106 protein-coding genes and 1 other RNA gene (2 of these 107 only partly in view) are annotated in these 112,607 nt (G+C 63.3%); 68 read left to right on the forward strand and 39 right to left on the reverse strand.

The features are described 5' to 3' along the window. On the reverse strand, positions 1-522 hold the 5' end (the start) of the coding sequence (locus FLQ44_RS14875; RefSeq protein ID WP_147695031.1) for a bifunctional diguanylate cyclase/phosphodiesterase. Its footprint begins 2,595 nt before the window's first position; 522 of the gene's 3,117 nt are visible here — the first part of the coding sequence; the start codon lies at positions 520-522; its stop codon lies beyond the left edge, outside the window. A 117-nt stretch (positions 523-639) separates the two neighbouring features. On the opposite strand from FLQ44_RS14875, the gene rnpB reads away from it, so the two are divergent. The 9 genes from rnpB to tolQ all read left to right on the forward strand — a co-directional run bounded on the left by rnpB (position 640) and on the right by tolQ (position 8,499). Beyond that, an RNA gene (gene rnpB / locus FLQ44_RS14880) (RNase P RNA component class A) lies at positions 640-1,008 on the forward strand. Between the two features lie 171 nt (positions 1,009-1,179). Continuing rightward, complete coding sequence (gene dusB / locus FLQ44_RS14885; RefSeq protein WP_147695032.1) at positions 1,180-2,211, forward strand: tRNA dihydrouridine synthase DusB; 1,032 nt, start codon at positions 1,180-1,182, stop codon at positions 2,209-2,211. Positions 2,212-2,233: 22 nt separating this feature from the next. Then, positions 2,234-2,470 (forward strand): helix-turn-helix domain-containing protein, encoded by a 237-nt coding sequence (locus FLQ44_RS14890; protein ID WP_017507566.1) that lies wholly within the window; start codon positions 2,234-2,236, stop codon positions 2,468-2,470. Between the two features lie 257 nt (positions 2,471-2,727). Then, positions 2,728-4,305, forward strand: coding sequence for a bifunctional phosphoribosylaminoimidazolecarboxamide formyltransferase/IMP cyclohydrolase (purH, locus tag FLQ44_RS14895; RefSeq protein ID WP_147695033.1), 1,578 nt, complete (start codon positions 2,728-2,730; stop codon positions 4,303-4,305). Positions 4,306-4,387: 82 nt separating this feature from the next. Continuing rightward, positions 4,388-4,918 (forward strand): lipid IV(A) palmitoyltransferase PagP, encoded by a 531-nt coding sequence (pagP, locus tag FLQ44_RS14900; protein WP_147695034.1) that lies wholly within the window; start codon positions 4,388-4,390, stop codon positions 4,916-4,918. A 55-nt stretch (positions 4,919-4,973) separates the two neighbouring features. Next, a complete protein-coding gene (gene purD, locus FLQ44_RS14905; protein WP_147695035.1) occupies positions 4,974-6,251 on the forward strand; it encodes a phosphoribosylamine--glycine ligase in 1,278 nt (425 codons plus the stop codon). 193 nt (positions 6,252-6,444) lie between these two features. After that, positions 6,445-7,176 carry a substrate-binding periplasmic protein gene (locus FLQ44_RS14910; RefSeq protein WP_147695036.1) on the forward strand — a complete coding sequence of 244 codons (732 nt, stop codon included), beginning with the start codon at positions 6,445-6,447 and terminating at the stop codon, positions 7,174-7,176. Between the two features lie 60 nt (positions 7,177-7,236). Further along, the gene (gene tsaC, locus FLQ44_RS14915) at positions 7,237-7,812 is read left to right on the forward strand and encodes an L-threonylcarbamoyladenylate synthase type 1 TsaC (RefSeq protein ID WP_240801296.1); all 576 of its coding nucleotides are present in this window, start codon (positions 7,237-7,239) and stop codon (positions 7,810-7,812) included. Between the two features lie 18 nt (positions 7,813-7,830). Next, entirely contained in the window at positions 7,831-8,499 is a 669-nt protein-coding gene (tolQ, locus tag FLQ44_RS14920) for a protein TolQ (RefSeq protein ID WP_147695037.1), read from the forward strand. Between the two features lie 97 nt (positions 8,500-8,596). On the opposite strand, the gene FLQ44_RS14925 is transcribed toward tolQ, so the two are convergent. Continuing rightward, positions 8,597-9,193: a phosphorylase family protein gene (locus FLQ44_RS14925; protein ID WP_147695038.1), complete on the reverse strand. Its 597-nt coding sequence runs from the start codon at positions 9,191-9,193 to the stop codon at positions 8,597-8,599. A gap of 84 nt (positions 9,194-9,277) precedes the next feature. Between FLQ44_RS14925 and FLQ44_RS14930 the strand changes: the two genes are divergently transcribed. Together FLQ44_RS14930 and FLQ44_RS14935 are read left to right on the forward strand one after the other, a co-directional pair. Next, positions 9,278-9,772: a YgjP-like metallopeptidase domain-containing protein gene (locus tag FLQ44_RS14930; RefSeq protein WP_147695039.1), complete on the forward strand. Its 495-nt coding sequence runs from the start codon at positions 9,278-9,280 to the stop codon at positions 9,770-9,772. Between the two features lie 719 nt (positions 9,773-10,491). After that, complete coding sequence (locus FLQ44_RS14935; RefSeq protein ID WP_147695040.1) at positions 10,492-10,857, forward strand: hypothetical protein; 366 nt, start codon at positions 10,492-10,494, stop codon at positions 10,855-10,857. A 204-nt stretch (positions 10,858-11,061) separates the two neighbouring features. On the opposite strand, the gene pgi is transcribed toward FLQ44_RS14935, so the two are convergent. From pgi to zwf, 5 genes are all read right to left on the reverse strand, one after another. Further along, positions 11,062-12,711, reverse strand: a complete 1,650-nt coding sequence (gene pgi, locus FLQ44_RS14940; RefSeq protein WP_147695041.1) for a glucose-6-phosphate isomerase — start codon at positions 12,709-12,711, stop codon at positions 11,062-11,064. 45 nt (positions 12,712-12,756) lie between these two features. Continuing rightward, entirely contained in the window at positions 12,757-13,608 is an 852-nt protein-coding gene (hexR, locus tag FLQ44_RS14945) for a transcriptional regulator HexR (protein WP_147695042.1), read from the reverse strand. Then, the gene (locus FLQ44_RS14950) at positions 13,601-14,587 is read right to left on the reverse strand and encodes a glucokinase (protein WP_147695043.1); all 987 of its coding nucleotides are present in this window, start codon (positions 14,585-14,587) and stop codon (positions 13,601-13,603) included. Before FLQ44_RS14950 ends, hexR begins: the two co-directional genes overlap by 8 nt. Next, positions 14,568-15,245: a 6-phosphogluconolactonase gene (gene pgl / locus FLQ44_RS14955; RefSeq protein WP_147695258.1), complete on the reverse strand. Its 678-nt coding sequence runs from the start codon at positions 15,243-15,245 to the stop codon at positions 14,568-14,570. Before pgl ends, FLQ44_RS14950 begins: the two co-directional genes overlap by 20 nt. A 138-nt stretch (positions 15,246-15,383) precedes the next feature. Further along, positions 15,384-16,856 (reverse strand): glucose-6-phosphate dehydrogenase, encoded by a 1,473-nt coding sequence (zwf, locus tag FLQ44_RS14960; protein WP_147695044.1) that lies wholly within the window; start codon positions 16,854-16,856, stop codon positions 15,384-15,386. 249 nt (positions 16,857-17,105) lie between these two features. Here zwf and edd point away from each other — a divergent pair, with 249 nt between their 5' ends. The 16 genes from edd (at position 17,106) to alaC (ending at position 35,131) form a co-directional block, all read left to right on the forward strand. Then, positions 17,106-18,944, forward strand: coding sequence for a phosphogluconate dehydratase (edd, locus tag FLQ44_RS14965; RefSeq protein WP_147695045.1), 1,839 nt, complete (start codon positions 17,106-17,108; stop codon positions 18,942-18,944). Positions 18,945-19,037: 93 nt separating this feature from the next. Then, positions 19,038-19,664, forward strand: coding sequence for a bifunctional 4-hydroxy-2-oxoglutarate aldolase/2-dehydro-3-deoxy-phosphogluconate aldolase (gene eda / locus FLQ44_RS14970; protein ID WP_147695046.1), 627 nt, complete (start codon positions 19,038-19,040; stop codon positions 19,662-19,664). A gap of 285 nt (positions 19,665-19,949) precedes the next feature. Further along, positions 19,950-21,011 carry a dTDP-glucose 4,6-dehydratase gene (rfbB, locus tag FLQ44_RS14975; RefSeq protein WP_147695047.1) on the forward strand — a complete coding sequence of 354 codons (1,062 nt, stop codon included), beginning with the start codon at positions 19,950-19,952 and terminating at the stop codon, positions 21,009-21,011. Positions 21,012-21,013: 2 nt separating this feature from the next. Beyond that, positions 21,014-21,907, forward strand: a complete 894-nt coding sequence (gene rfbD, locus FLQ44_RS14980) for a dTDP-4-dehydrorhamnose reductase (RefSeq protein WP_147695259.1) — start codon at positions 21,014-21,016, stop codon at positions 21,905-21,907. Then, positions 21,904-22,797 carry a glucose-1-phosphate thymidylyltransferase RfbA gene (gene rfbA / locus FLQ44_RS14985; protein ID WP_147695048.1) on the forward strand — a complete coding sequence of 298 codons (894 nt, stop codon included), beginning with the start codon at positions 21,904-21,906 and terminating at the stop codon, positions 22,795-22,797. Before rfbD ends, rfbA begins: the two co-directional genes overlap by 4 nt. 51 nt (positions 22,798-22,848) lie before the next feature. Further along, the gene (rfbC, locus tag FLQ44_RS14990) at positions 22,849-23,397 is read left to right on the forward strand and encodes a dTDP-4-dehydrorhamnose 3,5-epimerase (protein WP_147695049.1); all 549 of its coding nucleotides are present in this window, start codon (positions 22,849-22,851) and stop codon (positions 23,395-23,397) included. 80 nt (positions 23,398-23,477) lie between these two features. Beyond that, complete coding sequence (locus tag FLQ44_RS14995) at positions 23,478-24,158, forward strand: response regulator transcription factor (protein WP_147695050.1); 681 nt, start codon at positions 23,478-23,480, stop codon at positions 24,156-24,158. Positions 24,159-24,187: 29 nt separating this feature from the next. Continuing rightward, positions 24,188-25,597, forward strand: coding sequence for a sensor histidine kinase (locus FLQ44_RS15000; protein ID WP_147695051.1), 1,410 nt, complete (start codon positions 24,188-24,190; stop codon positions 25,595-25,597). 316 nt (positions 25,598-25,913) lie between these two features. After that, entirely contained in the window at positions 25,914-27,158 is a 1,245-nt protein-coding gene (locus tag FLQ44_RS15005) for an ABC transporter substrate-binding protein (RefSeq protein WP_147695052.1), read from the forward strand. A gap of 181 nt (positions 27,159-27,339) precedes the next feature. Further along, a complete protein-coding gene (locus FLQ44_RS15010; protein WP_147695053.1) occupies positions 27,340-28,242 on the forward strand; it encodes a carbohydrate ABC transporter permease in 903 nt (300 codons plus the stop codon). Then, complete coding sequence (locus FLQ44_RS15015; protein ID WP_240801297.1) at positions 28,235-29,233, forward strand: carbohydrate ABC transporter permease; 999 nt, start codon at positions 28,235-28,237, stop codon at positions 29,231-29,233. Before FLQ44_RS15010 ends, FLQ44_RS15015 begins: the two co-directional genes overlap by 8 nt. Before the next feature lie 4 nt (positions 29,234-29,237). Beyond that, positions 29,238-30,347 carry an ABC transporter ATP-binding protein gene (locus FLQ44_RS15020; protein ID WP_147695054.1) on the forward strand — a complete coding sequence of 370 codons (1,110 nt, stop codon included), beginning with the start codon at positions 29,238-29,240 and terminating at the stop codon, positions 30,345-30,347. Then, positions 30,347-31,243 carry an aldo/keto reductase gene (locus FLQ44_RS15025; RefSeq protein ID WP_147695055.1) on the forward strand — a complete coding sequence of 299 codons (897 nt, stop codon included), beginning with the start codon at positions 30,347-30,349 and terminating at the stop codon, positions 31,241-31,243. Before FLQ44_RS15020 ends, FLQ44_RS15025 begins: the two co-directional genes overlap by 1 nt. A gap of 271 nt (positions 31,244-31,514) precedes the next feature. Further along, on the forward strand, positions 31,515-32,180 hold the full coding sequence (gene kynB, locus FLQ44_RS15030) for an arylformamidase (protein ID WP_147695056.1): 666 nt from the start codon (positions 31,515-31,517) through the stop codon (positions 32,178-32,180). 118 nt (positions 32,181-32,298) lie between these two features. Then, complete coding sequence (locus FLQ44_RS15035; protein ID WP_147695057.1) at positions 32,299-33,687, forward strand: amino acid permease; 1,389 nt, start codon at positions 32,299-32,301, stop codon at positions 33,685-33,687. Positions 33,688-33,922: 235 nt separating this feature from the next. Continuing rightward, positions 33,923-35,131, forward strand: coding sequence for an alanine transaminase (gene alaC, locus FLQ44_RS15040; RefSeq protein WP_147695058.1), 1,209 nt, complete (start codon positions 33,923-33,925; stop codon positions 35,129-35,131). 554 nt (positions 35,132-35,685) lie between these two features. Here the strand turns inward: alaC and FLQ44_RS15045 are convergent. The 3 genes from FLQ44_RS15045 to alr form a co-directional block, all read right to left on the reverse strand. Then, positions 35,686-36,087, reverse strand: coding sequence for a GFA family protein (locus tag FLQ44_RS15045; protein WP_147695059.1), 402 nt, complete (start codon positions 36,085-36,087; stop codon positions 35,686-35,688). A gap of 59 nt (positions 36,088-36,146) precedes the next feature. Continuing rightward, positions 36,147-36,689: a methylated-DNA--[protein]-cysteine S-methyltransferase gene (locus FLQ44_RS15050; RefSeq protein ID WP_147695060.1), complete on the reverse strand. Its 543-nt coding sequence runs from the start codon at positions 36,687-36,689 to the stop codon at positions 36,147-36,149. A gap of 80 nt (positions 36,690-36,769) precedes the next feature. After that, positions 36,770-37,996 (reverse strand): alanine racemase, encoded by a 1,227-nt coding sequence (alr, locus tag FLQ44_RS15055; protein ID WP_147695061.1) that lies wholly within the window; start codon positions 37,994-37,996, stop codon positions 36,770-36,772. A 257-nt stretch (positions 37,997-38,253) separates the two neighbouring features. On the opposite strand from alr, the gene FLQ44_RS15060 reads away from it, so the two are divergent. Together FLQ44_RS15060 and FLQ44_RS15065 are read left to right on the forward strand one after the other, a co-directional pair. Beyond that, complete coding sequence (locus FLQ44_RS15060; RefSeq protein ID WP_147695062.1) at positions 38,254-38,493, forward strand: hypothetical protein; 240 nt, start codon at positions 38,254-38,256, stop codon at positions 38,491-38,493. A 232-nt stretch (positions 38,494-38,725) separates the two neighbouring features. Then, on the forward strand, positions 38,726-39,550 hold the full coding sequence (locus tag FLQ44_RS15065; protein WP_147695063.1) for an HDOD domain-containing protein: 825 nt from the start codon (positions 38,726-38,728) through the stop codon (positions 39,548-39,550). Between the two features lie 62 nt (positions 39,551-39,612). Here the strand turns inward: FLQ44_RS15065 and FLQ44_RS15070 are convergent, their stop codons facing one another. Further along, positions 39,613-41,499 (reverse strand): ribonuclease catalytic domain-containing protein, encoded by a 1,887-nt coding sequence (locus FLQ44_RS15070; protein WP_147695064.1) that lies wholly within the window; start codon positions 41,497-41,499, stop codon positions 39,613-39,615. 130 nt (positions 41,500-41,629) lie between these two features. Between FLQ44_RS15070 and FLQ44_RS15075 the strand changes: the two genes are divergently transcribed. Then, positions 41,630-43,222, forward strand: a complete 1,593-nt coding sequence (locus FLQ44_RS15075) for a GGDEF domain-containing protein (RefSeq protein WP_240801298.1) — start codon at positions 41,630-41,632, stop codon at positions 43,220-43,222. Between the two features lie 78 nt (positions 43,223-43,300). Here FLQ44_RS15075 and FLQ44_RS15080 read toward each other — a convergent pair whose 3' ends face one another. From FLQ44_RS15080 to FLQ44_RS15095, 4 genes are all read right to left on the reverse strand, one after another. Beyond that, the gene (locus FLQ44_RS15080) at positions 43,301-44,071 is read right to left on the reverse strand and encodes a DeoR/GlpR family DNA-binding transcription regulator (RefSeq protein WP_017507526.1); all 771 of its coding nucleotides are present in this window, start codon (positions 44,069-44,071) and stop codon (positions 43,301-43,303) included. Positions 44,072-44,356: 285 nt separating this feature from the next. Further along, positions 44,357-45,139 carry an outer membrane protein OmpK gene (locus tag FLQ44_RS15085; protein ID WP_147695065.1) on the reverse strand — a complete coding sequence of 261 codons (783 nt, stop codon included), beginning with the start codon at positions 45,137-45,139 and terminating at the stop codon, positions 44,357-44,359. 174 nt (positions 45,140-45,313) lie between these two features. Beyond that, positions 45,314-45,643 carry an MGMT family protein gene (locus FLQ44_RS15090; protein WP_147695066.1) on the reverse strand — a complete coding sequence of 110 codons (330 nt, stop codon included), beginning with the start codon at positions 45,641-45,643 and terminating at the stop codon, positions 45,314-45,316. Then, entirely contained in the window at positions 45,643-46,293 is a 651-nt protein-coding gene (locus FLQ44_RS15095; RefSeq protein WP_147695067.1) for an MBL fold metallo-hydrolase, read from the reverse strand. Before FLQ44_RS15095 ends, FLQ44_RS15090 begins: the two co-directional genes overlap by 1 nt. 193 nt (positions 46,294-46,486) lie before the next feature. Between FLQ44_RS15095 and FLQ44_RS15100 the strand changes: the two genes are divergently transcribed. The 3 genes from FLQ44_RS15100 to FLQ44_RS15110 are packed head-to-tail and all read left to right on the forward strand — an operon-like array spanning position 46,487 to position 49,083. Then, entirely contained in the window at positions 46,487-47,323 is an 837-nt protein-coding gene (locus FLQ44_RS15100; RefSeq protein ID WP_170252989.1) for a GGDEF domain-containing protein, read from the forward strand. A 43-nt stretch (positions 47,324-47,366) separates the two neighbouring features. Further along, the gene (locus FLQ44_RS15105) at positions 47,367-48,188 is read left to right on the forward strand and encodes a class I SAM-dependent methyltransferase (protein WP_147695069.1); all 822 of its coding nucleotides are present in this window, start codon (positions 47,367-47,369) and stop codon (positions 48,186-48,188) included. A gap of 10 nt (positions 48,189-48,198) precedes the next feature. Next, a complete protein-coding gene (locus FLQ44_RS15110) occupies positions 48,199-49,083 on the forward strand; it encodes a LysR family transcriptional regulator (RefSeq protein WP_147695070.1) in 885 nt (294 codons plus the stop codon). Here FLQ44_RS15110 and dsdA read toward each other — a convergent pair. Then, positions 49,080-50,390 carry a D-serine ammonia-lyase gene (gene dsdA, locus FLQ44_RS15115; RefSeq protein WP_206208910.1) on the reverse strand — a complete coding sequence of 437 codons (1,311 nt, stop codon included), beginning with the start codon at positions 50,388-50,390 and terminating at the stop codon, positions 49,080-49,082. The two genes, FLQ44_RS15110 and dsdA, sit on opposite strands and share 4 nt — an antisense overlap. Positions 50,391-50,504: 114 nt before the next feature. On the opposite strand from dsdA, the gene FLQ44_RS15120 reads away from it, so the two are divergent. Beyond that, positions 50,505-52,472, forward strand: coding sequence for an EAL domain-containing protein (locus tag FLQ44_RS15120; protein ID WP_170252990.1), 1,968 nt, complete (start codon positions 50,505-50,507; stop codon positions 52,470-52,472). A gap of 20 nt (positions 52,473-52,492) precedes the next feature. Here the strand turns inward: FLQ44_RS15120 and FLQ44_RS15125 are convergent, their stop codons facing one another. From FLQ44_RS15125 to FLQ44_RS15170, 10 genes are all read right to left on the reverse strand, one after another. Next, the gene (locus tag FLQ44_RS15125; RefSeq protein WP_147695072.1) at positions 52,493-52,777 is read right to left on the reverse strand and encodes a GIY-YIG nuclease family protein; all 285 of its coding nucleotides are present in this window, start codon (positions 52,775-52,777) and stop codon (positions 52,493-52,495) included. Continuing rightward, positions 52,774-53,952, reverse strand: coding sequence for an aminotransferase class I/II-fold pyridoxal phosphate-dependent enzyme (locus FLQ44_RS15130; protein WP_147695073.1), 1,179 nt, complete (start codon positions 53,950-53,952; stop codon positions 52,774-52,776). The genes FLQ44_RS15125 and FLQ44_RS15130 overlap by 4 nt, the downstream gene beginning before the upstream one ends. A gap of 216 nt (positions 53,953-54,168) precedes the next feature. Beyond that, entirely contained in the window at positions 54,169-54,708 is a 540-nt protein-coding gene (locus FLQ44_RS15135; RefSeq protein ID WP_147695074.1) for a YbhB/YbcL family Raf kinase inhibitor-like protein, read from the reverse strand. A gap of 101 nt (positions 54,709-54,809) precedes the next feature. Beyond that, positions 54,810-55,616, reverse strand: a complete 807-nt coding sequence (locus FLQ44_RS15140) for a helix-turn-helix transcriptional regulator (protein WP_170252991.1) — start codon at positions 55,614-55,616, stop codon at positions 54,810-54,812. 109 nt (positions 55,617-55,725) lie between these two features. Beyond that, positions 55,726-56,541, reverse strand: a complete 816-nt coding sequence (locus tag FLQ44_RS15145) for a GNAT family N-acetyltransferase (RefSeq protein ID WP_147695076.1) — start codon at positions 56,539-56,541, stop codon at positions 55,726-55,728. Then, on the reverse strand, positions 56,541-57,023 hold the full coding sequence (locus FLQ44_RS15150; protein WP_147695077.1) for a YehS family protein: 483 nt from the start codon (positions 57,021-57,023) through the stop codon (positions 56,541-56,543). The genes FLQ44_RS15145 and FLQ44_RS15150 overlap by 1 nt, the downstream gene beginning before the upstream one ends. 54 nt (positions 57,024-57,077) lie before the next feature. Beyond that, positions 57,078-58,334 carry a M28 family metallopeptidase gene (locus FLQ44_RS15155; RefSeq protein WP_147695078.1) on the reverse strand — a complete coding sequence of 419 codons (1,257 nt, stop codon included), beginning with the start codon at positions 58,332-58,334 and terminating at the stop codon, positions 57,078-57,080. Positions 58,335-58,403: 69 nt separating this feature from the next. Further along, positions 58,404-59,912: a M4 family metallopeptidase gene (locus FLQ44_RS15160; RefSeq protein ID WP_147695079.1), complete on the reverse strand. Its 1,509-nt coding sequence runs from the start codon at positions 59,910-59,912 to the stop codon at positions 58,404-58,406. A 309-nt stretch (positions 59,913-60,221) separates the two neighbouring features. Beyond that, positions 60,222-60,863 carry a pyridoxamine 5'-phosphate oxidase gene (pdxH, locus tag FLQ44_RS15165; protein WP_147695080.1) on the reverse strand — a complete coding sequence of 214 codons (642 nt, stop codon included), beginning with the start codon at positions 60,861-60,863 and terminating at the stop codon, positions 60,222-60,224. A gap of 55 nt (positions 60,864-60,918) precedes the next feature. Beyond that, positions 60,919-61,809 (reverse strand): LysR substrate-binding domain-containing protein, encoded by an 891-nt coding sequence (locus FLQ44_RS15170; RefSeq protein ID WP_147695081.1) that lies wholly within the window; start codon positions 61,807-61,809, stop codon positions 60,919-60,921. Between the two features lie 98 nt (positions 61,810-61,907). On the opposite strand from FLQ44_RS15170, the gene FLQ44_RS15175 reads away from it, so the two are divergent. From FLQ44_RS15175 to FLQ44_RS15195, 5 genes are all read left to right on the forward strand, one after another. Then, positions 61,908-63,035: an S-(hydroxymethyl)glutathione dehydrogenase/class III alcohol dehydrogenase gene (locus tag FLQ44_RS15175; RefSeq protein ID WP_147695082.1), complete on the forward strand. Its 1,128-nt coding sequence runs from the start codon at positions 61,908-61,910 to the stop codon at positions 63,033-63,035. Between the two features lie 55 nt (positions 63,036-63,090). Then, positions 63,091-63,930 (forward strand): S-formylglutathione hydrolase, encoded by an 840-nt coding sequence (fghA, locus tag FLQ44_RS15180; protein WP_206208919.1) that lies wholly within the window; start codon positions 63,091-63,093, stop codon positions 63,928-63,930. Between the two features lie 115 nt (positions 63,931-64,045). After that, entirely contained in the window at positions 64,046-65,299 is a 1,254-nt protein-coding gene (gene hemA, locus FLQ44_RS15185; protein WP_147695084.1) for a glutamyl-tRNA reductase, read from the forward strand. Then, complete coding sequence (gene prfA / locus FLQ44_RS15190) at positions 65,299-66,375, forward strand: peptide chain release factor 1 (protein WP_147695085.1); 1,077 nt, start codon at positions 65,299-65,301, stop codon at positions 66,373-66,375. The genes hemA and prfA overlap by 1 nt, the downstream gene beginning before the upstream one ends. 223 nt (positions 66,376-66,598) lie before the next feature. After that, on the forward strand, positions 66,599-66,802 hold the full coding sequence (locus tag FLQ44_RS15195) for a YgaP family membrane protein (protein ID WP_147695086.1): 204 nt from the start codon (positions 66,599-66,601) through the stop codon (positions 66,800-66,802). 66 nt (positions 66,803-66,868) lie between these two features. On the opposite strand, the gene FLQ44_RS24625 is transcribed toward FLQ44_RS15195, so the two are convergent. The 3 genes from FLQ44_RS24625 to FLQ44_RS15210 are packed head-to-tail and all read right to left on the reverse strand — an operon-like array spanning position 66,869 to position 68,997. Beyond that, a complete protein-coding gene (locus tag FLQ44_RS24625) occupies positions 66,869-67,729 on the reverse strand; it encodes a septal ring lytic transglycosylase RlpA family protein (protein ID WP_147695087.1) in 861 nt (286 codons plus the stop codon). A 36-nt stretch (positions 67,730-67,765) separates the two neighbouring features. Next, entirely contained in the window at positions 67,766-68,230 is a 465-nt protein-coding gene (trmL, locus tag FLQ44_RS15205) for a tRNA (uridine(34)/cytosine(34)/5-carboxymethylaminomethyluridine(34)-2'-O)-methyltransferase TrmL (RefSeq protein WP_147695263.1), read from the reverse strand. Between the two features lie 38 nt (positions 68,231-68,268). Then, a complete protein-coding gene (locus FLQ44_RS15210; RefSeq protein WP_147695088.1) occupies positions 68,269-68,997 on the reverse strand; it encodes a ComF family protein in 729 nt (242 codons plus the stop codon). Positions 68,998-69,057: 60 nt separating this feature from the next. Here FLQ44_RS15210 and bioB point away from each other — a divergent pair, with 60 nt between their 5' ends. The 10 genes from bioB (at position 69,058) to creD (ending at position 81,567) form a co-directional block, all read left to right on the forward strand. Then, positions 69,058-70,041: a biotin synthase BioB gene (gene bioB / locus FLQ44_RS15215; RefSeq protein ID WP_147695089.1), complete on the forward strand. Its 984-nt coding sequence runs from the start codon at positions 69,058-69,060 to the stop codon at positions 70,039-70,041. Positions 70,042-70,125: 84 nt separating this feature from the next. Continuing rightward, the gene (gene bioF, locus FLQ44_RS15220) at positions 70,126-71,277 is read left to right on the forward strand and encodes an 8-amino-7-oxononanoate synthase (RefSeq protein ID WP_147695090.1); all 1,152 of its coding nucleotides are present in this window, start codon (positions 70,126-70,128) and stop codon (positions 71,275-71,277) included. A 251-nt stretch (positions 71,278-71,528) separates the two neighbouring features. Further along, positions 71,529-74,222, forward strand: coding sequence for a putative bifunctional diguanylate cyclase/phosphodiesterase (locus FLQ44_RS15225; RefSeq protein ID WP_240801299.1), 2,694 nt, complete (start codon positions 71,529-71,531; stop codon positions 74,220-74,222). A gap of 97 nt (positions 74,223-74,319) precedes the next feature. Then, positions 74,320-75,084 carry a pimeloyl-ACP methyl ester esterase BioH gene (bioH, locus tag FLQ44_RS15230; RefSeq protein WP_147695092.1) on the forward strand — a complete coding sequence of 255 codons (765 nt, stop codon included), beginning with the start codon at positions 74,320-74,322 and terminating at the stop codon, positions 75,082-75,084. Then, positions 75,081-75,986, forward strand: a complete 906-nt coding sequence (gene bioC, locus FLQ44_RS15235) for a malonyl-ACP O-methyltransferase BioC (protein WP_147695093.1) — start codon at positions 75,081-75,083, stop codon at positions 75,984-75,986. The genes bioH and bioC overlap by 4 nt, the downstream gene beginning before the upstream one ends. A gap of 11 nt (positions 75,987-75,997) precedes the next feature. Continuing rightward, positions 75,998-76,885 (forward strand): patatin-like phospholipase family protein, encoded by an 888-nt coding sequence (locus FLQ44_RS15240; protein ID WP_147695094.1) that lies wholly within the window; start codon positions 75,998-76,000, stop codon positions 76,883-76,885. A 94-nt stretch (positions 76,886-76,979) separates the two neighbouring features. Beyond that, on the forward strand, positions 76,980-77,882 hold the full coding sequence (locus FLQ44_RS15245) for a patatin-like phospholipase family protein (RefSeq protein WP_206208920.1): 903 nt from the start codon (positions 76,980-76,982) through the stop codon (positions 77,880-77,882). 65 nt (positions 77,883-77,947) lie between these two features. Continuing rightward, positions 77,948-78,631, forward strand: coding sequence for a two-component system response regulator CreB (gene creB, locus FLQ44_RS15250; RefSeq protein ID WP_147695096.1), 684 nt, complete (start codon positions 77,948-77,950; stop codon positions 78,629-78,631). Continuing rightward, entirely contained in the window at positions 78,631-80,085 is a 1,455-nt protein-coding gene (creC, locus tag FLQ44_RS15255) for a two-component system sensor histidine kinase CreC (RefSeq protein ID WP_147695097.1), read from the forward strand. The genes creB and creC overlap by 1 nt, the downstream gene beginning before the upstream one ends. A 99-nt stretch (positions 80,086-80,184) precedes the next feature. Next, positions 80,185-81,567, forward strand: coding sequence for a cell envelope integrity protein CreD (creD, locus tag FLQ44_RS15260; RefSeq protein WP_147695098.1), 1,383 nt, complete (start codon positions 80,185-80,187; stop codon positions 81,565-81,567). Between the two features lie 6 nt (positions 81,568-81,573). Here creD and dinB read toward each other — a convergent pair whose 3' ends face one another. The 3 genes from dinB to FLQ44_RS15275 form a co-directional block, all read right to left on the reverse strand. Beyond that, positions 81,574-82,656, reverse strand: a complete 1,083-nt coding sequence (gene dinB / locus FLQ44_RS15265; protein ID WP_147695099.1) for a DNA polymerase IV — start codon at positions 82,654-82,656, stop codon at positions 81,574-81,576. 9 nt (positions 82,657-82,665) lie between these two features. After that, positions 82,666-82,971, reverse strand: a complete 306-nt coding sequence (locus FLQ44_RS15270) for an Rdx family protein (RefSeq protein WP_147695100.1) — start codon at positions 82,969-82,971, stop codon at positions 82,666-82,668. Between the two features lie 362 nt (positions 82,972-83,333). Further along, positions 83,334-86,060: a bifunctional diguanylate cyclase/phosphodiesterase gene (locus tag FLQ44_RS15275; protein WP_170252992.1), complete on the reverse strand. Its 2,727-nt coding sequence runs from the start codon at positions 86,058-86,060 to the stop codon at positions 83,334-83,336. Positions 86,061-86,218: 158 nt separating this feature from the next. On the opposite strand from FLQ44_RS15275, the gene FLQ44_RS15280 reads away from it, so the two are divergent. Further along, a complete protein-coding gene (locus tag FLQ44_RS15280; RefSeq protein ID WP_147695102.1) occupies positions 86,219-87,376 on the forward strand; it encodes a glycerophosphodiester phosphodiesterase in 1,158 nt (385 codons plus the stop codon). 223 nt (positions 87,377-87,599) lie between these two features. Here FLQ44_RS15280 and FLQ44_RS15285 read toward each other — a convergent pair whose 3' ends face one another. Next, positions 87,600-88,058, reverse strand: coding sequence for a copper chaperone PCu(A)C (locus FLQ44_RS15285; protein WP_147695103.1), 459 nt, complete (start codon positions 88,056-88,058; stop codon positions 87,600-87,602). A 230-nt stretch (positions 88,059-88,288) separates the two neighbouring features. Here FLQ44_RS15285 and FLQ44_RS15290 point away from each other — a divergent pair, with 230 nt between their 5' ends. The 5 genes from FLQ44_RS15290 to FLQ44_RS15310 all read left to right on the forward strand — a co-directional run bounded on the left by FLQ44_RS15290 (position 88,289) and on the right by FLQ44_RS15310 (position 91,465). Next, entirely contained in the window at positions 88,289-88,933 is a 645-nt protein-coding gene (locus tag FLQ44_RS15290; RefSeq protein ID WP_147695104.1) for a MarC family NAAT transporter, read from the forward strand. Between the two features lie 67 nt (positions 88,934-89,000). Then, entirely contained in the window at positions 89,001-89,828 is an 828-nt protein-coding gene (locus FLQ44_RS15295) for an AraC family transcriptional regulator (protein WP_147695105.1), read from the forward strand. A 119-nt stretch (positions 89,829-89,947) separates the two neighbouring features. Further along, positions 89,948-90,415 (forward strand): GFA family protein, encoded by a 468-nt coding sequence (locus FLQ44_RS15300; RefSeq protein ID WP_170252993.1) that lies wholly within the window; start codon positions 89,948-89,950, stop codon positions 90,413-90,415. A 16-nt stretch (positions 90,416-90,431) separates the two neighbouring features. Beyond that, the gene (locus FLQ44_RS15305; RefSeq protein WP_147695107.1) at positions 90,432-91,148 is read left to right on the forward strand and encodes an AzlC family ABC transporter permease; all 717 of its coding nucleotides are present in this window, start codon (positions 90,432-90,434) and stop codon (positions 91,146-91,148) included. Then, positions 91,145-91,465: an AzlD domain-containing protein gene (locus FLQ44_RS15310; RefSeq protein WP_240801300.1), complete on the forward strand. Its 321-nt coding sequence runs from the start codon at positions 91,145-91,147 to the stop codon at positions 91,463-91,465. The genes FLQ44_RS15305 and FLQ44_RS15310 overlap by 4 nt, the downstream gene beginning before the upstream one ends. Here the strand turns inward: FLQ44_RS15310 and FLQ44_RS15315 are convergent. The 6 genes from FLQ44_RS15315 to FLQ44_RS15340 all read right to left on the reverse strand — a co-directional run bounded on the left by FLQ44_RS15315 (position 91,438) and on the right by FLQ44_RS15340 (position 98,064). Beyond that, positions 91,438-92,310, reverse strand: coding sequence for a sterol desaturase family protein (locus tag FLQ44_RS15315; protein ID WP_147695108.1), 873 nt, complete (start codon positions 92,308-92,310; stop codon positions 91,438-91,440). The genes FLQ44_RS15310 and FLQ44_RS15315 overlap by 28 nt on opposite strands. Before the next feature lie 219 nt (positions 92,311-92,529). Continuing rightward, a complete protein-coding gene (rodA, locus tag FLQ44_RS15320) occupies positions 92,530-93,624 on the reverse strand; it encodes a rod shape-determining protein RodA (RefSeq protein WP_147695109.1) in 1,095 nt (364 codons plus the stop codon). Then, positions 93,605-95,557, reverse strand: coding sequence for a penicillin-binding protein 2 (gene mrdA, locus FLQ44_RS15325; protein WP_147695110.1), 1,953 nt, complete (start codon positions 95,555-95,557; stop codon positions 93,605-93,607). Before mrdA ends, rodA begins: the two co-directional genes overlap by 20 nt. 2 nt (positions 95,558-95,559) lie before the next feature. Beyond that, entirely contained in the window at positions 95,560-96,063 is a 504-nt protein-coding gene (gene mreD, locus FLQ44_RS15330; RefSeq protein ID WP_147695111.1) for a rod shape-determining protein MreD, read from the reverse strand. Between the two features lie 3 nt (positions 96,064-96,066). Beyond that, entirely contained in the window at positions 96,067-96,972 is a 906-nt protein-coding gene (mreC, locus tag FLQ44_RS15335) for a rod shape-determining protein MreC (protein ID WP_147695112.1), read from the reverse strand. Between the two features lie 48 nt (positions 96,973-97,020). Then, on the reverse strand, positions 97,021-98,064 hold the full coding sequence (locus FLQ44_RS15340; protein ID WP_017507473.1) for a rod shape-determining protein: 1,044 nt from the start codon (positions 98,062-98,064) through the stop codon (positions 97,021-97,023). Positions 98,065-98,277: 213 nt separating this feature from the next. Between FLQ44_RS15340 and gatC the strand changes: the two genes are divergently transcribed. The 13 genes from gatC to murG form a co-directional block, all read left to right on the forward strand. Then, positions 98,278-98,565, forward strand: a complete 288-nt coding sequence (gene gatC / locus FLQ44_RS15345; protein ID WP_026107698.1) for an Asp-tRNA(Asn)/Glu-tRNA(Gln) amidotransferase subunit GatC — start codon at positions 98,278-98,280, stop codon at positions 98,563-98,565. Between the two features lie 66 nt (positions 98,566-98,631). Then, positions 98,632-100,083, forward strand: a complete 1,452-nt coding sequence (gatA, locus tag FLQ44_RS15350) for an Asp-tRNA(Asn)/Glu-tRNA(Gln) amidotransferase subunit GatA (protein ID WP_147695113.1) — start codon at positions 98,632-98,634, stop codon at positions 100,081-100,083. 149 nt (positions 100,084-100,232) lie between these two features. Continuing rightward, a complete protein-coding gene (gene gatB / locus FLQ44_RS15355) occupies positions 100,233-101,666 on the forward strand; it encodes an Asp-tRNA(Asn)/Glu-tRNA(Gln) amidotransferase subunit GatB (RefSeq protein WP_147695114.1) in 1,434 nt (477 codons plus the stop codon). Between the two features lie 293 nt (positions 101,667-101,959). Beyond that, positions 101,960-102,406, forward strand: a complete 447-nt coding sequence (gene mraZ / locus FLQ44_RS15360) for a division/cell wall cluster transcriptional repressor MraZ (RefSeq protein WP_147695115.1) — start codon at positions 101,960-101,962, stop codon at positions 102,404-102,406. Next, positions 102,403-103,362, forward strand: a complete 960-nt coding sequence (gene rsmH, locus FLQ44_RS15365) for a 16S rRNA (cytosine(1402)-N(4))-methyltransferase RsmH (protein ID WP_147695116.1) — start codon at positions 102,403-102,405, stop codon at positions 103,360-103,362. Before mraZ ends, rsmH begins: the two co-directional genes overlap by 4 nt. Beyond that, positions 103,359-103,637, forward strand: coding sequence for a cell division protein FtsL (ftsL, locus tag FLQ44_RS15370; protein ID WP_147695117.1), 279 nt, complete (start codon positions 103,359-103,361; stop codon positions 103,635-103,637). Before rsmH ends, ftsL begins: the two co-directional genes overlap by 4 nt. Continuing rightward, positions 103,634-105,382, forward strand: a complete 1,749-nt coding sequence (locus tag FLQ44_RS15375; protein WP_147695118.1) for a peptidoglycan D,D-transpeptidase FtsI family protein — start codon at positions 103,634-103,636, stop codon at positions 105,380-105,382. The genes ftsL and FLQ44_RS15375 overlap by 4 nt, the downstream gene beginning before the upstream one ends. Beyond that, positions 105,379-106,869 carry a UDP-N-acetylmuramoyl-L-alanyl-D-glutamate--2,6-diaminopimelate ligase gene (locus tag FLQ44_RS15380; protein WP_147695119.1) on the forward strand — a complete coding sequence of 497 codons (1,491 nt, stop codon included), beginning with the start codon at positions 105,379-105,381 and terminating at the stop codon, positions 106,867-106,869. The genes FLQ44_RS15375 and FLQ44_RS15380 overlap by 4 nt, the downstream gene beginning before the upstream one ends. After that, the gene (locus tag FLQ44_RS15385) at positions 106,853-108,223 is read left to right on the forward strand and encodes a UDP-N-acetylmuramoyl-tripeptide--D-alanyl-D-alanine ligase (RefSeq protein ID WP_147695120.1); all 1,371 of its coding nucleotides are present in this window, start codon (positions 106,853-106,855) and stop codon (positions 108,221-108,223) included. The genes FLQ44_RS15380 and FLQ44_RS15385 overlap by 17 nt, the downstream gene beginning before the upstream one ends. A gap of 6 nt (positions 108,224-108,229) precedes the next feature. Then, a complete protein-coding gene (gene mraY / locus FLQ44_RS15390; protein ID WP_439144937.1) occupies positions 108,230-109,312 on the forward strand; it encodes a phospho-N-acetylmuramoyl-pentapeptide-transferase in 1,083 nt (360 codons plus the stop codon). A 12-nt stretch (positions 109,313-109,324) separates the two neighbouring features. Continuing rightward, a complete protein-coding gene (gene murD / locus FLQ44_RS15395; RefSeq protein WP_147695265.1) occupies positions 109,325-110,689 on the forward strand; it encodes a UDP-N-acetylmuramoyl-L-alanine--D-glutamate ligase in 1,365 nt (454 codons plus the stop codon). Beyond that, the gene (ftsW, locus tag FLQ44_RS15400; protein WP_147695122.1) at positions 110,689-111,852 is read left to right on the forward strand and encodes a putative lipid II flippase FtsW; all 1,164 of its coding nucleotides are present in this window, start codon (positions 110,689-110,691) and stop codon (positions 111,850-111,852) included. The genes murD and ftsW overlap by 1 nt, the downstream gene beginning before the upstream one ends. A gap of 90 nt (positions 111,853-111,942) precedes the next feature. Next, on the forward strand, positions 111,943-112,607 hold the 5' portion of the coding sequence (murG, locus tag FLQ44_RS15405; protein ID WP_147695123.1) for an undecaprenyldiphospho-muramoylpentapeptide beta-N-acetylglucosaminyltransferase. It continues 430 nt past the right edge of the window; only the first 665 of its 1,095 coding nucleotides appear in the window; its start codon is at positions 111,943-111,945; its stop codon lies off the right edge, out of view.

Raw genomic sequence — 112,607 nt, forward strand, 5'->3', positions numbered from 1 at the left:
GGCAATGAGGCTGCGCATGATGTAGGTGCCGGCGTCGTCGCGGTTGTTCAGCAGCGAGCTGCCTTCCAGCGCCGGGTCGGTGGGCAGCAGGATGCAATCGCCCTGCAGGGTGTCGATAAAAAAGTAACCACGGCCGTGAAAGTAGCGCAGCGGGCGCAGCGCTTCGACGATTTCGTGCCGCGCGCGGTGCTCGGGCTGGCCGGAGTGGGCGTGGGTCTGGTATAGCGCGGTGGCCAGGGCGTGGGCCTGGTCTACTTGCTCCTGGATACGCTGGCGCAGCAAGGTCTGTGTCTGGTGATCCAGCGTATCCAGCGTGATGATGGCGTCGTCACCCCAGGTGCGCAAAAAGGTCTGGCCGTGCTGCAGCGTCTGCTGTTGCACGGCTTGGCGGTTGCTCTGGTAGTCCTGCCATTGCTGGTAAAAAAAGTAGCTGGCCAGCAAGACCACGACAGTAATTACCAGGCTCAGCATGCCCGCCAGCTGCAGGCGGGCGAGACGGGTCTGGTCGGGCAAACGGGACACGGCAATACCTGGTACGAATCGGGGGAGGCTGCATTATAAAAATGCTGGCAGGCCAGGTATTGATATTTGTCAGTGCGTGCGGCGTTATGCCGGTGTTTGCGGTACAATCCGCGCCGGGAAGTTGGACAGACAGTCGCCGCGTGCTTGCACGGGGAGGAAAGTCCGGGCTCCGCAGGGCAGGATGCTGGCTAACGGCCAGGCGCCGAGAGGCGACGGAAAGTGGAACAGAGAGCTGAACCGCCGATGGCCGCAGTGACCCGCAAGGGTAGCTGCAGCACAGGCAAGGGTGAAAAGGTGCGGTAAGAGCGCACCGCGGACGCAGCAATGCGCACGGCAGGCTAAACCCCATCCGGAGCAAGACCAAATAGGGGTACATTGGCGTGGCCCGCGCTGTACCCGGGTAGGTTGCTTGAGCTTGTCGGTAACGGCAAGACTAGAGGAATGACTGTCCAACGACAAAACCCGGCTTATCGGCCAACTTCCCGCCCCCCATTTCATTTGCCCGCCACCCTGTGGTGCGGCCCCGCCCTTTGCACCGCAGACGGGCATTTCTTTCTGCTATTGTCATTGCTCAAAAAATAGGCAAAAAGCTTTTTACCCGCCGCGTAAAAGGCAGTACAATGGCGACCCTTTTCACCCCATGTCCTTCTTTTTGCGATGCAAATCGGCCCTTACGTTCTGAAAAACCGTCTGATCGTCGCCCCCATGGCGGGCGTCACGGACCGGCCGTTCCGCATGCTATGCAAAAAGCTGGGCGCGGGCATGGCGGTATCGGAAATGATTACCGCCAACAAGGCCCTGTGGACCACGCCCAAGACACTGCGCCGTGCCAACCACGAAGGCGAAGTCGAGCCCATTGTGGTGCAGATTGCCGGTGGCGACGCGCAGATGCTGGCCGACGCCGCCCGCCTGAACGTGGAACACGGCGCGCAGATTATCGATATCAACATGGGCTGCCCTGCCAAAAAGGTGTGCAATGTGGCCGCCGGCAGCGCGCTGCTGCGCGACCTGGACAACGTTGGCCGCATTCTGGAAGCCGTGGTCAAGGCGGTGGACGTGCCGGTGACGCTGAAAACCCGTACCGGCTGGAGCCAGGACGTGAAAACCGCGCTGCAGGTAGCGCGCATGGCCGAGGATGCCGGCATTGCCGCCCTGGCCCTGCACGGGCGCACGCGTGAAGACATGTACCGTGGCGCCGCCGAGTACGACACCATTGCCGCAGTCAAGCAGGCCGTGCGCATGCCGGTGATCGCCAATGGCGATATCGACAGCCCGCAAAAGGCCAAATACGTACTGGATTACACCGCGGCCGACGCCATCATGATTGGCCGCGCCGCGCAGGGGCGGCCGTGGATCTTTCGCGAAATCCAGCATTACCTGGACACCGGCGAGCTATTGCCGCCGCCGCGTATCGCCGAGATCAGCACCATCATGCAGGCGCACCTGGCCGAGCTGTACGATTTTTATGGCGAATACAGCGGCAGCCGTATCGCTCGCAAGCATATTGCCTGGTACACCAAGGGGCTGCGCGGCAGTAATGAATTCCGCCAGGCCATGTACCAGCTGGAAACCACGGCCGCGCAGCAGCAAGCCGTAGCGCACTATTTTGATAGCCTGGCCCGGCATTCGGACCGGCTGCAATACGTAGCAGACAGTAGCACCAGCGCTGACACCGACGCGCTGGCATAACCACCAAGACAACAATAACATCATGCAAAACAACGACGATATTTCCCTGAGCGTGCGCCTGGCCATGGAGCAGTACTTCCGCGATCTGGACGGCGAAGCGCCCGCAGCCATTTACGATATGGTGCTGGCGTGCGTTGAAAAACCGCTTCTGGAAGTCGTGCTGAACCACACCCAGGGTAACCAGACGCGGGCAGCCGAGCTGCTTGGGCTGAACCGCAATACCCTGCGCAAGAAGATGAAGGCCTACGACCTGATCTGACAGCCAAGCCACCCGTGCAAGCGGGTGGCTTTTGTTTTGCCTGAAGCCAGCCGCCCGGTGCGGCAGGCGCTATAAAACCATGTGGCAGTGCCGTGGCGCTGCCGCGAACTCCCCTGCAAGGCAGGGGCGGGGGACGGGATCATCCAGCCAGGCCGTTGCGGCCCGCGCAGGCACACGCCAGCGCAGCAGCACGGCCAGTATTTATCACGGCAAGGCAGCAGCCTGGCCACTGTTTTTTAGACTAGCGGTAGAGAACCATGACCAAGATCGAACGTGCGCTGATCAGCGTTTCCGACAAAACCGGTGTACTGGAATTTGCCCGTGCCCTGGCGGGTTTCGGTGTAGAAATCCTGTCCACAGGCGGTACTTCCAAACTGCTGCGCGATGCCGGCGTGCCGGTAATTGACGTATCCGACTACACCGGCTTCCCGGAAATGCTCGATGGCCGTGTGAAAACCCTGCACCCGAAAGTACACGGCGGCATTCTGGGCCGTCGCGACCTGCCGGAACACGTGGCCACCATGCAAGAGCACGGCATCGGCAACATCGACCTGGTGTGCGTGAACCTCTACCCGTTTGAAGCCACCATCGCCAAAGCCGACTGCCCGCTGGAAGACGCCATCGAGAACATCGATATCGGCGGCCCTACCATGGTGCGCTCCGCCGCCAAAAACTGGCAGCACGTGGCCATCGTCACCGACGCCGAAGACTACAGCGCGCTGGTGGCCGAAATGCAGGCCAACGCCGGCCAGCTGTCCAAGCTCACCCGCCTGAGCCTGTGCAAAAAAGCCTTTACCCACACCGCAGCCTACGATGGCGCCATCTCCAACTACCTGACCAGCCTGGCCGACGGCGTAGACGCTGGCGTGCCGGACCGCGCCGCCTTCCCGAACCGCCTGAACGTGCAGTTCGTGAAAGTGCAAGACATGCGCTACGGCGAAAACCCGCACCAGTCCGCCGCGTTCTACCGCGACCTGGACCCGGCTGCCGGTACCATTTCCGGCTACCGCCAGCTGCAGGGTAAAGAGCTGTCGTACAACAATATCGCCGACGCCGACGCCGCCTGGGAAGCGGTGAAAACCTTCGACGCCCCGGCCTGTGTCATCGTGAAGCACGCCAACCCGTGCGGCGTAGCCATTGCTGCCGACACGCTGACCGCCTACCGTCTGGCTTTCGCCACGGATACCACCAGCGCCTTTGGCGGCATCATCGCCTTCAACCGCCCGGTGGATGCCGAAACCGTGGAAGCCGTGACCGGCCAGTTCCTGGAAGTGCTGATGGCACCGTCGTTTACCGACGAAGCCAAAGCCATCATCGCCGCCAAGAAAAACGTGCGCGTGCTGGAAGTGCCGCTGCACGACGGCGCCAACCGCTTCGAGCTGAAGCGCGTGGGTGGCGGTGTGCTGGTGCAAACCCCGGATATCCGCAACGTAGGCCTGGACGAGCTGCGCGTGGTGACCAAGCGTGCCCCGACCGAACAGGAAATGGCCGACCTGCTGTTTGCCTGGCGCGTGGCCAAGTACGTGAAATCCAACGCCATCGTGTTCTGCAAAAACGGCCAGACTGCCGGTATCGGCGCCGGCCAGATGAGCCGCGTGGACTCCACCCGCATCGCCGCCCGCAAGGCGCAAGATGCCGGCCTGGCCCTGCACGGTGCCGTGGCCTCCAGCGATGCCTTCTTCCCGTTCCGCGACGGTATCGATGTGATCGCCGAGCAAGGCATCAAGGCCATCATCCAGCCGGGTGGCTCCATGCGTGACGACGAGGTGTTTGCCGCTGCCGACGAGCACGGCATTGCCATGGTGCTCACCGGCGTACGTCACTTCCGCCACTAAGCATTTCTGCCGCAAGGTTGGCCGCGCTGTCCTTGCGGCCAACCTTGTAGGGGCAGTAATTTTGATAAAAAACAGTTTTATATTGAGTAGCCTGCTGTTGGTGGCAGCATCAGCACAGGCGCTGGAATGCGGTAGCAGTGACAGCTGGCTGGACAAAGGCTGTCGCCGCAGCACCCAGGTGCTGAACGAAGGCGAAACCGACGTGTACGTCACCGGTTACGCCCATCATCTGCGCAGCATGTATAGCGCCGAGAAGATCAAGTCGTTCAACGAGCGCGCCTGGGGCGGCGGCATGGGCAAAAGCCTGTACGACGAAGACGGCGACTGGCACGGCATGTACGCCATGGCGTTTCTGGACTCGCATAAAGACGTGGAGCCCGCTGCCGGCTACGCCTACCAGAAAATGGTACCCGTGGCGGGCGAGTGGAAAGTGGGCGGTGGTTTTACCGCCTTCCTCACCAGCCGCACCGACACCCTGAAAGGCCTGCCGGTACCGGTGGTGCTGCCGCTGGCGTCCTTGCAGTACCGCAAGAGTGCGCTGATGGCGTCGTTCATGCCGGGGCCCAAAGGTAACGGTAATGTGTTTTTCCTGTTTGGCCGCATTCACTATTAACCCTGCGCGCTGCCACCGGCAGCCGCACGACTACCCCCATGTTTGAGGAAAGCAGATGAAAATCCTGGTAATCGGCTCTGGTGGCCGCGAACACGCACTGGCCTGGCGCATTGCCCAATCCCGCCGCGTGTCCAAAGTGTATGTGGCGCCGGGTAATGCGGGTACCGAGCTGGACCCGAATCTGACCAATGTGGCCATTACCGCCATCCCCGAGCTGGTGGCATTTGCCCGTGACGAAAAAATCGAGCTGACGGTAGTCGGCCCCGAAGCCCCGCTGGCTGCCGGCGTGGTAGACGCCTTCCGCGCCGCCGGCCTGAAAATCTTCGGCCCCACGCAGTACGCCGCGCAGCTGGAAAGCTCCAAGGACTTTGCCAAGGCCTTCATGCAGCGCCACGGCATCCCTACCGCTGGCTACGAAACCTTCAGCGACGCCGCTGCCGCGCACGACTACGTTGGCCGCAAGGGTGCGCCGATCGTGATCAAGGCCGACGGCCTGGCCGCCGGCAAGGGCGTGGTGGTGGCGATGACGCTAGACGAAGCGCACGCCGCCATCGACGACATGCTGGTAGGCAACAAGATGGGCGACGCGGGTGCCCGCGTGGTGATCGAAGACTTCCTGCAGGGCGAAGAAGCCAGCTTTATCGTGATGGTAGACGGCGACAACGTACTGGCCATGGCCACCAGCCAGGACCACAAACGCCTGCTGGACGGCGATATGGGCCCCAACACCGGCGGCATGGGCGCGTACAGCCCGGCCCCGGTGGTAACGCCGGAAATCCACGCCCGCGTGATGCGCGAAATCATCATGCCGACCGTGCGTGGCATGAAAGCCGACGGCCACACCTACACCGGCTTTCTGTACGCCGGCCTGATGATCGACGCCGACGGCAACCCGTTCACCATCGAGTTCAACTGCCGCTTTGGCGACCCGGAAACCCAGCCCATCATGGCGCGCCTGAAGTCTGACTTCACCGTGCTGCTGGAGGCCGGCGTGAACGGCAAGCTGGACACGGTAGAAGCCGACTGGGACCGCCGTGTGGCACTGGGCGTGGTCCTGGCCGCCGATGGCTACCCGGAAGCGCCGCGCAAGGGCGACCTGATCAGCGGCATCCCCGCGCACACCGACGACACCATGACCTTCCACGCCGGCAGCACCTTCAATGCCGACAAGCAGCTGGTAACCAACGGTGGCCGCGTACTGTGCGTGGTAGGCCTGGGTGACAGCGTGAAGATGGCCCAGCAAAAAGCCTACGCCGTGGCCGACCAGATCGCGTTTGCCGGCAAGCAGCTGCGCCGCGATATCGGTGGCAAGGCACTGAACCGCGCCAAGTAAGCATCGCCAGCCACACCGCCAACGGCACCGCAAGGTGCCGTTTTTTTATGCCTGCAGAACAGCGTGCGTGTTTTATCTGGCCGGCGCTGACTGTGCCGCCACGCGGCAGCACAAGAAAAGCCGCAACTTGCGCTGCCCGCCGGGCAGAAGCGCCTACACTGGTAACAAGCTGTTTGTTTCAGGAGCACGCGCCATGAAGCACTTTCTATCGGCAAGCCTGTTCAGCGCGTGCCTCTGCCTGACGCCAGCGCAGGCTGCCGACCCGACGCACCTGAAACTGTTCACCGAAGACTACCCGCCGTTCAATATGGCGGACCCCAGCGGGCACATTACCGGCTTGTCGACCGAGATCGTGCACCAGCTGTTACAGCGCGCCGGCATCAGCCACGATATCGAGCTGCTGCCGTGGGTGCGCGCCTTTAACCGCGCCGTGCTGGAACCCGGCGCCTGCGTGTACTCCACCACGCGTACCGAGCAGCGCGAGCACCAGCTCAAATGGATAGGCCCCATCGTCGAAAACCCCTGGGTGCTGTTTGCCCGTAGCGATAACAAAACCGTGGTCACCACACTGGAATCCGTGCGCCCCTACCGCCTGGGCGGCTACAGCGGCGATGCCACCGCCCAGTACCTGATCAGCAAAAACTTCGAGGTAGACCTGGCCAGCACCGACGTACAAAACGTGCGCAAGCTGGTGGCCGGGCGTATCGACTTCTGGGCCACCGGCAAATACAGCGGCGCTACCCTGGCGGCACGGGAACATGTGGCCAACATCCGCCCGGTGCTTACCTTCAACACCACCTTCATGTACCTGGCCTGCCACCCGCGCATGGACGACCGCACCGTCGCCCTGCTCAACAGCACGCTAGACCGGATGCGCAAAGACGGCACAGTGGCTAAAATCAGTGCCCGATATCATCAGGACTAGACGGAACCAAGCCCCCGCGCGGCCGGTCTGTCCGTTTTACCGAGTACTACAGCGCTGACCGTGAAAAAACCGTTTCCCCGCCTGCCGGCGCAGGCCCAGATCGATGCCGCCCGTGGCCGCTTTCGCGCCGGTGGCGTGCTGGCCTACGCCACCGAATCCTGCTTTGGTCTGGGCTGTGACCCGTTCAACGTGCGCGCCATCCGCCGTATTCTGGCCATCAAGGCGCGCCCCACGCACAAAGGCCTGATCGTGATTGCGGCCAACCTGCAGCAGCTGCGCCCGCTTATCCGCCCGCTCACCCCGGCGCAGCTGGCCACCGTGCAACGCTATTGGCCCGGCCCCTACACCTTTTTATTACCGGCATCGCGCCGCGTGCCCACGCTGCTGCGCGGGCGGCATGATAAAATTGCCGTTCGCATTAGCGCCCATGGCGAAGCCGCCGCGCTGTGCCAGGCGCTGGGCTCGCCGCTGGTGTCTACCTCGGCCAACCGCGCCGGGCAAAAGTCGCTGAAAACCGCGCGTGCCTGCCGCCAGGCCTTTGGCCGCGAACAGGTGCTCACGCTCAAAGGCCGCATCGGCAAGCGCCGCAAGCCTTCCACCATTATCGATCTCGACAGCGGGCGCGTACTGCGCTAGCGCTGCAAGGAGCCACGAGTGCAGGAAATTTCCATCCTCAGCCTGATCATGCACGCCAGCCTGCCAGTGCAGCTGGTGATGGCTGGCCTGGTGCTGCTGTCCCTGATGTCCTGGGGCATCATCTTCAACAAGATTGCCGTACTGGGCCGCGCCCGCCGCGCCACGCAGGAGTTCGAGCAGCAGTTCTGGAGCGGCACCGACCTGAACAGCCTGTTCGAAAAAAACCGCGCCAACGGCAACGCCGTGGCCACCGAAAAGCTGTTTCAGGCCGGCTTTGCCGAGTTCCTGAAGCTGCGCCGCCAGCCGGGGGTGGATAGCTCCGACCAGCTGGACGGCGCCCGCCGCGCCATGCGCGCCGCCGCCCAGCGCGAGCTGGACGCGCTGGACCACCACAACAGCTTTCTGGCCACCGTCGGCTCGGTTAGCCCCTATATCGGCCTGTTCGGTACCGTGTGGGGCATCATGCACGCCTTTATCGGCCTGGGTAACGCCGGCCAGGCCACACTGGCTACCGTGGCGCCGGGCATTGCCGAAGCGCTGATCGCCACCGCCATCGGCCTGTTTGCCGCCATTCCCGCCGTGGTGGCCTACAACCGCTTTGCCGCCGATGTCGACCGCCTGGCCGGCCGCTTTGATTCGTTCATGGAAGAGTTTTCCAACATCCTGCAGCGCCTCGCGGCTAAATAAAGCGCCAAATAAGCCGGGCAGCCATCATGCAAAAGCCGCTATCCATGGATAGCGGCTTTTTGTTTGCCAGGCGGCACAAGGTTGGCCGCACGGCTGGTCAGGCCGCCTGCAGCTGGTCGATCAGCCGGTGCAGCGCGTCGGTTAGCGCGCGTACCGAGCCGGGCAGGTCCCAGTTATCGTCGCCCGGCTGCACCACATTGGAGATGGCGCGTAGCTCCAGAAAGCGCTGCCCTTCCTGCAGGCACACGTGGAAGAACGCCGCGCCCTCCATGTTTTCAATGTCCACCGCGCTGCTATCGATAAATGGCGCCATCGCCACATTCAGCGACGCGCTGCGCGCCGTGCGCCAGCCGCCACCCGCCGGCAAGTGCGGGCAGGCCAGCGTGTGGCGGCGCTCGAAATCCATGTCCAGCGGCAGGTGCGCCAGGTGCACAAAGCCCTCCGGCGTATGGAAGCCCAGGTCGGCCTCTACCTCGCTTTCTACCAGCACCACGTCGCCAATGGCCAGGTCGGCGTGCGGGTAGTAGCCGGCCACGCCGGCCAGAATCAGCCAGTGCGGCCGCCCGGCGTGCAGGGTTTTCAGCGTCTGGTAGGCGGTGGCGGTCAGCCCCACGCCGCTCACCAGCGTGGTCACGCCCTCGCGCTGGAACAGGCTGGCTTCGGTGGCAGTAGGAAACAGCACGGTGATTTGCATACAGGTTGGCCGCAATAAAAGTGGATAGGCGATTCTAGCGCCCCCGCGCTGCGGCCAACAGCCACCGCCGCGCTACAATGCCGCATGGCAGACATCAAATACCTGGCGGGCTACCCGCCGCACCTCATCGAACAAGTCGCCGGCCTGCTGCAGGCCGGCAAGCTGGGCGCCTGGGTGGCCAACCGCTACCCCGGCAGCCACGACATCCAGACCGACCGCGCGCTGTACGACTATGTATCCGAGCTAAAGCAGCGCTATATGAAAAACGCTGGCGCACTGGCCAAGGTGGTGTACGACAACAGCCTGCACCCCATGCGCGGCACGCTGGGCACCAACGCTTTTGTGTCGCGGGTGCAGGGCGGCAAGCTCAAGAGCAAAAATGAAATCCGCATCGGCAGCCTGTTCCGCGACGCACCGGAAGCCTTCCTGCGCATGATCGTGGTACACGAGCTGGCCCACCTGAAGGTAAAAGACCACGACAAGGCGTTTTACCAGCTGTGCTGCCACATGGAGCCGCACTACCACCAGCTGGAATTCGACATGCGGCTATGGCTGCTGGCGCGCGAGGCGGAGGCGTAGCCGTTTGGTCGTGTGGTAGCCCGGATAAGCTGCAGGCGCATCCGGGATTGAATCCGCTACGCGGATAATGATTGAAGATGCCGGTTCCGCCCGGCAAACGGGAAAGGGGGCGGGTCGCCGCCCCCTTTTCTATCGCTGAGCGAATCAAAGATTCGCACGCAGACCCCGCGCCCCGGGGCTGCTCGAAACCCCGCGCAAAAGGGCACGCCCCAGGCGCCGCCGAACTCGCATCGCTGAGCAAATCAAAGATTTGCACGCAGATCGCTAACGGCTCGGGACTCAGACAAATCGGCGTCTTGCGCGTGCGAATCTTCGATTCGCTCAGCACAACCCTGGGGCGCACCCTTTTGCCCGGCTCGCGCCAACGGGATGGGGTGCCTGACTAACATCTTGGCAGTTGGCCCATTGGTTATCGCCACGGGATTTTTTGCTAGTTGTCTGGTCAAGTTGGCCGCTGCATGCAGGTATCTGGTGGCTCATTTCTCCCGGATGTGCCTGCGGCTTATCCGGGTTGTGGCCTAGAATTCGACATGCGCCTATTGCTGCTGGCGCACGAGGCGGAGGGGTTGTAGCGTGCCCACCGTTTTGCTGATTCATGTTTTTGACATGTTATTGGGCGAGACGTAAGCTTCTTTGGCATTCATTTATCGCAACACGCCATGTACAGGCGTACAGGGCAGTACTTCCATATTTTACCCATTTAGCCTATGAGGTTCGCCATGAAGTTTCCGCTATTGTCTGCTCTGCTTGCTGTTGCCATATTGTCTGGCTGCGCCAGCTACCGTACCGACTCCAATGTAAACCTTGGCACGCCTGCAAAAGAGGTTGCTGGCAAAGAGGTACAGATCATGCAAGGCGTCCCTGATAAGCCTTACCAGGTGGTAGGCCCGGTTCAGGTGAGTGTGAAGAAACTGACCGTTTTCCACAAAGATCCGACCATAGAGCAGGCCAACCAAGCGTTGAAGGATGCGGCAAAGGCGATGGGTGTCGATGCCGTGATCAAAGTGGTATACGAAAGCGGTATCGGTTTTACCACCTGGGGCTATATGGATGCCAAGGGTGAGGGCATCCGTTTTACGCCGTAAATCTACGCCGAGAGGCGTGCCTGGCATGGATGTTGTGATTTCACCGATGTGCTTGATACACGCACTCCATATACCGTAGCGCAGTCCGTGGCCCGCTCGTGCACCTCGTACGCCGTTGCCTAACCGCCAGCGTCATCGCCAAAACAAAAAACGCCCCGTCTCGACGGGGCGTTTTGCTGTGGCAGGGCCGGGTTGGCCGCAGGCTTACAGGCCGGCGTTGGCGCGGCGGTAGCGGCGGATCAGCGCTTTGGTGGAGCTGTCGTGCGGGGCGTCGTCCAGCTTGCCGGCCAGCTCGGCGTGGATGGTTTTGGCCAGCTGTTTGCCCAGCTCTACGCCCCACTGGTCGAAGCTGTTGATGCCCCAGATCACGCCTTGCACGAAGATCTTGTGTTCGTACAGCGCAATCAGGCTGCCCAGGTTGCGCGGGTCGAGGCGGTCCATCAGCAGGGTGTTGGTGGGGCGGTTGCCGCCAAATACCTTGTGCGGCACCAGCGTTTCCAGCGCGTCGCCTTTCAGGCCCTGTGCGGCCAACTCTTCGCGTACTTCTTCGGCGGTTTTGCCGCGCATGAAGGCTTCGGCCTGGGCAAATACGTTGGCCAGCAGGATTTCGTGGTGGCCCGGCAGGCTGGAGCTGTTTTGCAGCGAGCAGATCAGGTCGATAGGCGAGATGTGGGTGCCCTGGTGCAGCAGCTGGAAGAAGGCGTGCTGGCCGTTGATGCCGGTTTCGCCCCAGATGATGGGCGCGGTTTCAAAGTCTACCGGGCTGCCGTCCAGACAGGTTTGCTTGCCGTTGGATTCCATGTCCAGCTGCTGGATGAAGGCGGGCAGGCGGTGCAGGTACTGGTCGTACGGGGCGATAACATGGCTGCCGCCGCCGTAGTAGTTGATGTACCAGATGCCGATCATGGCCAGCAGCACGGGCATGTTTTGCTCGAACGAGGCGTTGGCAAAGTGCTGGTCCATGATGTGGGCGCCGTTGAGCAGCTCGGTGAAGTTTTCTTCGCCCAGGTACAGCATGATGGGCAGGCCGATGGCCGACCACAGGCTGTAGCGGCCGCCTACCCAGTCCCAGAATTCAAACATATTGGCCGGGTCGATGCCGAATTCGGCCACGGCTTTTTTATTGGTGGATACCGCTACAAAGTGCTTGGCCACGGCTTTTTCGTCGCGTGCGCGCGCCACGAACCATTCGCGGGCGGTGAGGGCGTTGGTCAGCGTTTCCTGGGTGGTAAAGGTTTTGGATTCCACGATGAACAGGGTGGTTTCCGGGTGCACCTTTTTCAGGGTTTCCTTGAGCTGTGCGCCGTCCACATTGGACACAAAGTGCATGTTCATGCGCGGGTGGCCAAACGGTTTCAGCGCGCTGCACACCATCAGCGGGCCCAGGTCGCTGCCGCCGATGCCGATGCTGACCACGTCGGTAATGGGCTGGTGGGTGTAGCCCAGCCATTCGCCGCTGCGGATGGCGTGGCAGAACTTGCCCATGCGCGCCAGTACCGAGTTCACCTTGGGCATCACGTCTTCGCCGTCTACCAGGATGGGCGAGTTGGTGCGGTTGCGCAGCGCCACGTGCAGCACGGCACGGTTTTCGGTGCTGTTGATCTTTTCGCCCTTGAACATGGCTTTGAGCTTGGCGGGCAGGCCGGCTTCGCGCGCCAGCTGCATCAGGCCGCGCAGGGTGTCGTCGGTAATGCGGTTTTTGGAGTAATCAAGAAACAGGCCGCCCACTTCCAGCGCGTAGCGCTCGGCACGCTGCGGGTCGGTGTCAAACAGGTCACGCATATGGTGATGCTTGGCGTCGGCAAAGTGGTCCCACAGGGCTTGCCAGGCGGGGAGCTGGGTGAGGGCGCTCATGTTTTCTCCAGTTTTTGTGTGTCTGCGGCCAACGTGGGGCGCAGTTTATTCGTCGTCGTTGTCGTTGCGCAGCCGTTTTTGCCTCAGGCTGCGTTTGGCTTTTTCCAGCTGGGCGGCCAGGCCGGGGCCACGCTTCAGGGCCACGCCCACGGTGAGGATGTCGATCAGCACCAGGTGCAGGATGCGGCTCAGCATGGGGCTGTAGGTTTCGTTGTCTTCTGGCGAGTCGACTTCCAGCGTCACGGTGGCGCGTTCGGCCAGCGGGGTGCCGGGCACGGTAATGGCAATGACCTTGGCACCGCTTTCCAGCGCGGCGTTCACCGCGTCCATCAGCTCGCGCGAGCGGCCGGAGCTGGAGATGGCCACCAGTACGTCCTCCGGTGTCAGCAGGGTGGCGGCCATGATCTGGATGTGGCTATCGGCGTAGGCCACGGTGGGGATGCCGAAGCGGAAGAACTTGTGCTGGGCGTCGGCGGCGATAATGCCGGAGTTGCCCAGGCCGTAAAACTCGATGCGGCGGGCGTGCGACAGCAGGTCTACCGCGGCGTCTACCGCCTGCGGGTTCACGTCGTTACGGCATTTCAGCAGTGCGGTAACGGTGTTATCGAACACCTTGGCGGTGATTTCCGATACCGGGTCTTCCGGGCGCACGCTGGAGTGCACAAAGGGCACGCCGCCCACCAGGGTGCCGGCCAGCTTGAGCTTGAAGTCGGACAGGCCGGAAAACCCCATGCTGCGACAGAAGCGGATCACTGTGGGCTGGCTGACGCCGGCACTGGCGGCAATATCGGATACCGCCGACTGCATCACGGTGTAGGGCTGTGCCAGCACTTGCTCGGCTACCCGGCGCTCTGCGCCGGACAGTTTATCCAGGTCGCTGCGGATTTTCTCAAGCATCGTGCTCTCCCAGGTGGCTGCGCAGCGCGGCGCGCACGCCGGTTAGCGCGGGGTAGGGGCTGTGGATCACGTACACCGGCATGGCGCCGGTGTAGGCGGCAAAGCGGCCGGTGGCCTCGAAGCGGGCGCGGAAGGCCGAGCGGGTAAAGAACTCGCCCAGGCGCGGCACCACGCCGCCGCCGATGTACACACCGCCCACGGCGCCCAGTGTCAGTGCCAGGTTGGCCGCAGCGCTGCCCAGCATGGCGCAGAACAACTCCAGCACGCGTACGCAGCGCGCATCGCGGCCGGACAGGCCGCGCTCACTGATTTGTGCGGCCGACAGCTGGCCGGCGGCTTCGCCGGCTTGCACGCTCAGCGCGTCGTGGATCAGCTCCAGGCCGGGGCCGGATAGCAGGCGCTCGGCCGAGACATGCTCGCCAAAACGGGTTTGGGCGTAGCGCAGCAGCGCGGCTTCGTCGTCGTTCAGCGGCGAAAACGCCACGTGGCCGCCTTCGCCGGCAATAGCGACCCAGTCCTTACCCGCTGGCAGCAGGCCGGATACGCCCAGGCCGGTACCGGCGCCGATCAGCGCCTTGGCGCCGGGTTTGGCGTCGCCGCCGCCTACCTGTACCAGCTCGCTGGCGGGCAGGTGCGGCAGCGATAGCGCCAGCGCGGTGAAATCGTTGAGCACCAGCAGGGTGTGGAAGCCCAGCGCCTGGCGCGTTTCTTCGATAGAGAACGACCAGTGGTGGTTGGTCATCTGCACACGGTCGCCGTTTACCGGGTTGGCAATGCCGATGGCGGCATGGTGTACGGCGTGGGTATGGGCGCCTTCCAGATAGCTGCGGATGGCGTCGGCCAGCGTGGCGTACTCTTTGCACGGCAGCACATCGATGTCTTCAATCACACCCGGGCCGGTTTCCAGCGCAAAGCGTGCATTGGTGCCGCCGATGTCGGCCAGCAGGCGCGGATAGGGGTTAGGCTGCCCAGTAGACATGAAGCGGTTTCTCCGAAGGCTGCAGCAGATAGCTGATGGGGTAGGTATCGTTTACGCCTTGTGCGGCGGTGTCCAGTACGGTGCGCTTGCCGGCACCGGCAATGGCCAGGTACAGCTTGCCGCTACGGCGCAGCTCGGCCAGCGTCATGCTGATGCGGGTGTGCGGCGCGGCGGGCGGCACCACGGTGAGCAGGGCGTGCGGGTTGGCCGCATCCAGCCCGTCGGCCAGCTGTGCGGCAGCGGGGAACAGCGAGGCGGTGTGGCCGTCGTCGCCCATGCCCAGCACTACGACGTCTGGCGTTTGCCACAGCGTGTGTGCGGTGGCCAGCTCTTGCTCGGGGTTGGCCGCAGTATTCACCAGCGGCAGGAAGGCGGCGGCGGCTGCTGCGCCTTGCAGCAGGTGCTGGCGTACCAGGCCGGCGTTGCTATCGGCGTGCTCGGGTGGGACCACGCGTTCGTCTACCAGGGTCACGGTAACGCGGCCCCAGTCCAGCTGCGCTTGCGCCAGCGCCTGGAAAAACGGCACCGGCGAGCGCCCGCCGGAGACCGCCAGCGTGGCACGGCCACGGGCGGTGATGGCGGCGGCCAGGTCGCTGGCTACCGCGTGCGCCAAGGCCGCGCTGGCGTCGGCGGCCTTGGTAAATTCATTCAGATGCATCTCTGTATCGTCCATGCAGGTGTCGTCTTGTGGCGACGTGGCCCGGTGGCCCGGGCTCGTTTGTTTAGCTATTGCTGCCGCGCACCCGGGTGGGGCGCGGCGGCTAGCCAGGGGCCGGCTTGGTAGCCGGCCTGGCGCTTAACACTCTTCGTGCCAGCTGATGCCGTCACGGCTGAGCAGGGCACTGGATGCGGCAGGGCCCCAGGTGCCGGCGGTGTACTGCTTGGGGGCGATGGTGCTGCGCGCCCAGTTGTCCATGATGGGTTCTACCCAGCGCCAGGCTTCTACCAGCTCGTCGCGGCGCATGAACAGCGCCAGCTTGCCGCGGATCACGTCCAGCAGCAGGCGCTCGTAGGCGTCGGCACGGCGGGCTTTGAACGATTCGTGGAAGTCCAGGTTCAGGTGTACCGGCTGCAGGCGCTGGGTGTCGCCCGGCTCCTTGGACAGGAAGTACAGGCGGATGCTTTCTTCCGGCTGCAGGCGGATCACCAGGCGGTTGGCGGTGTTCTGGCCGGTAGGGCTGGCAAACAGGTGGTGCGGCACATCGCGGAAATTGATCACGATTTCGGCCAGGCGTTCCTGCATGCGCTTGCCGGTGCGCAGGAAGAAGGGCACGCCTGCCCAGCGCCAGTTGTCGATTTCGGCCTTGATCGCCACAAAGGTTTCGGTCTGGCTGCCAGCGGGGATGCCTTGCTCTTGCAGGTAGCCCACCACCGGCTGGCCGGCTACGGCACCGGCTTTATACTGGCCGCGCACGGTTTTACCTGCCACGTCTTGCTCGCTGAACGGGCGCAGCGCTTTCAGCACTTTCAGTTTTTCGTCACGCACGGCGTCGGCGCCCAGGTTGGCCGGCGGCTCCATGGCCACGATACACAGCAGCTGCAGCAGGTGGTTTTGCACCATGTCGCGCAGCGCGCCGGTATCGTCGTAAAAATCGCCACGGGTGCCCACGCCCAGGTCTTCGGCAATGGTGATCTGTACGTCGTGAATCCACTCGCGGCGCCACAGCGGCTCGAACAGCGCATTGGCAAAGCGGATGGCCAGCAGGTTTTGTACCGATTCTTTACCCAGGTAGTGGTCGATACGGTACAGCTGTTCTTCCTTGAAGTGGCGGGCGACCGCTTCGTTGATTTCGTTGGACGATTCCAGGTCGTGGCCCAGCGGTTTTTCCAGTACCACGCGCACCTGGTCGTGGTTCAGGCCCACGGCGGCCAGGTTGTCGCAAATGCCTTCAAACAGGTCGGGCGCGGTGGCCAGGTAGCACACGGTCACGCGGTCGCCACCGGCTTTCAGTGCCTCGGCCAGTGCCGGGTAGTGCTCGGGCGTGGCGGCGTCTACTTTCAGGTACTGCACGCGGGCCAGGAAGCTATCCCAGGCGGCGGTGGAGAAGTGCTCTTTCACGTGTACGCGCGCGTTCTTTTCTACCATGGCCAGGTAGTCGTCGCGGCTCATGTCGCGGCGGCCCAGTGCCAGAATGCGGCCTGCTTCGTGCAGCAGGTCGGCGGCGTGCGCCTGGTAAAGCGACGGCAGCAGCTTGCGCATGACCAAATCGCCGGTACCCCCGAACAGCACCATATCGAATGCCGGGGTGTGCAGGTTTGCGTTCTCCATCCTGATTATTCTCGCCCAAGGTTGTGATGTAGTTATATTACCAAACATGGCCCGCTTGTCTATGCCGATTGTACAAGGCGGCTGCCGCGTGTTTTTGTTGTTGTTAGCGGCCAACACTGCATTAAGTATATGAAGTTAAATGATTAAGTAGTGGTTTTGCTAAAATAAACCTGCTTTTTGTGCTGTAGCGCCTTGCAAACAGACTGTAGTAAAACTACCATTCAAGCACCTTCATCAGGGCCGATACCAATGAGTCTGCACCCCGTTCTGCACGCTGTAACCCAGCGCATCATCGAACGCAGCCGCGATACCCGCGCTGCCTACCTGGCTACGGCCCGCGCGGCGATGCGCCAAGGCAAGGTCGAGCGTTCCCAGCTGTCCTGTACCAACCTGGCACACGCCTTTGCGGCCATGCCGGACGGCATCAAGATTCATCTGAAAGAAGCGGCCCGCCCCAACCTGGCCATTGTGTCGGCGTATAACGACATGCTGTCGGCGCACCAGCCGCTGGACACCTTCCCGGCCATCATCAAGGCCGAGGCGCTGAAAGTGGGCGCTACCGCCCAGTTTGCCGGCGGCGTACCCGCCATGTGCGATGGCGTGACACAGGGCTTCGAGGGCATGGAGCTGAGTTTGTTCTCGCGCGATGTGATCGCCATGAGCACCGCCATCGCGCTAAGCCACCAGATGTTCGACGCCGCGCTGTACCTGGGCGTGTGCGACAAAATCGTGCCGGGCCTGCTGATCGGCGCGCTGGCCTTTGGCCACCTGCCGGCGGTGTTTGTACCGGCCGGCCCGATGACCACCGGCATCGCCAACGACGACAAAGCCAAAGTGCGCCAGCTGTACGCCGAGGGCAAGGTTGGCCGCGACGCCCTGCTGGAATCCGAAATGGCGTCCTACCACGGCCCGGGCACCTGCACCTTCTACGGCACCGCCAACAGCAACCAGATGCTGATGGAGGTGATGGGCCTGCACCTGCCGGGTGCCGCCTTCGTCAACCCGAATACCCCGCTGCGCGACGCCCTGACGCGCCGTGCCGCCCGCGTGGCCGCCGAGATCTCTGCCCAGGGCAGCCGCTTCACCCCGATTTGCGAGGTGATCGACGAGAAAGCCATCGTCAACGGCATCGTCGGCCTGCTGGCCACCGGTGGCTCCACCAACCACACCCTGCACATCAATGCCATCGCCCGTGCCGCCGGCATCAACGTGAACTGGGACGATTTCGACGAGCTGTCCAGCGTGGTGCCGCTGATCGTGCGCGCCTACCCGAACGGCAAGGCCGACGTGAACCACTTCCACGCCGCTGGCGGCATGGGTTATGTGATTCGCGAGCTGCTGGACGCCGGCCTGCTGCACGACGACGTGACCACCATCATGGGCCATGGCCTGCGCGCCCACAGCCAGGAAGCCTGGCTGCAAGACGGCGAGGCAGCGTTCCGCGCCGCGCCAGCGGTATCGGGTGACGACAGCGTACTGCGCCCTGCGGCCAACCCGTTCTCGGCCGATGGCGGCCTGAAAGTGCTGACCGGCAATATCGGCCGCGCCGTGATCAAGGTATCGGCGGTGAAAGCCGAGCACCGCGTGGTGGAAGCGCCGGCTGTGGTGTTCCACGACCAGAACGAGCTGCTGGCGGCGTTCAAGCGCGGCGAACTGGAAAAAGACTTTGTGGCGGTGATCCGCTTCCAGGGCCCGCGCGCCAACGGCATGCCGGAGCTGCATAAGCTGACGCCGCCGCTGGGCGTGCTGCAGGAACGCGGCTTCAAGGTGGCACTGGTCACCGACGGCCGTATGTCCGGCGCGTCCGGCAAGGTGCCCGCTGCGATTCACGTGTCGCCCGAAGCCCTGCTGGGTGGCGACATCGGCAAGGTACGCAACGGCGACCTGGTGCGCCTGGATGCCAACACCGGCGAGCTGACCATCCTGGTAGACGCTGCCGAGTGGGCTGCGCGCGAGCACGTGCAGGCGGACCTGAGCGCCAACCAGCACGGCGTGGGCCGCGACCTGTTTGCCGGCTTCCGCCAGCTGGCCACCGCTGCCGAAGACGGCGCGATGAGCTTTGCCCACCCGCTGTGGGCTGGCCGCTAAGCGCCTGAGCCCCTGCCGTGCGGCAGTGGGCTATAAAAACTGCATCGATCATTTACCGGGTTGGCCGCGGCCAACCCCAGCAAAGGACACACCATGGACGCACTGTCTCTGCTTCGCCAAGGCCCGGTGGTACCGGTTATCGTGGTTAATGACGCCGCCGTGGCGGTAGACCTGGCGCATGCGCTGGTCGCCGGCGGCATCCGCACGCTGGAAATCACCCTGCGCACCAAGGCTGCGCTGGCCGCCATGCGCCGCATTCGCGACGAAGTACCCGACGCGCTGGTCGGTGCCGGCACTGTGCGCACCCGCGCCCACCTGGAAGCCGCGCTGGACGCTGGTGCGCAGTTCGGCATCAGCCCGGGCCTCACCGCCGAGCTGGCCGCTGCCGCCCGTGCCTCCGGCGTGCCGTTCATCCCCGGTATTGCCACCCCGTCCGAAGCCATGCACGCGCAGGACGAGGGCTTCCATATCCTGAAACTGTTCCCGGCCGAGGCGGTAGGCGGCATCAAGCTGCTGAAGTCGCTGGCCGGCCCGCTGCCGGAACTGCGTTTCTGCCCCACCGGCGGCATTGATGTGAACAGCGCGCCCAACTACCTGGCCCTGCCTAACGTGCTGGCCGTGGGCGGCAGCTGGCTGACCCCGGACGACGCCATTGCGGCGCAAGACTGGGACCGTATCACTGCACTGGCCCGTGCGGCCAGCGCACTGGCGGTACGCTAGGCATAGCCAGGCGGTGCTGCACTGTGGCCGGAGCCGCCTTCGGGCGGCCTGTGGCGGCCATCGTGCGGGGCACATCGCCTGCCTGTGTACGCTTGCCCCGTGATCCCTGTTGGCTGTAGCGATATGGCCGGCAGGCTTTGAAGTTCGTTTTGTTGCATTCTCTTCTGGCTCTGCCGACTCTCCCCGGCAGAGCCTTTTTTTATCTGTTTGACGTAAGGCGGTATTGCAACATCGGCAGAGCAGCTAACATGCAGCATTATCTTTCCTGTGTGGCAAGGACTGGGCATGACGATCTTGGTTACCGGCGGCGCCGGCTTTATTGGTGGCAACTTTGTGCTGGACTGGTTGGCCGCACACGATGAAACCGTGGTGAACCTGGACAAGCTGACCTACGCCGGCAACCTGCAAACCCTGGCCAGCCTGCGCGATAACCCGCGCCATGTGTTTGTGCAGGGCGATATCGGCGACCGCGAGCTGGTGGCCAACTTGCTGGTGCAGTACCAGCCGCGTGCGGTGCTGAACTTTGCCGCCGAAAGCCATGTGGACCGCTCCATTCATGGTCCGGGCGACTTCATCCACACCAATGTGCTGGGTACTTTTAACCTGCTGGAGTCGGTACGGGCTTATTGGACTGCGCTGCCCGCCGAAGAGCAGCAAGCGTTCCGCTTTCTGCACGTGTCCACCGACGAGGTATACGGCACGCTCTCGCCAGCAGACCCGCCGTTTGCCGAAGACAATCGTTACGAGCCCAACAGCCCGTACTCGGCCAGCAAGGCCGCTAGCGACCACCTGGTACGTGCCTGGCACCATACCTATGGTCTGCCGGTCCTCACCACCAACTGCAGCAATAACTACGGGCCTTATCATTTCCCCGAGAAGCTGATTCCGCTAGTCATCCTCAATGCGCTGGCTGGCAAGCCGCTGCCTATTTATGGTGATGGCCAGCAGGTACGCGACTGGCTGTACGTGAAAGACCACTGCAGTGCTATCCGTCGTGTGTTGGAGGCTGGCCAGCTGGGTGAAACCTATAACGTGGGCGGCTGGAACGAAAAAGCCAATCTGGACGTGGTGCGCAGCATCTGTGCGCTACTGGATGAGCTACGCCCGCGCGCCGACGGCCAGCCCTACGCCAGCCAGATCACCTACGTACAAGACCGCCCTGGCCACGATCGCCGCTACGCTATCGACGCCCGCAAGCTGCAGCGCGAGCTGGGCTGGAAGCCAGCCGAGACCTTCGACAGCGGCATCCGCAAGACGGTGCAATGGTATCTGGACAACCAGGCCTGGGTGGCTGGCGTGACCAGCGGCAGCTACCGCGACTGGCTGAGCCAGCAGTACGGGGCGTGACCATGGCCATGCGCATCCTGATTACCGGTAGCAGCGGCCAGGTCGGCTTCGAGCTGCAGCGCGCACTGGCGCTGCACGGCGAGCTGATCTGCCCGCAGCGGAAAGATTTCGACCTGTCGCAGCCTGCCAGCCTGCAGGCGGCGCTGGACGCCTGGCAGCCACACATTATCGTGAACCCGGCGGCCTACACCGCGGTGGACAAAGCCGAGGACGAACCGGCGCTGGCGCAGGCCATTAATGCTGATGCGGTGGCGGCATTGGCGCAATGGGCGGCGGTGCACAATGCGCTATTGCTGCATTACTCTACCGACTACGTGTTTGACGGTAACAAAGCGGGCGCCTGGTGCGAAGACGATGCGGCCAACCCGCAGTCGGTGTACGGGCGCAGCAAATGGCTGGGTGAAGAGGCCATACGCGCCAGCGGCTGCCGCCACTTTATCCTGCGCACCTCGTGGGTGGCGGGCGTGTACGGCCAGAACTTCCTGAAAACCATGCTGCGCCTGGCCGCCAGCCGCGACAGCCTGTCGGTGGTGGCCGACCAGTTCGGCGCGCCGACCCCAGCCAGCCTGCTGGCCGACGTGGCCGCCAACCTGGTACAGCGTGCACAAGCCCGGGTGGAGCAGCCTTACGGTACCTACCACGTGGCAGCACAGGGCCGCACCAGCTGGCACCATTACGCCAGCTACGTGATCACCCTGGCGCGCGAGGCCGGCTGGCCGCTGCAGCTGGCCGCCGCGCCGCAAGCCATCCCTAGCAGCGCCTACCCGCAGAAAGCCAGCCGCCCGGCCAACTCGCAGCTGGACTGCAGCAAGCTGATGCAGACCTTCGACCTGCAATTGCCGCACTGGCAGCAGGCGGTAAAACAGATATTCGATACGCTGGACAACCTCAAATGAGCACACAAGCACGCAAGGGCATCATTCTGGCCGGCGGCTCCGGCACCCGGCTGTATCCGGCGACACTGGCAGTCAGCAAGCAGCTGCTGCCCATCTACGACAAGCCGATGATCTACTACCCGCTCAGCACCCTGATGCTGGCGGGTATTCGCGAGATCCTGATTATTTCCACCCCGCAGGACACGCCGCGCTTCCAGCAGCTGCTGGGCGATGGCAGCCAGTGGGGCATTCAGCTGGCGTACACAGTACAGCCTAGCCCCGATGGCCTGGCTCAGGCCTTTATTCTGGGTGAAGCCTTCCTGGACGGCGCCCCGTCGGCACTGGTGCTGGGCGACAATATTTTCTACGGCAATGATTTTCCGCGCTTGCTCAAAGCCGCCAGTGCCAAACCGGACGGCGCCACGGTGTTTGCCTACCATGTCAACGACCCGGAGCGTTACGGTGTGGTGGCGTTCGATGAGGCGGGCCACGCTGTTAGCATCGAGGAAAAACCGGTAAAACCGCAGTCAAACTACGCGGTAACCGGCCTGTATTTCTACGATGAGCAGGTGGTCGATATTGCCAAGTCCATCCAGCCCTCGCCACGTGGCGAGCTGGAAATCACCGATGTGAACGCTGCGTATCTGCAGCAAGGCACGCTGGATGTGCAGACCATGGGCCGGGGCTACGCCTGGCTGGATACCGGCACCCACGAGTCTTTGCTGGAAGCCAGCCAGTTTATTGCCACCGTAGAAAACCGGCAGGGGCTGAAAGTGGCGTGCCTGGAAGAAATTGCCTATACCCTGGGCTGGATCACGGCCGAACAGGTAGAAAAACTGGCCGCACCGCTGAAGAAAAATGCCTACGGCCAGTACCTGCTGCGTATGCTGACATCGCTTAATCGTTTATAACGCTTCCCCTGGCTGGCCACGTGGTTGGCCGCAGATCGATGCCAAAACACCATGAACATCATCAATACTGCCATTCCCGACGTCAAAATCATCGAGCCCAAGGTCTTCGGTGACGAGCGCGGGTACTTCTACGAAAGCTACAGCCAGCGCCAGTTTGACGAGGCGGTGGGGCGCCATGTCGAGTTTGTGCAGGACAACCACAGCCGCTCGGTACGCGGCGTGTTGCGCGGCCTGCACTACCAGCTGCCGCCGTTTGCCCAGGCCAAGCTGGTGCGCTGTACGGTGGGGCAGGTGTTCGATGTGGTGGTGGATATCCGCCGTCGCTCGCCTACCTTCGGGCAATGGGTAGGCCAGGTATTGTCTGCCGAAAATAAACGCCAGCTGTGGATACCCGAAGGCTTCGCGCATGGCTTTGTTACCCTTAGCGAGCACGCTGAGTTCCTGTACAAAACCACCGGCTACTACGCGCCCGCACACGACCGCGGCGTGTTGTGGAACGATCCGGCCATTGCCATTGCCTGGCCGGATTGTGGCCCGCTGCAGCTGTCCGGCAAAGACCAGGTGCAGCCCCTGCTGGCGGCGGCCGAGCTGTTCGACTAAGCGGCGCTAGCGCAAACCCTCCTCCTGGCGGCCATTTGGCGCTATCGTTACGCCCTGCTCTGGTTTTGCAAGGATTCTCCATGAAGCTTTTGATTGCCGAAGACGACGCCGTGCTGGCCGATGCGCTGCTGACCCGGCTGGACCGGCTGGGCTTTGCCACTACCCACGCCGCTGATGGCCTGCTGGCGCAGCAGCTATTGCTGGCCGAGGCATTTGATGCCGTGATTCTGGATATCGGCCTGCCAGGGCTGGATGGCCTGCAGGTATTGCGCAATGTGCGCGTGCACAAGCCCGCGCTGCCGATTCTGATCCTTACCGCGCTGGACAGCATGGAAGACCGCGTGGCCGGGCTGGACGCCGGCGCCGACGACTACCTGGTGAAGCCATTCGAGTTTCCCGAACTGGAAGCGCGCATCCGCGCCCTGCTGCGCCGCCACCGTGTGGCCGAGGCGGTGCGTGACGAGCTGCACTTTGCCAGCCTGCGGCTGGACCGCGCCGGCCAGCGCGTCTGGGCTGGCGAGCAGGCGCTGGACTTGTCCGCGCGCGAGCTGCAGCTGATGGATATCCTGATGGCTAACGGCGAACGTGTAGTGACCAAAGAGCAGATTGCTGGCGAGTTGGCCGCAGATGGCGAAGAAGTAGGCGTTAACGCTGTAGAAGTGTACGTGCACCGCCTGCGCAAAAAGCTGGATGGCAGCGGGGTGGGTATTCGGGCCGTGCGTGGCCTGGGCTATCTGCTGGCGGCCACCGACGACGCCTGAGCCCGGCTGCGGCCAACCCTGGAGCTGCCATGTCCCGCCCCCGCGAGCTTTCCCTGCGCCGCCAGCTGCTGATGTGGCTGCTGCTGCCGCAGCTGATTTTATGGCTGTCTGCCGCCTTTCTCGCCTACAACATGGCACTGGTGTACACCAACGAAGTCATCGACCGCACGCTGGCCAAATCCAGCAGCGCGCTGGCGCGCCAGGTCAAACCCTTCGGCAACGGTTTTTACGTCGACTTTCCCAGCGCCGCGCGCGACATCCTGCAGCAAGACCCGGACGACCGCGTGCACTATATGGTGAGCTCGCCGCCCGAGGCATTCCTGTTGGGCGAGCCAGCCATGCCACGCCCGCCGGCCGGTATTGCCGCCAAAGCGGGGGACAGCTTTTTCTATAATGCCCGCATGAAGGGCATGGAAGTGCGCGTCGCCGCCCAGTACCTGCTGGCCGGTACCGAAGCGCGGCCACAGCTGATGCTGGTGCAGGTAGCCAAAAGCCGTGCGCTCAGTACCGAGCTGGCCCGCAAGATCCTGTTCGACATGGGCCTGCCGCTGTTGGGCCTGATGCTGCTGACCAGCGTGCTGGTATGGGGCGGCATTAGCCGGGGCCTGTCACCGCTGCGCAGCCTGCGCCGCCGCGTGGAGGACTGCAGCGCCCGCGACCTGGCCCCCATCGAGGTAGAAAACGCCCCCAACGAAGTACGCTCGCTGACCGCCGCCATCAACAGCCTGCTGGACGAGGTGCATGGCCAGGTGGCGCAGCAGCGGCGCTTTATTGCCGATGCCGCCCACCAGCTGCGTACCCCGCTGGCGGGGCTGAAGTCGCAAACCGAGCTGGTGCGTGCCGAGCTGCGCGAAGCCCAGCCCGACCTGCCGCTGCTGGGGCGGCAGCTGGTACAGGTAGAAACCAGCGTGGCGCGCGCCATCCGGCTGGTGAACCAGCTGCTGGCGCTGGCTCGTGCCGAGCCCGAAACCGGCCTGACCCTGCAAGCGCTGGATTTTGCTGCACTGGTGCGTGAAGTCACCACCGAAGCCGTGCCCCGCGCGTTGAGCGCCCGTATCGACCTGGGGCTGGAGGCCGAGGCCGGCAGCATGACGATACGCGGCCACGCCGGCCTGCTGCGCGAGCTGCTGGCCAACCTGCTGGACAACGCCATCCAGTACACCCCGGCTGGGGGCGAGGTCACCGTGCTGCTGCAGCGCGGTGGCCACAGTGTGTACCTGGCGGTGCAGGATAACGGCCCCGGCATCCCGCTGGCCGAGCGCGAGCGCGTGTTCGAGCGCTTTTATCGCGGCAGTGCCGAGGGCAAGGGCAAAGGCTGTGGCCTGGGCCTGGCCATCGTGCAGGAAATCGCCCGCCGCCACGGCAGCCAGCTGCTGCTGGCCGATACCCCCGGTGGCGGGCTAAGTGCCAGCCTGCAGCTGGCGCTATTGCCGGCCTAGCAGCGGCCCTCCGTCGTGGTATCTGCACCAGCGTCGTGTAGTTGACACACTAGATTCCCCGCTATGGTGCGCTGCAATACGTGCGTCATCCCCCGTATCTGCTTGATTTGCCTGAATGTCATGCTGCCCTGCGTGCCGGCCTGGTGCAAAACTTACACTGTACGCACTCAAAACTTACACAATTCTTACGGCTTGCGGCTATAGTTCAGCCAACTGCCAAGGCGCTGGGGAGAACAGTGTCTGCGGTTAAGCCAATAATCCGCCGCCAGGCCTGGCCGGCAAGGCGGAAACACGCATCACAATCATGGAGATGAACATGAAGCTGAAAAGCCTGACCATGGCCGTAATGGCCGCTACCCTGTTGCCTGCTGCCGCGTTTGCCGGTGACGTGGAAGTGCTGCACTGGTGGACTTCCGGTGGCGAAGCCAAATCGGCCGCCGAGCTGAAAAAAATGATGACCGCCAAAGGTCACGCCTGGAAAGATTTCGCGGTAGCCGGCGGCGGTGGCGACAATGCCATGACCGCGCTGAAAACCCGTGTGGTATCCGGCAACCCGCCGACAGCTGCCCAGATCAAGGGCCCGGCTATCCAGGAATGGGGTGCCGAGGGCGTGCTGGCTGATATCGATGCCGTGGCCAAAGCCGGCAACTGGGACAAGCAGCTGCCCGTGGTAGTGAGCAATGTGATGAAGTACAAAGGCAAATACGTTGCCGCCCCGGTAAACGTACACCGCGTGAACTGGCTGTGGGTGAACCCGGAAGCCTTCAAGAAAGCCGGCGCTACCGTACCGAAAACCTGGCCGGAATTCTTTGCGGCTGCCGACAAGCTGCAAAAAGCCGGTATCCAGCCGGTAGCCCATGGCGGCCAACCTTGGCAGGATGCCACCCTGTTTGAATCGGTAGCCCTGGGTGTGGGCGGCGCCGATTACTACCAGAAGGCTTTTGTGAAGCTGGACAAAGCCACCCTGGCTGGCCCGACCACCGTGAAGGTGTTCGAGACCATGGCCAAGATCAAGACCTACATCGATAAAGGCGCCGCAGGCCGCGACTGGAACCTGGCTACCGCCATGGTGATCAACGGCAAGGCCGGCATGCAGTTCATGGGCGACTGGGCCAAAGGCGAATTCACTGCCGCTGGCAAGGTACCGGGTAAAGACTTTATCTGTACCGATGCACCAGGCACCCAGAACGCCTTTACCTTCAACATCGACTCCATGGCCATGTTCCAGCAGAAATCCCCTGCTGCGGTAAAAGCCCAGGCTGACCTGGCTGCCACCATCATGAGCCCGTCGTTCCAGGAAGTATTCAACCTGAACAAAGGCTCCATCCCGGCACGCCTGGATACCCCGATGGCCAAGTTTGACGCCTGCGCCAAGAAATCCAGCTTCGATATGAACGCTGCGGCCAAGAGCAACAAGCTGGTGCCAAGCTTTGCGCACAAAATGGCCATGCCTTCCGCTACCGAAGGTGCCATGGTGGACGTGATCTCGCAGTTCATGAACTCCAATATGACCCCGGCACAAGCGACCGAGCGTCTGGCCAAAGCCGGCGCCGTACGCTAAGCACCCCGGCCCTGCTGCCTGGCAGCAGGGCCGTTGCCTGATGTTGCGCACAGGCCGGTAGCCCGGCCTGTTTCTGCCCCCGTACCCGTTTTGCCACCATGCTGCACCCTGCGGCAGGGTAGCTTGCGGCCAACTGCCGGGCAGGGCGCGTGTTTACCGACCGAGACAGCAAGGAACACACATGTCTGCCTCCCTCTCTCAAGGCCGCCTCAGCGCGCTGGCCGACCGCTGGCTACCCAAGCTGGTACTGTCGCCCACGCTGGCCGCCAGCCTGATCTTCGTCTACGGCTTTATTGCCTGGACGGGGTGGCTATCTTTTACCGAATCCCGCCTGATGCCGCGTTACGACTGGGCAGGCTTTATGCAGTACCAGGCGCTGTTTGATAACGAGCGCTGGTGGACCGCTGCGGCCAACCTGGGCATTTTTGGCAGCCTGTTCATTCTGTTCTGCCTGCTGGTAGGCCTGCTGATGGCCGTGCTGCTAGACCAGAAAATCCGTGCCGAAGGCGCCCTGCGCACCATTTACCTGTATCCGATGGCGCTGTCCTTCGTGGTGACCGGTACCGCGTGGAAATGGATGCTGAACCCGGACATGGGCCTGCAAAAGGTGATGAACGACCTGGGTTTTGCCAACTTTACCTTCGACTGGCTGGTGAACCCCGACATGTCCATCTACACCGTGGTGATTGCCGGTGTATGGCAAAGCTCGGGCTTTGTGATGGCGCTGTTCCTGGCCGGCCTGCGCGGCATTGACGACTCCATCATCAAAGCCGCCCAGGTAGACGGTGCCAGCCTGCCTACCATCTACCGCCGCATCCTGATCCCCAGCCTGCGCCCGGTGTTCTTCAGCGTGCTGCTGATCCTGTCGCACATTGCCATCAAGAGCTTCGACCTGGTGATGGCGCTAACCGGTGGCGGCCCGGGTACCTCGTCCGACGTACCCGCCATCTTCATGTACCAGTTTGCCTTCACCCGTGGCCAGCTGGGCCAGGGCGCCGCGTCGGCCATGATGATGCTGTTCACCATCGTCGCCGTCCTCGTCCCGCTGATGTATATGGAAACAAGGAGTGCCAAACGTGTTTAATTCTGCAAAAAACACGGCTGTGCAGCCCGATAGCGGCGTTGCGCGCTGCTCGGGGTCCCGCCGTACTCCATGTACTGTCTCGACCCCTGCGCTGCGGGCGCCTGGCTCTCGAACCGCACAGGCCGGTTTTGTCCTGTTACCCAACCTTACCGTTGGCCGCGCGCTGGTGTACGCCGCGCTGCTCCTGATGGCCATTTACTACCTGCTGCCGCTGTACGTGATGCTGACCACCTCGTTCAAGAGCCTGGACGATATCCGCGCCGGTAACATGCTGTCGCTGCCGCAAGCCTGGCAGGGCGGGGCGTGGGTGAAAGCCTGGGCCGGGGCCTGCACCGGGGTGGAATGCAACGGCATGCAGGGCTTCTTCTGGAACTCCATCAAGATGACGCTGCCGGCCGTGGCGATCTCCACCATCCTGGGGGCGGTCAACGGCTATGTGGTGTCGATGTGGCGCTTCCGTGGCTCCGACGCGCTGTTCACCATGCTGCTGGTTGGCTGCTTCATCCCCTTCCAGGTGGTGCTGCTGCCCATGGCACAGGTACTGGGCATGCTGGGTATTGCCAACACCACCGCCGGCCTGGTGCTGGTACACGTGGTGTACGGCACCGCGTTTACCACGCTGTTCTTCCGTAACTTTTACATCACCGTACCGGACGAGCTGGTGAAAGCCGCCCGTATCGACGGCGCCGGCTTCTGGACGATTTTCCTGCGCATCCTGCTGCCGATCTCCGGCCCGATTTTCGTGGTGTGCATCATCTGGCAGTTCACCCAGATCTGGAACGACTTCCTGTTCGGCGTGGTATTCGCCAGTGGCGAAGCCCAGCCCATTACCGTGGCGCTGAACAATCTGGTGAACACCTCTACCGGGGTGAAGGAATACAACGTGGACATGGCCGCAGCCATTATTGCTGCGCTGCCGACTCTGTTTGTTTACATGGTTGCTGGCCGCTATTTCGTGCGTGGCCTGACAGCCGGTGCCGTGAAAGGTTAATGCGATGGCCGCTCTTTCCATCAACAATGTGTACAAGACTTACGCCAACGGCACCGACGTGCTCAAGGGCATTGATATCGCCATCGAAGATGGCCAGTTCCTGATTCTGGTCGGCCCATCCGGCTGCGGTAAATCCACCCTGCTGAACATGATTGCCGGCCTGGATGACATCAGCAGTGGCGATATCGACATCGGCGGCAAACGCGTCAACGACCTGTCGCCCAAAGACCGCGACATCGCCATGGTGTTCCAGAGCTACGCGCTGTACCCGTCGATGACCGTGCGCCAGAACATCAGCTTTGGCCTGGAAATCCGCAAGGTGGCGCAGGCCGAGATCGACGCCACGGTAAACCGTGTGGCCGAGATGCTGCAGATCACCCACCTGCTGGACCGCAAGCCTGGCCAGATGTCCGGCGGCCAGCGCCAGCGTGTGGCCATGGGCCGCGCCCTGGCCCGTAACCCATCCATCTTCCTGTTCGACGAGCCGCTGTCCAACCTGGACGCCAAGCTGCGCGTCGAGATGCGGACCGAAATCAAGCTGATGCACCAGCGCCTGAAATCCACCATCGTGTACGTGACCCACGACCAGATCGAGGCCATGACGCTGGGCGACAAGATCGCCGTGATGAAAGACGGCATCGTGCAGCAGTTCGGCAGCCCGCAGGACATCTACGACAACCCGGCCAACCTGTTTGTGGCCAGCTTCATCGGCTCGCCGTCGATGAACTTCATTCCGGCCACCGTCATCCAGACCGGCAGCGACATCGGCGTGAAAATCTGCGACGACAACGGCTGCGTGGTGCTGCCGCTGCCGCACGACAAGACCAAGCTGGCGCAGTTTGTCGGCCAGGAAGTGATCTTCGGCATCCGCCCGGAGCAAATCACCGACGCCCGCACCGCGCACCGCGAAGGCCTGCCGGTCATGAGCTGCCACATCGACGTGATCGAGCCCACCGGCCCGGACACCCTGGTGTTCGTGTCGCTGAACAACACCAAAGTGTGCTGCCGTACCCACCCCACCGAGGCCAAGCGCCCGGGGCAGAGCATGGAGCTGGTGTTCGACGTGTCCAAGGCGGTGCTGTTCGACCCCAAAACCGAAGCGCGGATCGTGTAATGACCACGCTGGGCACGCAAAGGTTGGCCGCACAGGGGCCGCTGCTGTCACCGGTAGCGGCTGGCGTGTGGCGCCTGAACCAATGGGGCTTTGATGACGCCGCGCTGGCCGCCTGGGTAGAACACGCCCTGGCGCTGGGCATCACCACCTTCGACCACGCCGACCTGTACGGTGGCTTCACCTGCGAAGCGCTGTTCGGCCGCTGGCTGAAGGCCAACCCCGCGCGCCGCGATGAACTGCAGCTGGTGAGCAAGTGCGGCATCAAGCCGCCCATCGCCGAGCGCGGCTGGCAAGTAAAGCACTACGACACCTCGGCGGCGCACCTCATCGCCAGTGTCGAGGCCTCGCTGCGCCACCTGGGTACCGACTACCTCGATCTGCTGCTGATCCACCGCCCCGACCCGCTGCTGGCCGCCGACGAGGTGGCCGACACCTTTCAGCGCCTGCAGCAGGCCGGCAAGGTGCGCCACTTTGGCGTGTCCAATTTCACGCCGTCGCAATACGCGCTGCTGGCCAGCCGTGTGCCGCTGGTGACCAACCAGGTAGAAGCCTCGCTGCTGCACCTGGCCCCGCTGTTCGACGGCACCTTCGACCAGTGCCAGCAGCTGCGCGTACGCCCCATGCTGTGGTCGCCGCTGGCCGGTGGCCGCGTGCTGGACGCTGCGGCCAACCCTGCGCTACACGCTGCCTTGCAGCAGGTCGCCGCCGAGCTGGGCAGCAGTCCGGCGGTGGTGGCGCTGGCCTGGCTGCTGCAGCACCCGTGCAAGCCGCTGCCCATCATCGGCTCGCGCCGCCTGGCCTCGCTGGACGACGCGGCCGCGGCCTGCCGCCTGCCGCTGGGCCGCCAGCACTGGTTTGCGCTGCTGCAAGCCGCGCGTGGCCACGAGGTGGCCTGAGTTTCTCTGTTGTACCGTGATGTTGATAGTTGTGTTGTACGTTGCTTGCGCGGCCTTCGGGCCGCTTTTTTTTTGTGCCACGTTTGACCGTATCGCCCGGGTACGTCTATGCACTTGTTTTGGCGAGCGGCAGCTGCGAATTTTCTGCGGAAATGACCAGATTTTTCGTAAAAATATGCAAAAAACAGACGTGAAACGACCATTTCTTCGCAATAAGTAGCGATTGGGCCGGTGCTAAGCTTTCGACAGTTCTTCCGCTGCGAGGCGCACCATGCTCTACGATATCAGCCCTTCCTTGACCACCGGCATGCCGGTCTGGCCTGGCGATACACCACTCCAGTTTCATCCGCACTGGGTACTGGAAGGCGACTGCCCGGTCAATGTGGCTCGCTTGACCCTGTCACCGCATAGCGGTGCGCACGCTGATGCGCCCTACCATTACCTGGCCAACGGTATGCCTATCGGCGCGGTAGCGCTGCTGCCCTATCTGGGCGTGTGTCGCGTGGTGCACTGCCTGGCACACGGGCCGCAGATAAGCCTGGCGGTGCTGCAGGCCGGGCTAGCTGACACCGGGCCACTGCCGCCGCGCATCCTGCTACGCACGTATGAGCGGTTTCCGCATGAGCGCTGGGATGCGGATTTTCCCGGTATCGACCCGGCCGCTATCGACTGGCTAGCGAGCCAGGGCGTGCTGCTGATTGGCGTGGATACCGCCTCGCTTGACCCTTCCCATAGCAAAAGCCTGGCGGCACACCACGCGGTAGCGCGCCACGGTATGGCCATTCTGGAAAACCTGGTGCTGGACACGGTCGCGCCGGGCGATTACGAACTGATTGCCTTGCCGCTGAAGCTGATGCACAGCGATGCCAGCCCGGTGCGCGCCATTTTGCGCGACCTGCCTGTTTGTGCGTCCAACGATATGTGTTCACCGGCCTAGTCAGCACCTGGGTGCCGGAACCGCGCTACCCGTCCGGGTGGTATTCCCTTGAGCCACGCAACGATGCCTGAGTAGACAGGCCGGGCTCTGTCACGCATGGAGAGTATTGGAGTACAACATGAGCAGAAGTTTTCAGAAAATCAAAGACCGCGAACAGGGCTTGCAACGCCGCCTGACCGCGGGGCAAATGAGCATGATCGCCATTGGCGGCGCTATCGGCACCGGCTTGTTTCTGGGTAGCAAGTTTGCTATCGGCTTTGCCGGCCCCAGTGTGCTGCTTAGCTACGCCATTGGCGGGTTGATTACCCTGCTGTTGATGGGGTGTCTGGCAGAAATGACCGTAGCGCACGCCACGTCGGGCTCGTTTGGTGCCTATGCCGAACACTATATCAGCCCGTTGGCGGGCTTCCTGGTGCGCTATGCCTACTGGTCTGCGATTGTGCTGGCCGTGGGTACCGAGGTTACCGCTATCGCCGACTACATGGCGTACTGGTTTCCCGGGGTGCCATCGTGGTGGTGGATATCGTTGTTTTCCGGGGTGTTGATCCTGGTAAATGCCAGTAGCGTCAAAGCGTTTGGCGCGGTTGAGTACGGCTTTTCCAGTATCAAGATCGCCGCCATTCTGGGCTTCATCTTGCTGGGTAGCGTAGTGGTGTGGGGCACTAACCGCCCCGAATTCGGCGTGCACCTGTATACCGCAGGCAGTGGCTTTTTACCGCATGGCTGGTGGGGCATGTGGCTAGCCGTGATCATTTCTATCTTCAGTTACCTGAGTGTAGAAATGATTGCGGTAGCAGCAGGTGAGGCAGAAGACCCGGAGCGGGCGGTAAAGCAGGCCTTTCGCGCCACCATTGTCCGTTTGCTGGTGTTTTATCTACTATCGCTGGCGTTGATCCTGGCCATTGTGCCGTGGGAGCGCGTGGGCGAGGGTAGCAGCCCGTTTGTGACGGTGATGCAGGTGCTGGGCATACCTTACGCGGCAGATATTCTGAACTTTGTCGTGATCGTAGCGGCGTTGTCCGCCATGAATAGCCAGCTTTACATTACCACTCGCATGATGTTCAGCCTGGCCAGGGGGGGTGATGCACCGAAAGCGCTAGGCCGGGTCAACAGCCAGGGGGTACCGCTGAACGCGCTGATGCTGTCGTCCATTGGTATTGCCGTGGCCACGCTACTGTACGTGCTCTACCCGCAGGATGCCTTCATCCTGATGATTTCGCTGTCGATGTTTGGCGCCATGTTCACGTGGATGATGATTTTCCTCACGCACCTGTTTTTCCGCCGTCAATACGAAGCCGCCGGCAACTCGCCGCTGGCTTTCCGCATGAAGCTGTACCCGTTTACCAGCCTGCTGGGACTAGGGCTGATGCTGGCCACCATGGTGACGACGCTGTTTACCGACGAATTCAACATGACCTTGAAGTTCGGTCTGCCTTTTCTGGTGGTATTGATGTGCCTATACAGATTCGTACGCAAGCCGCATGCGTCCTACGACGATGCGATGTAACGCAATACAAGATTTTGTGTCGTAAGCCTTGCCCCGCGAAAGCGGGGTTTTTTTCATGTTAGCGGCGCCAAGCCTGTCGCGGCACGATGCCAAGCCGCCACCCGGGCGGCTTTGTGTTTGCCTGCTGCCGCAACAGGCTGGACAGCCACCATGCCAGCCGCTTACGATGGCCTATCCCCTGAGTCGGGGGAGCGTCGCTCGGACGGTTCCGGGCGCTTACGTTGAAAGGTTTCCCATGTCGTCTACCGGCAAGCGCCGCTTTGCGCGCATCGATCGTCTCCCCCCTTACGTTTTCAACATCACCGCCGAACGCAAAATGGCCGCCCGCCGCCGTGGCGACGATATCGTCGACATGAGCATGGGCAACCCGGACGGGGCCACGCCGCCGCATATTGTGGCCAAACTCACCGAAGCCGCGCAGCGGCCCGACACCCACGGCTACTCGGCGTCCAAGGGCATACCGCGCCTGCGCCGCGCCATTGCACGCTGGTACCAGCAGCGCTACGCGGTGGATATCGACCCGGACAGCGAAGCCATCGTCACCATCGGCTCCAAAGAAGGCCTGGCGCATCTGATGCTGGCCACGCTGGACCGTGGCGACACCGTGCTGGTGCCGGACCCGAGCTACCCCATCCATATCTATGGTGCGGTGATTGCCGGTGCCGATATCCGCAGCGTGCCGATGGCACCGGACGTGGACTTCTTTGCCGAGCTGGAAAAAACCATCCGTGGCAGCTACCCCAAGCCCAAGATGATCGTGATCGGCTTCCCGTCCAACCCCACCGCGCAGTGCGTGGAGCTGGACTTCTTCGAGCGCGTCATCGCGCTGGCCAAGAAGCACGACATCTTCGTGGTGCACGACCTGGCCTACGCCGACATCGTGTTCGACGGCTGGAAAGCGCCATCCATCATGCAGGTGCCGAGGGCCAAGGACATTGCGGTGGAGTTCTTTACCCTGTCCAAAAGCTACAATATGGCCGGCTGGCGCATCGGCTTCATGGTGGGTAACCCCGACCTGGTAGCCGCGCTGGCGCGCATCAAGAGCTACCACGACTACGGCACTTTCACCCCGCTGCAGATTGCCGCCATCGCCGCGCTGGAAGGCGACCAGCAGTGCGTGCGCGACATCGCCGCCACCTACCAGAAGCGCCGCGACGTGCTGTACAAAGGGCTGATGGAGGCTGGCTGGCAGGTAGACCTGCCCAAGGCGTCGATGTACATCTGGGCGCGCATCCCCGAGCACTACCGCGCGCTGGGCTCGCTGGCGTTTGCCAACCTGCTGCTGGACAAGGCCAAGGTATCGGTGTCGCCCGGTGTGGGCTTTGGTGATTACGGCGACGAGTACGTGCGCTTTGCGCTGATCGAAAACGACAGCCGCATCCGCCAGGCCATCCGCGGCATCAAGACCATGTTCCGTGCCGACGGCCTGCTGCCGCCGGCTTGAGCTGGCGCCGCAGGGTGATGGCTGGGTAGGTGCAGCCAGTAAAACGCCAGCCCTGCGGGGTAATACCAGTCAGTTAACGCTGACTGGTATTTTTTTTGGCTAGGGGTTGTTTGCTAGTGTGTCCGCTATGCGGACGAGATTTACATGCCGGTTCCGCCCGTGACCGAGCGAGGCAAGCGCAGCGTCGCGAGGGAATAGGACGGGAAAGGGGGCGGGTTGCCGCCCCCTTTTATATCGCTGAGCAAATCAAAGATTTGCACGCAGACCCCGCAACCCGGGGCTGCTCGAAACCCCGGCCAAAATGGCACGCCCAGGCGCCGCCGAACTCGCCGCGTGCTAACGTCACGCGGCTCAAACAAATCGGCGTCTTGCGCGTGCGAATCTTCGATTCGCTCAGCACAACCCTGGGGCGCACCATTTTGACCGGCTCGCGCCAACGGGATGGGCCGCTGCACTCACGTCCTCCCACTTGATGGCCAAAGACATTCGCCTAACTGACTGGCATTAGCCTTTCTATGCGGCGTTGTCATGTGCGGCCAACGTTGGCCGCGAGCCTAGTCCTGGCGGTCGGCCGGGTGGTTGATGCCATCGAACACCGGGATGTCGCCCAGCAGGTAGGGGTTCACCCCGTCCAGGCAGCCGACGTTGTAGCCGTATTCGTCCGGGTGCGAGCGACGCTGGTGGTGGGTATAGATACCGCACACCGAGCAGAAGTAGTGTTTGGCAGTGTGGGTGTTGAACTGGTACAGCCGCAGCAAGTCGGCGCCCTGCACGATGCGGATGCCGTCCAATTTTACCGAGGCCACGATGGCGCCCTTGCGGCGGCAGATCGAGCAGTCGCAGCGGCGCGGTCGGTCGATGCCGTTGGGCAGCGTCAGCGCCAGTACTACACCGCCGCAGTGGCAGCGTGCGGTGTGTACCGGCTGGATCAGGGTATCGCCTACTTGCTTGATCATGCGGTTTGCTCCTGTTGCTAAAACGCCAGTATCGTCTGCGGCCAACGTTGGCCGCAGGCTCAGAACAGCTGCGGCTGGGTGTCGCCAAAGCGGCTGCGCTGTTCGTGCGCCAGTAGCCAGGCCTTGCGTTGCAGGCCGCCGCCGTAGCCGGTGAGGCTGCCGTCTTTGCCGATAACACGGTGGCAGGGCACGATGATGGCCACGCGGTTGGCGCCGTTGGCACCAGCCACGGCGCGGATGGCGGCCGGCTTGCCCAGGCGGTCGGCCTGCTGCTGGTAGCTGGTTGTGTCGCCGTAGGGGATGGTTTGCAGTGCTTGCCACACTTGCTGCTGGAAGGCGGTGCCGGGCAGGTGCAGGGCTACGCCGAACTGTTGTCGCGTGCCGGCAAAATATTCGCCGATTTCGCTTTCGGCCTGGTGGGTGTGGTCGTTTTCGCCGGCCAGAATGCGGCTGCCCAGCAGGCGCTGCAGCTCGGCAAACTCGCGCTCGTTGCGCTGGCTTACGGCAAACTCCAGCAGGCATACGCCCTGTTCGCTGGCGCAGACAAACATGGGGCCCAGCGGGCTGTGAAAACGGTGTAGCAGCAGGGCAGGTGCGGTCATGGCGATGGGCGGGCAGTCAAGGCAGGCGGCCAGTGTAACGCAGTGGCCGCCTGCCGTAGCCTGGTGCAGTGGCTAGGCGCTTATTTCAGCCGGCGCGGGTTGCTGTTGCCCCATACGGTGTACAGGTCGGCTAGCAGGGCGCCGTTAATGTCTTCCATTTCGGCCTGGGTGATGTCGGCGTTGCCTTGTTTGCCGAACAGCACCACTTCGTCACCCGGCTTTACGCCGGGAACGTCGGTAACGTCCACCATGGTGGTGTTCATCGAGACCTTGCCCACCACCGGCGCGCGCTGGCCGTTGATCAGCACAAAGCCCTTGTTGGTGAACACGCGGCGGTAGCCGTCGGAGTAGCCCATGGGCAGGTTGGCCAGCAGGCTGTCGCGTTTGAGGGTGTAGGTGCGGTCGTAGCCCACGGTATTGCCGGCCGGGTAGGCGTTGACGGCGGCCACGCGGGTTTTGAACGCCATCACGCGGCGGTATTCGGTGTAGCTGGGAATGGTGTCACCGTAGATCAGGCCGCCGGGGCGCACCATGTCGAGGTGGCTTTCCGGCACCTCCAGCGTGGCGAAGGAGTTGGCCGCATGCAGCGTGAGCTTGCTGCGGTCCAGGCCGGCGGTGTCGATCAGCCACTGGCTTTGTTCCTTGAATGCGGCCAACCCTTTGCGCACGTCGGCGGCGTCTTCCACGGCAAAGTGGGTCATGATGCCCACCAGCTGCAGGCCGGGCTGTTTCACCAGCGCCAGCGCGTCCTGGCGGCCTTGTTCGGTGCCCATTTCCAGCCCGTTGCGGCTCATGCCCGACGAGTTCAGGCCCAGGTGGATGCGCAGGGTGCGGCCCTGTTTTTGTGCCAGCTGGCCGGCGGCGCGGGCGTGCGCCAGGTTGCCTACCAGCTCTTCCATGTTGTAACGCAGTGCGCCGCGGATTTCGCCCAGCGTGGCGGTGCGCACGCGCATCAGCCGGCCTTTGAAGCCTTTTTCGCGCACGACGCGGGCTTCTTCATTGCTGGCTACGCCAATACAGGGCACGCCGGTGGCGATGATGGACGGCACCAGCAGCGCGATGCCGTGGCCGTAGGCATCGGCTTTCATCACGGCGCAGATTTGCGATTTACCGGCCAGGCGGGTTTGCAGCTGGCGGATATTGTGTTCGAAGGCGGCTTTGTCGATCTCGACCCAGGCGTTGCTGGCGGGGGCGGTGGCTTCGCTGCGTGCAGCGGTGGCGGCGTCCAGTAGCGGGGCGGCCAGGGCGGGCTGGCTGCCCAGCAGGGTGGCCAGGCTCAGGGCGAGCAGGGTACGGTGAAACGGCATGCTTTCTCCTTTGTGGCGTCGCCGGCGCTTGTTTTGTGTGCGGCTGTCACAGCACTGTCATATTGGCGAGTTGCCATGCTATGTCATTTATGTTTTGTGTGCGTGCGATTAATGCGACATGGATTTATAGAAGATGACGTTTTTTGTATTAAATGTCATACAGTGTCGATACAAACTGGCTGCATTTCGCCGCGCCGGCTGCGCTAGCCTAGGTATGCCGGTACACGGTGTGCCGGCATGGCAAGGAGGTGCACGATATGAGTATTTCAGGCCTTTCTGCTGCCGGTTCTACCATTTACGGTGGCTTTAGCACCGTGGGGAGTGGGGCAGGCAAAATTGCGTCGGGGGTGACGGACATCGCCAGTGGTGTGGTGTCGGTTGCCAGTGGTGTCGCCAGCGGTGTGGAAGAAGCGGGCGATGCGGTAATGGAAGGTATTTCTTTAGGTGGTGAAGCCATTGCCAAGGCAATAGGCGGCACGATCGATACGCTGGTGTAAGGCACAGGCCGGGCATGAGCCTGCCCGGCCTGTGGTAGTTGAGCAGCAGGCAGTGCTGAGTTGTTATGTACTTGGGCCGGTATGGGCCTTGCAGCAAAAAGTGGGGCGGGCCCGGATAGGCACTGGCCATGTTCACGACATTTTTTGCCGCAGGGAAAATACCGGCTGTTTTTTTGCCGTTCCTTGCCTAAGCTCACTTTATGCGCCAGCGCACACGACAAGGAGACCGACTATGCAAGTGGCAGAGCTGTTCGACAAAGCATCCGGCAAACTACCCATGGTACCCAAAGTGGTACAGGAGCTGATTGCCAGCTTCAACGACAATAATGTGAACATGGATGATGTCGCCGACAAGGTGGCGCACGACCAGGTGTTGAGCGCGCGCGTGCTGCGCCTGGCCAACACGGCGCGCTTTGGCGGCAGCCGCAAGATAGGCTCGCTGGAAGACGCGGTGGTGATGCTGGGCTTTGATAACCTGCGGGTGCTGGTGATTGCCTCGGGTGTCAGTGGCGCCACGTCCAATATCCCCGGTTTTGACATGAAAAGCTTCTGGGGCCGCAGTTTCGAGATGGCCAATACCAGCAAGGCGCTCGCCAAGCTGGCGGGGCTGGAGCCGCAGCTGGGTTATACCTGTGGCCTGATGTCCAATATCGGCGAGCTGGTGTTGCACGTGGCCGAGCCGGAAAAAGCCGTGCAGATTGACCGTGTGGTAGATGGCGGTGCCGACCGCCTGGCCACCGAGCGCATGGTGCTGGGCATGGATCTGACCGAGGTGGGGGCGGAGCTGGCGCGGCGCTGGAGCTTTCCCGACGCCATTCAGGATGCGATCCGCAACCAGCATAATCTGGTGCCGCCGGCCGATGCCTCGCCTTACGCACTGCTGATCGGTTTGGCCTCGTATATCGTGGCGGGTTTTAACCGCGGCATGACCGAGCAGGACATGCTGGAAACGGTGCCGCAGCGGGTGGTATCGGCGCTGAATATCCCTGCCGAGCAGATGGAAGCGTCTATCGGCTACCTGAAAGAGATGAGTACGCAGATCGACAGCCTGCTATAGGCAGCGATACGGCAGCACAAACAACAAGGCCCCGCACTGCGGGGCCTTGTGCTTTAGCGGCCTCAGGCCGGCTGGTCGGCAGGGTCTGCCGGCGGGGTCTTGCGCGAGATGACCGAGACAAAGCGGCACTCCAGCTCTTGCATCAGCTCGTCGATACGGATGATCTGCAGCTGGATACGGTCGCCGTTTTCCAGCTCCGGCAGGCCAGGGATGCGCATGCGTACCGGCACGCCGTCCAGGCGAACCAGGTCTTCCTTGATAAAGGTGGCAGTCGGCTCGCTGATGCCTTCCTGGCTGAACCAGCGCAGGCACCAGAAGTACTCCATCTTGTCCTGGAAGCCCAGGTAGGCGCTGTAGGCCGCGTCGAAATCACGCAGCAGGGCAAACAGCATGGCGTCGCCTTGCGGGTACTGTGGCTCGTCGCCACGGATCATGGCCACCAGCTGGCGCTGGTTGACAAAGTCCGACGCGCGGCGCAGCGGCGAGGTGCTCCAGGCGTACTGCGCCACGCCCAGGCCGATGTGCGGCTCGGGGCGGGTGGTCATGCGCACCTTGCCCATGCTTTGCGCGCGGTACATGGCCGGGATGTCGGCCTCGGCCAGCATGCGGCCCCATTCGCTGTTGGCCAGGATCATCAGCTCGGAAACCAGCTTGTCCATAGGCGAGCCGCGCTTGCGGATGGTAATGCGCACCTTGCCGTCTTCCACGGCAAAGTTGTAGTCCACTTGCGGCGGGCGGTTCGGGTCGGGTGTCTTGCCACGGAAAGCTTCGCGGGCGTTGGCAAATTGCCACAGCCAGACCAGCTCGCGCTTGAAGGCGTAGTCGGGGCCAAAGCCGGGTGCGGCCAACGTGTCTTCGTTGAACACCTGCTCCAGCTGGTCGTGGCGCAGGTTGGCCGCAATGTGTACGCGCTCCACGCGGTTTTCAAAGTCCACCAGCTCGAACGACGGCGTCACCTCTACGTACAGGCTCAGTGCCGGGCACGCCTGGCCTTCCTGCAGGGTGAACTGTGCTACCACGTCGTCCGGCAGCATGGTGATCTTGTTACCGGGGAAATACACGGTAGACAGGCGCTGGTGCACGATCTTTTCCAGGTCGCTGTCTGGTGCGATACCCAGGCTAGGCGCGGCAATGTGGATGCCGACGCGGATATGGCCGTTGGCCAGCCACTGTACCGACAGTGCATCGTCGATCTCGGTGGTGGCGGCGTCGTCAATGGAAAACGCTTGTACGTCGGCCAGTGGCAGCGCGTCTGGCTGGGTGGCTGGCGCATACTGGCCAAAGCCCAGGCCTTTGGGAAAGTGCTCCATCTGGAAGCCGGCCATCATGTAGTCCGGTACCGACGGGATACCGCCTACCTTGTCAGCCAGGCGCAGCGGCGGCAGGCTGGTGGCGCGGCTGGCCTGGTCGAAGGCCTTGAATTCCAGCGTGTTTTTGTCGGGGCGGTACAAAATGGCCATCAGGTGGCTGCGGATGGCATCTGGCAGGGTGCCTGCGGCCAGCTCGGCGGCCCAGGCGTCGATCTGCTCCTGCTCGCGCTTTTTGCGCTCGATACCTGCCAGCGCGGCTTTCAGGGTTTCTTCCGGCGCAGCCTTGAAGCGGCCCTTGGCCTTTTTGTAGAAGTACATCGGCGCAGCGTACAGGCGCAGCAGGATGGCGGCGTTTTCCAGCGCATTGGGGGCGTGGCCAAAGTAATCGGCGGCCAGTACATCAAAACCGAACTCGTCGTCGCCGCAGCATTCCCACAGGAAATCCACGTCGATATCGGCAGCAATCGCCTCTGCAGCGGGCAGAAAGTCTGGCAGCGCGCTGCTGAACTCCAGAAACACGTTGGCCGCTTTCAGTTTGGTGCGCTTACCGTGCTGAGTGTCAATTTGCAGGCTGGCATCCGCGCGCGATACCACGCTGCCTACCTTGAAGCTGCCGCTTTCTTCGTAAAAGACGTTCATACTGCCTCTGGCGGGACCAAGTCTGCCCCGTGCTATGAATGAAACGGAAGATTATAGCAGCAGGCTGCGTCACACCGCTTTACTGCCGGTATACTGCGCTTCTTTGTATAAATGTTTGTTTAATTTAGCCATGTCAGCGCAGACCATTCCGCAAACCCTGCTGGGCCTTTCCCAGGAAATGGACCATGTTGGCCGCCAGCTGCTAGACCGTTGGGACCCAGAGCTCGCCCGGCGCTTTACTGCCCTCAGCCAGTGCTTGCAGGGCGTGGCCGAGCAAGGCGGGGCCGGCGAACTGCTGCGCGCCAATGACGAGTTGGCCGCACAGCTGCGCTCGTGGCTAAAACGGCGCCGTGCACCCGACGATATCCTGGGCCTGCGCCAGCAGCTGTCGCTGGTTACCCAGCTGGCAAGCATGCCTGCGCCGCTAAAGCACACCACCAGTGCCGCCGCGCTACGGCAGAACCACCGCTTGTTTCTGTGGGCGGGTGAGCGCGATGTAGATAGCTATCTTGTCGAACAGCTGGCGTGCTTTGGCTACCAGATGGACGTGTTCCGCGACGCCTTGCTGCTGCAGCAGGCCTTGCGGCAGCACACGCCCGGCGCGCTGGTCGTGTACAGCGATTTTGTGGGGGAGGCCAGCCTGTTCCCCCCCGGCATGCCCATGCCCTGCCCGGTGTTGTACGCCAGCCCGCGCCGCGATTTCGAGGCCAGGCTAAAGGCAGTACGCAGTGGCGGCCAGGGCTTTCTGGCCTGGCCACTACAGGTGCGCGAGCTGCTGGATGCGCTGGTGGTGCCGCAGCAACAGGACCGGCGTAACCCGCTGCGTGTGTTGCTGATTGAAGACATGGGCTCGCTGGCCGGCCTGTATTCGGCGGTGCTGAACCAGCACGGTATCCTGACCGAAGAAGTCACCCGCCCCAGCCGTGCGCTGGAGGCGATCGAGCGCTTTCGCCCCGACCTGATCCTGATGGACATGTACATGCCGGAGTGCGACGGCAAAGAGCTGGCGCGCATCATCCGCCAGCAGGGGCTGATGGATGGTATCCCCATTATTTTCCTATCCATGGAAAAGCGGCAGGACATCCAGCTGGATACGCTGTCGCTAGGCGTGGACGGCTACCTGACCAAGCCGGTATCCAGCGACGAGCTGGTGGTGACGGTGATGACCCGTGCGCGCCGTTACCGCAAGCTGCGTTCCTACATCAGTACCGACAGCCTTACCGGCTTGCTGAACCATACCCACCTGTTTGCCCGGCTGGAGTACGAGTTTGCCCGCGCCCAGCGCGAGCGCCTGCCGCTGGCGATGGTGATGCTGGACCTGGACCACTTCAAGCGTATCAATGACAACTACGGCCACCAGGCCGGTGACGAAGTGCTGGTCAACCTGGCGCGCTTCCTGCGCGAGCGGCTGCGCCGCAGCGACCTGATTGGCCGTTACGGTGGCGAGGAGTTTGCGCTGGTGTTACCGGGCATGACGGTAGACCAGGCGTACCGCTTGCTGGAAGCGATTCGTGGCGATTTCGAGCTGCTGGACCAGCAGTCGCCGCGCGGGCGTTTCCGCCAGACCTTCAGCGCCGGCCTGTGCGGTGCGGAAGGCGTTACCGACGTGGTTGCCCTGGTGCACCGCGCCGATGCCATGCTGTACCGCGCCAAGGAGCTGGGCCGTAACCTGGTGGTGGCATGGTCTGCCGAAGCCGGGGCGCATTTGCCGCAGGCAGACTAGGCAGCACAAAGCACAAAGCACAAAGCACAAAGCACAAGGGCGCCTGCGGCGCCCTTGTGCTTTGTCATGCGGCCAACCTTATACCGGGTCGGCCAGGTACATGCGTACGTTGTGGTCGTCCAGCAGCTTTTTCAGGCTTTCCGGCGGCATGGCATCGGTAAAGATGGCGTTGAACTCGCTGATATGGCCCATGCGTACCAGCGCGTTGCGGCCGAACTTGCTGTGGTCGGCAGCCAGGAAGCGGTGGCGCGCGTTGTTCATCATGGCTTGTGCCACGCGCACTTCGCGGTAGTCGAAATCCAGCAGCGAGCCGTCGGTTTCTATCCCCGACACCCCGATCACGGCGTAGTCCACCTTGAACTGGTTGATGAAATCCAGCGTGGCCACGCCGGTAATGCCACCGTCCGAGGCGCGTACCACGCCCGAGGTAATCATCACGGTAAAGTCGGGGTTGGCCGACATGATGGACGCCACGTGGATGTTGTTGGTAATCACACGCAGGCCTTTGTGGCTGGCAGTCAGCGCCTGGGCCACCGCCTCGATGGTGGTGCCGATGCTCATGAACAGCGAGGCATGGTCGGGGATGTTTTCCGCGATCATGTCGGCAATATGGGCTTTTTCGCTTTGCAGCTTGCCCTTGCGCGAGAAGTAGTCTTCGTTTTCTACACTGTTACCCAGTGCCGCCCCGCCGTGGTAGCGGCGTAGCAGGTTGGCTTCACAGAGCTGGTTGATGTCGCGGCGGATGGTCTGCGGCGTCACATCCAGAATGCGTGCCAGTTCCTCGATCGGCATAAAGCCGTTCTCGCGTACCAGCTGCAGGATTTTGTCGTGTCTAGGGGATCGGCTCATGGGGTAGCAAGTTCGAAATCGAAAATTACCCTGAGTCTTTAACATATTTCCGGCGCCGGCGGCAACTTCACCTTGTCATAAACGAATGTTTGATGATGAAAAAACGCCAGTGCGGTAGCACTGGCGTTGGATATTGTTGACAAACGGCAGGCAGCGGTGCTGCTGGCGTTTGCCCAAGTGCCGGCTGATACGGTACTGCCGCTGCCCGTCAGGCTGCCCGCTGGCCGGTAGCGCACGGGCGCTGCACCGCTGGCGGCTAGCCTGTCGCGGCAGGCGGTACGCGTATCAGAAGTTGTACTTGATGGTGGTGATCAGGGCGCGCTGGTAGGTAGCGGAGCCCAGTTTCTGGTCGGCGTAACGGTAGGTCAGGCCACCGGTCAGGCTCTTGGTGGCGTTCCACCACAGCGATACCGCGCCGTTATTAGCCAGTTTGCGGGCATTCACGACCTTGCCATCCTTGGCCATGCCCAGGTAGCGGTCTTCACGATCGAATTCGATTTCGTGCCACTGGGTCACCATCAGGTCCTGGCCTGCCGCCTTGAACGGGAAGCCCAGTACCCAGCCGGCCATCATGCCGTTGCGGTGCGCACCGGCACCTTGCTTGAATTCCTGGTGCGCGCCCAGGAACGGTTTTACCCACAGGCTGCCGGCGGACAGGCTGGTACCCAGGCCCAGTACGCGGTTCTGGTCGTAGAACTTGCCTTCGCGGAAATCGTATACGTGGGCGTAGGCTTGTACCGGCAGGTTGCCGATTTGCGCCACGTTCACGCGGGCCACCACTTTAGACGCGTAGCGACGGTTCTGGCCGCCGTTTTCGCGGGTGTTCTGGTCGGCGTTTTCTACGTCAACAAAGCCGTACAGATCGCCCCAGTTGCCGCCCATGCCGCCTTCGGCTTCCAGGTAGGCAAAGTCTGCCTTGCCGCCAAACGGGCCTTTGTTGGTGCGGTCCTGGGTGTTGGACGACCAGTCCAGCCAGTTGGCGCTAACGTTGCTGAAGGTGTAGTCGGCGTGGGCAAAGCCGGCACAGGAGGCCAGTGCCAGAGCGATGAGGGTAGTGCGAGTTTTCATGATTCTGTTGCTTGCGTGCGTTAAAGATGTTGTCTGACCAGCAAGGCGTGTGCCATGGCTGAAAAACAGGGACGCGGAGCATAGCAGAAAGCGCACATTCTGCGCAGTCAAACGCTTGTTTAGGACAAATGCTGTGTTATTCCTGCGCGTTTGGTGTCATTGCATGACGTTGGGTCATGATTGGCGCATGAAATTACTGGCGGGCCAGCCGTAGTGGCGCAGGTCGATACGGCCGTTGCGGCCAACTTCTACCCCGTCTTCTTCCAGCAGCAGGCGTTGGTAGTCGGCTTGCGGTGTGCCGGGGCGGGCAATGCGGCCACTGCTGCTGACCACGCGAAACCACGGCCAGCCAGCGCCTTCGGGGGCACTGGCCAGCAGCTTGCCCACGTGGCGGGCGTGGCGCGGGTAGCCGGCCAGCGCCGCCAGCACGCCGTAGCTACTGACGCGGCCGGACGGGATGGCCAGCAGTTGGGCCAGCACCGCGCGTGCAAAGGCGGCATCCATCAGCCGTAGCGGCGGTCGGCCACAAAGGGGTTGCTGCGGCGCTCATCCCCTATGGTGGTAAACGGGCCATGGCCGGGTAGCACGGTCATGTCGTCCGGCAGGGCAAACAGCTTGCTGCGGATGGCGTCGATCAGCTGCTCGTGGTCGCCCATGGGGAAGTCGGTGCGGCCGATGCTGCCCTGGAACAGCACATCGCCCACGATACAGAGGTTGGCCGCACGGCTGACAAACACCACATGGCCCGGGGTATGGCCGGGGCAATGCAAGACTTCCAGTGTTTGCTGGCCTACCGTGACGGTGTCGCCCTCGTGCAGCCAGCGCTCGGGGGTAAGCGGCTCGGCGCGGGGAAAACCGAACATGGTGCCCTGGCTGGGCAGCTGGTCCAGCCAGAAGCTTTCTGCCGGGTGGGGGCCTTCTATCGCCACGCCCAGTGCGTCGGCCAGCTCGCGCGCGCCACCGGCGTGGTCGATATGGCCGTGGGTCAGTAGCAGCTTTTCTACCGTCAGCCCTTGTGCATCGATAAAGGCGCGAATACGGCCGATGTCGCCACCGGCATCGACCACCGCGGCCTGGCGGGTTTCGTCGCACCAGATGACCGAGCAGTTTTGCTGGAAGGGTGTGACGGGAATGACCTTTAGCTGTAAAGACATGGCTATAAAATCCTTTGGGGAATTAGATGAGTTCAATTTTGACAGCCGCACCGGTGCAGGTAAAACCCCTTTTGCTGCTTGCCGGCCTGCACATAAAGGGCGATGCTATCTGCAAGCAAACACCGCTTTTGTCATTATCATGCCTGAATTCCCCGCCAAAAAACCTTATCTGCTCCAACACCGCCGTAGTTTCATGCTGATCCTGGCTGTACTGCTTTTGCTGGAAGTGGCCAGCCATGTGTTGTGGCTACCGGCTTTGCCGGAGACCTGGCTATTCAGCGTGGGCGGTTTTGCCGAGCTGACGGTGTTGCTGATCATCTCGGTCATGTTCTGGGGGGTGCAGCGTGACGAGCTGCCGGTCACCGCCTATAACTGGCTGACCTGTGGCCTGGGCTTGTGGCTGGTGAGCGCGGTAGCCGACGTGATGGACGAGCTGGTGTTGCAGCCGCGTTGGCTGTCTGCCTTTGGCGAAGACCTGATGCGTGTGTTCGGCATGTCACTGGTGGCCTGCGGGGTGTTCAGCCTGATGCGCCATGCGCGGCGCGTGCACCTGCAGCTCAATACCCTGGCCCATACCGACGAGCTAACCGGCTTGTATAACCGCCGTTACTTCAACCAGCTCAGCAAGGCCATGCAGCCGCAGGGTTTGTCGCTGATTCTGCTGGACCTGGACCACTTCAAGTCGGTAAACGATACCTTTGGCCATAGCGTAGGCGACCAGGTGCTGCGCGAGCTGGGCCGCATCCTGAGCCTGCATTGCCCCAAGGGCGGGTATGCCTCGCGCCTGGGCGGCGAGGAGTTTGCCGTGCTGCTACCCGCCACGGAGGACGAGCGCCTGCATGCGCTGGCCGAGCAGGTGCGCCAGGCGGTAGCCGACATGCGTATCGGCCATATCGTGCAGCTCACCACCAGCATCGGCATAGGCCAGCTACGCCGCGGGGAAACGCCAGAGCAGCTGCAGCAGCGCACCGACCGTGCACTGTACCGCGCCAAGGCGCTGGGGCGTAACCGGACCGAGTGGGCAGATTGACGGCACTGCTACAATAACGGCAACCCAATCTGTGGAGGCCGTCATGAGCCTGATTCCCGAAATCAAACCGCAGCAGTCGATCGAACTGCTCAAAGAGCTGCACATTCTTACCCGCGACGGCAAGATCAACCAGGACACCCGCCGCAAACTGAAGCAGGTGTACCACCTGTACCAGTTCATCGAACCGCTGATGGCCGACGTGCTTGCGCAAAAAGGCAGCCTGAGCCTGGCCGACCACGGTGCCGGTAAATCCTATCTGGGCTTCATCCTGTACGACCTGTTCCTGAAAGACAAAGCCGACGCCACCGTTTACGGCGTGGAAACACGGCAGGATCTGGTGGACAAATCGGTTGAGCTGGCCGAGCGGCTGGGTTTCCCTGGCATGCAGTTCCTGAATCTCACGGTGGAGCAGTCCATCACCTCGGAAGCGCTGCCGGCGCAGGTGGACATCATCACCGCCCTGCACGCCTGCAATACCGCCACCGACGACGCCATCCGCTTTGCACTGGCCAAGGACGCCCGCTATATCGTACTGGTACCGTGCTGCCAGGCCGAAGTGGCCGCCGTGCTGCGCCAGAAAAAGAACGATACCTTCGGCAAAACCCCGCTGTCCGAGCTGTGGCGCCACCCCATCCACACCCGCGAGTTCGGCAGCCAGCTCACCAACGTCTTGCGTTGCCTGCAGCTGGAGGCGCGCGGCTACCAGGTAACGGTAACCGAGCTGGTGGGCTGGGAACACTCGATGAAGAACGAGCTGATCATTGCCAAGAAAGTCGGCGGGGGCAAAAAGGCTGCGCGCGAACGCCAGGAAGCCATCCTGCGCGAGCTGAACCTGGAAGACCTGCGCGAACGCTTCGCCTACTGAGCCCGCTGCCATGCTGCCGCGCCGCCTTGATGCCAGCCTGTTGGCCGACCTGTGGTTTTTTCACGCCGTAGCGGCGGCTGGCGGCTTTCGCCGTGCGGCGGCGCAGCTGTCCATCAGCCAGGGGGCGGTTAGCCAGCGCATGTTGCGGCTGGAGGGGCGGCTGGGTCTGGTGCTGATGCAGCGCGGGCCACGCGGCTTTGTGCTGACCGCCGCGGGCGAGCAGCTGTACGCCGCGGCGCAGCAGGGTTTTGCTGCGCTGGGCCAGGGCTTGGCCGCGGTGCAGACCGGGGCCATCACGCTGCGCCTGGTGGCGCCGCCCTCGCTGGCACTGGGCTGGCTCTTGCCCCGGCTGGGGCAGTTTTCCCGCCGCTATCCTGACATCTCCGTAGATTTGCAGGCCGATACCCTGCCACCACAGCCACCTGCCGACCCCTTGCAGCTACGGCTGTGCTACCTGCCGCAGCCGCCGCAAGCGGGCGTGCCGCACTGGCCGGAGTATGGCTTTCCCGTGTTGTCACCGGCTGCCAGACAAGCCGGCACCGGGCTGGCACTGTTGCACGACGACAGCCCGTGGGGTACCAGCAGTGCCCCGGGCAGTGAGTGGGCGCGCTGGTTGGCCGCATACGGCCGCCCGGCGTGTTGTGGCCCGGCAGAACGGCATTTCAACCAGGCGCAGCTGGCTTATCGCAGCGCCCAAGCGGGCGAGGGGGTGGCGCTGGGCCGCCAGCGCTTGGTGGCAGCCGCCTTGCAGGAAGGCAGCCTATGCCGCTGCGACGACGGCCCGCCGCTACTACTGGGCTATTACGCCCTGTACGGCGGGCAGGGCGACGCGGCGGCAGCGCTGGCCGCCTGGCTGGCTGCCGAGCTGGCGGTTGACCCCACCGCCGCCAGCTAGCCGGCCAGCAGCGGCAGAAACACCTCGTCCGGCAAACCATGGCCGCCGGTGGTCCAGACCAGCGGGATCACCTGCTGTGGCCACTGGCTTGCGGCCAACCGTTGCGCAACAAAACCCGCCGCGGCCGAAGGCTCCAGCCGCAAGCCGTGCTGCTGCCACTGCTGGCGCACCTCGGCCAGCAGGCTGTCGTCGCTGACCGTGACCACGGCGTCCACCAGATGCTGCACCAGGCCGGCCACCGTGGCCGAGGCGCGTGGCACCGCCAGCCCATCGGCCAGCGTGCGGTTATCCAGGCCGATATCGTAAACCGACAGCGCGTCATCGCCGCTGGCCAGGCGCAGCAGGAAGCAGGGCGAGGCCACCGGCTCCACAAACACGCACTGCACCGCATCGCCGTACAGGCACTTCAGGCCAAATGCCACCCCGCCGGGGGCACCGCCCACGCCGCAGGGCAAGAACACCCGCAGCGGGCAGGCCGGGGTAGGCTGCAGCCCGGCGGTGTCCAGCTGGGCTTTCAGGTCGTGTGCGGCGGCGGCGTAGCCAAAAAACAGCAATAGCGAGCTTTCGTCGTCAATGAAATAGGCCTGCGGGTCCGCTGCGGCCAACTGTCTGGCGCTGGCCACCGCCGCTGCGTAGTCGCCGGCGTGCTCTACCACGCGGGCACCCAGGGCGCGCAGGCGGTCTTTCTTCCACGCTTTGGCGTCGCTGGACATGTGTACTTCCACTTGCAGGCCCAGTGCGCGCGCCATTACGCCCACGCTATACCCCAGGTTGCCGGTACTGCCCACCAGAATGGTATGACGGGCAAACAGCGCCCGCGCGGCATCGCCCGCCAGTAGCGCGTAGTTGCTGCCTTCGGCTAGCAGGCCGGCGCGGCGGGCCAGGGTTTCGGCCTGGCACAGCACCTCGTATACGCCGCCCCTGGCCTTGATGCAGGCGGTAACGGGCAGGGCGTGGTCGGCTTTGACCCACACCGTACCGCCGGGGCCTGCCTGGGCCAGCAGCGGCGAATCGATGCGGCCATCTGCCGCCACGCTATCGGGAAAGCAGTGTGCCAAGAGCGGCGCAAAACGCTGCCAGCGGGCGATGGCGGCGGCGATATCGGCCGCGCCGTAGGGGAGCGTAGCCAGCGCCTGGGCGGCGGGCTGTCTGGCGGGGTTGTGCCACAGCAGTGGCAGGCCCTGCAGCAGGGCAGTGGGGAGCAAGGTAGCGGGCATGGTGTCTCCTTTGGCAATGGCAGCAGTGTGTCGCGCGCAGGCCAGCGTGACAAACCAGCATGCCTGCTGCAGCTGATTAGCCAGGCTCATCACTGGCATGGCTGCACACTTTTACCACCCGGCTAGCAATAAGTGATTTATAGCGGCCATGCCAGGCGCACTATGCTGGCAGACATGACAGACCATCTGCGAACCCCCCTCGCCATGACTAGTTTCCGTTTTGTCGAGCTTTTCCAGTCTTCGCTTGGCAGCTTGCCCCTGTTTGCGCTGCAGGCGGCCGCTGCCGTTGGCATGCTGGGTGCCATGCTGGTACTGACACGCAGCCGCGGGCACGCCATTGCCCACCGCGAGGCTTACCTGGGTCTGATCATGGGCCTGGCCATTTATGTGATTGCCTGGTTTGTTTCCGGCTCGATGAAAGGCCCGATCAAGCTGAACCTGGGCACCGACCTGCTGTTGCTCAGTGGCCTGCTGGGTGGCTGGCCTGGCGGCCTGGCCTGCTACCTGCTCAATACCCTGGCGCGTTACCAGTTTTCCGGCGTAGAGCGCCTGCTGGGCAGCATGGTGGATACGGCGGTGCCGGTACTTGCCGGCCTGCTGCTGCGGCGCTGGTTTTACCCGGCCTTGCTGGCGGGTTTTCGCTGGCGCACCTTGCTGTGCATCTGGCTGGCCCGGGTAGTGGCTACCTATCTTGGGCTGGTGTTGGCGCTGCAGATCACCCCGGTAGCGGCAGACCTGGTGGAGCAGTTTGTGGTGCTGCGGCTACTGGTTTTGCCCTTGTCGCTGGGTATTTTGTACCTGGCGTTGCAAATGGTGGCGCTGGACGCCCAGATAGACCGGCAGCGTACGCGCGAGTACTACTTTAGCCATACCGACGCGCTAACCGGCCTGCCCAACCGCAAGGCGCTGGGCGTGTACCTGGCGGACTTGCGTGCGTCTGGGGTGCGCGGGGTGGGCTGCCTGGCGGTGCTGGAACTCAGCAATCTGCGCGATTTTTTGCTGCGCTATGGCCTGCAGAACGGCAGCCGGCTGTGGGGCAGGGTGAACGATATCGAACACGCCATGCCGCTGATGCGCGCCATCAGCCGCTACCAGCCGCGGGTATTCCAGTACGGTGACTTTTCGCTGGCTATCGTGCTGCGGGGTGCCCACTTGGTCGACCTGGAGCGCAGCGGCGAAGTCGAAGCCTTTTTGCAGCAGCTGTCGCAAGACATGTGTGCCGACTGGTACAGCTTTAGCCCGGTCTTCCGCTGTGCAGTGGTGGAACTGGAAAACGACTACCAGCAGGGGGAGGACGGCCTGCCCTACCGCAATATCACCCTGGCGCTGAATGCACACGATGCGGGGGTGGCGTATTTCAACGACCTGCTGCGCCGCGATGCGGTGCTGGACGGCTATATCGAGTCGGCACTGGATGCCTGGCTGGCAGACCCGGCCAGCATGCCACTGGCCTACCAGCCCAAGATCAGGCTGCAGGATGGGCTGCTGGCGGGGGGCGAGGCGCTATTGCGCCTGCATGATGCTTTTGGCCAGCCGGTAGCCGCCATGCGCGCCATCTCCTTGTTTCGCCAGCGCGGGCGTCTGGCCGAATTCGAGTGGGTGTCTCTCTGTGCCGTGGTAGGGGTCTTGCCGCAGGTATTGTCGCGCTTTCCGGGCTGCTGCATGTCGGTCAATGTCTCGGCCGAGTCGCTATGCAAGGCTGACTTCGGCCTGCAGGTAAACATGCTGTTGCAGCAGCAAGGTGTGCCCGGCAGTGCGCTGTGTCTGGAGGTGGTGGAGTGGTCCGACGTGCTCCAGATGCCACAGGTAGAGCAAAACATGGCGCTGCTGGCGCAGGCTGGCGTGTGCCTGTCGCTGGATGATTTTGGTGTGGGTTATTCCACCCTGATGCTGCTAACACAGTTTGCTTTTGCCGAGGTCAAGCTGGAGCAGTCGCTGATTGCCACCATCGACAACCGCAAGTCGCGCACCGTTATTGCGCTGGCAGTAGAGGTGGCACACCGTAGTGGTGCCCGTGTGGTAGCCGAGGGCACAGAGACCCAGCACGAGCTGGCATGCGTGCGCGAGCTGGGGGTAGACCTGGCGCAAGGCTACCTGTTTTCCCCTGCTATGCCGCTAGCGCAGTTTTTGCACTTTTCCCTGCGCCAACCGCTAGCGCATACCCGCGCCTGAGCCCCTGCCGCATACGGCGTTCATGCCGTGTGCGCCGCCAGCCAGGCGCGCTTTTGTGCCGCGCTCATCGCCTTTACCGCATGCTCTGCGGCCAACGCCTCCCCTTTGCTGGCAAAAGCCAGCACCAGCGCAATGCGCTCCGGTGGAAAGCTGCGCGTGTAGCGCGCGCCCTTGCCTGCAGCGTGCGCCGCGTAGCGCTTGTCTACATCGGTGGTAATGCCGGTGTACAGGCTGCCGCCGCGGCAGTGCAGCAGGTACAGGTACCACGGGCGGCCAGGGTTGGCCGCAGCCTCCCCGCCGCTCACCCCAGCGCCTGCGCCAGGTCGGCGATGATGTCGCGCACGTCTTCTATGCCGACCGAACAGCGTACCAGCCCGCCCGGAATACCCAGCGCCACGCGCTCGGCTTCGCTGCATTCCACATGGCTGGTGGTGCTGGGGATGCCCAGCAGGGTGTCTACCGAGCCCAGTGTGGCGGCGCGGATCAGCAGCTGGCAGCGCGGCAGCATGGCTTGCACCGCGGCAAAACCACCGGCCAGCTCGAAGCTCAGCACGCCGCCAAAGCCCTGCATCTGGCTGGCCGCCAGCGCGTGTTGCGGGTGGCTGGGCAGGCCGGGGTAGTTCACCCGCGCTACTGCCGGGTGGGTGTGCAGCCACTGCGCCAGCGCGAGCGCGTTGGCGTTGTGCTGGCGCATGCGCAGTGCCAGTGTCTTGATGCCGCGCAGGATCAAAAACGCGCTCATCGGGTCCAGGCAGGCGCCGTGGATCTCGCGGTAGTGGCGCAGCTTGTCGGTGAGCGCGCGGCTGCCGCAGGCGATGCCGCCCATGGCGTCGGCGTGGCCGCCCAGAAACTTGGTGGCGCTATGCAGCACCAGGTCGGCCCCCAGCGCCAGCGGCTGCTGGTTCACTGGCGTGGCAAACGTATTGTCGATGACTACCAGCGCGCCCGCTGCGTGGCCGGCGGCGGCCAGCTGGCGGATGTCCTGCACCTTCAGCATCGGGTTGGTGGGCGATTCCAGATACAACAGGTCGCAGCCCTCCGCCATGGCGGCGGCAAAAGCGTCGGCGTCGGTGGTGTCGCACAGCGTCACCTGCACGCCCCAGTGCGGCAGCGTGTGCTGGAACAAATAGTGGCTGCCGCCGTAGGTATCCTTGCCCGCCACCACGCGTGCGCCGGGGCGCAGCAGCGCCAGCAGGGTGCTGCTGATGGCGGCCATGCCGCTGCTAAAGGCTACTGCAGCCTCGGCGCCTTCCAGTGCGGCCAACCTGGCTTCCAGTGCCAGCGTGGCCGGCTGTGCGGTATTGCGGCTGTACAGCGGGCCGGGCGCGTCGCCACGGGCCACCTGTTCCCAGCTGGTCACATCGGGGTAGCCGTGGGCAATGGCAAACTCCACCGGTACGGCTAGCGCGTCGTGCGGGCGGAACGGGTCTTCGCCAGCGCGGACGGCCAGCGTATCGGGGTGCAGGGTGGGGCGGGTCATGGCAGCTCCGGGCGCAAACATGGCGGCATGCTGCGTGGCCGGTGGCGGCACTGTCAAGCCCGCTCTGGCGAGCTTGATAGGCAAGACAAAGCCTGTTTGCAGTGCAAACAGGCTTTGTCTTGTAAGCGGGAAGGCTGCAGATTCAACGGCGTATATGGCGCGGCCCGGTAAAACCGGGCCGCTACGGTGTCAGCCGCCGCCAGCCCGCCCCGCGTGTCAGCGCTGGTAGGTGGCGGTGAAGCTGGCCTTGCCCAGGCCGTTGGCCCACAGCATATAGCCCACCAGTGCCGGGCTGGCGTCGGCTGGCAAGTCCAGGCGCGGTACTTTCAGCGCGTGCACGGTAAAGATATAGCGGTGCTTGCCGTGGCCAGGCGGTGGGCAGGCACCGCCAAAGCCGGGCTGACCAAAGTCGGTGCGGCTTTGCATGGCACCGGCCGGTAGCAGCGTGGCGTCGTTACCGGCACTGGCCGGCAGGCCCTGGGTGCTGGCCGGCAGGTTGAAAACCAGCCAGTGCCACCAGCCACTGCCGGTGGGCGCGTCCGGGTCGTACACGGTAACGGCGTAGCTTTGCGTGCCGGCCGGCGCATTTTTCCACGCCAGCGCGGGGGATACATTGCCGCCGTCGCAGCCAAAGCCGTTGAACTCTTGGGCCTTGCTCATAGCCTGGCCGTCGCGCAGCTGCGGGCTGCTCAGGTCAAAGGCCATGGCGGGCAGGCTGGCGCAGGCCAGCAGGGTGGTAAGCAGCAGGGTTTTCATCAGGCGTCTCCAGGTAGGGAATAGCCTGGCCAGTGTGGCAGGGCCGCAGGGCGCTGGCGCGCCGGTGGGCACCACGGGCTGTGCCGAAACGCTCAAGTTGCTCAGGCTGCCACGTCGCGCTGCTGGCGTAGCTGGCTAGGGCTGACACCAAAGCGCTGGCGAAAGGCGGCGCTAAAGCGCGACGGCGACAGATAACCACAGGCCGCCGCCACGTCGGCCAGCGGCTGGCTACCGCTATTGACCAGGCCCAGCGCCCGCTCCATGCGTACCTCGCCCAGCAGGGTGGAAAACGAGGTGTGCTCTGCGGCCAACCTGCGCCGCAGCGTGGCCGGGCTCATGGCCAGGTGGCGGGCAATATCGGTAGCTTGCCAGTCGCGGGCGGGGTCAAAGGCCAGCAAACTCTGGATCTGCGCCCGTACATCCTGCCGCGGCTGGCGGAACAGCGCAGCGCCCTGGCGGGCGGCGGCCAGCGCCAGCATCAGCCCCTGCCAGGCGTGCTCGGCGCGGGCCTCGCCCAGTGTGCCGGCCTCGGCTTGTGGTAGCAGCGTTTGCAGCTGTTGCAGCGCGGCCACGGCGTCGGCGTGGGGCTGGAATACCGGGGCGGCATCCTGCCACGGTGGTGCTGGCAGCTGGCTGCCGTACTGTGCCAGCAGGCGCTGCAGCCAGTGCTGCGGCTGCACCAGTGTCCAGGCGCGGTAACCGTGGCTGCCGGGCTGGTTGATGATGTCTACCTCCTGCCCGCCGGGGATCACCAGCCAGCTACCAGGCGGGCAGTGCCAGCTACCATGGCGGGTAAGCAGCTGTTTTTCACCCTGCTCTACCGCCACCAGCAGGGTGGACAGCACCGGCACCCGCGCCAGGCGCTGGCGTTGCAGGCTACGAAAAATATACAGCGGTAGGGTAGACATGGCGGGCTCCTGGCAGGTTGGCCGCATCATGCAGCAGGGTAGGCGCGCTGACGAGAGGCGTGAGCGGCCAGGGCCAGCGGCTGCGCGTTGCGGGCGGGTGCGCGGTAGCTTACTCGACAAGTGGATAAATAAAGCGTGCCACTTGCCATGGGCCTGCCTGACATTCGTCTTGCAGCTGAAAACCGTGCTTCTGGTAATGGTGGCGCAGCGCGAGCCGCTCGGCGGCACAGTCCAGCCGGATATCGCGATAGCCGTGCCGGCGTGCCTCGGCTACCGCGTGTTGTAACAGGCAGGCTAATAACCCTTGCCCTTTGTGGCGGCGGGAAAGGGCAATACGGTGCAGAAACAGGCTGTGTGCGTGGGGGAGCTCGGGCCAGAACAGCGGGTCATGGTGCATCATGCGGCATGTGCCCACGGCTTCTGCGCCTAGATACAGCAGATGGTATTCACCAGCAGCAAGGGCATTGGCAATGGCCTGCGGGCTGACTTCTTCTGGTAGCCACATGGTGTCGCCACGCTGCTGTAGCCAGTCAGCCGACTGTTGCAACAGTCGCGTGACTTGCGCGCTGTCGTTGTTGCTGGCGGGTTTCAGGATGGTTTGTTGTGGTGCTACCAGCCATTGGCTGACACTGCCCAGCCAGCCATCTGGCTCGCCGGCCGGCAGCGTGTGTTCGCCATCGGCCAACTGCAAGCGGGCGTGGCGGGCGTCGAACCACAGCTCGCCTTGGGCAAAGCGGCGGTACTGCGCCGGTTCGGTCTGCATGGCGGCGAAATCCAGCCGCTGCCAGCCGTGGCTGGCGGCAGGCTGCCACAGCCAGTAGTACACCTGGTCGGGCGGGCTGCCCGCCGGCTGGTCCAGCCGCTTGATTTCCAGCAGGCTGCCGGCAGCGCCGTGGAAGGCAAACAGGCAACGCAGCGGCAGCATCACAGCCCCGTTTTGTGCGCCATGTCCGGGCGGTGCTTCATGGCCAGGCCCTTGAGCAGATAGCGCAGGAACTGGTCGCCGCAGACGCGGTAGTTCTTGTGGCCGGGCTTGCGGAACAAGGCGCCTACCTCGGCGCTGGACACGTTAAAGCCGGTGCGGGCGATCAGCGCCTCGATGTCTTCCTGCTTCAGCTCGAACGCTACGCGCAGCTTTTTCAGGATGTCGTTATTGTTCAGGCGCAGCGCGGGTGGCGGCAGCGGGGCGTCGTCGCGGCGGCCGCGGCGCTCGATGATCAGGCCGTCCAGAAAGGACGACAGCAGCTCGTCGCTGCAGCTGGCAAAGCCGTCTTCTTCGTCTTTTTTCAGCAGGGCGGCAAAGTCGTCGTCGGCGTAGGGCTCGACGTGCTGCAGGATGGCCAGCATGCGCTTGTCGCTGATGTTCAGGATAAAGCGCACGCTGCGCAGGATGTCGTTGTTAAGCATGGTGGTATCGCAATCAAGGTTGGCCGCAGGTGGCGGGCGGCCAACCTTGCGGCGTCAGCGGGCGGCGGTGCTGCCGTCCTGCCCCAGTTCGACAGCGTAGGACAGGGCCAGGCGGGCAAACTTCAGCGCGTGCGCGGCCTGGTTGCCCATATTGGCCAGCGTGTCGCCGCTGGTGTGAATATGGGGATTGTAATCGCTAAAGCGCGATTCGAACGGCAATGTTGCCGCATAGCCTTGCTGGTGCCAGGATGCGTGGTCGGAGCAACCGTAGTGGCATTTGTCGTAGCCTACCTTCAGCGCAGGCTGGTAGGTGCTGACCAGCTTGGCCACAAAGGCGTTCTGCGCGGCGTTGGTGTAGTCGGTGTACAGGTAGATGTCTTCGGCGCTGCCTTGCCAGTTGGTCATGTCCAGCTGCAGCACGCCGACCACGTTGGCCTTTTGCTTTTTGTGGCGGGCGGCAATGTCGCCGGAGCCGCGCAGGCCTACCTCTTCGGCGGCGTAGGCCATGAATTTCAGCGTGCGCTGCGGCTGGTAGTTGGCCGCAGCCAGGACGCGGATCACCTCGGTGAGCGTGGCCACGCCGCTGGCGTCATCGTCTGCCCCCGGTGCGCGGCTGTTCTCGCTGGTGTTGCCGATGGTGGAATCCAGGTGCGCGCCCAGCACCACGACCTCTGTGGCTTTGCTGCGCCCCGGTATGGTGACGATCACCGATTTTTGCGGGTAGCCGGCGTGGCTGACCTGCTCTACCTTGATGTCGCTGCGGCGGCTGGCCAGCTGCTGCCAGTGGCGGTATAGCCAGTTGGCCGCATTCACGCCGTGGCTGGTGGTGTAAAAGCGGTTCTGGTAGGCCGACAGGCTGCCGATGGTGGCCAGCAGGTTGCTTTCCTGCAGCTGTGGCAGCAACGCGTTGACCCGTGCTTGCTGGCGGAGGGTGTAGTCGGGTGCTGCCACCGGGGCAGCCAGGCTGCTGCGGGCACTGGCGGTTACGCTCTGGCGCGCACTGGCCAGGCTGGTATGCACCATATAGCCGCCGCAGTGGCGCTGCTGTTGGTGGATGGCTTCGCTCAGCGCGGGTAGCAGGCTGTCGTCCACCTGTACCAGGTGCACGGTTTCCGTGCTGGTGGCCAGGCTGCGCTGGCTGGCTTGCAGGCCGCTGTCGTTGCGCAGGCTGTGTTGTGCGCTGCTCAGGCTGGCGGGTGCCAGCTGCTTTAGCAGGCGGTAGCCATCGTCACCGATGGACAGCCACACCGGGGCGGCGTGGCAGAGGGGGCTGGCCAGCAGGGTGGCCAGCAGCAGGGGGCGTAGTGTCATGGCGTGTACCTTCATGTATGGGCGCAAAAAAACCGGCACCGCACAGCGGTACCGGTTGCCGGTGGCGGCTTACAGCGGTTTGCTGCAGCTTACGCCCACGCTTTTGAAAGCGGCGGTGACGTCGGCGGCGGTGTAGCCGCGGTTTTGCGCGGCTTTCACGACGCCGCATGCGCCGCTGTTGTAGGTGGCGTTGGCGGTCCAGTAAAAGCGGTTGGCGTCGGCAAACACTTCAAACGCTTTGCGCGTGTGCCAGCCGGCCTTGGTGGCCAGCAGGTAGAACGCCTTGTTGTACACGCCGCTGGACAGGTGCGGGTCCATGCCGGCGCGGTAGTTTTTGGCGTGGTCGATGGAGCGGCCATCTTTGGTGGGGGTGGCCATATAGCGCAGCGCGCCGTTGGCCTTGAAGATCTCGCTGCCCACCAGCCAGTCGTTCTTGCCGCGGGCAAAGTACTCGGCGGCTTCACCGGCGATGTCGGAGTAGGCCTCGTTCATGCCGCCAGACTGGTTTTTGTACACCAGGCCGGCGTTCTGCTCGGTAAAGCCGTGGCTGACCTCGTGCGAGGACACGTCCAGCGATACCAGCGGGTAGAAGGTGGACGCGCCGTCGCCAAAGTTCATGTAGGCACCATCCCAGAAGGCGTTTTCATAGCCGCTGCCAAAGTGCACGCGCATGTGCAGCTTGCCCTTGATCGGCGCGACACCCAGCCATTGCTGGTACATGTTGTAGATCACACCGCCAAAGAAGTGCGCGTCGTTCATCGGCGAGTAGGCACCGTTGACGGTTTTGTAGGTGTTGCGCGGGCAGGCAAACTGGAATGGCGTGGTCTTGGGGTTGTTTTCGTCCGCGCTGTGCTGCAGATCGACGGTGACTACGGTGCCGCTGTCCATCTTGCAATCGCTGGTGACTTTCAGTGCACCGTACTGGGTGCCGTACTCGTACTGGCCGGTTTTCTGGTTGCCGCCGGGGCCGGTGGCGTCGGCGTGGGCCAGGCCTTCCCATTGCTGCAGTACGGTGCCGTTATTGGCGTCGATGATGAAATGCGGGCGGCTAGGCTGCTGGCCGCCGACAAAGAACGACACCAGGTAAACCAGCTGCGCTACGTTGTTGGCGCCCAGTTGCACCACCAGCTCGGCCTTGTCGTTACGGGTGGCGCGGCCGGCGGCTTTCAGGCTCTTGGCCTGGGCGAGTACTTGCTGCGCACTCAGCGTTGGGCGGGGGCTGGCCAGGTCTTGCTGGATATCGGCAATGAAGCGGCCGCTGCGGCTGTTGGCACCGGTAAGGCTGCGGGCATTGCCGTCGGCTTCTTCCACGATGGCTTCGCCCCATACCGGCACGCCCTGGAAGTACTGCTGGTAGCGGGTAACGGTTTTGCCATTGGGCAGTGTGGCGCTGCGCAGTACCTTGAGGTCGCCGGCCTGGGCGCCGGTGAGGCTTTGCAGCGAGGCGGTGCTACCGCTGGCCAGGCTGCGTGCCTGCTGGGCGGACAGATCGATGACGGTAGCGGCCTGGGCGGCAAGCGGGAAGGCCAGCGCGGTGGCCAGGGCCAGGGTTTGCAGCGGAAGGATACGTGCTTTCACATCAGACTCCTGTAGTAGATAGCGTGAGTTGACCGGCCGCTGCCTGCGGGTAGCCTGCCTCTTTGGGCAGCTATTTCCCTTGCAGGTCAATGGCTTGGTGCTGCAGTTATCCGCTGCGGGGTGGTGGTGTTCAAGCGTCCGGGGGGCTGCTGCCGCTAAAGCTGCACTTTGGTTCAGGACAATGTGTAGCCAAAATGAATAATCTACGCTTTTAGATTTTGTTTGAAATGAAAGCGTTTTTTATTGTTCTTGGCTTGAAAATGCAACAAGCCGCCCGAGGGCGGCTTGTCCGTTGGCACCGATATGAACTCAGGGTGCCAGGCGGCTGCGTGCCCAGCTGGCGTCGGCGGCCAGCGTGTACAGCACGCGGTCGTGCAGGCGGCTGGGGCGGCCCTGCCAGAACTCGATGCGGTCCGGCACGATGGCGTAGCCGCCCCAGTGCGGCGGGCGCGGTACCGACAGCGGGTGTTTCAGGCCAAAGCTGGCTGCGCGGGTAACCAGCACGGTTTTGCTGTCGATTTCGCTGCTTTGCTCGCTGGCCCAGGCGCCGATGCGGCTGGTGTAGGGGCGGCTGGCAAAGTAGGCGTCGGACACCTCGGGCGCAACCTGCGCCACGCGGCCTTCTATGCGCACCTGGCGCTCCAGCTCGGGCCAGAAGAAGGTCACGGCAATATACGGGTTGGCCGCCAGCTGGCGGCCCTTGCGGCTAAGGTAGTTGGTATAGAACACCAGTTGGCCGTTTTCCACGCCCTTGAGCAGCACGATGCGCGCCGACGGCCGCCCGCTGTCGTCCACGGTGGCAATGTGCATGGCGGTGGGTTCGTGCACCTGCGAGGCAATGGCTTCGTTCAGCCACACTTCAAACTGGGCGACTGCGTCGGGCAGGCAGTCATCGGGGGACAGTTCTTTCTTGCTGTATTCGAGGCGGATATCGGCGAGGTTCAGCGACATGGTCGGGCTCCACAAGCATGGGGGCGGCATTGGCGCCGCAAGGGGTTGGCCGCCATCATACGCCGCCCGCCGCCGGCTGGCCCAGCTTCCGCGCCAGGAAATCCACCAACATGCGTATCTTGGGCGATAGCTGGCGCTTGTGCGGGTACAGCGCCCAGATGCCTTCTTCCGGCGGCTGCCAGGCGGCGAGCAGCGGCTGCAGTGCGCCGCTGGCCAGGTGCGGGGCCACGTAGTAATCGGGCAGCTGCACAATGCCGTGGCCAGCCAGCGCCGCCTGGGTCAGTGCATGGCCGCTGTTGCAGCGCAGGCGGCCCTGTACCCGCAGCGGGCGGCGTTTGCCGTGCTCGCCGATAAACCAGTGCTCGTGGCTGCCCAGCAGGCAGTTGTGCTGCTCCAGCGCGGCCAGGGTATGCGGCGTACCGTGGGCAGCCAGGTAGGCCGGGGCGGCGCAGATGTGCAGGTGGCGGCCGGCCAGGCGGCGCGCGATCAGGCTGGAATCGGGCAGCTGGCCGATGCGGATGGCCAGGTCGTAGCCGTCGTGTACCAGGTCCAGCAGCTCGTTGCTCAGCTGCAGCTTGATGTCCAGCGCCGGGTAGTGTTGGCCGAACTGCAGCAGCAGCGGCGCGATGTGGCTTTCGCCGTAGGCCAGTGGCGCGGTGACTTTCAGGCTGCCCTGCGGCGTGGATAGGTGCTGCGACACGGCGCGCTCGGCCTCGCCCAGCGAGTCCAGCAGCTGGCGACAGTGCTGCAGGTAGAGCTGGCCGGTGTCGGTCAGCGTAACGTGGCGGGTGGTGCGGTACAGCAGCTGGGTACCCAGCCGCGCCTCCAGCCGGGTGAGCTGGCGGCTCACCTGCGATACCGATAGCCCCAGCGCCTGCGCCGCGCGGGTAAAGCTGCCGTGTTCCGCCACGGCGGCAAATTCGCACACCCCTTCCCATGCCAGCATTGTTGCACCCTGTAAAAAATCATTTGCCAATAGCGTGGATTATCCCGCAATCAAAGCCTAATACAATGCGGCCAACCTTTTTACTGACGGAAACCACCATGACTGCCACCACCATCACCTGTAAAGCCGCCGTTGCCTGGGCTGCCGGCCAGCCACTGACTATCGAAGACGTGCAAGTGATGCCGCCACAAGCGGGCGAAGTGCGCGTGAAGCTGGTGGCCACCGGCGTGTGCCACACCGACGCCTTTACCCTGTCCGGCGACGACCCGGAAGGCATCTTCCCCTGCATTCTGGGCCACGAAGGCGCCGGTATTGTGGAGTCGGTCGGCGAGGGCGTGACCAGCGTGGCGGTGGGCGACCACGTGATTCCGCTGTACACGCCGGAATGCGGCGAGTGCAAATTCTGCAAATCGGGCAAGACCAACCTGTGCCAGAAGATTCGCGCCACCCAGGGCAAGGGCCTGATGCCGGACGGCACCACGCGCTTCTCGAAAGACGGCCAGCCGATTTACCACTACATGGGCACCTCTACCTTTGCCGAGTACACCGTGCTGCCGGAAATCTCGCTGGCCAAGGTGAACCCGACCGCCCCGCTGGAAGAAGTGTGCCTGCTGGGCTGCGGCGTCACCACCGGCATGGGCGCGGTAATGAACACCGCCAAGGTGAAAGCGGGCGATACCGTGGCCATCTTCGGCCTGGGCGGCATTGGCCTGTCGGCCATCATCGGTGCGCGCATGGCCGGTGCCAGCCGCATCATCGGTATTGATATCAACGAGAGCAAATTCGCGCTGGCACAAAAGCTGGGCGCCACCGACGTGATCAACCCGCAGCACTTTGACAAGCCGATTCACGACGTGATCGTGGAAATGACCGACGGCGGCGTGGATTTCTCGTTCGAGTGCATCGGCAATGTGAACGTGATGCGCTCGGCGCTGGAATGCTGCCACAAGGGCTGGGGCGAGTCGGTGATTATCGGCGTGGCCGGCGCGGGGCAGGAAATCAGCACCCGCCCGTTCCAGCTGGTGACCGGCCGCGTATGGCGCGGTTCGGCCTTTGGCGGCGTGCGTGGCCGCTCCGAGCTGCCGCATTTTGTGGAACGCTACCTGAAAGGCGAGTTCCGCCTGGACGACTTCATCACCCACACCATGCCACTGGACGACATCAACACCGCCTTTGACCTGATGCACGAAGGCAAGAGCATCCGTAGCGTGGTGCATTACCAGTAAATCACCGCCATGCGGCCAACCCCACGTTGGCCGCCGTCAGGAAACCACCATGACCATCGAACAGATCAGCTGCAACCGCAGCTTTGGCGGCGAGCACCGCCAGTACACCCACGCCTCGGCCGTGCTGGGCTGCAGCATGCGCTTTGCCGTGTACCTGCCGCCTGCCGCGCTGGCCGGCGCACGCGTGCCGCTGCTGTACTGGCTGTCCGGCCTGACCTGCAGCGACGAAAACTTCATGCAAAAAGCCGGCGCGCAGCGCGTGGCCGCCGAGCTGGGCATGGCCATTGTGGCGCCGGATACCAGCCCGCGTGGCGAGGGCGTCGCCGACGACCCGGCCTACGACCTGGGTCAGGGCGCGGGCTTTTACCTGAACGCCACGCAGGCACCGTGGGCCGCGCACTACCGCATGTACGACTACATCAGCCAGGAGCTGCCCGCGCTGCTGGCGGCCCATTTTGACTTTGGCCCCGCCGCCATTGCCGGCCACAGCATGGGCGGCCACGGCGCGCTGCTGTGCGCACTGAAACGGCCGCAGGATTATGTATCGGTGTCCGCGTTCAGCCCCATTGCCAACCCGGTGAACGTACCGTGGGGGCAGAAGGCGTTTACCGCCTACCTGGGCGACGACAGCACCGCCTGGCAGGCGTGGGACGCCAGTGTGCAGATGGCGGCGGCCAACCCGGCCACCGCGCTGCCGTGCCGGGTGGACGTGGGGCTGGCGGATGGTTTTATCGATAGCCAGCTGCAGCCACAAGCGCTGGAAGCCGCCGCCGCACACAGCGGCTACCCGCTGCAGCTACACCGCCATGAGGGCTACGACCACAGCTACTATTTTGTGGCCAGCTTTATCGAGGCGCAGCTGCGCTTTCATGCGGCCCATCTGGCGCGTGCCTGAGTTTTCCTGCCATGTTTTGGCCACGATCAACGCTGATCGTGGCCAGCCGCGCTGCCCCGCGCCGGGTTTTCGGCTAGAATAGCCCGTTTCCCAAAGCGGATTTTCCCTCGCCACCATGCAGCTGGTAGCCATCGGACTCAACCACCACACCGCGCCCTTGTCGATACGCGAGCGGCTGGCCTTTCCTGCAGAAACCCTGCCGGATGCGCTGGCGCAGCTGGTGGATTCGCAAGCCGCGCGGGAAGCCACCATTGTGTCCACCTGTAACCGCACCGAGCTGTACTGCGCCACGCAGCGCCCGGAAGACGCCCTGCGCTGGCTGGCCGGCTACCACGGCCTGACGCTGGACGAAGTGCGGCCCTACCTGTACCTGTTGGATGCGCCGGAAACCGCCCGCCATGCCTTCCGCGTGGCCTCGGGCCTGGACTCTATGGTGCTGGGCGAAACGCAGATCCTGGGCCAGATCAAGGACGCAGTACGCGTAGCCGAGCGCGCCGGTACGCTGGGCAGCCTGCTGAACGGCCTGTTCCAGAAAACCTTCTCGGTGGCGAAAGACGTACGCAGCCAGACGGCGGTGGGCGCCAGCTCGGTGTCCATGGCCGCCGCGGGTGTGAAGCTGGCCGAGCAGATTTTTGCCAGCGTGGCCGGGCTGAACGTGCTGTTTATCGGTGCTGGCGAGATGATCGAGCTGGTAGCCACCCATTTTGCTGCCCGCCAGCCGGCGCAAATCACCGTGGCCAACCGTACGCTGGAGCGCGGCCAACGCCTGGCAGAGCAGTTCGGTGGTAACGCCATTACCCTGTCCGAGCTGCCAGACCAGCTGCAGCGCTACGATGTGGTGGTCAGCTCCACCGCCAGCCAGCTGCCGATTATCGGTAAAGGCATGGTAGAGCGCGCCATCAAGGCACGTCGCCACCGCCCCATCTTCATGCTGGACCTGGCCGTACCGCGCGATATCGAGGCCGAAGTTGGCCGCATGGACGACGTGTACCTGTACACCGTGGACGATATCGCCGGCATCGTGGAAGTAGGCCACCAGGCACGCAACCAGGCGGCAGAAGAGGCCGAGCTGATCATTGGCCACCGCGTTGCCGAATTCACCGACTGGCTGAAACGCCGCGAGTCGGTACCGCTGATCCGCGCCCTGCGCGACGAAAGCGAGCGTATTCGCCGCCACGCACTGGAGGCAGCCATGAAACAGCTGTCGCGTGGCGACAACCCCGAAAAAGTGCTGGAAGCCCTGTCGCTACAGCTCACCAACAAACTGATGCACCCGCCGACGCAGGCGCTGTCTAGCGGCAGCGGCGCGGCGCACGACGCGCAGGTCGAGCTGATCGCGCGTTTGTATCGCTTACACCCGGAGCAGTAATGAAACCGTCGATCGCGGCCAAACTCGCCCAGCTGGTAGAACGGCTGGAAGAGGTTACCCACCTGCTGGCAGCAGAAAACGCCACGTCCAATATGGATGCCTTCCGCAAGCTCACGCGCGAGCACGCCGAGCTGACCCCGGTGGTAGAGGCGTTCAACGCCTACCGCCAGTGCGAAGCCGACGTGGCTACCGCCAGCGAGCTGCTGGACGACCCGGACATGAAAGAGTTTGCTCAGGAAGAAATCGCGTCAGCCAAAGATAAGCTCGCCGCGCTGGACGTGGAGCTGCAAAAGCTGCTGCTGCCCAAAGACCCGAACGACGACAAGAACATCTTCCTGGAAATTCGCGCCGGCACTGGCGGCGATGAGGCCGCACTGTTTGCCGGCGACCTGCTGCGTATGTACACCCGCTTTGCCGAGCGTAACCGCTGGCAGGCCGAGATCGTGTCTGCCAGCGAGTCTGACCTGGGCGGCTACAAAGAGGTGATCGTGCGCCTGATCGGCCAGGGCGCTTACTCGCGCCTGAAGTTCGAATCCGGCGGCCACCGTGTGCAGCGCGTGCCCGCTACCGAAACCCAGGGCCGCATCCACACCAGTGCCTGCACTGTGGCGGTAATGCCCGAGGCCGACGAGATCGCCGAGGTGGTGCTGAACCCGGCCGACCTGCGTATCGATACCTACCGTGCCAGCGGCGCGGGTGGCCAGCACATCAACAAAACCGACTCTGCGGTGCGCATTACCCACTTGCCCACCGGCATTGTGGCCGAGTGCCAGGACGGCCGCTCGCAGCACGCCAACAAAGCCAGCGCCATGCAGGTGTTGGCCGCACGTATCTACGATATCCAGCTGCGCGAGAAAAACCAGAAGGAAGCGGCCGAGCGCAAGAGCCTGATCGGCTCCGGCGACCGCTCCGAGCGCATTCGTACTTACAACTACCCGCAAGGCCGCATTACCGACCACCGCATCAACCTGACGCTGTACAAGCTGGACTACGCCATGGACGGCGACCTGTACGAGCTGACCGACGCGCTGGTGGCCGAGCAACAGGCCGAGCTACTGGCCCAGCTGGCCGAGTAAGGCCCCGCGGCCAACAAGCCGCTACGGTAAACAAAACACCCCTTTGCGCCCGGCGCACAGGGGTGTTTGTTTTGTGGAGCGTGCAGCATGCAGGATGCACAGCGGTATCCATGTGGCAGCCAGGGTACAGCAGGGCGGTTTTATGGTGTACTTACCTGTTTGAGATTGTTTTTCAATATATTTAAGAATATATTGAATAATATTTCATCAACAGGTGGCCATCATGTTTCAACGCAATATCGGTAGTACAGAACGCGTCATCCGCATCGTCGCCGGCCTGGGCATTACTGCCCTGGCTTTTGTCGGTCCACAAACCCCGTGGGCGCTGCTGGGCTTGGTGCCGCTGGCCACCGGCCTGATGGGCTGGTGCCCACCTTATGCCCTCTTTGGCATCAACACCTGCAAGGTGCCTGCCAAGCAGGACTAAGCCGAGTGCGGCAATAAAAAAACGCGAGGCAGATGCCTCGCGTTTTGTTTGTCGCCAGCTACCAGCCTAGCGGGTAATCACCGGTGGTACATCCAACGCCAGGGCGGCCTGGATGGCATCGTCGTCTTCATGGAAGGGGCCGATGCGAACACGGTACAAACCCTGCTGGTTCACGATGGCCAGCTTGTCGTTATAGCTGCTGGCTTCCTCGCGAATCAGCTGCTTGAGCTGTGCTTCTGCAGTAGCCAGGCGGTCGTAAGCGCCCAGTTGCAGAAAGTAGGGCTCGCCGTTGTTGCTCGGCTTTTGCAGGGCTGCCGGCTTGGTGGCAATGCGGTCACTGCCTTCTACCGGAAACACGCGCTCTACCACGACGCTGCCAAAACCGCTACGCACGATATTCAGCTTATGGGCTGCGGCGTAGCTCAGATCCATCAGACGGCTCTTGTGGAACGGGCCGCGGTCGTTAATGCGCACAATGACGGATTCGCCATTCTTCACATTGGTTACCCGGGCATAGCTCGGGATGGGCAGCGTGGGGTGCGCTGCCGTCATGGCGAACATGTCGTAGCGCTCGCCAGAACTGGTCTTGCGACCATGAAACTGCTTGCCGTACCACGAGGCCTTGCCAGTCTGGCGATAAGGCTTCTCGGATCGGTCCGGGCGGAAACTCATGCCCAGCGCCGAGTACGGTTTGTTGGCCGAAGCAATCAGCGGTTCCGATTGCGGGATGGCATCTGGCACCAGGTCCAGATTGACCGGAATCCGGTCAGCCGGGCCGTCATTCTGGAAATAAGCCCCAGTATTGCTGCCCGGTTTCTTCACATTGGCTTTGGCAGACTGCGTCGCAGTTGCCGGCCTGACAGTGGTACAAGCTACCAGAAAAATGCTGGCACACACGAGCCACAGCCATCGGTAAAAAGGTTTCATGACCTCTCCTTATGCTGTTGTGCCAACCGTGAATTGCTAAATCCCCCCGGCAAAACCATGCTGGCGCCAGGCTTCGAATACGAGCACGGCGACGGCGTTGGAGAGATTCAAGCTGCGCGATTCGGGCTGCATGGGCAGCCTAACCCGCTGTTCCGTCGGCAGGGTTGCCAGAATATCTGCTGGCAAGCCGCGGGATTCGGGGCCGAAAAGCAACACATCGCCGGGATGGAAGGCGATGTGGTCGTGCCGCGTGGCACCTTTGGTGGTGGCAGCAAAGATTCTGCGGCCAGCCAGGTGGGCCAGACAGGCTTCCCAGTTCTCGTGAACCACCATGCGTGCGTACTCGTGATAATCGAGACCGGCACGCTTCAGTTTGGCGTCCTCAAGCGGAAAACCCAGCGGTTTGACCAAGTGCAATTCACAGCCGGTGTTGGCACAGAGTCGAATAATATTGCCTGTATTAGGCGGTATTTCCGGCTGGTAGAGAACAACGGTAAACATCGTTGCGGGTCGAATATTCCAATGAATCAACAGGTTGGTCAAGCTTGACGAGCAATGGCCCTGGCCAGCACCCAGGCATCTACCTGTTTTGCCCCTGATTTTCTCAGGGTTTTGGCCAGGGAATGCAGGGTGGCGCCGGTGCTGGCGACATCGTCCACAATGGCAATGTGAAGCCCGTCACAGCGGCGTTTTACGCCGAATGCATCGCGCACATTCTTCAGCCTTTCGCGGCGGTTCAGATTGGCTTGCTGCGCTGTGTTGCGTTTGCGCCAACACAGCTGGTCGTCAAATCGGACGCGCATTGTATCAGCCAGCGCGCGCGCCAGGGCATCGGGCAGGTTAAAGCCCCGCTCGTGTAGCCTGGCCGCCGCCAGCGGTACAGGGATGATCAAGTCTGGCAGCGGGCGTTCTGCGCCGCACGGCAGGCGTGCCAGGGCTTGTGGCATCAGGCTGGCCAACACGCCTTGCAGCGCGGGGGCCGGGGCGTATTTGCAGCGTCTGATCAGGCCTTCCAGCGGGTAGTCGTAATCGTAGGCGCTATACAGGTGGGCGAAGGCGGGGTGCTTGCCCTGGCAGTCGCCGCAGGGGGCCTGGGCACTGGCGGCGGGGGCCTGGCATATCGGGCAGCGATGGCCCAGGCGCCACGGCAGCTGCTGGCGGCAGGGTGGGCATAAGCCGTGGCGGGTGGCACGTTGGCCGCATAGTTGGCAGTGCTGCTCAAATAATGGGCAGCTGTCAATTATGTGTCTGCACAGGTTTGACAGCATGGGCCGGCTCCCGCAAGATTCGTTTCATGTTTTTACTCTAATGACGAGCGATTGCCCACCATGAGCCAGGCCACCATCCAATTTACCCGCCCAGCTACGCTGCACCCGGAAACCACACTGTGGTCGCAGGCCGAGGTCGAGGCGCTGTACGACCTGCCGTTCATGGAGCTGGTATTCCGCGCTGCCGAGGTACATCGCCAGCACTTTGACCCCAGCCGTGTGCAGCTGTCCACGCTGGTGTCCATCAAGACCGGCGGCTGTCCGGAAGACTGCGGCTATTGCCCGCAGTCGGTACACCACGATACCCCGGTAGAAAACGAGCCGATGATGACGGTGGACGAGGTGGTGGCGGCGGCGCGTAACGCCAAAGCCAACGGTGCCGGCCGTTTCTGTATGGGCGCCGCCTGGCGTGGCCCGAAAGATGCCGACCTGGAAAAAACCCTGGACATGGTGCAGCAGGTTAAGGCCCTGGGCCTGCAAACCTGTGCCACCTTCGGCTTGCTGAAAGATGGCCAGGCCGAAAAGCTGAAAGACGCCGGCCTGGACTTCTACAACCACAACCTGGATACCGCGCCGGACAAATACGCCGACATTATCCAGACCCGCGAGTACGAAGACCGCCTGGACACGCTGGGCAAGGTGCGTGGTGCCGGGCTGTCGGTATGCTGTGGCGGCATTGTGGGCCTGAACGAAACCCGCGAGCAGCGCGCCGGCCTGATTCTGCAGCTGGCCAACCTGGCGCCGCAGCCGGAATCGGTACCGGTGAATAACCTGGTCAAGGTCAGCGGCACGCCGCTGGATGACGCCGACGCGCTGGACTGGACCGAATTCGTGCGTACCATCGCCGTGGCGCGCCTCACCATGCCCAAGAGCTATGTGCGCCTGTCTGCCGGCCGTCGCGAGATGCCGGAAGCCATGCAGGCGCTGTGCTTCCTGGCCGGTGCCAACTCCATTTTCTACGGCGACAAGCTGCTCACCACCGGCAACCCGGATGTGGACGCCGACCGTGCCCTGATGGACAAGCTGGGCCTGCAGCCGCTGTAACCCCGCCTGACCATCTGGTTAAATGCAGAGCACCGTGCACGACGCCGGTGCTCTTTTTCATGATCTTGCAGAAAGGTTGGCCGCATGCACCCAGACCAGCTTGAACCCGCCCTGGCCGCGCTGGCGGCCGAGCACCGCTTGCGCCAGCGCCACGCGCTGCACAGCCCGCAAGGGCCGCACGTCACCATCGATGGCCGCGATTACCTGGCCTTTGCCAGCAACGACTACCTGGGCCTGGCCAACCACCCCGCACTGAAAACCGCCATGCAGCAGGCCATTGAGCAGTGGGGCGTGGGCGCTGGTGCCTCCGAGCTGGTGGCCGGCCACTTTGCCATCCAGCAGCAGGCCGAAGCGGCGCTCGCCGACTGGGTAGGCTGCGACGCTGCGCTGGTGTTCGGCTCCGGCTATGCGGCCAACCTGGGGGTGATCACCAGCCTGGTGGGCCGTGGCGATGCGGTGTTTGCCGATAAGCTCAACCACGCGTCGCTCAATGACGCCTGCGTGCTATCGCGGGCCGATTTTCAACGGTTTCGCCATAGCGACCTCGCCCATCTGGAAGCACTGTTGCAAAAAACCCCGGCCCGAACACGGCTTATTGCGGTAGACGCGGTGTACAGCATGGATGGCGACGAAGCCCCGTTGCGCGAGCTGCTCGCCCTGGCCGAGCGTTACGACGCTTGGCTCTATCTGGACGATGCCCACGGTTTTGGCCTGCTGGGCGAGGGGCGTGGTGCACTGGTGGAATACGCCTTGCACCACCCGCGCGTGGTGTACATGGCCACGCTGGGCAAGGCTGCCGGGGTAGCGGGGGCCTTTGTGGCGGGGAGCCATGCTTTAGTGCAGTGGCTGGTCAATACCGCACGGACGTATATTTTCACCACGGCGCATCCGCCTGCGCAGGCGGCGGCCATTCTGGCCAGTTTGCAGGTGATGCAGCAGGAGGGCTGGCGGCGGGAGCAAGTGCAGCAGCATATTTTGACATTAAGACAATTTATGCACGATAAATCTTTGCGATTGCTCTCTTCCCGTTCGCCAATTCAAGCGATTATTATTGGCAGTAACGAGGCTGCGGTAGGAATGGCTGCCGCCCTGCGCGAGCAGGGTGTGTGGATACCAGCCATTCGGCCTCCCACGGTACCGGCAGGAACGGCAAGACTGCGCGTTTCCTTGTCGGCGGGTCATACCGCAGGTGATTTGGCGGCGTTGTTGGCTGCGCTACAGCAGGTAGCGCGATAAAGCGGCCGCCCAAAGTGCCAAGCAGTAAGACCACACGAGAATAATAGCCACCGCGCGCTAAAGATGACGAGTGGGTCAATAAAGACTGTATGAACAGTACGGCTGATTTTCTGTTTACACCAGAAGAAGCTGCCGAAGCGGCACTGGACTTTTTGTTCCGCTTGCAGGCTCCTGAAGGTGCAGCAGTTTGGGGGAAACCGGGAACCGTCTGGCAATGTCTTGCCAGCCGGGGCGACTGCACTGGCTTGCCAGTGCCCACCGCATTGTCCGGCGAGCTGTCCTGGCAGCCCCCGGTACAGTGCCACCCGCTGGGTAGCCCCGGCCAGCCACTGGGCTGGCTGCTGTGGCATGGCGCGCGCGAGGCCGACGAGCTTACCCGGCGCCTGGCGGTGCTGCTGTCTGGCCACCTGGTGGCAGGCAGCATGCAGGGCGAGTTGGCCATCGCCCGTACCACCCACGAAACCCTGCTGGAAATCAGCCGTCTGGCCAACCACGCCGATAGCGTGGACGACTTCCTGCCGCGCATGCACCGCGCAGTCAGCCGCCTGATGCCGGCCGACAATTTCTACATTGCCCTGTTTGACGAAGAAGCCGGGCAGATTCGCTTCCCTTATTTTGTTGACCAGCTGGACCGCGAGCCGCCAGACGTTGGCCGCGCCTACCCGCTGCGCGGCCCCAGTGCCTCGCTGACGGCCTGGCTGATTCGCGAAAACCACTTTTTGCTGCTCAAGGGCGACGAAGTGCGCGTGCTGTGCCAGCGCGAGCGCATCCGCTTCATGGGCACACCGCCGCACTGGTGGATGGGCATGCCGCTGGTCAGCGGCGCAGGCAAGGTGATGGGCGCGGTGGTCATTCAGGGTTATGACCCGGCCTATACGCCTGCGCTGGTAGATGAATCCACCTTCCTGTACGTGGGGCACCATATCTCTTGCGCGCTGGACCGCCTGCTTTATCGCGCCCACCTGGAGCAGCAGGTATGGCAGCGTACCAGCGAGCTGGAAGGCATCAACGCGCGGCTGCGCGCCGAAGTCGTAGAGCGCCAGCGCAGCGAGCAGCTGCAGCACATGCTGTTCCGCATTGCCGAGCTATCCAATACCAGCCTGTCGATGGAAGCCTTTTTTGTCGGCCTGCATCGCCTGCTGTCCGAATTTATCGATGCCAGCAACTGCATGGTGGCGCTGTACGACCAGAGCCGCGACGAGCTGAGCTTTCCGTACTGCTCCGACCTGCGTCTGGCCGAGCTGTCCCCGCGCTCGCCCGGGCGTGGCCCGGTAGAGCAGGTGCTGCATAGCGGCCGCCCGCTGCTGCTGGCCGACATGCACAGCCACCCGCTGTTCGGCATGCAAAATGATAGCGGCAACCCGCCACACAGCTGGCTGGGCGTGCCGCTATACAGCGGCAATATGCTGCGCGGCGTGCTGTCGGTACAGAGCTATCAGGAAGACACGCGCTACAGCTGGCGCGACCAGGAAATCCTGGAATTTGTGGCCAACCATATCGGCAGCGCCCTGGCCCGCGTGCAGGCGCTGGACGACCTGCAGCGTGCCTATGTCGACCTGGAGCAGCGTGTACGCGAGCGTAGCGACGCGCTGGATGCGGCCAACGCCCAGCTGCAGCACGACAGCCTGCATGACCCGGTCACCAAGCTGCCCAACCGCAACCATTTCTCGCGCGTGCTCAAGCGCAGCTGGGACCACTTCCAGCTGGCGCCCGAGCAGCGCTTTGCCGTACTGCTGATCGACCTGGACCGCTTCAAGCTGGTGAACGACACCCTGGGCCACCTCATCGGTGACCAGCTGCTGATCGAAGCCGGGCAGCGCGTGCGCCAGAGCCTGCGCTTTGGCGACTTCATGGCGCGCCTGGGCGGCGACGAATACGCCGTGCTGCTGGCCTCGGTAGACGATATGGCCGAGTGCGAGCAGGTAGCGCGTGACCTGGTGGCTGCCTTCGAGCGCCCCTTTGTGCTATCCGGGCGCGAGGTATTCTCCACGGTGAGCGTGGGCGTGGTACTGGCCAGCAAAGAGCACTACAGCCGCGCCGAAGACCTGCTGCGCGACGCCGACCACGCCATGTACCGCACCAAGCAGAATGGCCGCCACGGTTACACCCTGTTCAACCACGCCCTGCGCTGCAACCAGGCCGACCAGCTGGCGCTGGAAGCCGAGCTGCGCCATGCCCTGACCAACGACGGCGAACTGGTGCCGTACTACCAGGCCATTGTGGACAGCCACAGCGGCCGCCTGGCCGGTTTTGAGACCCTGGTGCGCTGGCACCATCCCCAGCTGGGCATCATCGCCCCTGGCGTCTTTCTGCCCATGGCCGAGGAAAGCGGGCTCATCCTCAAGCTGGACCGCTACATGATCGAGCGCGCCTGCGCCCAGCTGGCCGCGTGGTACGCCGATGGCACCATCACCCACGAAGTGTGCCTGCACATCAACCTGTCCAGCGCCCACTTCCACGACACCAAGCTGGTGGACTGGATGCTGCGCCTGATCCGCGAGCACCAGCTGCCGCCGGGTACCCTGCACCTGGAAGTGACCGAAAGCGCGCTGATCGACGTGCCCGACGTCGCCATCGAGGTGATGCGCCAGCTCAAGACCCACGGCATCTGCCTGGCGCTGGACGACTTCGGTACCGGCTACTCGGCGCTGTCCTACCTGCACCGCTACCATTTCGACGTGCTCAAGATTGACCAGGCCTTTGTGCGCGAGGTGCACTGCCAGGAAGAATCCATCGCCATCGTGCGTGCCATCGTGGCGCTGGCCGAGGCGCTGGGCATGGAGGTGGTGGCCGAGGGCGTGGAAACCGAAGTCCAGGTACGCGCCCTGCGCGAGCTGGGTTGCCCGCGCCTGCAGGGCTACTACTTTGCCCGCCCGGCACCTGCTGCCGAGCTGGACTGGATGCGCCTGGCCGGCATGCCGGCCGAGCTGGCGCGCAGCGCCTAGGCCACAAAGCCGCCATACGGCGATGGCAATAAGCACGGCGGTATCTTTCCGCCGCGCTTATTGCGAAAATACGCCTTTGCCCCCACTTGGCTGTTCCATGAGCCTGTTTATTGAAACCCACGGTCGCGGCCCGGATGTGGTGCTGCTGCACGGCTGGGGCCTGCACGGTGGCGTATTCGACCGCGTAGCGGCCAACCTGGCCACCGATTTTTGTGTGCACTGCGTCGACCTGCCCGGCCACGGCGCCAGTGCCGCGGTCGAGACATTCCACCCCGATGCCATTGCCGCCACGCTGGCCGAGCGCTTTCCGTTGCCGGTACACGTGGTGGGCTGGTCGCTGGGCGGCCTCATTGCCCAGCACTGGGCTGCGCGCTACCCGGCGCAGGTAAAAAGCCTGGCGCTGGTGGCCACCAGCCCGCGCTTTGTACGCGACGACAGTTGGCCGCATGCACAGCAGCGCAGCGCCATCGAGGGCGTGGGCGCCAGCCTGGATACCGCCTTCGAGCTCACGCTGGAGCGCTTTCTGGCGCTACAGATGCTGGGCGCGCCGGCGGCGCGGCAAACGCTGGCCGACCTCAAGGCACAGCTGTTCTCGCACGGCCGCCCGCAGGGCCTGCTGCCGGCGCTAGACTGCCTGCTGACGGCGGATGCGCGGGAACTTGCCACGGATATTCATTGTCCTGTAGGGCTGTTCTTCGGTGCGCGTGACGCGATTACGCCGATAGGCGCTGGCCGCTGGCTGGCTGCTGCCCTGCCGGATGCCACCCTGTACGAATTTGCCCAGGCCTCGCATGCGCCGTTCTTGTCGCATGAGAACGTGTTTATCGACCACCTGCGCCACCACCTGGAACAACACGCATGAGCGAAGCGTTTTACACCGACAAATCCCGCGTCCGCGCCTCGTTCGAGCGAGCCGCCGCCAGCTATGATTCTGCCGCCGTGCTGCAGCGCGAAGTATGCGACCGCATGGCCGAGCGCCTGGACTACATCAAGCTGCAGCCGCAAGTGGTGCTGGACGCAGGTAGTGGTACCGGCTACGCCAGCGCGGCCCTGCGCCAGCGCTACCCGGACGCACGCGTGCTGGAGCTGGATCTGGCGCACGCCATGCTGGCGGCCTCGCGCGAAAAACAGCGCGCCGGGCAGGGCATGCTGTCGCGCCTGTTCAAGCCGCACAACCCGTGGCAGCTGTGCGCCGACATCGAGCGCCTGCCGCTTGCCGATAACAGCGTGGACATGATCTGGTCCAGCCTGGCTATCCAGTGGGTGAACGTGCCGGACCAGGTGTTTGCCGAGTTTCAGCGCGTGCTCAAACCGGGCGGCATGCTGATGTTTGCCACGCTGGGGCCGGATACGCTGTACGAGCTGCGCCAGGCCTTTGGCCAGGCCGACGGTGCCACCCACGTGAACCAGTTTATCGACATGCACGATCTGGGCGATGCGCTGATGGCGGCGCAGTTCAGCGAGCCGGTGATGGACATGGAAAAAATCGTACTCACCTACGACACGGCCCGCGACGTGATGCACGACCTGAAGGCCATCGGCGCGCACAACGCCACCGCCGGCCGTGGCCGCGGCCTGATGGGCAAACACGCCTGGCAGCGCGTGGTAGACGCCTACGAGCAGCGCCGCCAGCACGGCCAGCTGCCGGCCACCTACGAAGTGCTGTACGGCCACGCCTGGAAGGGCGAGCCCAAGAAAAAACCGACCATCCTGCCCGACGGCAGGCAGGTTATCGAATTTACCCGTAACGCGCCCAAGCGCTGAGAAAAGCCTTTATGTTGTCTGTTCGCCGTTTTGCCGCCCTGTCCCTGCTGGCAGGCCTGGCCGCCTGCACCACGCCTACTTCTGCCCCGGTCGTGCAACAACCCGTGCCCAAACCCAAGATCGCCTTTGCGCTGGGTGGCGGTGCCGCCAAGGGCTTTGCCCACGTGGGGGTGATTCGCGTGCTGGAGCAAAATGGCATCAAGGCCGACATCGTCACCGGCACCAGCGCCGGCAGCATCGTGGGCGCCATCTACGCCAGCGGGGTGGACGGCGAAGCGCTGCGCTTTCGCGCCATGCGCATCAACGAAGACGACCTGAAAGACTTTACCTTCTCCACCAGCGGCTTCCTCAAGGGCGAGAAGTTGGCCGCCTTGGTGAACCAGCAGGTAGACGGCAAGCGCATCGAGCAGCTGCCGCGCAAATTCGGCGCCGTGGTCACCGACCTGGATAGCGGCGCCCGCGTGGTGCTGAAAAGCGGCGACACCGGCAACGCGGCCCGTGCTTCGGCCGCCATCCCCAATGTGTTCCAGCCGGTCACCATCAATGGCCGCCGCTACGTGGACGGTGGCCTGGTGAGCCCGGTACCGGTGATTGCCGCCCGTGAAATGGGCGCCGACATCGTTATCGCCGTAGACATCTCGGCCAAGCCCACCGGCAAGGCCAGCAGCGGCTTTCTGAGCCTGCTGGACCGCAGCCTGAACATCATGAACCTGACCGCGCTGAATCTGGAGCTGAAACAGGCCGACGTGGTGCTGCGCCCGGCCGTGCTGCACATCGGCGCCGCCGACTTTGACGAACGCGCCAGCGCCATTGCCGAAGGCGAAAAAGTGGCCCGCGCCATGCTGCCGCAGGTGAAAGCCGCCATCGATAACTGGGTAAAACGCAAGCGTGCTGCCTAAGCCCCTGCAGCGCAGCCTGCGCGCCCTGGCCCCGCTGCTGTTGGCCGCGTGTAGCAGCGTGGCACCGCCGGCTGCCCAGCCGCCTGCCGGTACGCTGCCCGCTACCCCGGCCAGCGCCCCGGTAGCCGAGGTGCCGCCAGCCGTGCCGGTGGCTCCGGCCAAACCCGTTGCGGCCAACCCTGCACCGGCCAAGCCTGCCGCGCCAAAAGTGGTGCGCAAACCGCGCATCGCCCTGGCGCTGGGTGGCGGTGCCGCCAAGGGCTTTGCCCACGTGGGCGTGATTCGCGTGCTGGAGCAGCAGGGCATCGTGCCCGACATCATCACTGGCACCAGCGCCGGTAGCGTGGTGGGTGCCATCTACGCCAGCGGTATCAGCGCCGACAAGCTGCGCCGCCGCGCGCTGGCGCTGAACGAAGACGAGCTGAAAGACTTCAGCCTGTCCGGTGGCGGCTTTCTGAAGGGCGACAAGCTGGCGGCCATGGTGAACCGCGAGGTTGGCCGCAAGCGCATCGAGCAGCTACCGCGCACCTTCGCTGCGGTGGCCACCGACTTTGACAGCGGTGCACGCGTGGTTTTCCGTAGTGGTGACACCGGCACCGCCGTGCGCGCCTCGGCCGCCATTCCCAATGTGTTCCAGCCGGTCACCATCCGTGGTCGCCGCTACGTGGACGGCGGCCTGGTGAGCCCGGTGCCGGTCAGCGCCGCGCGCGAGCTGGGCGCGGATATCGTCATTGCCGTGGACATCACCGCCAAGCCGGCGCAGCGCAAAAGCGGCGTGCTGGGCACCTTCGACCAAAGCCTGTCCATCATGACCCAGGCCGCGCTGGCCAACGAGCTCAAAGGCGCCGACGTCATCCTGCGCCCGCAGGTACTGGGCCTGGGCGCCGCCGACTTCGACCAGCGCCGCCGTGCCATGCGCGAAGGCGAAAAAGTTGGCAAGCAAGGCATCACCGCCATTCGCCGCGCCATTGCCGCCTGGCAGCAGCGCCAGCGTTAAGGGCGGGCTTTACGGCAGCGGGCCCGTCGGGCAAGCTGCCGTTTTCCTTACCGCATGCCATAACCATGTCCGCCTACCGCATCCTGCTGGCCGAAGACGAGCCGGCCATCGCCGATACCCTGCTGTTCGCGCTGCAACGCGAGGGCTGGCAGGTGCGGCACTGCACGCTGGCGCGTGATGCCGAAGCGGCGCTGGCGAGCGACCCGCCGCAGCTGCTTATCCTGGATATCGGCCTGCCGGACGACAGCGGCCTGGCGCTGCTGGGCCGTTTGCGCCGCCACAGCGAGCTGCCGGTGATGCTGCTGACCGCCCGCGCCGACGAGGTAGACCGCGTGCTGGGGCTGGAGCTGGGTGCCGACGATTACGTGGTAAAGCCGTTCAGCCCGCGCGAGGTGGTAGCGCGGGTGCGCGCCATCCTCAAACGCAGCCAGCCCGCTGCGGTACCTGCGGCCAACCCTGGCAGCCTGTTTTGCCACGAGGCCGCGGCGCGGCGCATCCGCTTTGCCGGGCAGACGCTGGCACTGACACCGTCTGAATACCGCCTGCTGGCGCTGCTGCTGGGGCGGCCTGGGCAAGTGTTCAGCCGCAGCCAGCTGCTGGACGCGCTGGGCGAGGCGGCGGAAGACAGCTTCGAGCGCACCATCGACAGCCACATCAAGAGCCTGCGCGCCAAGCTGCGCCAGGTGCGCGCCGACCTTGACCCCATCGTGACCCACCGTGGCTTCGGCTACGCGCTGGAGGCAGGCTGATGCGCTTTTCCTGGCGCATTTTTGCGGGGTACTTCCTGCTGCTGGGCTTGCTGGCCGCCTACGTGGTGAGCGTGGTGCGCGACGAGATCAAGCCGGCGATGCGGCGCTCGGCCGAGGCCGTGCTGCTGGACACCGCCAACCTGCTGGCCGAGATGGTGCAGCCGGACATGGTGGCCGGCCGGCTGGACGATGGCCGCCTGGCGGCCACGCTGCAGCGCTTTGCTGCCCGCCAGCCGCAGGCCGAGGTGTGGGGCGTGCGCCAGGATCACACCCAGCTGCGCGTTTACCTGACCGACGCGCGCGGCGTGGTGCTGCTGGATTCCGCCGGCCAGGCGGTGGGGCAGGACTACAGCCGCTGGCGCGATGTGGCGCTGACGCTGCGTGGCCAGTACGGTGCGCGCAGCACGCTGGCCGATGCGGCCAACCCCTTGTCTACCGTGATGTACGTGGCGGCGCCGGTGCGCGACGGCCAGCGCATTATCGGGGTGCTCACCGTGAGCCGGCCCAATCTGGCCATGCAGCCGCATATCGAGCGCAGCGAAGCCAAGCTGGGGCGGCTGATCGGCGTGGTGCTGTTGGCCGCACTACTGCTGGGCGCGCTGTTTTCGTGGTGGCTTAGCCGCGGCATTACCCGCCTCACGCGCTTTGCCGACAGCGTGAGCGCCGGGGGCAGCGAAGCGGTGCCGCACTTTGCCGCCAACCGCGAGCTGGACACGCTGGCGCAGGCGCTGGGCCGCATGCGTAGCGAGCTGGACGGCAAGGCTTACGTGGAGCACTACGTACACGACCTGACCCACGAGCTGAAGTCGCCGCTGGCCGGCCTGCGTGCCTCGGCCGAGCTGCTGCAGGACGACTTGCCACCTGCCGAGCGTGTGCGTTTTCTGCGCCATATCGATAGCGAAAGCGTGCGTTTGCAGCAGATCGTGGACCACCTGCTGCAGCTGGCGTCGCTAGAGGCCACCGGCCGACTGAAGCAGCCGCAGCCGCAGCCGCTTACCGAGCTGCTGGCCGGCGAGCTGCAGGCGCTGGCACCGCAGCTGGGGGCACGCCGCGTGACGCCAGCGGCCACGCTGCCGCAGGCCACGGTGGCCGGCGATGCCTTTCTGCTGCGCCAGGCGCTGCGCAATATCCTGCAGAACGCCATCGACTTTACCGCCGACGACGGTGCCATCACCCTGCAATTACAGCCGGTAGACAGCAGCTGGCAGCTGCACATTGCCAATGACGGCCCACCGGTACCGGACTACGCGCTGCCGCGGCTGTTCGACCGCTTCTACTCGCTGCCGCGCCCGCAGGGGCCGAAAAGCAGCGGCCTGGGCCTGGCGCTGACGCGCACCATCGTGCAGCTGCACGGTGGCGACATCACGCTGGCCAACCAGTCGCCGGGCGTGTGCGTCACGCTGCAGCTACCGGCTGCCGATGCGGCCAACCCCTTGGCGCGCGTGCTGGGCTGAGCGGCCAGCCGTCTCCACACAACCTCCACATGGTGTCCATGCTGCCTCGATGTCCCGGCGGCATGCTGCCCTCACGCTGACTGCTTGAGGGAGCACACAATGAAAATGGGATGGAAAATGCTGGTATTGGCCGGCATGGGTTTACTGATGTTGCTGGCACTGGGCCTGGTACGCAGCCTGCTGGACGAGCGGCAGAGCCGCGCCGAGGAAGTACAGCGCGAGATTGCGCAGTTCAGTGCGGGCGAACAAAACCTGAGCGGCCCCTATCTGGTGCTGCCCTACATCGTGAGGGTAGATAAGTGGCAGCCGGCGGAGGGCGGCAAGAGCGGGCGCTGGGCGCAAAGCGAAGAAAGCAAACAGCTGCTGCTCAGCCCAAGCCAGCTCACGGTAGACGGCAAGTTGGCCGTGGAGCTGCTCAAGCGTGGCCTGTTCGAGGCGCCGGTTTACCGCAGCCAGCTGCAGCTGGATGGGCAGTTCCACATACCGGCACTGGCCGCGTACGAAGAAACGCTCAGTAACGATACCGAGCGCCGCAGTACGCGCTGGGGCAAGCCGTATCTGGCGCTGGGGCTAAGCGATGTGCGTGGCATCCAGCAGCTGGCTGGCCAGGCCGGTGGCCAGGCGCTGGCGTTTGTACCGGGTGCCGGGCTGGCGCACAGCCCGCGTGGCGTACACGCGGCGGTGGCCTTGGCCGCCAGCGACGTGCTGAACGCCCAGGGGCAGGGGCTGTCGTTCCGTTTGGGCTTGCAGCTGGCGGGCAGCAGCGCGCTGCTGGTGGAGCCCGCTGGCGATAGCAGTACGGTGAACCTGGCGGGTAACTGGCCGCACCCCAGCTTTGCCGGTAATTTTGCGCCGCAAAGCCGTAGCGTGAACGCGCAGGGCTTTCGTGCCCGCTGGCAGACCAGCGAGCTGGCGACCGGTGGCAACCCCTGCCTGCAGGGCAAAAGCGGCTGCGAGCAGAACTGGGTAGGCCTGCGCCTGCTGGACCCGGTAGACCGCTACGTGCTGAACGAACGCACCATGAAATACGCCGAGCTGTTTGTGTTGCTGATGATGGGCGGGGTGTTTTTGCTGGAGGTCATCAACCGGGTGTCGGTGCACCCGGTGCAGTACACGCTGGTGATGCTGGGTTTGGCCATGTTCTTCCTGCTGACGTTGTCTTTGTCCGAGCACCTGGGCTTTGCCATGGCCTACTGGCTGGCGGCGCTGGCATCGGTACTCTTGCAGGGCGCATACGGCAGCAGTGTGCTGGGCAGCTGGCAGAGCGGCGGGGTATTTGCCGGCATGTTGGCCGCACTGTATGGCTTGCTGTTCATGATTCTGCAGTCGCAGGACATGGCCTTGCTGATGGGTAGTATCAGCTTGTTTGCCCTGCTGGCGCTCACCATGTTCCTGACCCGCCGCATCGACTGGGGCAGCCTGGGCGGTAGCAGCAAACCGCCTGCCGTGACGGCAGACAGCCAGCAGACCGACGCGCAATAGGCCGGCCTAGCCCGGTGGCAACCGGCCGTGTTGTAGCGGCAGCTCCAGCTGCTGCATGGCGGGGTCGGCTTCTTGCAGCCGCACCCCCACGCCCAGCAGGCGTACCGCCTTGCCGCCGCGGGCGTAGCCGGTGTGCAGCAGCTGGCGGTAGTTGGCCGCATCCAGGCTGTGGCCGGCACATTCCACCGTGGTCTGGGTAAAGTCGGCAAACTTGATCTTGACGGTGAGCCCGCGAAAACGCGGGCTGCCGGTGCGTTCCAGCCGCTGCGCCAGCGTGGCCAGCAGGCCGGGTAGCTCGGCTTCGCAGCTGGCCAGGTCGGGCAGGTCGCGGGTGTAGGTTTCTTCCACGCTCACCGATTTGCGCTCGCGTTCCGGCTCTACCGCGCGGCTGTCCTGGCCGCGCGACAGCTCGTACAGCGTTTTGCCCAGCTTGCCGAAGCGGCGCAGCATGTCGGCCAGCGGCAGCTGTTGCAGGTCGCCACAGGTATAAAAGCCTTGCTGGCGCAGCTTGGTGGCGGTGACTTCGCCCACGCCCCATATTTTTTCTACCGGCAGCACGCGCACAAAGTCGGCGACCTCATCGGGCCGCACCAGAAACTGGCCGTCCGGCTTGCGCCAGTCGCTGGCGATTTTGGCCAGGAATTTGTTGGGGGCAATGCCGGCGGAGGCGGTAATGCCTACTTCGTTACGGATGGCGTCGCGGATGGCTTGTGCCATCAGGCTGGCGCTGCCCTGGCAGTGGGGTTGGCCGCTGACATCCAGGTAGGCTTCGTCCAGCGAGAGTGGCTCGATCAGCGTGGTGTAGCGCTGGTAGATGGCGTTCACCGCCTGGCTGGCGGCGCGGTAGCGGGCAAAATCCGGCGGGACGATCAGCAGCTGCGGGCATTGCCGTAGCGCCAGCGACGAGGGCATGGCGCTGCGCACGCCAAAGCGCCGTGCTTCGTAGTTGCAGGTGGCGATCACGCCGCGCTGGCCGGGCTGCCCGCCCACCGCCAGCGGTATGCCGCGCCAGGCGGGCTGGTCGCGCATTTCCACGGCGGCAAAAAAGCAGTCGCAGTCGATGTGGATGATCTTGCGTTGTACGCTCAAAGCGCGGCCTTACTGCCCGTTGTCGGCGGCGCTGTGGTCGCTGTGGCCCAGGTGGCGCTCGGGGGCGATGCGGTCGCGCACGCGCTGTTTAAGCAGCTTGATGTCGGGGAAGCCGCCATCGGCAGCGCGATCCCAGACCTGTACGCCATCCACATGCACGGTAAACACGCCACCGCTGCCGGGCTGTAGCGCCACTTCGCCGACGTCTTTTTCAAAGGTGGTAAGCAGTTCTTGCGCCATCCAGGCGGCGCGCAGCATCCAGCGGCAGCCGGTGCAATAGCGAATGGCAATACGGGGCAGGGCAGGGGTCGTCATGAAGGTTGGCCGCAATGTGTGAAGAGGGCCATGGTAATGCTGATGGGGGGGCTTGCAAACTGCGGGGTGGGGGACGTTGCACCGCCGCCTTGATCCGCTACTTTCTGTGTTGTATGTGTTGTGGCTCCTGTGGAGCTCGTCTCTCCTCCATCACCCGGTCTTCTCTGGAAACCTGGCGCAATGCTTTGGGAGGCAGGGTGCAACGTGGGGGCCAGTTTGCATCAAGTTGGCATGTCAGGCCAGCGTAGTGCTTGCTTGTCGGACAATATTGCGACGCACCATGTTACATCTAAGCAACGTTTGGTTTGCTATTGCTCGTAATTTTGTTTCAATAGGTATTAATTATGACAAGAGCGATGCAATTACCGTATCTGCAGTGGCTCGGCATCCACCAGGAAGCGCTCTAGCGCGCCGGCCGCCAGGGGTTTGCTGATCAGGTAGCCTTGGGCGTAGTCGCAGCCGTGCAGCGCCAGAAAGCGCGCCTGCTCGATGTTTTCTATGCCCTCGCCGGTAACGGATGCGCCCAGGGTGTGGCCCATGGCCACAATCATGCGCACCAGGTTGCTGCCGGCTTCGCTATCGGGCACACGGTCCAGGAACAGTTTGTCGATCTTGAGCTTTTCTACCGGGAAGCGCCGCAGGTAGCTGAACGAGGCGTAGCCGGTGCCAAAGTCGTCAATGGCGATGGCAATGCCCTGGGCGCGCAGCTTGTGCAGGTTGTTGTCGATTTCAGGGGTGTTACGCAGCGCCAGGCCTTCGGTTACCTCTAGCTCCAGCGCTTCGCCAGGCATGTGGTGGGTCGCCAGCAGGGCGGTAACGCTTTCGGCAAAGTGCGGGTCTTCCAGCTGCAGCAGCGACACGTTGATGGAAATGGTGAAGTTTTCCAGAAAGCGCAGCCGCCAGCTGGCGGCGTGGCGTATGCCTTCTTCCAGCACCCAGGCGCCAATGGCGTGGATGGCGCCTGTTTCTTCGGCCATGGGGATAAAGTCGGCGGGCGATACCAGGCCCATTTCGCTGTGTTGCCAGCGTACCAGCGCCTCGGCACCGGCGACCTTGCCGTTTTTCAGCGAGATGTAGGGCTGGTAGTTCAGTACCAGCTCATTACGGGCGATGGCCTGGCGCAGCTCGGTTTGCAGGCGGTTGCGGCGGCGCCAGTTGCTGTTGATGTCGGGGTGGAAGCGTACCCAGTCGCCCGGGCCTTCGCGCGACATCTGCAGCGCCATCTCGGCGTGCTCCAGCAGCGATTCGGCGTTGTTGGTGTCGTGCGGGTACAGCGCCAGGCCAATACTCAGGCGGATATAGAGCTGCTGGCCCTGAATATCCAGCGGGCGGGCCAGCAGGGTGCTGAGGTGGTCTACCCGGTGGCACAGGCTTTCTTCGTCGCGGCTGAGGATGAGCAGGGCAAAGCGGTTGTCGGCGTTGCGCGCCACCATTTCGCCGTGGCCGATAACGCCTTCCAGCCGCCGGCCCAGCTCGCGGATAACCAGGTCGCCATTATCGCGGCCGTACAGCTCGTTGATATTGGTGAGGCCTTCTACCGCCAGCATCAGGCAGCCCAGCGGCTCGCTGTTTTGCGGGCTCTGGCTTTCTTTTTGCTGGATCAGCTCGTCCAGCTGCATCAGCAGGCGGCTGCGGTTGGGCAGGCCGGTAAAGCGGTCGTAGTAGAACTGGCGGTACAGCTCGCCTTCGGCGTGCAGGCGCGCGCGTGATTCCATCACCAGCGCCAGAATGTCGGCCGCCGAGCAGATAAAGTTGATTTCGTCCTGCTGCCATTGGCGGTGCGGGGTTTGCGACTCGGCACACAGAATGCCGTGGTGCAGCCCGCCTACCACGATGGCCGCATCCAGCATGGCACTGACATCGCGTGCCACCAGATAGGTACGCAGCGAGGCCAGGCGCTCGTCCTGCTGCGCTTGGTGGCTGGCCAGACAACGCTGCTGGCGCATGGCCTGGAAATAGTCGGTGTGGCTGCTTTGTTCCAGTAGCTCGCCGTGGCTGAACTGCCCGCTGATGGCGTTCAGGCTGGCCAGACAGAGCAGCTCTTTACCGTCCGGGCTGAACTGCCACACGCTGACACGGTTCACTTTCAGCGTCTGGCTCAAAAGCGGGATGACCTCTTCCAGATATTCGCGCAGCTCTTGTTGGTCGTCGCGGCGGCTGGTCACCAGGTTTTGCAGTGCCTGGCCTTGCTGTTGCAGCCGTTCTGCCTGGCGCAGGCTGTGGTGCTGCCAGCGTTCGGCCATGCGCACAATGGCCGCACCTAGCAGCAGAATCACGCCTAGCAGCAACAGGCTTTGCGGCAGGATGCGCTCCAGCATGTTGTTGCCCGGGGCCCGGCTGGGCCACCCTAGCCATGCCAGCGTTTGGCCATTGTTGTCTTGTAGTGGCAGGGCAGACAGGTCTGGTGGGCTTTGCGGCGTGAAATACAGCCGCATCTGCGGTAGCAGAAAGTCGCTACTGAGCTGCTGCAGGCTTTGCTGATCCAGATAGCGTGCAAAAATCAGGTAGCGCTGCTGGGTGCTCTGTACTGACTTGTTCAGTTCGGGGGTGATGCGCTGGATGGAGAGCAGCAGGATGCGCGGCTCGGGGTGGCCGGTAAGCGGGTTGACGGTATCCACCCGCAGTAGCTGGCTGGGCATGGTGCCAGGCCGGGCTTGGCTGTAGCGCTCGGTTTGGCGCAGCAGGGCCAGCCATTGTTGATCCGGCAGGGGCAGGGCACGGTCTGGCGGGTTGACCAGCATGCCATTGCGCCGCGCCAGCAGTACGCCTTCGCTGGCATCCACCAGCAAGGCCAGGTGGATGTTGAGGTTGTGGTACACCGAGGCGGTAATATTGTTGGCCAACCACGCCAGGTCTGGTCTGGCGCGGTTGATCTTGGCGTCCATTTCGTCCCAGTTGGCGTAGTCCTGCAGTGTATTGGCCAGCTGGCGGCGCTCGCGTGCCAGCTCCTGGCTTAGCGCCAGCTGGCTGATGCGCTGTGACTCGTTATCCACATCGCGCGCGGCAGAGGCGGCCAGCCACCAGATACCCAGTACCCCGGACAGGAAAATCAGAACCAGCAGCAGCGCCGGGCGGAAGGGTTTTTGCAAGAACGGACTCATGGCAGCAGACAACATAGGACAGAGACAAAGCATAGCAGTTTGCACCCTACCCTTGCAGGCAAAGCCGCAGCCCTGTCAAAAAAGCATCACATGCGTGTGCCAGACTGGTGGCTTTCATCGACACGTGTATTACTCAGGGGGTAGCAATGAACAAGAAGATCATCATCGCCATGGCTGTGTCTGCTACGTTGGCCGCACCGGCCTGGGCTGCAGAGAAGTCTGTTTTCCCGACACTGGACGGTAAAGCACCGCTGGTGATTGCCCACCGTGGCGCGTCCGGCTATATGCCAGACCACACGCTGGAAGGCTACGCCAAGGCGATCGAGCTGGGTGCCGATTTTATCGAGCCGGACCTGGTGGCCACCAAAGACGGCGTGCTGATTGCCCGCCACGAGCCTAACCTGAAAGACACCACCGACGTGGCCAAGCGCCCCGAGTTTGCCAACCGCAAGCGCACCATGAAGGTAGATGGCAACGACGAAGAAGGCTGGTTTGCCAGCGACTTTACCCTGGCCGAGATCAAGACCCTGCGCGCCATCCAGCCGCGTGGCGACCGTAGCAAGGCGTTTGATGGCCAGTTCCAGGTGCCGACTTTTGAAGAAGTGCTGGCGCTGCGCGAAGCCAAATCGAAGGAAACCGGCCGCCAGATCGGCATCTACCCGGAAACCAAGCACCCCACTTACCACCAGCAGCTGGGCCTGGGCCTGGAAAAACCGCTGGTTGCCCTGCTGCAGAAATACAAGCTGAACCGCAAGGACGCGCCGGTGTTCATCCAGTCGTTCGAAGCGGCCAACCTCAAGCAGCTGCGCAAGCTGACCGCCAACAAGCTGGTGTACCTGCTGGACGCCAACGACGTGCGCCCGGACGGCACCATTGACGCCAACACCCCGTACGACCACGTGGTATCCGGCGACAAGCGCACCTACGCCGACATGCTGACCCCGGCCAGCCTGAAAGAGATCAAGACCTTTGCCGACGGCATCGGCCCGTGGAAGCCGTACCTGATCAGCTGGCAGGCGATGCTGGACCCGAAAACCGGCAAAGCGGCCGACGTGGATGGCGACAAGGTGGTAGACCAGCGCGACATGACCATGATGGAGCCGAGCGACGTGGTGAAAAACGCGCACAAAGCCGGCCTGCTGGTACACCCGTATACCTTCCGTAACGAGTCCAAGCACCTGGCGGCCAACTTCCAGGACAGCCCGCTGGAAGAGTACCGCGCTTACTTCGAGCTGGGCGTGGATGGCGTGTTTACCGACTACACCGATACCGCTGTGGCCGCGCGCCGCCTGCTGCAAAAATAAGCACCCGTAGCGGTAACAAAAAAGGCTGCCCGCGGGCAGCCTGAAATTGATGACAAAGCCTGTTTGCAATGCAAACAGGCTTTGTCTTGTAAACAGGAAGGCTGCGGATTCAAAGACCTATGTGGAGCGGCCCGGCTTTGCCGGGTCCGGTAAAACCGTGGCCGGTACTTTGCCAGCAACCTGAGGCTGCCTTCGGGCAGCCTTTTTCATGTGGCGCAAACGCTTAGTGCGCGTGGGCGGCCGGGGCGCCGTCTTCCACTTTCACGTCTACTTTCACTTCACCGGCTTTTTCAAACTTCAGCACCAGTGGGAACTTGTCGCCTACCTTGGCTTGCTGCTTGATGTCGAACAGCATCACGTGCAGGCCGCCCGGGGCCAGCTTGGTGGCTTCACCCGCCGGTACGGCAATACCGCCTGCTACTTCGCGCATGCGCATCACGCCGTTGTCGTTAACGTGGGTGTGCAGCTCGATCTTGCCGGCCTGCGGGCTGGTGGCGGACACCAGTTTGTCGGCGTCCTTGCCGGTGTTGTTGATGGTCATGAACACGCCGGCAGTGGGGCTGGTGGCCGGCATGGCGCGGCTCCACGGGTGGCCGATTTTCAGCGCGCCAGCGGTATAGTCGTGTGCTAGGGCAGGCAGGGACAGCAGGGAGGCCAGGGCCAGGGCAGCGAGTTTGCGCATACGGATTCCTTTGCAAAAATGTAAAGCAGACAGGTTGGCCGCAAGGCTACCACTGCCGCGCCTGCGGCACATTGCCCTGCGACAAAATGCCGCACCCGCCATGCCTGCCATCGCAGCAGCCTGTGCGCCTGGATGCGCCGCTGCCGCAATTTTATTGTCTTTCATGGCAGCGGCGTGCAGGGCGGTGCCAGCTGGCTACAATGGCGGCCAACTTATTGCTGAAGTGCATCATGATCAAGGCGTTGTATCTGCAGTTTTTCTTTGGCGGGCTGGTCAGCCTGCTGGTGATTACCAACCCGCTGTCCAAGATTCCGCTATTCGTCAGCCTGACCCAGGGCATGAGCGAGCTGCGCCGCGCGCACCAGGCACGCATGGCCTGCGTGTACGCGGCGGCCATCATGCTGGTGTCGCTACTGGCCGGTAACGTGATTCTGGGGGCGTTTGGCATCAGCTACGGCGCGCTGCGTATTGCCGGTGGCTTTGTGGTGGCCACGCTGGGCTACCGCATGCTGTTTTTGTCGCAAGACCCGGGCATGGCGCCCAGCACCAAGCGGCGCGAAGATTACGCGTTCTTTCCGCTGGCCATGCCGGGTATCAGCGGGCCGGGCACCATCGCCGTGGTGATCGGCATGGCCACCGAAATCGCCGAGCTGGGTAACCACACCGCGCGCCTGCTGGCGCTGGGCATGACCACGCTGGCCATCCTGGCGACCTGCGCCGGTATTTTCCTGCTGTTGCGCTCCGCCAGCTGGATCGCGCAGCGCATCGGCCGCGCCGGTACCGAGGTACTGGGCCGGCTGATGGGCTTTTTGCTGATTTGCGTGGGCGTGCAGTTTATCGGCTCCGGCGTCCGCACTTTCATGGCCGGTTCCTGACAAGATCGTTCAAAACGGCGCGGCGGCGCTGTGCCAGAATGCAGCATCACTCCGCTGCCGCTGCACCATGACCGCTGCCCGCCCCGAACACGCCCGTTTCTTCCGCGCCGACGACATTGCGCCGATGGAGCTGCTGGACGCCTTCTATACCCGCCAGGTGTTTGCCCCGCACTTTCACGAAGAGTACGTGGTGAACACCGTGCACTGGGGCGCGCAGTCCTACCACTGGCGCGGCGGTAACCACGTGGCCGGGCCGGGCGCGCTGATCCTGATTAACCCTGGCGAAGTGCACACCGGCCGCTCGGCGCACGACGCCGGCTGGGGCTACCACGGCTACTACCCGTCGGCGCAGCTGATACAGGGCCTGGCCACCCAGATGGCCGGTAGGCCGGTGCAGCCCTTTTTTCGCGATACGGTGGTGTACGACCCCGAGCTGTGGCAACGGCTGTGGCAGCTGCAGCCGCTACTGCGCGATAGCCACGACCGCCTGCTGCGCGAAAGCGTGCAGCAGGGCATTTTTGCCGATGTGCTCACCCGCCACATGGGCGTGCGCGAGGCGGCGCTCCCCGCCGCCCACCCGGCCCTGCAGCGCGTGCGCAGCCTGCTGGCCGACCGCTTGGCCGACAACCTTTCCCTGCAGACGCTGGCCGACGAGGCCGGGCTGTCGCCGTGGCACCTCAACCGCCGCTTTCGCCAGCAGTTCGGCCTGCCGCCGGTAGCCTGGCGCAACCAGCTACGCGTGGCGCGCGCCCGCCGCCTGCTGGCGCAGGGTGTGCCGCCGGCGCAGGTGGCCGCGCAGCTGGGCTTTGCTGACCAGCCGCAGCTGACGCGCGCCTTTCGTGCCGCGCTGGGCATTACGCCGGCTGCCTACCAGCGCACGGTGCGTGGCCGCTAGCGGCGCAAGATCGTTCAAGCCAGCCGTGTCATCTGCCTGCATAGTGGGTCATGAACAAGCTGTTCCATCGCTGCCCGCGTGGCGCGTGCCAGAATGGTTTTTTACTTGGGGGGTTCACGATGCAGACCTTTCACGGCGAATGTCAGTGTGGCGCGGTGCGCTACCGCGTGCAGGGCGAGGTGGCCACGGTATTTGCCTGCCATTGCCGCGAATGTCAGCGCCAGTCGGCCAGCGCTTTCGGTATGGCGCTGTGGGTACGCCAGGCACAGCTGACCCTGCTGCAGGGTAGCGTGCAGCGCTGGCAGCGCCACACGCCGTCCGGGCGCGTGATGGACTGCGATTTCTGCCCGCAGTGCGGTACGCGCCTGTTCCACCGCACCTCGGGTAACGGGGACATACTCAGCATCAAGCCCGGCACGCTGGACGACGCACCGGTGTGGCAGCCGGTAGCCCATATCTGGACTGCCAGTGCGCAGGCAGGCTGGCAGCCACCTGCAGGGGCGCTGTGTTACCCGGGCAACCCGCCAGCGTGGGCACCCCTGCTGCAGGCCTGGCGCAATCACGCCGCTGCCTGCGGCCAACCTTGAATCTGTGGAGTTTTGCATGAACCTTAACCGTGCCGCCTTGCTGGCGGGCGTTCGCGATACGGTGCCCATGCTGGTGGGCGCGGCGCCGTTTGGCGTGATCTTTGGCACGCTGGCCATTGCCAGCGGTATCCCCGTGTGGGCGGTGCTGGCGCTGTCGGCGCTGGTGTTTGCCGGCTCGTCGCAGTTTGTGGCGGTGAGCCTGATCGGCGGTGGCGCGGCGCTGCCGGTGATCTGGCTAACCACCTTTGTGGTGAACCTGCGCCATGCGCTGTATAGCGCCAGCCTGCTGCCCGCCGTGCGCGAGCTGCCGGCGCGCTGGCGCTGGTTGCTGGCGTTCTGGCTGACTGATGAAACCTACGCCGTGGTGGAGCACCGCTTGCGCACCCAGGGGGTGGCGGATGGCGGTGCGGCCTACTGGCTGGGCTCGTCGCTGGCCATGTACCTGAACTGGCAGCTGTGGACCGTGGCCGGTGTGCTGCTGGGGCAAAGCGTGCCAGGCCTGGCCCAGCTGGGGCTGGACTTTGCCATGGTGGCTACCTTTGCCGCTATTGTGGCGCCGCAGCTGCGGCAGCGGCCGGTGCTGGCGGCGGCACTGGCCGCGGGTGGCGTGGCCTTGCTGGCGCGCCACCTGCCGTACAAGCTGGGGCTGATGCTGGCCGCGCTAGCCGGGGTGCTGGCCGGTTTGCTGGCGGAAAGGTTGGCCGCAAGCCAGCCACAGGGGGAAGAGGCATGACGATGAACCTGTTGCTGGCCATCGCCGGTATGGTGGTGGTGACTTACGGCATCCGCCTGAGCTTTCTGGTATTTGGCCACCGCCTGGTGTTTCCGCCGCTATTACAGCGTGCGCTGCACTATGTACCCGCGGCGGTGCTGACCGCGCTGATCGTGCCGATGGCGCTGGCCCCGCAAGGCCCTATCGACCTGAGTGCGGCCAACGCCTACCTGCCGGGTACCTTGGCGGCGGCGACGGTGGCTTTTTTCAGCCGCCAGACGCTGCCGGCCATCCTGCTGGGGTTTGCGGTTTACGGGGTGTGGCGCTGGCTGTTTTGAGCGGCAACGCGCTCGGCCACCTCGGGCGGGCCAAACAGCAGCACGAGCCGCGCGCGCCAGCTGCGAGCGGCCAAGGTTTCGCGCAGCATGTCGCGCCACTCCACCACGCTGACCCATAGCGGGTTCACGCTGTTTACCGGCTTGAGCGTGCCGTATTCGCACGGTGTGTCATCGCGCTCGGCCACGTAGCTGCCAAACAGGCGGTCCCAGATCACCAGTACGCCAGCGTAGTTGCGGTCGATATAGCAGGGGTTGCGCGCATGGTGGCTGCGGTGGATGGACGGGGTGTTGAATACGTACTCCAGCCAGCCCAGCTTGGGGATGGCCTGGGTGTGCACAAAAAACTGGAACGCCAGGTTCAGCAGCACCACGCCCACCACCAGCTGCGGGGCAAAGCCCAGCCAGGCCAGCGGCAGCCAGAACGCCCACATGCCGGCCAGCGGGTACATCAGGCTCTGGCGAAAGGCGGTGGACAGGTTCATGCGGGTGGAGCTGTGGTGCACGCTGTGCGCCGCCCATAGCCAGCGCACACGGTGGCTGGCGCGATGAAACCCGTAGTACAGAAAGTCTTGCGCCAGAAACAGCAGCACAAAGCTGCCCCAGCCGTCACCCAGGTCGAACAGCCGGTAGTGTTGGTAAACGTACTGGTACAGCGGTATCACCAGCAGCCAGGCCAGCTTGTCGGCGCCCTGGTGCAGCAGCGCCAGGCCCGCGTTGCACAGCGTGTCGCGCCAGCTGTAGATGTCGTGGCGGCCGCGTTTGGCCCAGTACCAGGCCTCGGCGGCCACGCAGCCGACAAACAATGGCGCTAGCGCCAGCAGTAGCAGATCGATGCTGAAATCCATATTGCCTCCTCGTGTCTGGCTGTACCGTCATGGCGGTACAGTCCTTGTGCTGCGCTCTCTAGAGTCGCGGCCCTATGTTGAGGAGGGTGCAGTGGTTTTTGCAACGATCGTTTGAATGAAGGTGGTATCAAACCAGGCGGGTGTACCCAAAGTACCACGTATAAAAATGCGGCCAACCCCGGGCGGGGTTGGCCGCAATGCGGTGCAGGCTAGACTTGTTCAGCGCTTGGTGTTGCCGATACTCATCAGCATGCCCAGCGCCACGGCCAGCGACACGGTGGCGGTACCGCCGTAGGACATGAAGGGTAGCGGCACGCCCACTACCGGCAGGATGCCGGCCACCATGCCCATGTTCACAAACACGTACACAAAGAACGACAGCGTAATGGCACCGGCCAGCAGGCGCCCGTACAGGGTTTGTGCGCGGGCGGTAATCAGCATGCCGCGGGTGATTACCCCCAGATACAGCGCCAGCAGCAGCAGGTTGCCGGCCAGGCCGAACTCTTCCGAGTACACGGCAAAGATAAAGTCGGTGGTGCGCTCGGGGATGTAGTCCAGGTGCGTCTGGCTGCCATTGAGCCAGCCTTTGCCCCATGGCCCGCCCGAGCCGATGGCGATCATGGACTGGATAATGTGGTAGCCGTCACCCAGCGGGTCTTGCATGGGGTCGATCAGCGTCAGCACGCGGCGGCGCTGGTAGTCGTGCAGCAGGTTCCACACCACGGGCAGGCTGGCCAGAAAGGCCACCAGGCCGCCGATGATGATCTTCCACGACAGCCCGGCAAAGAACAGCACAAAGAAACCGGCGCCCATGATCAGCACGGCCGTCCCCAGGTCGGGCTGTTTCAGTACCAGCGCGCCGGGCACGGCAATCAGCGCTACTGCCACCAGATAATGCCGCCAGTTCAGCGTGCTTTCGTATTTCTGGAAGTACCAGGCCACCATCATGGGCAGCGCGGTTTTCATGATTTCCGATGGCTGGATACGCACAATGCCCAGGCTCAGCCAGCGGGTGGAGCCGTTGACCGTAATGCCGAACAGCTCCACGCCGACCAGCATCAGCACCCCGGCTGCATAGAGCGGCGGGGCAAAGTTCATCACGGTTTGCGGGCGGGCGTTGGCCATGATCCACATCACCGCCAGGGCCATGATGGTGTAGACCAGCTTGTTGTCTATCTTGTGCCAGCTTTGGTTGGAAGCCGAAAACAGCACCAGCATGCTCATCACGAAGATGCCGGCCAGAAACGCCATCAGCCAGCCGTCAAACGGGGCGGCAATGGCATCCCAGATTCGTTTAGCGAGCGGCGCTTGCATCGTGCTTGTCTCCTGCCTGTGCCGGCGGTGGCATGGTAATCATCTTGCCTTGCAGCTCGGCCGGTACTTTGCCGGTGAGGGCAAAGTCGCTGACGGCGCGGGCAATCGGCGCGGCGCTGGCGGCGCCGAAACCGGCGTTTTCCACAATCACGGCAATGGCAATGCGCGGTGTTTCTACCGGGGCAAAGGAAATAAACCACGAGTGGTCGCGATATTGTTCTGCCAGCGCTGCGGCGTTGTATTTGGCGCCCTGCTTGATTTGTACTACCTGGGCGGTACCGGTTTTGCCCGCCATGGTGTAGGTCAGCCCTGCGGCCAACCTGGCGGCGGTACCGCCAGGGCGCATCACGGCGACCATGCCGTCTTTCACGTACTGGTACAGCTCGGGGCGGAAGGCCAGGGTGCGCACCGGGCGCGGCTCTACCTGGCGCACCTTGCCGCTGCCGGCCTGGGTGATTTCTTGAACAAGGTGTGGTTTGAATACTTTGCCGTCGGCCGCCAGGATGGCGGTGGCGTTGGCCATTTGCAGCGGGGTGTAGGCGTTAAAGCCCTGGCCGATGCCCACGCTGACGACGTCGGCCGGGTACCAGCGGCGTACTTCGGGTTTGAAGCGGGCAAAGCGTTTTTCTTTCCATTCTTTCGAGGGCAGCACGCCGCTGGCCTCGCCATCCAGATCAATACCGGTTTTCTGCCCCAGGCCAAACTGCCCCACCAGCGGGTGGATGCGGTCTATGCCCATGTCCCAGGCCACGCGGTAAAAGAAGGTGTCACTGGAAACGGCAATGGCTTTGCCGATATTGACCATGCCGTTGCCACGCGGGTTGGAGTCGCGGAACTGGTGGCTGGAGCCGGGCAGGGTAAAGTAGCCCGGTGCCGGGCGCAGGTCATAGGGGCCGATGGCGCCAGACTGCAGGGCGGCCATGGCCATGAAGGGCTTGAAGGTGGAGCCGGGGGGGTACAGGCCGCGCACGGCGCGGTTGACTAGCGGTTTTTGCCAGTCTTCGTTCAGGCTTTTCCAGCTGGCGCTGTCGATGCCATCGATAAACAGATTGGGGTCGAAGCCGGGTTTGGACACAAAAGCCAGTACGCCGCCGGTTTGCGGATCGATGGCCACCAGTGCGCCGCGGCGCTGGCCAAAAAGCTTGTCGGCCACCTCTTGCAGGCGGATATCCAGCGCCAGCTTCAGGTTGTTGCCGTGCATGGGCGGTGTGCGGCGCAGGCTGCGTACGGCACGGCCACCGGCGTCGGTTTCCACTTCTTCAAAACCGTTGGTGCCGTGCAGTTCGGCCTCGTATACCGCCTCCAGCCCCAGCTTGCCGATGTGGGTAGCGCCGCGATAGTTGGCCAGCTTGTCGTCTTCTTCCAGCTTTTGCTGGTCGCGCTGGTTGATACGGCCGATATAGCCCAGTACGTGGCTGGTAAGCTCTTTGTAGGGGTAGTCGCGGAACAGCCGGGCTTTGACTTCTACGCCGGGAAAGCGCCAGGCGTTGGCCGCAATGCGCGCGGCTTCGTCTTCGCTCAGCCGCAGCTTGAGCGGTACCGGCTCGAAGTCTTTGCTTTCGGAAAGAAACTTGCGAAAACGCCGCTCGTCGCGCGGGCTAATGTCTACCAGCGCGCGTAGTGCCTTGATGGTGGCTTCCATATCGGCCATCTTGGCGGGGGTGATTTCCAGCGTGTAGGCGGCGTGGTTTTGCGCCAGCACCACGCCGTTGCGGTCCATGATCAGGCCGCGGTTAGGCTGTACCGGCACCAGCGAGATGCTGTTGTTCTGCGCCAGGGTGGCAAAGTGATCGTACTGCATCACCTGCAGCCAGATGAAACGTGCGGCCAGTGTGAGCAGCATCAGCACCATGAAGCCGTAAGCAATCACCAGCCGTAGCTGGAACTGGCTTTCTTCGGCTTGTGTGTCTTTCAGTCGGGTAGGGCGGTGCATGCTTAAAGGGTGTGGTGACGGTAGGGCAGTAGCAGCAGCTTGGTCAGCAGCGGCCACAGCAGCGCCCCCATCAGCGGCGGCAGGAAATAGCCGGCACCGACAAAGGCCGAGCCCAGTGCCAGGCGTACCAGCGCCATGGTCAGCTGGTTGGCCAGCATCAGCGTTAGCACCACCAGCGCTTGCTGGCCCAGGTTGAACATGATCAGCTGGCGCTGGCGCAGCATCACCAGATAGGTGGTCACCGAGTAAGCCAGTGCGTGCTGGCCAAACAGGCTGTTGGTGCTGACATCAACGATCAGACCAATCAGGAAACCCATGCCGATGCCGATGCGGCGCGGCTGGTTGATGGCCCAGTACAAAATCAGCAGGCCGACAAAATCCGGCAGCCAGCGGGTAGAGCCTACCGGCAGCGGTAGTAGCTCCATCATCAGTGCCAGGGCGAAGGTCAGGGTGATGAAGCGGCGCTTCACCGGCTTGAGCAGCTCCTGCGGGCGGTCGTAGCTCATGAATCAGCCTTCATCCTCGGTGTCTTTTTTCTTTTTCGGCTTGGCAGGCTGCGCGGCCGGCTCCGGGCGTGGGGGCATGGCAGCGCGTGGCGGCAGCACCAGGACATAGCGGCTGGACTGAACACCGGCAATGCTCTGGCACAGCACACGGGCAAACGAGGCGCCGGCCGGGCGGTCTACCCGGGTAACGCGCGCCACCGGTATGCCTTCGCTGTACAGCCCGTCAATGCCGGATGTCACCAGCAGGTCGCCCGGCTGGATATCGGCGGCAGCGGGCAGGTAGCGTACTTCCACCCCGCCACCGTAGCCGTACAGCAGCGAGCGCTGGCCCGTGCGCTGGTTGACCACCGGCACCATCTGGTTCTTGTCGATAATCAGCGTGACTTCGGCGGTAAGCGGCTGCACGCGGGTTATCTGGCCTACCAGGCCGCGCTCATCCACTACCGGCAGGCCTGCGGCCAACCCTGCATCCAGACCTTTGTCGATAATGATCTTGTAGGAAAACGGGTCGCGCGCGGTGTACAGCACCTCGCCCAGGTGCCCCGCCTGCAGGCTGCCTGTGCGCAGGCCGTTCAGCGCCTTCAGTTGCTGCACTTCCTGCTCTAGCGAGGTCAGGCGGGCCAGCCTGGCCGACTGTGCCAGCTCGCGGCTGCGTAGCTCGGCGTTTTCCTGTTTGAGTGAGGTCTGGGTAATAAAGAATTCGCCAATGTGCGCGGCGGCTGCCATGGGCATATTGACGGCGCGCTGTATCGGGTACAGCACCACCGATAGCGCATCGCGGGTGCGGTCCATCAGCCCGAACTGGCTATCGCCAATCAGCAAGGCCAGCGAGGTGAGCACGCACAGCAGTAGCTGCGAGCCGGGGCGCAGGCCCTGGTTGGAAAAACGGGGGGTATTGGCGAAGTTCATGCAGCCGTGCGCCACCCCTTGCAGGATGGCGCCTGAAGAAGCGGTGAATTACGGTACGTTGGTAAAGATGGTGCCGGTCTTGTCCATCTTGTCCAGCGCCTTGCCAGAGCCACGCACCACGCAGGTCAGTGGCTCTTCGGCCACGAATACCGGCAGGCCGGTTTCTTCGGCCAGCAGGCGGTCGATGTCTTTCAGCAGCGCGCCGCCGCCGGTCAGCACCATGCCCTTGTCGGCAATATCGGCACCCAGCTCGGGCGGGGTTTGCTCCAGGGCAATTTTCACGGCAGACACGATCTGGTTCAGCGGCTCGGTCAGCGCTTCCAGGATTTCGTTGCTGGACACGGTGAACGCACGCGGAATGCCTTCAGCCAGGTTGCGGCCTTTCACTTCCATCTCGCGCACCTCGGCACCCGGGAAAGCGGAGCCGATGGTCTTCTTGATTTCCTCGGCGGTGGTTTCGCCAATCAGCATGCCGTAGTTGCGGCGAATGTAATTGATGATGGCTTCGTCAAACTTGTCGCCACCCACCCGTACCGAGTTGGAGTACACCACGCCACCCAGCGAGATCACGCCTACCTCGGTCGTGCCACCACCGATATCCACCACCATGGAGCCAGTCGGCTCTTCTACCGGCAGGCCGGCACCGATGGCAGCCGCCATCGGTTCTTCGATCAGCTCCACGCGGCGTGCACCGGCGGCCAGGGCCGAATCCTTGATGGCGCGGCGTTCTACCTGGGTCGAGCCGCACGGTACGCAAATCACGATGCGCGGGCTGGCCGAGAAGAAACGGCTAGGCGTCACTTTCTTGATGAACTGCTTCAGCATCTGCTCGGTCACGGTGAAGTCGGCAATCACGCCGTCTTTCATAGGGCGAATGGCCTGGATGCTGCCCGGGGTGCGGCCCAGCATCTTTTTGGCTTCCAGACCGACGGCCAGAATGGACTTCTTGTTGGTCGGCGCATCGCTATGAATGGCTACAACCGAAGGCTCGTCAAGGACAATGCCCTTGCCGCGCATGTAAATCAGGGTGTTGGCCGTGCCAAGGTCGATGGCCAGATCATTGGAAAAGTAGCCGGTGAGCGAGCGAAACATATGGCAGTCCTGAGAATGATATTTGTGCGGCGGCATGAGTTTACCGCATCGCAATGGTGGCGGTTTTGGACATCGCGCCAGCAAAAGGTTCACTTGTTTTTCAGTAAAACTGCTGGCAATTTTATGGCGCGATGCCCTTGTATTCTTGGGCGAAACAAACCAGTTATGATACCCTACAACGCTTGAATTATTAAAGGTTTTGACGAGGACGCCATGTCGCTGACCCATCAGGATGTTGCGCGAATTGCGCGACTCTCCCGCATCGCCGTGACCGACGCAGAAATCGAGGCAGTCGGCAGCCAGCTCAATAATATTCTTGGCCTTATCGAACAGATGCAGGCAGTGAATACCGACGGTATCGAACCGATGGCGCACCCGCAGGATGTTTCCCTGCGCCTGCGCGAAGACGCGGTTACCGAGCCGAACCGCCGTGACGCCTGCCAGGCGGTGGCACCGCAAGTGGAAAAAGGCCTGTTCCTGGTTCCCAAAGTCATCGAATAACACGGCCAACGTTGGCCGCAGGCTGCCCGCCATGGGCAGGCCATTCTGGACGAGCATCAAGACAAGATGATTAACGCCACTCTCAAGCAACTATCGCAGCAGCTGACAGCCGGGCAGGTTTCTGCCGTGGAGCTGGCCACTGCCTATCTGGACCGCATCGACGCGCTGAACCCGGCGCTGAATGCTTTCATTACTGTAGACCGTGACAAAACCCTGGCTGAAGCGCTGGCTGCCGATGCGCGCCGCGCTGCCGGCCAGGCAGGCCTGCTGACCGGCGTGCCCATCGCGCACAAGGATATCTTCTGCCAGCAGGGCTGGAAGACCAGCTGCGGCTCGAAAATGCTGGACAACTTTATCTCGCCGTACAGCGCGCACGTTATCGAACAATGTCAGGCCGCCGGCCTGGTTACGCTGGGCCGCGCCAATATGGACGAATTCGCCATGGGCTCGTCCAACGAAAACAGTTTCTACGGCGCCGTGAAAAACCCGTGGGACGTTAACGCCATTCCGGGCGGTTCGTCCGGTGGTTCGGCAGCTGCCGTGGCAGCGCGCCTGGCGCCGGTGGCCACCGCTACCGACACTGGCGGCTCCATTCGCCAGCCGGCCAGCCACTGCGGCGTTACCGGCATCAAGCCGACCTACGGCGTGGTATCGCGCTTTGGCATGGTGGCCTACGCCAGCTCGCTGGATCAGGGCGGCGTGATGGCGCAAACCGCCGAAGACTGCGCGCTGATGCTGAACGTGATGGCAGGCTTTGACGAGCGCGACTCCACCAGCCTGGAGCGCACGTGCGAAGACTACACCCGCGATCTGGCCCAGCCGCTGGCCGGCCTGCGTGTAGGCTTGCCGCGCGAGTATTTTGCCGATGGTCTGGCCGGCGACGTTGGCCGCATTATCGACAATGCAGTGGCCGAGCTGAAAAAGCTGGGCGCCGAGGTAGTAGAAGTCAGCCTGCCCAACACCCAGCTGTCCATTCCGGCTTACTACGTGATTGCCCCGGCAGAGGCGTCGGCCAACCTGTCGCGCTTTGACGGCGTACGCTACGGCCACCGCGCCGATGAGTACAAAGACCTGGTGGAAATGTACGAGAAGTCGCGTGCCGAGGGCTTTGGCAGCGAAGTGAAGCGCCGCATCATGGTGGGCACCTATGTGCTGAGCCACGGCTACTACGACGCCTACTACATCAAGGCACAAAAAATCCGCCGCCTGATTGCCAACGATTTTGCTGCCGCCTTTGCCGGCTGCGACGTGATCCTGGGCCCGGTAGCGCCTACCGCCGCGTTCAATCTGGGCGAGAAATCCGGCGACCCGGTGCAGATGTACCTGTCCGACATCTACACCCTGTCGGTCAACCTGGCTGGCTTGCCTGCCATGAGCGTGCCGGCCGGCTTTGCCGACAACGGCCGCCCGGTAGGCCTGCAGATCATCGGCAACTACTTTGGCGAAGCCAAAATGCTGAACGTGGCGCACCAGTTCCAGCAAGTGACCGACTGGCACAGCAAGGCGCCGGCTCTGTAAAACGATTAATTGGCCACGAAACCCACGAAAGAGCACGAAATCAGTTGGCCATGTGATGGCGTGTGACATGCATCAGCTTGATCCTGTCCTCGATTTTTTTCGTGTCTGTCAGTGGATTTCGTGGCTAAAAACAGAAGGATTTTCCGACCATGAAATGGGAAGTCGTCATCGGTCTTGAGGTGCATGTGCAGCTCAACACCGTCTCCAAGATTTTCTCCGGCGCCAGCACCGCTTTTGGCGCCGAGCCCAATACCCAGGCCTCGCTGGTCGAGCTGGCGCTGCCGGGCGTATTGCCGGTGATGAACAAGGCCGTGGTGGATAAATCCATCCGCCTGGGCCTGGCGCTGGACGCCACCATCAACCAGAAGAACATTTTTGCCCGTAAAAACTACTTCTACCCCGACCTGCCCAAGGGTTACCAGATCAGCCAGATGGAGCTGCCCATCATCGAGCATGGCAAGCTGGCCATTCTGGTAGGCGAAGAAGAAAAGGTTATCCGCGTTACCCGCGCGCACATGGAAGAAGATGCCGGCAAATCGCTGCACGAAGACTTCCACGGCCTGTCGGGCATCGACCTGAACCGCGCTGGCACCCCGCTGCTGGAAGTGGTGTCCGAGCCGGACATGCGCTCGCCGGAAGAAGCCGTGGCCTACGCCAAGGCACTGCATACGCTGGTGACCTGGCTGGGTATTTGCGACGGCAACATGCAGGAAGGTAGCTTCCGCGTGGATGCCAACGTATCGGTGCGCCCGTTTGGCCAGGCCGAGTTCGGTACCCGCCGCGAGATCAAGAACCTGAACTCGTTCCGTTTTCTGGAGCAGGCCATCAAGTACGAGATCCAGTGGCAGATCGACACCATCGAAGATGGCGGCAAGATCCAGCAGGCTACCGTGCTGTTCGACCCCGATAGCGGCGAAACCCGCATGATGCGCAGCAAGGAAGACGCGCACGACTACCGCTACTTCCCGGACCCGGACTTGCTGCCGGTGCGTATCAGCAGCGAGCAAATCGATACCATCCGCGCGGCCATGCCGGAGCTGCCAGGCCAGATGAAGGCCCGCTTTGCCGAAGCCTTCGGCGTGTCGGCCTACGATGCGGCGCTGCTGACCAGCAGCTTGGCGCAGGCGCAGTATTTCGAAGCCGTGGCGAGCGCCACTGGCCAAGGCAAGCTGGCGGCCAACTGGGTAAACGGCGAAATCGCCGCGCGTCTGAACCGCGAAGGCCTGGACATCGCCGCCTGCCCGATCGCTGCCGAGCGTCTGGCCGGGCTGATCGTGCGCATTGCCGATGGTACGCTGTCCAACAAGCTAGCCAAGCAGGTGTTCGATGCGCTGTGGGAGTCCGACCTGGGCGCAGACGCCATCATCGAGCGCGACGGCCTGAAACAGGTGTCCGACGTGGGTGCCATCGAAAAGATGGTGGAAGAAGCCATTGCGGCCAACCCCAAGGCGGTGGAAGAGTTCCGTGCCGGCAAGGAAAAGGCGCTAAACGCGCTGGCAGGCCAGGTGATGAAAGCATCCAAAGGCAAAGCCAACCCCGCGCAGGTGCAGGACATCCTGAAGCAAAAGCTGACTCAAGCCTAGTTTCGATAAAATGCATTAAAAGCGGCACGCCCCAGGGCGTGCCGCTGTTTTTTGTGTGGTGAAAAACCGGGCATTGACAACAGTTCATACCTGTTCTGCAGATCATTTTGTAAGCCGCTGATTTCCCTTGCTTTCTGCCTTGTTGTATTCCGGTAAGTCTTTGTCGGCAAAGGCGAATTGTCCCATGGTGATGTTGACCGGGTAGAGCTGATTCCCTATAGTGGCGAAAAGTGGGGTGAAGTGGGTAATTGTGGGGCGACGGCTCCTAATTCCAGCACGGTGAAATATCCAATATGTTCGGCGGCGTAAGTCATATCTCTCTCGATGCCAAAGGGCGTCTGGCCATACCAGCCAGACACCGGGAGAGCCTGTTGTCTGCGTTTGGCCACCGTCTGGTCGTTACCCTCGAATCCTCCGATCACCTGCTGATTTACCCCGAACCCAACTGGAAGCCGGTTGAGCAACGCTTGCTGGCACTGCCCACCGGCAACCCTACGCTGAAACGCTATCAGCGCCTGGTGCTGGGCCATGCGGAAACACTGGAAATGGACGGCGCCGGCCGTATCTTGCTGCCTGCCAGGCTGCGCGAGCTGACCGGGCTGGACAAAGACGTGGCACTGGTGGGGATAGGAAACCGCTTTGAATTGTGGGATGCCCCCGAGTGGGACGCCCAAACGAACACCGCACTGGATATTGATCCTGCTGAGCTGGCTCAGCACCTTGGAGATTTCACACTTTGACCGACGCAGTATTTGCTCACCGCACGGTGTTGCTCGACGAGGCCGTAGCGGCACTGGCCATTCGCCCGGATGGCGTGTACGTCGACTGCACTTTCGGCCGCGGTGGCCACAGCCGGTTGATTTTGCAGCAGCTTGGCCCGCAGGGGCGGCTGATTGCTTTTGATAAAGACCCGGAAGCCATTGCGGTAGCCACCGCACTGGCTGCAGAAGACCCGCGTTTCAGTATCGTGCATAACGGTTTTGCCCACTTTGCCAGCGAGCTGGACGCCCTGGGCGTGCAGCAGGTAGATGGCGTACTGATGGATCTGGGGATTTCTTCCCCGCAAATTGATGACGGTCGCCGCGGTTTCAGCTTCCGTTTTGACGCGCCGCTGGACATGCGCATGGACACCACCCGCGGCCAGACGGCGGCGCAGTGGCTGGCCAGTGCTGACGAAGCGGACATAGCAGAGGTTATCAAGACATATGGTGAAGAGCGGTTTGCTCGCAAGATTGCAGCAGCCATTGTTGCGCAAAGGCTTGAACAGCCCCTCGAAACGACGCGTGAGCTCGCTGTCCTCGTTGGGAAAAACGTCCGTACTCGCGAACAAGGTCAAGACCCCGCGACGCGAACCTTCCAGGCGATAAGGATTTTTATCAACCGCGAGCTGGACGAGCTAAAAGACGTGCTGCCGCAAACTGTTTCGCGCCTGGCGCTGGCTGGCCGCCTGGCGGTGATCAGCTTCCATTCGCTGGAAGACCGCATTGTGAAGAACTTCGTGCGCGATGCCAGCACCACCGACACGCTGCCGTCCTGGGTGCCGGTGCGGGCCTGTGATATTGCCGAAGCGGCGATCAAGCCGGTAGGCAAGGCTATACGGGCTAGCGAGGCCGAGGTATCGGCCAACCCGCGCGCCCGCAGTGCCATCATGCGTGTGGCCGAGCGTACCGGCGGGCAGTGGCAGGGGGGCGTGTGAGCCTTAATAAGCTCAATGCAGTGCTGCTGCTGGTCGTGATTGGCTGTGCGGTGTCCGTGGTGACTTCGCAGCACGTATCACGCCGCTTGTATGGCGAGCTGGAAAAAGAACAAAAGCTGCAGCGCCAGTTGAACGTGGAATACGGCCAACTGCTGCTGGAGCAAAGTACCTGGGGTGCACACGCGCTGATTGAAAAATCGGCAGTGGCGCGCATGACCATGTTGACGCCTACACAGCGTCAGGTGCACGTGATTACACCGGAGGGGGTGCGATGAACCGCGTTTACACCCCGCCGATGCGCCAGCAGCTGAAGCAGCCCATGCGCTTGGCGCCGGGGCGAGTCACGGTCGTGCTGGTACTGCTGGGTTCCATGTTGCTGGCACTACTGACACGTGCGATTTACCTGCAAGTGGTGCAGCAAGACTTTTTGCAAAACCAGGGTGATGCGCGTTTTCGTCGCACGCTGCTGCTGGAGGCCAACCGTGGCGTAATTGCCGACCGTAACGGCGAGCCTTTGGCCATCAGCACGCCGGTGCAGTCTATCTGGGCGAGCCCGGTGGATATGAGCCCGGTGCCGGCCGCCAAGCTGGCTGCCCTGTCGAAGCTGCTGGAAATGCCGGTAGCCGAGCTGAGCGAAAAGTTTGCCGACAAAAAACGCGAATTTGTTTACCTGAAACGGCAGATCAGCCCGCAGCTGGCGCAGCAGGTGCTGGCGCTGGAAATCCCGGGGGTTGCCAAGCAGCAGGAATACCGCCGCTACTACCCCGCCGGCGAAATGCTGTCGCATGTTATCGGCTTTACCGGCGTGGATGGCAAGGGCCAGGAAGGCCTGGAGCTGACGCGCGAAAAAATGCTGGCTGGCAAGCACGGTAGCCGCACGGTACTGAAAGACCGCCGTGGCCATATCGTGGAAGACCTGGCAGTGATTGAGCCGCCGCGTGACGGCCAGACGCTGACGCTGTCCATCGACAAGCGTATCCAGTACCTGGCCTACCGCGAGCTGAGTGCTGCCATGGTGGCCAACAAGGCCAAGGCAGGGGGTGTCGTGGTGCTGGACGCGCAAACCGGCGAAGTGCTGGCCCTGGCCAATACCCCCTCGTACAACCCGAATAACCGCGCGGTGCTGGAGCCGGAAATGCGCCGCAACCGTGCGGTGGTAGACATGTTTGAGCCAGGTTCCACCATGAAACCGTTCCCGGTAGCCATGGTGCTGGACGCCGGCAAAATTACACCCAGTACCTGGTTTGATACGCGGCCCTACACGATAGGCCCGGCTGCGGTGCGCGATACGCACCCGAACCCGTCGCTGACGGTGACCGGCATTATCCAGAAGTCGTCCAACGTGGGCTCGTCCAAGATTGCGGCGATGTTCTCGCCGGAAGACATGTGGACGTTTTATCGCAAGTCGGGTTTTGGCCAGAGCCCGCAGTCCGGTTTTCCGGGTGAAAGCTCGGGCCGCCTGCGTGACTGGCAAGGCTGGCGGCCTATCGAGCAAGCCACCATGTCGTTTGGTTATGGTGTGACGGTAAGCCTGGTGCAACTGGCCCGGGCTTATACCATTTTTACCCACGATGGCGCGCTGTTGCCGCTGTCGTTTACCCGGTTGGCTGCGGCCAACCCTGGCCGCCCGGTGATTCGCCCGGATACGGCCAAAAAGATGCGCGACATGATGATTACCGTGACCGAAGAGGGCGGTACAGCGGTGCGTGCGCAGGTGCTGGGCTACCACGTGGGTGGCAAATCCGGTACCGCGCGCAAACTGGTGGGCGGGCGTTATGCAGCAGACAAGCACATTGGCTTGTTTGTCGGTTTTGCCCCCGCTACCAACCCGCGGCTGATTGTGGCGGTGATGATTGATGAGCCGGGCGCCGGTTATTACTACGGCGGCACGGTAGCAGGCCCTGCCTTCTCCAACATCATGGCGGGCAGTTTACGCATTCTGGGGGTCGAGCCTGACGCTCCCTCCAATAACACTCTGATTCCGGAACACAAGATTTCGGATGTGCGGGAAGAAACATGAAGACCACATTGATCGATTTGCCGGATTGGGACCCCGCCGCCTTGGCGGGTCTTGGCGTTTCCGTGGCACGCGTCGAGGCCGATAGCCGCCGCGTGTTCCCCGGCGACGTGTTCCTGGCATGCCGTGGTGAATACACCGACGGCCGCGACTTTATCGCGGCAGCCATCGAAAAAGGTGCCGCCGCCGTGGTGTGGGACCAGGACGACGCTTTCCAGTGGAACGCAGCCTGGCAAGTACCCAATCTGCCGGTAGCCCGCCTGCGCGAGCGCGCTGGCATTGTGGCGGCCCATGTGTACGCCTACCCCAGCCGTGACATGCAGGTGGTCGGTATCACTGGCACCAACGGTAAAACCTCCATTTCGCACTGGCTGGCGCAAGCGTATGCCCTGCTGGGCGAGAAAGCCGCGCTGATCGGTACCGTCGGCAACGGTTTTTACGGCCACCTTACCGAAACCACCCATACCACGCCCGACCCGATTACCGTGCAGCAGAAGCTGGCCGAGTACCGCCGTCAGGGCGCCAGCGTAGTGAGCATGGAAGTGTCCAGCCATGGCCTGGACCAGTACCGCGTCAACGGTGTGGAGTTCACCACCGCGGTGTTCACCAACCTCACTCGCGATCATCTGGACTACCACGGCAGCATGGCAGAGTACGGCGCGTCCAAAGCCAAACTGTTCCACTGGGAAGGCCTGAAGCACGCCGTCATCAATGCCGACGATGCCTTCGGCTGCCAGCTGGCTGCAGGCATCGATGCCAGCCGTACCCGCGTCATTACCTATGGCCTGGAGCAAGGCGACGTGCGCCCGCTGAGCCTGGCGGCCAACCTGGATGGCCTGCAGCTGAGCGTGACCACGCCATGGGGCGACGCCGACATCAAGAGCCCGCTGCTGGGCCGCTTCAATGCGGCCAACATGCTGGCCTGCCTGGCAGTAATGTGCGCCGGCGGCGTGCCGCTGGCCGACGCCGTGCGCGTGCTGGGCAAAATCCAGCCAGCGCGTGGCCGTATGCAGCGCATCGGCAACGGTCTGGAGCCGCTGGTGGTGGTGGACTACGCCCACACCCCTGACGCGCTGGAAAAAGCCCTGGCCACACTGGCCGAGATCCGCCCGCAGGGCAGCAAGCTGTTCTGCGTGTTCGGTTGCGGTGGCAACCGTGACAAGGGCAAGCGCCCGCTGATGGGCGGCATTGCCGAGAAAATTGCCGATGTGGCCGTAGTCACCAGCGATAACCCGCGCCTGGAAGAGCCGCAAGCCATTCTGGACGACATTCTGGCGGGCATGCAGCAGCCAGGCCACGTGGAAATCAGCCGCGAGGCCGCTATCCACTGGGCCGTATTGCAAGCCCGCATGGGCGATGTGGTGCTGATTGCCGGCAAGGGCCACGAGGAATACCAGGACATCGGCGGCGTGAAGCAGCCATTCTCCGATTTCCGCGTAGCCGAAGACGCGTTGACGCTATGGGGGGCTGCCCATGCTGATGCTCTCTGATGCCGCTCGTGTATTAGCCGGTCAGCTGCATGGCAGCGACGCCCGCTTTCAGCGCGTGGTAACCGATAGCCGCGCCGTGCAAGCCGGCGACCTGTTTGTGGCGCTGGTAGGCGAGAAGTTCGACGCGCACGATTTTGTACCCGATGTACTGGCCAAAGGCGCCCACGCGCTGGTAAGCCGCGACGTGGCAGGGCAGGGCAACACCATCCGCGTAGCCGATACCCGCCTGGCGCTGGGCACGTTGGCCGCAGACTGGTGCGCGCGCCTGGCGGTGAAGCGCATCGGCATTACCGGCTCCAACGGCAAGACCACGGTGAAAGAAATGGTCGCCGCCATTCTGCGCGCGCACGCTGGCGACGCCGCCGTGCACGCCACCGCCGGTAACTTCAACAACGATATCGGCTTGCCGCTGACCCTGCTGGGCCTGACGACCGCCCACCGTTATGCGGTGATCGAAATGGGCATGAACCATTTTGGCGAGATTCGTTACCTTACCGGCCTGGCGCGCCCGCAAGTAGCCATGGTGAACAACGCCATGCGCGCCCATCTGGGCGGTGGTTTTGACAGCACTGCCGACATTGCCCGCGCCAAGAGTGAAATCTTCGAAGGGTTGGCCGCAGACGGTGTGGCGGTACTGAACGCTGACGACGCGCAGCTGGCCATTTTCGACGCCGCTGCCGCCGGCCACGCGCAGCTGCGCTTTGGTCTGGGCGCTGCGGCCAACGTAACCGCCCGTGACATCCAGCTGGGTGTGGGCGAGTGCCGCTTTGTACTGGTTTGTCCACAGGGCGAGCAGGCCATCAACCTGCCGGCTGCCGGCGAGCACAATGTGCGCAACGCGCTGGCCGCCGCTGCGGTGGCGCTGGCGCTGCAAGTGCCGCTGGCGGATATCGCCGCGGGTCTGGCCGCCTTTGGTGGCGTGAAGGGCCGCCTGCAGCTGAAGCAGGCCGCCTGCGGTGCCACCGTTATCGATGACACCTACAACGCCAACCCCGATTCCATGAAAGCCGGTATCGACGTGCTGGCCGCCTACCCCGCGCCGCGGGTGTTCGTGATGGGCCAGATCGGCGAGCTGGGCGATACCGCACCGCAGCTGCACGCCGAAGTGGGGGCGCATGCCCGTGCCCGTGGCATCGAGCACCTGCTGTGCCACGGCGAGCTGGCGCGCCATGCGGCGGCAGCTTATGGCGAGGGTGGCGAGTATTTTGACGATTTCGACGCTTTGCTGGCGCGGCTGGGTGGGGTGGTATCGCCAGCCAGCACTGTGCTGGTGAAAGGGTCGCGCTTCATGCAGATGGAGCGTGTGGTTGCCGCGCTGGTAACACCTCAACAACAAGAACAAGGAAAGGGCTGACCGGTGCTGCTGCTACTGGCTGATCTGCTGCGCGAACATATCCGCGCTTTTAATGTACTGAACTATGTCACCCTGCGTGCGGTGATGGCGGCGCTGACATCGCTGGCCATCTCGCTGTGGATGGGCCCGTGGGTGATTCGCAAGCTCACCGAGCTGAAAGTAGGCCAAGCCGTGCGCAAGGACGGCCCGCAGACCCACCTGGTGAAAACCGGTACCCCCACCATGGGCGGCACGCTGATCCTGCTGGCCATGACCGTAACCACGCTGCTGTGGGCCGACTTGTCCAACCAGTACGTGTGGCTGCTGTTGGCCGTCACGCTGGGTACTGGCGCGCTGGGCTTTTACGACGACTGGCGCAAGGTGGTGTACAAGGACCCGAATGGCGTATCCGCCCGTTTCAAAATGGCCTGGCAATCCAGCATTGCCATTGCCGCAGGCGTGTTCCTGATTACCACGGCCAAGCTGCCGGCTTCTACCGAATTCATCGTGCCGTTCTTCAAGAACGTGATCTACCCGCTGGGTGGCATCGGCTTCTGCGTACTGACCTACTTCGTGATTGTCGGCACCTCCAACTCGGTGAACCTTACCGACGGCCTGGATGGCCTGGCCGCGCTGCCCGTGGTGCTGGTAGCGGCGGGCTTGTCCATTTTTGCCTACGTGGCCGGCCACGCGGTGTTTTCCAAGTATCTGGGCATGCCTTTCGTGCCAGGCGCGCACGAGGTGGTGGTGTTCTGTGCGGCCATCTGTGGCGCCTGCCTGGGCTTCTTGTGGTTCAACGCTTACCCCGCGCAAGTGTTCATGGGTGATGTTGGCGCGCTGGCGCTGGGTGCCGCGCTGGGTACGGTGGCCGTGATCGTGCGCCAGGAAATCGTGCTGCTGATCATGGGCGGCCTGTTCGTGATGGAAGCGCTGTCGGTGATGATTCAGGTGGCGTCGTTCAAGCTTACCGGCAAGCGCGTGTTCCGCATGGCCCCGCTGCACCATCACTACGAACTGAAAGGCTGGAAAGAGACCCAGGTTGTGGTGCGCTTCTGGATTGTCACCATGATGCTGGTGCTGGCCGGTCTGGCCACCCTGAAACTGCGTTAAGGAAACCACGTGATGCGATTCGACAACCGCCACATTATCGTTATCGGCTTGGGCGACACCGGCGTTTCTGCCGCGCGCTGGCTGCTGGCGCATGGCGCGCGCGTCACGATAGCCGATAGCCGCGACAAACCGGCCAATGCGGCCAACGTGGCCGCCGAGCTGGGCGTGGCGCTGCGCCTGGGCGCGTTCGATGCACAGACCTTTGCCGACGCCGACATGCTGATGGTGAGCCCGGGTGTCAGCATTCGCACCTCGGCAATTGCCGATTTTGCCCGCCGTGGCGGCGAAGTGGTGGGTGATGTAGAGCTCTGGGCGCGGGCCATTGCCGGCAGCGGTGCCAAGGTTATCGCCATTACCGGCTCCAACGGCAAAAGTACCGTTACCAGCCTGGTGGGCCACCTGTGCGAGGCGGCCGGCCAGGACACCGTGGTGTGCGGCAATATCGGCCTGCCGGTGCTGGACGCGCTGTCGCAGCGCGAAGCCGCCGGCAAGCAGCCCGACGTATGGGTGGTGGAACTGTCCAGTTTTCAGCTGGAAACCACCACCAGCCTGCGTGCCGACGCCGCCAGCGTGCTGAATATTTCCGAAGACCATCTGGATCGCTACAACGACCTGCTGGACTACGCGCACAGCAAAACGGCCATCTTTGCCGGTAGCGGTGTGCAGGTGCTGAACCGCGACGACGCATTCTGCCGCGCCATGGTGCGTGCCGGCCGCCGCGTGGCCTGGTTCTCGCTGCGCGAGGCGGCAGATTACGCACTGCAACAGACGGATGGCTGCTACCTGCTTACCATCGCCGGCTCGCCGGTGTTCGATAGCGCAGAGATGCAGCTGCAAGGCTTGCACAATGCGGCCAACGCGCTGGCGGCGCTGGCGCTGACCGAAGCTATTGACCTGCCGCGCGAGGCCTTGCTGGCTGCGCTGCGCAGCTTCCGTGGCCTGGCGCACCGTGTGGAATACGTGGACGAGTTCGGCGGTGTGATGTTCATCGACGACTCCAAAGGCACCAATGTGGGTGCGACCGAAGCGGCATTGAACGGCATGACCCGCCCGGTGGTGCTGATCGCCGGTGGCGATGGCAAGGGGCAGGACTTTGCCCCGCTGGCGCCAGCCTGCCAGCGCATTGCCCGCGCCGTGGTGCTGATTGGTCGTGACGCACATGCTATCCACACCGCGCTGGCTGGCAGCAGCGTACCGCTGCACCGCTGCAGCACACTGGAAGAAGCAACGCGCCTGGCAGCAAGCCTGGCTCAGGCTGGCGACGTGGTATTGCTGTCGCCCGCCTGCGCCAGCCTGGATATGTTCAAGAATTATGCGCACCGTGCCCAGGTATTTGTGGAAACGGTTGCGGCGGTCAAGGTGGGGACAACAGCCTGATGAGCAGTGTTAGCCGGCGCCATCACCATGCAGCCCCCGTCACCGTGCTGGACGAAGCACTGATGTGGGCGATCACCCTGTTGCTGTCTATCAGCCTGGTGATGGTGTACTCGGCGTCGATTGCGTATGCCGAGGCGGATGCGGCCACCAACAACCCCTATTTCTACCTGTTTCGCCACATGATCTTCATGACCATTGGCCTGGCAGGCGCAGGGGTGACCTTTCTGGTGCCTACCCGTATCTGGCAGCAATATGCGGGCAAGTTTTTCCTGTTTGCCGGTTTTCTGCTGGTGCTGGTGTTGATACCCGGCATTGGCAAGGTGGTAAACGGCTCGCGGCGCTGGATCAACCTGGGTGTGCTGAACCTGCAGCCGTCCGAAGTGATGAAGTTGGCCGCCGTGATTTATGCCGCCGACTACACGGTACGCAAAGCCGCCAAGCTGCACAGTGTGCGCGAAGGGTTTTTGCCGATACTGGTGGCCATTGTGGCCGTGGCCATGCTGCTGCTGCTGGAACCAGACTTTGGCGCGCTGATGGTGGTGATGAGCATCACCATGGGCATTGTGTTTCTGGGCGGGATCAACCTGCGCATCTTTGCCGGCCTGGCGCTGATGGCAGTGTGTGCGGTGGTGGTGCTGATCATTACCTCGCCGTATCGCCTGAAGCGGGTACTGGGTTTTCTGGACCCGTGGGACGACCCGTATGGCAAAGGCTATCAGCTCAGCCATTCTCTCATCGCCATCGGCCGTGGCGAGTGGCTGGGTGTGGGGCTGGGCGGTAGCGTGGAAAAGCTGTTTTACCTGCCGGAGGCACATACCGACTTCATCATGGCGGTGATTTCGGAAGAGTTCGGCTTTGTGGGTATCTGTGTGGTGCTGGGCTTGTATGCCTGGATTGTGCGCCGCGCCTTCCACATTGGTACCGAGTCCAAACAGCTGGAGCGTTATTACCAGTCGCTGGTGGCGCAAGGGATTGGCATCTGGCTGGGGGTGCAAACCTTCTTTAACGTGGGCGTGAACATGGGTTTGCTGCCCACCAAGGGCCTGACCCTGCCGCTGATGTCGTTTGGTGGCTCGGCCATGCTGTGCAACCTGGCCTCGCTGGCGGTGCTGTTGCGAGTGGATTATGAAAATCGCCGGCTGATGCGCGGCTTTAAAGTGTAAAGCCGGGTATCCGGCAAGGGCGGCCAAGGTTGGCCGCAAAGCAAGACAACGTAGATGGGCAGCGTGCCCGGTAACAAGAGAAGTGAAACGATGGCAAAGCGTACAGTGATGGTGATGGCAGCAGGTACCGGTGGGCATATTGTCCCGGGCATCGCCGTTGCACGCGAACTGGAAAGCCGTGGCTGGAAAGTACTGTGGGTGGGTACCGAGCGCGGCATGGAAAACAAGCTGGTGCCGCCTACCGGTTTCGAGCTGATTCGCCTGGCTTTCCACGGCGTCCGTGGCAAAGGGGCGTTGGGTTCGGTCAAAGGCGTCTTCCAGCTGGTGGCGGCGTTTGTCCGCAGCCTGGTGCTGATGTTCCAGCACCGCCCGGACGTGGTCTTGGGCATGGGCGGCTATGTGTGCCTGCCTACCGGCCTGGCCGCGGCGCTGCTGTGGAAACCGCTGGTGATGGTAAATGCTGATGCCGGCTTGTTGTTAAGCAATAAGGCCTTGCTGCCTTTCGCGGATCATCTGGCTTGTGGTTTTGATGGCGAAGCGGCGCGCAGTGTGAAGAAGTCGGTGGTGACCGGCAACCCGGTACGCCGCGAAATTGAAGACCTGCCGCCACCCGCGCAGCGCTTTGCTGGCCGTAGCGGCCCGCTGCAGGTACTGGTAGTAGGCGGTAGCCTGGGTGCCAAGGTGCTGAACGACACGCTGCCGGCTGCGCTGGCGCTGTTGCCAGCGGGCCAGCGCCCGCAGCTGGTCCACCAGAC

The sequence above is a fragment of the Vogesella mureinivorans genome (genome assembly GCF_007644035.1).
GTDB lineage: Bacteria > Pseudomonadota > Gammaproteobacteria > Burkholderiales > Chromobacteriaceae > Vogesella > Vogesella mureinivorans.

Excerpts from the sequence above, each read along its gene's own strand:
- ftsW (WP_147695122.1), top strand. The coding sequence starts at position 110,689 with ATGAGCAGTGTTAGCCGGCGCCATCACCATGCAGCCCCCGTCACCGTG.
- FLQ44_RS15135 (WP_147695074.1), bottom strand. The coding sequence starts at position 54,708 with ATGAAAACCCTGCTGCTTACCACCCTGCTGGCCTGCGCCAGCCTGCCC.
- FLQ44_RS15170 (WP_147695081.1), bottom strand. The coding sequence starts at position 61,809 with ATGCTGGCATGGGAAGGGGTGTGCGAATTTGCCGCCGTGGCGGAACAC.
- pgi (WP_147695041.1), bottom strand. The coding sequence starts at position 12,711 with ATGAGCGCCCTCACCCAGCTCCCCGCCTGGCAAGCCCTGTGGGACCAC.
- dsdA (WP_206208910.1), bottom strand. The coding sequence starts at position 50,390 with ATGAGCCTGGCTAATCAGCTGCAGCAGGCATGCTGGTTTGTCACGCTG.
- FLQ44_RS15020 (WP_147695054.1), top strand. The coding sequence starts at position 29,238 with ATGGCCGCTCTTTCCATCAACAATGTGTACAAGACTTACGCCAACGGC.
- mrdA (WP_147695110.1), bottom strand. The coding sequence starts at position 95,557 with ATGCACCGCCCTACCCGACTGAAAGACACACAAGCCGAAGAAAGCCAG.
- FLQ44_RS15065 (WP_147695063.1), top strand. The coding sequence starts at position 38,726 with ATGCAAGTGGCAGAGCTGTTCGACAAAGCATCCGGCAAACTACCCATG.
- FLQ44_RS15090 (WP_147695066.1), bottom strand. The coding sequence starts at position 45,643 with ATGGATGCCGCCTTTGCACGCGCGGTGCTGGCCCAACTGCTGGCCATC.
- FLQ44_RS15290 (WP_147695104.1), top strand. The coding sequence starts at position 88,289 with ATGATCAAGGCGTTGTATCTGCAGTTTTTCTTTGGCGGGCTGGTCAGC.
- FLQ44_RS15050 (WP_147695060.1), bottom strand. The coding sequence starts at position 36,689 with ATGACCGCACCTGCCCTGCTGCTACACCGTTTTCACAGCCCGCTGGGC.
- FLQ44_RS14925 (WP_147695038.1), bottom strand. The coding sequence starts at position 9,193 with ATGCAAATCACCGTGCTGTTTCCTACTGCCACCGAAGCCAGCCTGTTC.
- FLQ44_RS15035 (WP_147695057.1), top strand. The coding sequence starts at position 32,299 with ATGAGCAGAAGTTTTCAGAAAATCAAAGACCGCGAACAGGGCTTGCAA.
- FLQ44_RS15070 (WP_147695064.1), bottom strand. The coding sequence starts at position 41,499 with ATGAACGTCTTTTACGAAGAAAGCGGCAGCTTCAAGGTAGGCAGCGTG.
- FLQ44_RS14995 (WP_147695050.1), top strand. The coding sequence starts at position 23,478 with ATGAAGCTTTTGATTGCCGAAGACGACGCCGTGCTGGCCGATGCGCTG.
- edd (WP_147695045.1), top strand. The coding sequence starts at position 17,106 with ATGAGTCTGCACCCCGTTCTGCACGCTGTAACCCAGCGCATCATCGAA.
- FLQ44_RS14910 (WP_147695036.1), top strand. The coding sequence starts at position 6,445 with ATGAAGCACTTTCTATCGGCAAGCCTGTTCAGCGCGTGCCTCTGCCTG.
- FLQ44_RS14890 (WP_017507566.1), top strand. The coding sequence starts at position 2,234 with ATGCAAAACAACGACGATATTTCCCTGAGCGTGCGCCTGGCCATGGAG.
- rfbB (WP_147695047.1), top strand. The coding sequence starts at position 19,950 with ATGACGATCTTGGTTACCGGCGGCGCCGGCTTTATTGGTGGCAACTTT.
- mreC (WP_147695112.1), bottom strand. The coding sequence starts at position 96,972 with ATGAACTTCGCCAATACCCCCCGTTTTTCCAACCAGGGCCTGCGCCCC.
- dusB (WP_147695032.1), top strand. The coding sequence starts at position 1,180 with ATGCAAATCGGCCCTTACGTTCTGAAAAACCGTCTGATCGTCGCCCCC.
- creB (WP_147695096.1), top strand. The coding sequence starts at position 77,948 with ATGTCCGCCTACCGCATCCTGCTGGCCGAAGACGAGCCGGCCATCGCC.
- FLQ44_RS15120 (WP_170252990.1), top strand. The coding sequence starts at position 50,505 with ATGACTAGTTTCCGTTTTGTCGAGCTTTTCCAGTCTTCGCTTGGCAGC.
- FLQ44_RS15010 (WP_147695053.1), top strand. The coding sequence starts at position 27,340 with ATGTCTGCCTCCCTCTCTCAAGGCCGCCTCAGCGCGCTGGCCGACCGC.
- alr (WP_147695061.1), bottom strand. The coding sequence starts at position 37,996 with ATGCCGTTTCACCGTACCCTGCTCGCCCTGAGCCTGGCCACCCTGCTG.
- gatA (WP_147695113.1), top strand. The coding sequence starts at position 98,632 with ATGATTAACGCCACTCTCAAGCAACTATCGCAGCAGCTGACAGCCGGG.
- rfbD (WP_147695259.1), top strand. The coding sequence starts at position 21,014 with ATGGCCATGCGCATCCTGATTACCGGTAGCAGCGGCCAGGTCGGCTTC.
- kynB (WP_147695056.1), top strand. The coding sequence starts at position 31,515 with ATGCTCTACGATATCAGCCCTTCCTTGACCACCGGCATGCCGGTCTGG.
- FLQ44_RS15025 (WP_147695055.1), top strand. The coding sequence starts at position 30,347 with ATGACCACGCTGGGCACGCAAAGGTTGGCCGCACAGGGGCCGCTGCTG.
- bioC (WP_147695093.1), top strand. The coding sequence starts at position 75,081 with ATGAGCGAAGCGTTTTACACCGACAAATCCCGCGTCCGCGCCTCGTTC.
- FLQ44_RS15270 (WP_147695100.1), bottom strand. The coding sequence starts at position 82,971 with ATGACGACCCCTGCCCTGCCCCGTATTGCCATTCGCTATTGCACCGGC.
- FLQ44_RS15095 (WP_147695067.1), bottom strand. The coding sequence starts at position 46,293 with ATGTCTTTACAGCTAAAGGTCATTCCCGTCACACCCTTCCAGCAAAAC.
- rfbC (WP_147695049.1), top strand. The coding sequence starts at position 22,849 with ATGAACATCATCAATACTGCCATTCCCGACGTCAAAATCATCGAGCCC.
- purD (WP_147695035.1), top strand. The coding sequence starts at position 4,974 with ATGAAAATCCTGGTAATCGGCTCTGGTGGCCGCGAACACGCACTGGCC.
- FLQ44_RS15280 (WP_147695102.1), top strand. The coding sequence starts at position 86,219 with ATGAACAAGAAGATCATCATCGCCATGGCTGTGTCTGCTACGTTGGCC.
- zwf (WP_147695044.1), bottom strand. The coding sequence starts at position 16,856 with ATGGAGAACGCAAACCTGCACACCCCGGCATTCGATATGGTGCTGTTC.
- FLQ44_RS15315 (WP_147695108.1), bottom strand. The coding sequence starts at position 92,310 with ATGGATTTCAGCATCGATCTGCTACTGCTGGCGCTAGCGCCATTGTTT.
- rfbA (WP_147695048.1), top strand. The coding sequence starts at position 21,904 with ATGAGCACACAAGCACGCAAGGGCATCATTCTGGCCGGCGGCTCCGGC.
- FLQ44_RS15210 (WP_147695088.1), bottom strand. The coding sequence starts at position 68,997 with ATGCTGTCAAACCTGTGCAGACACATAATTGACAGCTGCCCATTATTT.
- FLQ44_RS15340 (WP_017507473.1), bottom strand. The coding sequence starts at position 98,064 with ATGTTTCGCTCGCTCACCGGCTACTTTTCCAATGATCTGGCCATCGAC.
- FLQ44_RS15085 (WP_147695065.1), bottom strand. The coding sequence starts at position 45,139 with ATGAAAACTCGCACTACCCTCATCGCTCTGGCACTGGCCTCCTGTGCC.
- gatC (WP_026107698.1), top strand. The coding sequence starts at position 98,278 with ATGTCGCTGACCCATCAGGATGTTGCGCGAATTGCGCGACTCTCCCGC.
- FLQ44_RS15175 (WP_147695082.1), top strand. The coding sequence starts at position 61,908 with ATGACTGCCACCACCATCACCTGTAAAGCCGCCGTTGCCTGGGCTGCC.
- FLQ44_RS15000 (WP_147695051.1), top strand. The coding sequence starts at position 24,188 with ATGTCCCGCCCCCGCGAGCTTTCCCTGCGCCGCCAGCTGCTGATGTGG.
- FLQ44_RS15155 (WP_147695078.1), bottom strand. The coding sequence starts at position 58,334 with ATGACACTACGCCCCCTGCTGCTGGCCACCCTGCTGGCCAGCCCCCTC.
- FLQ44_RS15285 (WP_147695103.1), bottom strand. The coding sequence starts at position 88,058 with ATGCGCAAACTCGCTGCCCTGGCCCTGGCCTCCCTGCTGTCCCTGCCT.
- mreD (WP_147695111.1), bottom strand. The coding sequence starts at position 96,063 with ATGAGCTACGACCGCCCGCAGGAGCTGCTCAAGCCGGTGAAGCGCCGC.
- trmL (WP_147695263.1), bottom strand. The coding sequence starts at position 68,230 with ATGTTTACCGTTGTTCTCTACCAGCCGGAAATACCGCCTAATACAGGC.
- FLQ44_RS15060 (WP_147695062.1), top strand. The coding sequence starts at position 38,254 with ATGAGTATTTCAGGCCTTTCTGCTGCCGGTTCTACCATTTACGGTGGC.
- pgl (WP_147695258.1), bottom strand. The coding sequence starts at position 15,245 with ATGCATCTGAATGAATTTACCAAGGCCGCCGACGCCAGCGCGGCCTTG.
- creC (WP_147695097.1), top strand. The coding sequence starts at position 78,631 with ATGCGCTTTTCCTGGCGCATTTTTGCGGGGTACTTCCTGCTGCTGGGC.
- FLQ44_RS15100 (WP_170252989.1), top strand. The coding sequence starts at position 46,487 with ATGCTGATCCTGGCTGTACTGCTTTTGCTGGAAGTGGCCAGCCATGTG.
- FLQ44_RS14930 (WP_147695039.1), top strand. The coding sequence starts at position 9,278 with ATGGCAGACATCAAATACCTGGCGGGCTACCCGCCGCACCTCATCGAA.
- hemA (WP_147695084.1), top strand. The coding sequence starts at position 64,046 with ATGCAGCTGGTAGCCATCGGACTCAACCACCACACCGCGCCCTTGTCG.
- FLQ44_RS15385 (WP_147695120.1), top strand. The coding sequence starts at position 106,853 with ATGCTGATGCTCTCTGATGCCGCTCGTGTATTAGCCGGTCAGCTGCAT.
- FLQ44_RS15110 (WP_147695070.1), top strand. The coding sequence starts at position 48,199 with ATGCTGCCGCGCCGCCTTGATGCCAGCCTGTTGGCCGACCTGTGGTTT.
- pdxH (WP_147695080.1), bottom strand. The coding sequence starts at position 60,863 with ATGTCGCTGAACCTCGCCGATATCCGCCTCGAATACAGCAAGAAAGAA.
- FLQ44_RS15375 (WP_147695118.1), top strand. The coding sequence starts at position 103,634 with ATGAACCGCGTTTACACCCCGCCGATGCGCCAGCAGCTGAAGCAGCCC.
- FLQ44_RS15195 (WP_147695086.1), top strand. The coding sequence starts at position 66,599 with ATGTTTCAACGCAATATCGGTAGTACAGAACGCGTCATCCGCATCGTC.
- FLQ44_RS15140 (WP_170252991.1), bottom strand. The coding sequence starts at position 55,616 with ATGTCTACCCTACCGCTGTATATTTTTCGTAGCCTGCAACGCCAGCGC.
- mraZ (WP_147695115.1), top strand. The coding sequence starts at position 101,960 with ATGTTCGGCGGCGTAAGTCATATCTCTCTCGATGCCAAAGGGCGTCTG.
- FLQ44_RS15005 (WP_147695052.1), top strand. The coding sequence starts at position 25,914 with ATGAAGCTGAAAAGCCTGACCATGGCCGTAATGGCCGCTACCCTGTTG.
- hexR (WP_147695042.1), bottom strand. The coding sequence starts at position 13,608 with ATGCTTGAGAAAATCCGCAGCGACCTGGATAAACTGTCCGGCGCAGAG.
- FLQ44_RS15075 (WP_240801298.1), top strand. The coding sequence starts at position 41,630 with ATGTCAGCGCAGACCATTCCGCAAACCCTGCTGGGCCTTTCCCAGGAA.
- alaC (WP_147695058.1), top strand. The coding sequence starts at position 33,923 with ATGTCGTCTACCGGCAAGCGCCGCTTTGCGCGCATCGATCGTCTCCCC.
- FLQ44_RS15310 (WP_240801300.1), top strand. The coding sequence starts at position 91,145 with ATGACGATGAACCTGTTGCTGGCCATCGCCGGTATGGTGGTGGTGACT.
- FLQ44_RS15305 (WP_147695107.1), top strand. The coding sequence starts at position 90,432 with ATGAACCTTAACCGTGCCGCCTTGCTGGCGGGCGTTCGCGATACGGTG.
- creD (WP_147695098.1), top strand. The coding sequence starts at position 80,185 with ATGAAAATGGGATGGAAAATGCTGGTATTGGCCGGCATGGGTTTACTG.
- purH (WP_147695033.1), top strand. The coding sequence starts at position 2,728 with ATGACCAAGATCGAACGTGCGCTGATCAGCGTTTCCGACAAAACCGGT.
- bioF (WP_147695090.1), top strand. The coding sequence starts at position 70,126 with ATGCACCCAGACCAGCTTGAACCCGCCCTGGCCGCGCTGGCGGCCGAG.
- FLQ44_RS15300 (WP_170252993.1), top strand. The coding sequence starts at position 89,948 with ATGCAGACCTTTCACGGCGAATGTCAGTGTGGCGCGGTGCGCTACCGC.
- FLQ44_RS14950 (WP_147695043.1), bottom strand. The coding sequence starts at position 14,587 with ATGTCTACTGGGCAGCCTAACCCCTATCCGCGCCTGCTGGCCGACATC.
- FLQ44_RS15145 (WP_147695076.1), bottom strand. The coding sequence starts at position 56,541 with ATGCTGCCGCTGCGTTGCCTGTTTGCCTTCCACGGCGCTGCCGGCAGC.
- bioB (WP_147695089.1), top strand. The coding sequence starts at position 69,058 with ATGAGCCAGGCCACCATCCAATTTACCCGCCCAGCTACGCTGCACCCG.
- prfA (WP_147695085.1), top strand. The coding sequence starts at position 65,299 with ATGAAACCGTCGATCGCGGCCAAACTCGCCCAGCTGGTAGAACGGCTG.
- murD (WP_147695265.1), top strand. The coding sequence starts at position 109,325 with ATGCGATTCGACAACCGCCACATTATCGTTATCGGCTTGGGCGACACC.
- rodA (WP_147695109.1), bottom strand. The coding sequence starts at position 93,624 with ATGCAAGCGCCGCTCGCTAAACGAATCTGGGATGCCATTGCCGCCCCG.
- FLQ44_RS15240 (WP_147695094.1), top strand. The coding sequence starts at position 75,998 with ATGTTGTCTGTTCGCCGTTTTGCCGCCCTGTCCCTGCTGGCAGGCCTG.
- FLQ44_RS24625 (WP_147695087.1), bottom strand. The coding sequence starts at position 67,729 with ATGAAACCTTTTTACCGATGGCTGTGGCTCGTGTGTGCCAGCATTTTT.
- bioH (WP_147695092.1), top strand. The coding sequence starts at position 74,320 with ATGAGCCTGTTTATTGAAACCCACGGTCGCGGCCCGGATGTGGTGCTG.
- FLQ44_RS15380 (WP_147695119.1), top strand. The coding sequence starts at position 105,379 with ATGAAGACCACATTGATCGATTTGCCGGATTGGGACCCCGCCGCCTTG.
- eda (WP_147695046.1), top strand. The coding sequence starts at position 19,038 with ATGGACGCACTGTCTCTGCTTCGCCAAGGCCCGGTGGTACCGGTTATC.
- FLQ44_RS15150 (WP_147695077.1), bottom strand. The coding sequence starts at position 57,023 with ATGCTTAACAACGACATCCTGCGCAGCGTGCGCTTTATCCTGAACATC.
- FLQ44_RS15080 (WP_017507526.1), bottom strand. The coding sequence starts at position 44,071 with ATGAGCCGATCCCCTAGACACGACAAAATCCTGCAGCTGGTACGCGAG.
- gatB (WP_147695114.1), top strand. The coding sequence starts at position 100,233 with ATGAAATGGGAAGTCGTCATCGGTCTTGAGGTGCATGTGCAGCTCAAC.
- FLQ44_RS15105 (WP_147695069.1), top strand. The coding sequence starts at position 47,367 with ATGAGCCTGATTCCCGAAATCAAACCGCAGCAGTCGATCGAACTGCTC.
- FLQ44_RS14935 (WP_147695040.1), top strand. The coding sequence starts at position 10,492 with ATGAAGTTTCCGCTATTGTCTGCTCTGCTTGCTGTTGCCATATTGTCT.
- FLQ44_RS15045 (WP_147695059.1), bottom strand. The coding sequence starts at position 36,087 with ATGATCAAGCAAGTAGGCGATACCCTGATCCAGCCGGTACACACCGCA.
- FLQ44_RS15130 (WP_147695073.1), bottom strand. The coding sequence starts at position 53,952 with ATGACCCGCCCCACCCTGCACCCCGATACGCTGGCCGTCCGCGCTGGC.
- FLQ44_RS15295 (WP_147695105.1), top strand. The coding sequence starts at position 89,001 with ATGACCGCTGCCCGCCCCGAACACGCCCGTTTCTTCCGCGCCGACGAC.